General features: G+C 71.2%; 96 protein-coding genes and 1 pseudogene (1 of these 97 cut by a window edge). 40 read left to right on the top strand and 57 right to left on the bottom strand.

The genetic code is table 11. The features are described 5' to 3' along the window. Positions 1-626 precede the first annotated feature (626 nt). The 10 genes from rpmH (at position 627) to CLT71_RS22370 (ending at position 9712) form a co-directional block, all read left to right on the top strand. Positions 627-764 carry a 50S ribosomal protein L34 gene (rpmH, locus tag CLT71_RS22415; protein WP_101368834.1) on the top strand — a complete coding sequence of 46 codons (138 nt, stop codon included), beginning with the start codon at positions 627-629 and terminating at the stop codon, positions 762-764. A gap of 35 nt (positions 765-799) precedes the next feature. After that, positions 800-1234, top strand: coding sequence for a ribonuclease P protein component (gene rnpA, locus CLT71_RS22410; protein ID WP_101368833.1), 435 nt, complete (start codon positions 800-802; stop codon positions 1232-1234). 26 nt (positions 1235-1260) lie between these two features. Next, positions 1261-1524: a membrane protein insertion efficiency factor YidD gene (gene yidD, locus CLT71_RS22405; RefSeq protein WP_101371691.1), complete on the top strand. Its 264-nt coding sequence runs from the start codon at positions 1261-1263 to the stop codon at positions 1522-1524. Further along, positions 1521-2573 (top strand): membrane protein insertase YidC, encoded by a 1053-nt coding sequence (gene yidC / locus CLT71_RS22400; RefSeq protein ID WP_101368832.1) that lies wholly within the window; start codon positions 1521-1523, stop codon positions 2571-2573. The genes yidD and yidC overlap by 4 nt, the downstream gene beginning before the upstream one ends. Positions 2574-2789: 216 nt before the next feature. Further along, a complete protein-coding gene (locus CLT71_RS22395; RefSeq protein ID WP_486483395.1) occupies positions 2790-3470 on the top strand; it encodes a Jag family protein in 681 nt (226 codons plus the stop codon). A 7-nt stretch (positions 3471-3477) separates the two neighbouring features. Next, positions 3478-4371, top strand: a complete 894-nt coding sequence (locus tag CLT71_RS22390) for a 16S rRNA (guanine(527)-N(7))-methyltransferase RsmG (RefSeq protein WP_101368831.1) — start codon at positions 3478-3480, stop codon at positions 4369-4371. A gap of 301 nt (positions 4372-4672) precedes the next feature. Continuing rightward, positions 4673-5314: an HAD family hydrolase gene (locus CLT71_RS22385; RefSeq protein ID WP_486483714.1), complete on the top strand. Its 642-nt coding sequence runs from the start codon at positions 4673-4675 to the stop codon at positions 5312-5314. A gap of 747 nt (positions 5315-6061) precedes the next feature. Continuing rightward, on the top strand, positions 6062-7234 hold the full coding sequence (locus CLT71_RS22380; protein ID WP_486483713.1) for a ParA family protein: 1173 nt from the start codon (positions 6062-6064) through the stop codon (positions 7232-7234). Positions 7235-7261: 27 nt separating this feature from the next. After that, on the top strand, positions 7262-8296 hold the full coding sequence (locus CLT71_RS22375) for a ParB/RepB/Spo0J family partition protein (RefSeq protein WP_101368829.1): 1035 nt from the start codon (positions 7262-7264) through the stop codon (positions 8294-8296). A 543-nt stretch (positions 8297-8839) separates the two neighbouring features. Beyond that, positions 8840-9712, top strand: coding sequence for a hypothetical protein (locus tag CLT71_RS22370; RefSeq protein ID WP_486483394.1), 873 nt, complete (start codon positions 8840-8842; stop codon positions 9710-9712). Between the two features lie 159 nt (positions 9713-9871). Here CLT71_RS22370 and CLT71_RS22365 read toward each other — a convergent pair whose 3' ends face one another. Both CLT71_RS22365 and CLT71_RS22360 read right to left on the bottom strand, forming a co-directional pair. Then, the gene (locus CLT71_RS22365; protein WP_101371689.1) at positions 9872-10900 is read right to left on the bottom strand and encodes a D-alanine--D-alanine ligase; all 1029 of its coding nucleotides are present in this window, start codon (positions 10898-10900) and stop codon (positions 9872-9874) included. Positions 10901-10908: 8 nt separating this feature from the next. Beyond that, positions 10909-12222, bottom strand: coding sequence for an aminotransferase-like domain-containing protein (locus CLT71_RS22360; RefSeq protein ID WP_101368828.1), 1314 nt, complete (start codon positions 12220-12222; stop codon positions 10909-10911). Between the two features lie 515 nt (positions 12223-12737). On the opposite strand from CLT71_RS22360, the gene CLT71_RS22355 reads away from it, so the two are divergent. Then, positions 12738-13397, top strand: a complete 660-nt coding sequence (locus CLT71_RS22355) for a GNAT family N-acetyltransferase (protein ID WP_101368827.1) — start codon at positions 12738-12740, stop codon at positions 13395-13397. Between the two features lie 35 nt (positions 13398-13432). Here CLT71_RS22355 and CLT71_RS22350 read toward each other — a convergent pair whose 3' ends face one another. The 7 genes from CLT71_RS22350 to murJ form a co-directional block, all read right to left on the bottom strand. Then, positions 13433-14602 (bottom strand): N-acetylmuramoyl-L-alanine amidase, encoded by a 1170-nt coding sequence (locus CLT71_RS22350; RefSeq protein ID WP_101368826.1) that lies wholly within the window; start codon positions 14600-14602, stop codon positions 13433-13435. Between the two features lie 335 nt (positions 14603-14937). Further along, positions 14938-15261 (bottom strand): thioredoxin, encoded by a 324-nt coding sequence (trxA, locus tag CLT71_RS22345; protein WP_101368825.1) that lies wholly within the window; start codon positions 15259-15261, stop codon positions 14938-14940. 35 nt (positions 15262-15296) lie between these two features. After that, positions 15297-16253 carry a thioredoxin-disulfide reductase gene (gene trxB / locus CLT71_RS22340; RefSeq protein ID WP_101368824.1) on the bottom strand — a complete coding sequence of 319 codons (957 nt, stop codon included), beginning with the start codon at positions 16251-16253 and terminating at the stop codon, positions 15297-15299. Positions 16254-16436: 183 nt separating this feature from the next. Then, a complete protein-coding gene (locus tag CLT71_RS22335; RefSeq protein ID WP_101368823.1) occupies positions 16437-17678 on the bottom strand; it encodes a hypothetical protein in 1242 nt (413 codons plus the stop codon). Then, on the bottom strand, positions 17675-18505 hold the full coding sequence (gene sigM, locus CLT71_RS22330; protein ID WP_101371688.1) for an RNA polymerase sigma factor SigM: 831 nt from the start codon (positions 18503-18505) through the stop codon (positions 17675-17677). Before sigM ends, CLT71_RS22335 begins: the two co-directional genes overlap by 4 nt. A 247-nt stretch (positions 18506-18752) precedes the next feature. Beyond that, positions 18753-20375 carry a protein kinase family protein gene (locus CLT71_RS22325; RefSeq protein ID WP_101368822.1) on the bottom strand — a complete coding sequence of 541 codons (1623 nt, stop codon included), beginning with the start codon at positions 20373-20375 and terminating at the stop codon, positions 18753-18755. A 551-nt stretch (positions 20376-20926) separates the two neighbouring features. Continuing rightward, positions 20927-22645: a murein biosynthesis integral membrane protein MurJ gene (gene murJ / locus CLT71_RS22320; RefSeq protein WP_101368821.1), complete on the bottom strand. Its 1719-nt coding sequence runs from the start codon at positions 22643-22645 to the stop codon at positions 20927-20929. Positions 22646-22813: 168 nt separating this feature from the next. Between murJ and CLT71_RS22315 the strand changes: the two genes are divergently transcribed. Further along, positions 22814-24292, top strand: a complete 1479-nt coding sequence (locus CLT71_RS22315; RefSeq protein WP_101368820.1) for a CCA tRNA nucleotidyltransferase — start codon at positions 22814-22816, stop codon at positions 24290-24292. A gap of 39 nt (positions 24293-24331) precedes the next feature. Here CLT71_RS22315 and CLT71_RS22310 read toward each other — a convergent pair whose 3' ends face one another. Continuing rightward, on the bottom strand, positions 24332-25063 hold the full coding sequence (locus CLT71_RS22310; RefSeq protein WP_101368819.1) for an NIPSNAP family protein: 732 nt from the start codon (positions 25061-25063) through the stop codon (positions 24332-24334). Then, entirely contained in the window at positions 25060-25497 is a 438-nt protein-coding gene (locus tag CLT71_RS22305) for an Rrf2 family transcriptional regulator (RefSeq protein WP_101368818.1), read from the bottom strand. Before CLT71_RS22305 ends, CLT71_RS22310 begins: the two co-directional genes overlap by 4 nt. 162 nt (positions 25498-25659) lie before the next feature. Here CLT71_RS22305 and CLT71_RS22300 point away from each other — a divergent pair, with 162 nt between their 5' ends. Then, complete coding sequence (locus CLT71_RS22300) at positions 25660-26286, top strand: hypothetical protein (RefSeq protein ID WP_143743537.1); 627 nt, start codon at positions 25660-25662, stop codon at positions 26284-26286. A 110-nt stretch (positions 26287-26396) separates the two neighbouring features. Here the strand turns inward: CLT71_RS22300 and CLT71_RS22295 are convergent, their stop codons facing one another. The 9 genes from CLT71_RS22295 to CLT71_RS22255 all read right to left on the bottom strand — a co-directional run bounded on the left by CLT71_RS22295 (position 26397) and on the right by CLT71_RS22255 (position 36290). Beyond that, positions 26397-27926: an SPFH domain-containing protein gene (locus CLT71_RS22295; protein ID WP_101368816.1), complete on the bottom strand. Its 1530-nt coding sequence runs from the start codon at positions 27924-27926 to the stop codon at positions 26397-26399. Between the two features lie 169 nt (positions 27927-28095). Beyond that, positions 28096-28608: a hypothetical protein gene (locus CLT71_RS22290; protein ID WP_101368815.1), complete on the bottom strand. Its 513-nt coding sequence runs from the start codon at positions 28606-28608 to the stop codon at positions 28096-28098. 278 nt (positions 28609-28886) lie between these two features. Continuing rightward, complete coding sequence (locus tag CLT71_RS22285) at positions 28887-30083, bottom strand: WD40 repeat domain-containing protein (RefSeq protein ID WP_101368814.1); 1197 nt, start codon at positions 30081-30083, stop codon at positions 28887-28889. Positions 30084-30130: 47 nt separating this feature from the next. Further along, complete coding sequence (locus CLT71_RS22280; protein WP_101368813.1) at positions 30131-30655, bottom strand: SigE family RNA polymerase sigma factor; 525 nt, start codon at positions 30653-30655, stop codon at positions 30131-30133. 152 nt (positions 30656-30807) lie between these two features. After that, positions 30808-33003, bottom strand: a complete 2196-nt coding sequence (locus CLT71_RS22275; RefSeq protein WP_101368812.1) for an MMPL family transporter — start codon at positions 33001-33003, stop codon at positions 30808-30810. Positions 33004-33116: 113 nt separating this feature from the next. Then, positions 33117-33674: a TetR/AcrR family transcriptional regulator gene (locus CLT71_RS22270; protein ID WP_101368811.1), complete on the bottom strand. Its 558-nt coding sequence runs from the start codon at positions 33672-33674 to the stop codon at positions 33117-33119. 219 nt (positions 33675-33893) lie between these two features. Continuing rightward, on the bottom strand, positions 33894-35444 hold the full coding sequence (locus CLT71_RS22265; RefSeq protein ID WP_101368810.1) for an alpha/beta hydrolase: 1551 nt from the start codon (positions 35442-35444) through the stop codon (positions 33894-33896). Positions 35445-35649: 205 nt separating this feature from the next. After that, a complete protein-coding gene (locus tag CLT71_RS22260) occupies positions 35650-35940 on the bottom strand; it encodes a hypothetical protein (protein WP_101368809.1) in 291 nt (96 codons plus the stop codon). After that, positions 35937-36290 carry a winged helix-turn-helix domain-containing protein gene (locus tag CLT71_RS22255; protein ID WP_101368808.1) on the bottom strand — a complete coding sequence of 118 codons (354 nt, stop codon included), beginning with the start codon at positions 36288-36290 and terminating at the stop codon, positions 35937-35939. Before CLT71_RS22255 ends, CLT71_RS22260 begins: the two co-directional genes overlap by 4 nt. Before the next feature lie 101 nt (positions 36291-36391). Between CLT71_RS22255 and CLT71_RS22250 the strand changes: the two genes are divergently transcribed. After that, positions 36392-36895 carry a methylated-DNA--[protein]-cysteine S-methyltransferase gene (locus CLT71_RS22250; protein ID WP_101368807.1) on the top strand — a complete coding sequence of 168 codons (504 nt, stop codon included), beginning with the start codon at positions 36392-36394 and terminating at the stop codon, positions 36893-36895. A 49-nt stretch (positions 36896-36944) separates the two neighbouring features. Here the strand turns inward: CLT71_RS22250 and CLT71_RS22245 are convergent, their stop codons facing one another. The 3 genes from CLT71_RS22245 to CLT71_RS22235 form a co-directional block, all read right to left on the bottom strand. Further along, complete coding sequence (locus CLT71_RS22245) at positions 36945-39083, bottom strand: heavy metal translocating P-type ATPase (protein ID WP_101368806.1); 2139 nt, start codon at positions 39081-39083, stop codon at positions 36945-36947. Between the two features lie 111 nt (positions 39084-39194). After that, positions 39195-40274 carry an inositol-3-phosphate synthase gene (locus tag CLT71_RS22240; RefSeq protein ID WP_101368805.1) on the bottom strand — a complete coding sequence of 360 codons (1080 nt, stop codon included), beginning with the start codon at positions 40272-40274 and terminating at the stop codon, positions 39195-39197. A 23-nt stretch (positions 40275-40297) separates the two neighbouring features. Further along, complete coding sequence (locus CLT71_RS22235) at positions 40298-40942, bottom strand: PadR family transcriptional regulator (RefSeq protein ID WP_101371687.1); 645 nt, start codon at positions 40940-40942, stop codon at positions 40298-40300. Between the two features lie 199 nt (positions 40943-41141). Here CLT71_RS22235 and CLT71_RS22230 point away from each other — a divergent pair, with 199 nt between their 5' ends. From CLT71_RS22230 to CLT71_RS22220, 3 genes are all read left to right on the top strand, one after another. Beyond that, positions 41142-41609 carry a DUF5318 domain-containing protein gene (locus CLT71_RS22230; RefSeq protein ID WP_101368804.1) on the top strand — a complete coding sequence of 156 codons (468 nt, stop codon included), beginning with the start codon at positions 41142-41144 and terminating at the stop codon, positions 41607-41609. Positions 41610-41809: 200 nt separating this feature from the next. Next, on the top strand, positions 41810-44698 hold the full coding sequence (locus tag CLT71_RS22225; protein WP_101368803.1) for a transglycosylase domain-containing protein: 2889 nt from the start codon (positions 41810-41812) through the stop codon (positions 44696-44698). A 162-nt stretch (positions 44699-44860) separates the two neighbouring features. Beyond that, complete coding sequence (locus tag CLT71_RS22220) at positions 44861-46363, top strand: glycosyltransferase 87 family protein (RefSeq protein WP_101368802.1); 1503 nt, start codon at positions 44861-44863, stop codon at positions 46361-46363. Between the two features lie 63 nt (positions 46364-46426). Here the strand turns inward: CLT71_RS22220 and CLT71_RS22215 are convergent, their stop codons facing one another. Both CLT71_RS22215 and CLT71_RS22210 read right to left on the bottom strand, forming a co-directional pair. Then, positions 46427-48616 carry a hypothetical protein gene (locus tag CLT71_RS22215; protein ID WP_486483393.1) on the bottom strand — a complete coding sequence of 730 codons (2190 nt, stop codon included), beginning with the start codon at positions 48614-48616 and terminating at the stop codon, positions 46427-46429. A gap of 199 nt (positions 48617-48815) precedes the next feature. Next, entirely contained in the window at positions 48816-49595 is a 780-nt protein-coding gene (locus CLT71_RS22210) for a deoxyribonuclease IV (RefSeq protein WP_101368800.1), read from the bottom strand. A gap of 979 nt (positions 49596-50574) precedes the next feature. Here CLT71_RS22210 and rpsF point away from each other — a divergent pair. The 4 genes from rpsF to rplI all read left to right on the top strand — a co-directional run bounded on the left by rpsF (position 50575) and on the right by rplI (position 52241). After that, the gene (gene rpsF, locus CLT71_RS22200) at positions 50575-50865 is read left to right on the top strand and encodes a 30S ribosomal protein S6 (RefSeq protein WP_101368798.1); all 291 of its coding nucleotides are present in this window, start codon (positions 50575-50577) and stop codon (positions 50863-50865) included. A gap of 73 nt (positions 50866-50938) precedes the next feature. Further along, on the top strand, positions 50939-51493 hold the full coding sequence (locus CLT71_RS22195) for a single-stranded DNA-binding protein (protein WP_199187681.1): 555 nt from the start codon (positions 50939-50941) through the stop codon (positions 51491-51493). A 44-nt stretch (positions 51494-51537) separates the two neighbouring features. Continuing rightward, a complete protein-coding gene (gene rpsR / locus CLT71_RS22190) occupies positions 51538-51777 on the top strand; it encodes a 30S ribosomal protein S18 (protein WP_007073789.1) in 240 nt (79 codons plus the stop codon). 14 nt (positions 51778-51791) lie between these two features. Next, positions 51792-52241, top strand: coding sequence for a 50S ribosomal protein L9 (rplI, locus tag CLT71_RS22185; RefSeq protein WP_101368797.1), 450 nt, complete (start codon positions 51792-51794; stop codon positions 52239-52241). Between the two features lie 175 nt (positions 52242-52416). Here rplI and CLT71_RS22180 read toward each other — a convergent pair whose 3' ends face one another. Then, positions 52417-55110 carry a hypothetical protein gene (locus tag CLT71_RS22180; RefSeq protein ID WP_101368796.1) on the bottom strand — a complete coding sequence of 898 codons (2694 nt, stop codon included), beginning with the start codon at positions 55108-55110 and terminating at the stop codon, positions 52417-52419. Positions 55111-55196: 86 nt separating this feature from the next. Between CLT71_RS22180 and CLT71_RS22175 the strand changes: the two genes are divergently transcribed. Continuing rightward, positions 55197-59294 carry a replicative DNA helicase gene (locus CLT71_RS22175; protein WP_486483392.1) on the top strand — a complete coding sequence of 1366 codons (4098 nt, stop codon included), beginning with the start codon at positions 55197-55199 and terminating at the stop codon, positions 59292-59294. A 101-nt stretch (positions 59295-59395) separates the two neighbouring features. Here CLT71_RS22175 and CLT71_RS22170 read toward each other — a convergent pair whose 3' ends face one another. The 7 genes from CLT71_RS22170 to CLT71_RS22140 all read right to left on the bottom strand — a co-directional run bounded on the left by CLT71_RS22170 (position 59396) and on the right by CLT71_RS22140 (position 66347). After that, a complete protein-coding gene (locus CLT71_RS22170; protein ID WP_486483391.1) occupies positions 59396-60118 on the bottom strand; it encodes a maleylpyruvate isomerase N-terminal domain-containing protein in 723 nt (240 codons plus the stop codon). Positions 60119-60276: 158 nt separating this feature from the next. Continuing rightward, positions 60277-60705, bottom strand: coding sequence for a TFIIB-type zinc ribbon-containing protein (locus tag CLT71_RS22165; RefSeq protein ID WP_101368794.1), 429 nt, complete (start codon positions 60703-60705; stop codon positions 60277-60279). Between the two features lie 19 nt (positions 60706-60724). Then, positions 60725-61360, bottom strand: a complete 636-nt coding sequence (locus tag CLT71_RS22160) for a phosphoribosyltransferase family protein (RefSeq protein WP_101368793.1) — start codon at positions 61358-61360, stop codon at positions 60725-60727. A gap of 94 nt (positions 61361-61454) precedes the next feature. After that, positions 61455-61829, bottom strand: coding sequence for a FluC/FEX family fluoride channel (locus CLT71_RS22155; RefSeq protein WP_199187679.1), 375 nt, complete (start codon positions 61827-61829; stop codon positions 61455-61457). A gap of 65 nt (positions 61830-61894) precedes the next feature. Further along, a complete protein-coding gene (gene crcB, locus CLT71_RS22150; RefSeq protein WP_199187678.1) occupies positions 61895-62470 on the bottom strand; it encodes a fluoride efflux transporter CrcB in 576 nt (191 codons plus the stop codon). After that, a complete protein-coding gene (locus tag CLT71_RS22145) occupies positions 62467-63840 on the bottom strand; it encodes a glycosyltransferase 87 family protein (protein WP_101371683.1) in 1374 nt (457 codons plus the stop codon). The genes crcB and CLT71_RS22145 overlap by 4 nt, the downstream gene beginning before the upstream one ends. A 128-nt stretch (positions 63841-63968) precedes the next feature. Next, on the bottom strand, positions 63969-66347 hold the full coding sequence (locus CLT71_RS22140; RefSeq protein ID WP_101368791.1) for a bifunctional diguanylate cyclase/phosphodiesterase: 2379 nt from the start codon (positions 66345-66347) through the stop codon (positions 63969-63971). Between the two features lie 832 nt (positions 66348-67179). Here CLT71_RS22140 and CLT71_RS22135 point away from each other — a divergent pair. The 6 genes from CLT71_RS22135 (at position 67180) to CLT71_RS22115 (ending at position 73595) form a co-directional block, all read left to right on the top strand. After that, positions 67180-70383 carry a BTAD domain-containing putative transcriptional regulator gene (locus CLT71_RS22135; protein WP_101368790.1) on the top strand — a complete coding sequence of 1068 codons (3204 nt, stop codon included), beginning with the start codon at positions 67180-67182 and terminating at the stop codon, positions 70381-70383. A 119-nt stretch (positions 70384-70502) separates the two neighbouring features. Continuing rightward, entirely contained in the window at positions 70503-70751 is a 249-nt protein-coding gene (locus CLT71_RS36560; RefSeq protein WP_143743535.1) for a hypothetical protein, read from the top strand. Positions 70752-70791: 40 nt separating this feature from the next. Next, entirely contained in the window at positions 70792-71283 is a 492-nt protein-coding gene (gene moaC, locus CLT71_RS22130) for a cyclic pyranopterin monophosphate synthase MoaC (protein WP_101368789.1), read from the top strand. Then, positions 71280-71762, top strand: a complete 483-nt coding sequence (locus CLT71_RS22125; RefSeq protein ID WP_101368788.1) for a MogA/MoaB family molybdenum cofactor biosynthesis protein — start codon at positions 71280-71282, stop codon at positions 71760-71762. Before moaC ends, CLT71_RS22125 begins: the two co-directional genes overlap by 4 nt. A gap of 95 nt (positions 71763-71857) precedes the next feature. Further along, positions 71858-73126: a molybdopterin molybdotransferase MoeA gene (locus tag CLT71_RS22120; RefSeq protein ID WP_101368787.1), complete on the top strand. Its 1269-nt coding sequence runs from the start codon at positions 71858-71860 to the stop codon at positions 73124-73126. A 1-nt stretch (position 73127) separates the two neighbouring features. Continuing rightward, the gene (locus CLT71_RS22115) at positions 73128-73595 is read left to right on the top strand and encodes a molybdopterin synthase catalytic subunit (RefSeq protein WP_101368786.1); all 468 of its coding nucleotides are present in this window, start codon (positions 73128-73130) and stop codon (positions 73593-73595) included. 22 nt (positions 73596-73617) lie between these two features. Here the strand turns inward: CLT71_RS22115 and CLT71_RS22110 are convergent, their stop codons facing one another. After that, on the bottom strand, positions 73618-75057 hold the full coding sequence (locus CLT71_RS22110) for a glycosyltransferase 87 family protein (RefSeq protein WP_101368785.1): 1440 nt from the start codon (positions 75055-75057) through the stop codon (positions 73618-73620). Between the two features lie 260 nt (positions 75058-75317). Then, on the bottom strand, positions 75318-75863 hold the full coding sequence (locus tag CLT71_RS22105) for a DoxX family protein (RefSeq protein ID WP_101368784.1): 546 nt from the start codon (positions 75861-75863) through the stop codon (positions 75318-75320). An 83-nt stretch (positions 75864-75946) separates the two neighbouring features. On the opposite strand from CLT71_RS22105, the gene CLT71_RS22100 reads away from it, so the two are divergent. Then, positions 75947-76486, top strand: coding sequence for a GNAT family N-acetyltransferase (locus CLT71_RS22100; protein ID WP_101368783.1), 540 nt, complete (start codon positions 75947-75949; stop codon positions 76484-76486). Positions 76487-76541: 55 nt separating this feature from the next. On the opposite strand, the gene CLT71_RS22095 is transcribed toward CLT71_RS22100, so the two are convergent. From CLT71_RS22095 to CLT71_RS22085, 3 genes are all read right to left on the bottom strand, one after another. Continuing rightward, complete coding sequence (locus CLT71_RS22095; protein WP_101371682.1) at positions 76542-77804, bottom strand: ATP-binding protein; 1263 nt, start codon at positions 77802-77804, stop codon at positions 76542-76544. 233 nt (positions 77805-78037) lie between these two features. After that, complete coding sequence (locus CLT71_RS38155; RefSeq protein WP_486483390.1) at positions 78038-78793, bottom strand: LppU/SCO3897 family protein; 756 nt, start codon at positions 78791-78793, stop codon at positions 78038-78040. A 148-nt stretch (positions 78794-78941) separates the two neighbouring features. Then, positions 78942-79703 (bottom strand): LppU/SCO3897 family protein, encoded by a 762-nt coding sequence (locus CLT71_RS22085; protein WP_101368782.1) that lies wholly within the window; start codon positions 79701-79703, stop codon positions 78942-78944. A gap of 83 nt (positions 79704-79786) precedes the next feature. On the opposite strand from CLT71_RS22085, the gene CLT71_RS22080 reads away from it, so the two are divergent. Further along, positions 79787-80908: an EamA family transporter gene (locus CLT71_RS22080; RefSeq protein ID WP_101368781.1), complete on the top strand. Its 1122-nt coding sequence runs from the start codon at positions 79787-79789 to the stop codon at positions 80906-80908. After that, positions 80905-81636 (top strand): A24 family peptidase, encoded by a 732-nt coding sequence (locus CLT71_RS22075; protein WP_158242277.1) that lies wholly within the window; start codon positions 80905-80907, stop codon positions 81634-81636. Before CLT71_RS22080 ends, CLT71_RS22075 begins: the two co-directional genes overlap by 4 nt. 74 nt (positions 81637-81710) lie before the next feature. On the opposite strand, the gene CLT71_RS22070 is transcribed toward CLT71_RS22075, so the two are convergent. Further along, positions 81711-84977, bottom strand: coding sequence for a UvrD-helicase domain-containing protein (locus tag CLT71_RS22070; RefSeq protein WP_199187676.1), 3267 nt, complete (start codon positions 84975-84977; stop codon positions 81711-81713). A gap of 249 nt (positions 84978-85226) precedes the next feature. Between CLT71_RS22070 and CLT71_RS22065 the strand changes: the two genes are divergently transcribed. Further along, positions 85227-86243, top strand: coding sequence for a WD40 repeat domain-containing protein (locus CLT71_RS22065; RefSeq protein ID WP_143743791.1), 1017 nt, complete (start codon positions 85227-85229; stop codon positions 86241-86243). 159 nt (positions 86244-86402) lie between these two features. Here CLT71_RS22065 and CLT71_RS22060 read toward each other — a convergent pair whose 3' ends face one another. The 6 genes from CLT71_RS22060 to CLT71_RS22035 form a co-directional block, all read right to left on the bottom strand. Continuing rightward, positions 86403-89207 carry a tetratricopeptide repeat protein gene (locus CLT71_RS22060; RefSeq protein WP_101368777.1) on the bottom strand — a complete coding sequence of 935 codons (2805 nt, stop codon included), beginning with the start codon at positions 89205-89207 and terminating at the stop codon, positions 86403-86405. 236 nt (positions 89208-89443) lie between these two features. After that, positions 89444-92248 carry a TPR end-of-group domain-containing protein gene (locus CLT71_RS22055; protein WP_101368776.1) on the bottom strand — a complete coding sequence of 935 codons (2805 nt, stop codon included), beginning with the start codon at positions 92246-92248 and terminating at the stop codon, positions 89444-89446. A gap of 243 nt (positions 92249-92491) precedes the next feature. Next, positions 92492-93823, bottom strand: a complete 1332-nt coding sequence (locus CLT71_RS22050) for a metallophosphoesterase (RefSeq protein ID WP_101368775.1) — start codon at positions 93821-93823, stop codon at positions 92492-92494. 6 nt (positions 93824-93829) lie between these two features. Continuing rightward, the gene (locus CLT71_RS22045) at positions 93830-94087 is read right to left on the bottom strand and encodes a MoaD/ThiS family protein (protein WP_101368774.1); all 258 of its coding nucleotides are present in this window, start codon (positions 94085-94087) and stop codon (positions 93830-93832) included. A gap of 2 nt (positions 94088-94089) precedes the next feature. Beyond that, positions 94090-95175 (bottom strand): GTP 3',8-cyclase MoaA, encoded by a 1086-nt coding sequence (gene moaA, locus CLT71_RS22040; protein ID WP_101368773.1) that lies wholly within the window; start codon positions 95173-95175, stop codon positions 94090-94092. A gap of 108 nt (positions 95176-95283) precedes the next feature. Next, on the bottom strand, positions 95284-96174 hold the full coding sequence (locus tag CLT71_RS22035; protein ID WP_101368772.1) for a fructosamine kinase family protein: 891 nt from the start codon (positions 96172-96174) through the stop codon (positions 95284-95286). A gap of 58 nt (positions 96175-96232) precedes the next feature. On the opposite strand from CLT71_RS22035, the gene CLT71_RS22030 reads away from it, so the two are divergent. Further along, complete coding sequence (locus CLT71_RS22030) at positions 96233-96763, top strand: GNAT family N-acetyltransferase (protein ID WP_486483389.1); 531 nt, start codon at positions 96233-96235, stop codon at positions 96761-96763. 222 nt (positions 96764-96985) lie between these two features. Next, positions 96986-98041, top strand: coding sequence for a DUF4192 domain-containing protein (locus CLT71_RS22025; protein ID WP_101368771.1), 1056 nt, complete (start codon positions 96986-96988; stop codon positions 98039-98041). 127 nt (positions 98042-98168) lie between these two features. Here the strand turns inward: CLT71_RS22025 and CLT71_RS22020 are convergent, their stop codons facing one another. From CLT71_RS22020 to fdhD, 3 genes are all read right to left on the bottom strand, one after another. After that, positions 98169-100271 (bottom strand): GDSL-type esterase/lipase family protein, encoded by a 2103-nt coding sequence (locus CLT71_RS22020; protein ID WP_158242276.1) that lies wholly within the window; start codon positions 100269-100271, stop codon positions 98169-98171. Positions 100272-100620: 349 nt separating this feature from the next. Continuing rightward, positions 100621-101052: a nuclear transport factor 2 family protein gene (locus CLT71_RS22015; protein WP_101368769.1), complete on the bottom strand. Its 432-nt coding sequence runs from the start codon at positions 101050-101052 to the stop codon at positions 100621-100623. 134 nt (positions 101053-101186) lie between these two features. Continuing rightward, complete coding sequence (gene fdhD / locus CLT71_RS22010; RefSeq protein WP_101368768.1) at positions 101187-102044, bottom strand: formate dehydrogenase accessory sulfurtransferase FdhD; 858 nt, start codon at positions 102042-102044, stop codon at positions 101187-101189. A gap of 186 nt (positions 102045-102230) precedes the next feature. Between fdhD and mobA the strand changes: the two genes are divergently transcribed. Next, complete coding sequence (mobA, locus tag CLT71_RS22005; RefSeq protein WP_101371678.1) at positions 102231-102896, top strand: NTP transferase domain-containing protein; 666 nt, start codon at positions 102231-102233, stop codon at positions 102894-102896. A gap of 5 nt (positions 102897-102901) precedes the next feature. Then, positions 102902-103156, top strand: coding sequence for a DUF6457 domain-containing protein (locus CLT71_RS22000; protein WP_486483712.1), 255 nt, complete (start codon positions 102902-102904; stop codon positions 103154-103156). 55 nt (positions 103157-103211) lie between these two features. Here CLT71_RS22000 and CLT71_RS21995 read toward each other — a convergent pair. Both CLT71_RS21995 and CLT71_RS21990 read right to left on the bottom strand, forming a co-directional pair. Beyond that, positions 103212-103340, bottom strand: a pseudogene (locus tag CLT71_RS21995) (DNA-binding response regulator); the annotation flags it as partial. Further along, entirely contained in the window at positions 103337-103954 is a 618-nt protein-coding gene (locus CLT71_RS21990) for a PadR family transcriptional regulator (RefSeq protein ID WP_158242275.1), read from the bottom strand. The pseudogene CLT71_RS21995 and the gene CLT71_RS21990, both read right to left, overlap by 4 nt. 121 nt (positions 103955-104075) lie before the next feature. Here CLT71_RS21990 and CLT71_RS21985 point away from each other — a divergent pair, with 121 nt between their 5' ends. Together CLT71_RS21985 and CLT71_RS21980 are read left to right on the top strand one after the other, a co-directional pair. After that, on the top strand, positions 104076-104933 hold the full coding sequence (locus CLT71_RS21985; protein WP_158242274.1) for an extracellular catalytic domain type 1 short-chain-length polyhydroxyalkanoate depolymerase: 858 nt from the start codon (positions 104076-104078) through the stop codon (positions 104931-104933). A gap of 135 nt (positions 104934-105068) precedes the next feature. After that, positions 105069-106199 carry a T3SS (YopN, CesT) and YbjN peptide-binding chaperone 1 gene (locus tag CLT71_RS21980; RefSeq protein ID WP_101368765.1) on the top strand — a complete coding sequence of 377 codons (1131 nt, stop codon included), beginning with the start codon at positions 105069-105071 and terminating at the stop codon, positions 106197-106199. 29 nt (positions 106200-106228) lie between these two features. Here the strand turns inward: CLT71_RS21980 and CLT71_RS21975 are convergent, their stop codons facing one another. After that, positions 106229-108262, bottom strand: coding sequence for a beta-propeller domain-containing protein (locus tag CLT71_RS21975; RefSeq protein ID WP_101368764.1), 2034 nt, complete (start codon positions 108260-108262; stop codon positions 106229-106231). A 78-nt stretch (positions 108263-108340) separates the two neighbouring features. Beyond that, on the bottom strand, positions 108341-108799 hold the full coding sequence (locus CLT71_RS21970; protein ID WP_101368763.1) for an Lrp/AsnC family transcriptional regulator: 459 nt from the start codon (positions 108797-108799) through the stop codon (positions 108341-108343). Between the two features lie 67 nt (positions 108800-108866). Here CLT71_RS21970 and ddaH point away from each other — a divergent pair, with 67 nt between their 5' ends. Further along, positions 108867-109691: an amidinotransferase domain-containing protein gene (gene ddaH / locus CLT71_RS21965; RefSeq protein WP_486483388.1), complete on the top strand. Its 825-nt coding sequence runs from the start codon at positions 108867-108869 to the stop codon at positions 109689-109691. Between the two features lie 39 nt (positions 109692-109730). Here the strand turns inward: ddaH and CLT71_RS21960 are convergent, their stop codons facing one another. Then, positions 109731-110942 carry an ABC transporter substrate-binding protein gene (locus tag CLT71_RS21960; protein WP_101368762.1) on the bottom strand — a complete coding sequence of 404 codons (1212 nt, stop codon included), beginning with the start codon at positions 110940-110942 and terminating at the stop codon, positions 109731-109733. A 46-nt stretch (positions 110943-110988) separates the two neighbouring features. Beyond that, positions 110989-111840, bottom strand: a complete 852-nt coding sequence (locus CLT71_RS21955) for an alpha/beta hydrolase (RefSeq protein ID WP_101368761.1) — start codon at positions 111838-111840, stop codon at positions 110989-110991. Positions 111841-111978: 138 nt separating this feature from the next. Between CLT71_RS21955 and CLT71_RS21950 the strand changes: the two genes are divergently transcribed. After that, positions 111979-112581, top strand: a complete 603-nt coding sequence (locus CLT71_RS21950; protein WP_101371676.1) for a bacterial proteasome activator family protein — start codon at positions 111979-111981, stop codon at positions 112579-112581. A 97-nt stretch (positions 112582-112678) separates the two neighbouring features. On the opposite strand, the gene CLT71_RS21945 is transcribed toward CLT71_RS21950, so the two are convergent. From CLT71_RS21945 to serS, 3 genes are all read right to left on the bottom strand, one after another. Further along, on the bottom strand, positions 112679-113554 hold the full coding sequence (locus CLT71_RS21945) for an HAD family hydrolase (protein WP_101368760.1): 876 nt from the start codon (positions 113552-113554) through the stop codon (positions 112679-112681). After that, positions 113554-114375, bottom strand: coding sequence for a Cof-type HAD-IIB family hydrolase (locus CLT71_RS21940; RefSeq protein WP_101368759.1), 822 nt, complete (start codon positions 114373-114375; stop codon positions 113554-113556). The genes CLT71_RS21945 and CLT71_RS21940 overlap by 1 nt, the downstream gene beginning before the upstream one ends. 152 nt (positions 114376-114527) lie before the next feature. Continuing rightward, positions 114528-115343 carry the 3' portion of a serine--tRNA ligase gene (gene serS / locus CLT71_RS21935; protein WP_101368758.1) on the bottom strand. Its footprint extends 441 nt past the window's final position, so 816 of the gene's 1257 nt are visible here — the last part of the coding sequence; the start codon falls outside the window, past its right edge; it ends in the stop codon at positions 114528-114530.

The raw sequence follows: 115343 nt of genomic DNA, 5'->3' as shown, positions 1-115343 counted from the left end.
TCGCCTCTGCGTCTCCGGCCGCCGTTGCCGTCCCGGTCGACCGTTCCAGGCTTGCTGACGTGCTCGAACAGGCACGACGCGGCACTCGGCGGTCGCCGGCGCCGTCCACAGGTTATCCACAGCCTGTGTATCGACCGAATTTGTGTCGCCCGGCCGGGCGTCCGTGTCGTCTGTCCCCGGCCCGACCGGCGTTGACGCGGGTTCATCTGTCGAACGATCGACGAGCTTGTCTGGTTTTGCCCGTCAGCGGCATCCCCCACCCCCTGACGCTGACGTGCAATCGGGCACGCTAACAGCGTTGTCCACAACCCTTCAACCGTCGGGCCCGTCGGGACCTCGTCGACATCGACGAAAAACCCGCCGAACCACCCCGCCGCCGGTCCCGCGTACCGGCTCGGCCGGGTGGGCGATCATGACGTTTGACGGCCGTTGTGGGGCTGCGTAGGCTCCAAGGGTTGCTCTGTCGCCCCTCTGCTAGGGTGATGGAAGACTGTCGACCGCGGCCCGGCACGGGCCGTGGCTGACGCCTGGACGGCATCGACACCAGCCGTCCCGGCGGTCGACGCCAGACAATCACACGACCCCGCTGTCGCACGACCGGGGCGTACGACGACGGAGAGCCTGACGTGAGCAAGCGCACCTTCCAGCCGAACAACCGCCGGCGCGCGAAGACCCACGGCTTCCGGCTGCGCATGCGCACCCGGGCTGGTCGCGCCATCATCGCGGCCCGCCGTGGCAAGGGTCGCACCCGCCTGTCGGCCTGACGGCTGGCAAGGCAGGTCCGGGGATGTAGGCAGTCGTGCTGGCGGCCGCACAGCGACTGCGGCGCAGCAGTGACTTCGCCGCGGCGATCCGGGGTGGGCGCCGAGCCGGTCGAGGATCAGTTGTCGTACATCTCGATTCGGCGGGTACCCCGGGTCCACCTTCCATCCCGACGACCACGACGGCATCGCAGCCGGTTCGGAGCGCCGGTGCGGGACACGAGCCCGCACCCGCCCGAGCCGGCTTCGTCGTCTCCAAGGCCGTGGGGGGTGCGGTGGTCCGGAACAAGGTCCGACGCCGGCTGCGGCACCTGGTCCGTGACCGGCTGCCGGGTCTGCCGCCCGGCACCACCCTTGTGGTACGCGCGCTGCCCAGCGCCGCCGAGGCGTCGTACGCCCGGCTCGGCGCCGACCTGGATACCGCGATCGCGGCGGCACTCGCCCCGCGCAGGTCCTCCCGGCGGCCCCGGTGACGGACTCGACCGGCGGTACGCCGGGGATGACCGTCGGTGCCCGAGTGCTGGCAGGGGCCATCGTCGCGTACCGTCGTTGGATAAGCCCGGCGCTGCCGGCCCGCTGTCGGTTCTACCCGTCGTGCAGCGCGTACGCCCTGGAGGCGGTCGCGGGGCACGGTGCGCTCCGGGGAGCCGCGCTGGCGGTCCGGCGGCTGTTGCGCTGCCATCCCTTCCACCCAGGTGGATATGACCCGGTACCCAAGCCGGGCGCACGCCGCCACGCTGATGTGACTGGAGCCCCGAATTGAGTCTCGACTGGATCTACTGGGCGATCTCGTGGATCCTGCTGCTGTGGCACTCCGCCTGGGACGCGATCGGAGTGTCGGCGAACGCGGTCCTGGGCACGAACTGGTCCTGGATCCTGGCGATCATCTTCCTGGTGGTCACCCTGCGGGTGATCCTCTTCCCGATCTTCGTCAAGCAGATCAAGTCGCAGCGGGCGATGCAGGCGATCCAGCCCCAGCTGAAGGCACTGCAGGAGAAGCACAAGGGTGACCGGGAGACGCTCCAGAAGGAAATGATGGAGCTCTACCGGAAGGAGAAGGCCAACCCGCTGATGGGCTGCCTTCCGATCTTCCTACAGGCTCCGGTCTTCATCGGCCTCTTCCACGTGCTCCGCCGGCTCGACCCGGCCAACGAGGGCAAGACCCGGTACGGCTGGACCGCTGAGCAGTTCGAGAGCGCCACCCACGCCCGCCTCTTCGACGTGCCGATCGCCGGCAAGTTCGGCTCCACCGCGGCTGAGCTCGCCCGGCTGAACGCCAGCGGCGCCTCGGTCAAGATCCTGGCCGGCGTACTGGTCGCCATCATGATCGCCACCACCTACCTGACCAGCCGGCAGATGATCCTCAAGACCGGCTGGGCGGAGGACCCGCAGCAGCGCATGATCCAGCGGCTGATGCTCTACGGCATCCCCGCCTCACTGCTGGTCTCCGGCGCGATCTTCCCGATCGGTGTGGTCATCTACTGGGTCACCAACAACCTCTTCACCCTCGGACAGCAGCAGTGGGTACTGCGCAAGTACCCGCCGCCGCAGACCGCGCCCCGGCTGCCGAAGCCCGGCGAGTCGGCTCCTCGGCGTACCACCGGAGCCGGCGGCGGCTCCCGACGGGGCACCGACTCCCGCAACCCGGTGCAGCCCGGCAAGCCGGCCAAGCCCGCCGGCCGGTTCGGCCGGGCCAAGGCCAACGGTGCGCAGCCGGAGAAGCCGGCCGTCGACACCAAGGCGCTCGCCCCCAAGCCGGGCGCCAAGCCGGTCAACCCCAAGAAGGGACGCCCGGCGAAGCGTCAGGGTTGACGCGACCGACCACCGGCCGCGACTGTCGGTCGGTGGCCCGGTAGGACTTCCGGCCGTGCTGCCACCAGTCTGGCGCCGGCCGGAATCCGCCGCGCCCCGTGACGACGGGCAGTGTTGCCCGTGCAGACGTGCCCGTGGCACTCGGCGATCTCCCGCCGGGCCCCGGGAAACCAGCGGGACCGTACGGTCCGGCCGAGAGAGTACGGAGATGAGACGGTGACCGACACCAGTATTCCGCGCGCCGAGCAGCCCATCGGCGACACCGAGCCGGTCCTGCCGGCGGGCCCGCCCGCGGACGCCGAAACCACCGAGGCCGTCGCGGTCGACGGGGAGAGCGCGGACGCCGGCCCGGAGTCCGACGACGACGTGGACGGCGAGGAGGACGGCGACGAGGTCGGGCAGACCAGCAACGGTAAACGGCCGGCGGCGACGAGCGACGCCGACCTGTTCCGGCAGAGCGAGATCGCCGCTGACTATGTCGAGGGTCTCCTCGACATCCTCGACTACGACGGCGACATCGACGAGCTGGTCTCCGCGGGACGCCCGGTGGTCGAGGTGGTCGGCGGGCGCCTACAGGCACTGGTCGGGCAGCGTGGCGCCACCCTGGAGGCGCTCCAGGAGCTGACCCGGCTCGCGGTGTTCCGGCAGACCGGAACGCCCAGCCGGCTGCTGCTGGACGTCGGTGGCTACCGGGCGACCCGCCGCAAGGAACTCTCGGCCGTGGCCAAGAACGCTGTGGAGAAGGTCAAGCAGCACGGCGAGGCCGTCCGGCTGGAGCCGATGTCCGCCTTCGAGCGCAAGTGCGTACACGACGTGGTCAACGCCATCGCCGGGGTGGAGAGCGAGTCCGAGGGCGTCGAACCGAACCGCCGGATCGTCGTACGTCCGGTCGACTGAGCGGGCGATGACGCACCGATCCGTTTCCGGCCCGGGTGGTGAACCGCCGCCCGGGCCGTTGCCTGTCCGGGCCGGGGACACTCCACCGGCCGTACCGCTTCCCGCCGAACTGGCCGCGTCGGCCCGTACCCTCTTCGCGGAGCGGCTACCGCTCGCGGCCTCGTACGCGGAGCTGCTGGCCGGCCCCGGCGTGCTGCGCGGCCTGATCGGCCCCCGGGAGACACCCCGGATCTGGGACCGGCACCTGCTCAACTGCGCCGCGATTGTGGAACTCCTACCGACGGGTGTCTCCGTTGTGGACGTCGGCTCCGGGGCGGGGCTTCCCGGGCTCGTCCTCGGCATCGCCCGGCCGGACCTGACTGTCACGCTTGTCGAGCCGCTGGCCCGGCGGGCCGTCTTCCTGGCCGAGGTGGTCACCGCACTCGACCTCGGTGACACCGTCACCGTGGTTCGGGCCCGGGCGGAGGAACTCGCCGCGAGCCGGCGGAATGGCGCCAGCGGCCGGCGCCGCCGCGCCGGCCGGAGTGGACGATCAACCGGACTTCCGGTCGAGTCCGGTGCACCGTTCGAGCTGGCCAACCTTCCGGACGAGTTGCGGGTACCGGCCGACGTCGTGACGGCCCGGGCCGTCGCCCCGCTCGACCGGCTGGCCGGCTGGTGTCTTCCGCTCGCGGTGCCTGGCGGCCGCCTGCTGGCGATGAAGGGGTCCAGTGCCGCCGAGGAGGTGGCGGAGCACGCCGAGGCGGTACGCCGGCTCGGCGGGTCGGCACCGGTCGTCCGGCAGGTCGGTGTCGGCGTGGTCGACCCGCCGACGACGGTCGTCGAGGTGGTCCGGGAGCGCGTCGTCGGTACCCCGGCCCGGGGCACGGTGGCAGGCCGGCGGGGCGGGGCGTCCCGGTAGCGACGGCCCACCGGCCACACCGGTCTGCTGTCTTATGCCGCATCCGCCGACCTTGTCGGCCTACGCTTCGTTCACCGTCCTTGCGGCTCGCTGCCCGACCAGCCGGTCTTGTCGGCTTTTTCCGCGCCGGCTGGCTTGCCGAATCCCACCCGGGCGGGGCCACTCGTTGCAACCCTGCTACACGAAGCTCTTCACGTTCCAGCCGGGTTCTCGGTTGGCCCGGTGCCGTCGTGTGGGGCTCGTGCCGGGGGTGCTGCGGTGCCCCGTGCGGAAGGTGCGCCAGCTATACCCTGGACCGGTGATGCTGCCCCTGCCCTCCGGCGAGTTCCGCGCCTATCTCTTCGACTGCGACGGCACCATCGCCGACTCCATGCCGTTGCACTACATCGCCTGGCAACGGGCGCTCGCGGAGTGGGACTGCGTCCTGCCGGAAGACCTCTTCTACGCCTGGGGTGGCCGCAAGGTGATCGACATCATCGTCGAACTCAACGAGCGCCACGGGCTCAGCATGCCGCCGGAGACGGTCGCCCGGCGCCGGGAAGAGCTCTACCGTGAACTGCTGCCACAGTTGACGGCCGTACCCGAGGTACGGCAGCACATCGACCGGGCCTACCGGCAACTTCCGCTCGCCGTCGTCTCCGGCAGTACCAGAGAGTCGGTGACCGCCTCCCTGGAGCGGCTCGACCTACTGGCAAAGTTCGACGTACTGGTCTGCGCCGAGGACTGCGTGGCGGCCAAGCCGGATCCGGAGGGCTTTCTGCTCGCCGCCCGCCTGTTGGACGTACCACCGGAGTCCTGTCTGGTCTTCGAGGACACCGACCTTGGCGTTCAGGCGGCGACAGCGGCGGGGATGGCGTCGGTACGCGTACCGGCGCCGTGGCAGCGGCGGTCGGTCGGCCGCCAGCGGGACCGCCTCGGCGAGGAGCCGGCGACGGCGCACTGAACGGCACCTCGCCCCGGGCCGGCGACCGGAACAGTGGAGCCAGGTCCGGCTGGTCGAGCAGCAGCCGCGACTCCGAAAACGACGAACAATCGAGACGCTGAACCGGGACGTCGTATCGGCTGATCAGACGTGTTCGCCGGGACGTAACTCCGGAACGGCCGGTTTTCATCCTACGGACAGCCGTGGCCCTATTTGCCCAGCGGCCGTAGGCTGACCGCGCGTCGATAGTGTAGACCGGGCAGCGGTTGGCGCCCCAGGCCGTCGCTGCTTCTTGCCGGACCGCACGCTACGCCCGAGGCGCGGGCATGGGCGCTGGCCGGGCCGACTCCATCCGAAGCTGGCAGGGATGACACGGTGCATGACAACGGTAGGTATGACGATCCAGAGATGACGGACTCCGGGGGCTACCACTCCGGCGGCGCCGATGTTTCACGTGAAACCGAGTACGAAGGCTGGTCCGCGAGTGGCCGGGCTCGACCGCCGGTGTCGGGTGACGGCTCCGACAGCCGACCGACCGGGTACGCCGGGGAGCCGTCGCGTGGTCCGAGTCGCGGTACCGCCCGGGTCACGCCGCCGTCCGGTCCGGCTGAACGCGGCGGGCCGGGATATCCCCAGGTGAGTTCGCCGTTCTCGGTGGAACCCTCCGGCCCGATGGCGGCCCCGGAGCTGCCCCGCCAGCCCGTGCCCGGTGCCGGCCAGAACCCGCCCGCGCACCCTGCGGAACATCCGAGGCCGACGGGGCGGGTGATGGCGCCGACGTTCGCGGCGCCGCCGGAGGTACCGCAACAGCCGGTGGCGCCGCAGACCGGCGCTCAGCCGCCGGCCACGGGTGCCCGGCCTCCGGCCGCGCCGCCGCCCGTTGTGGCCGAGGCTCCGGCCCGCCCGGCGGCACCGGTCCGGACAACCGAGGTGAGCCGGGAGACCAGCCCGGCCGCTGCCGAGCCCGAGCCGTCGGCCGACACGCCGTCGGCGGTACCGGAGACCATCCCCGAGGACGTCGCGTCCGACGCGTACGTTTCACGTGAAACCCCGTCGCGCGAAGAGGACGATCCCCCGTTGGCAATGGAGGCAATGCGCGCTGTGCAAATCCTGAACCCGAGCGGCGAGGTGACGATGCCGCGTCCGGACCGGCCACGAATCATGTGTGTCGCGAACCAGAAGGGAGGCGTGGGCAAGACCACCACCACGGTCAACCTGGCGGTGGCCCTGGCGCTGCACGGCAACCGCGTCCTGGTCGTGGACCTCGACCCGCAGGGGAACGCCTCGACCGGGCTGAACGTGCCACACCACGCCGGAGTTCCGGACGTCTACGACTGCCTGATCGACAACGTGCCGTTGGCGGAGGTGGCCCAGGGCGTCGAGGGGATTCCTGACCTGTGGTGCGTACCGGCCACCATCGACCTGGCCGGCGCCGAGATCGAGCTGGTCTCGGTGGTAGCCCGGGAGTCCCGCCTCGCCCGAGCCATCGCCGGCCACCCGACGAAGTTCGACTACGTCTTCATCGACTGCCCGCCGTCACTCGGTCTGCTCACGGTCAACGCGCTCTGCGCCGCCCAGGAAGTCCTCATCCCGATCCAGTGTGAGTACTACGCGCTGGAGGGCCTCAACCAACTGATCAACAACATCAACCTGGTACGCCAGCACCTGAACCCGACCCTTGAGGTCTCGACGATCCTGCTCACCATGTACGACCGGCGGACCCGGCTGGCGGACGCCGTCGAGCAGGACGTCCGGAACCATTTCGGCGACAAGGTGTTGCAGGCGGTGATCCCGCGCAACGTACGGGTCTCGGAGGCTCCCAGCTACGGCCAGTCGGTGATGACCTACGATCCCGGTTCGCGGGGCGCTACGAGCTACTTCGAGGCGGCCCAGGAGATCGCGATGCGCGGGGTCAAAGAGTCTGTTGGCCGCAATGCATAGCTCGGTTGATGCGTCGGGAGGCGTGGCATGAAGAACCGTCCGCGGGGCGGGCTGGGTCGAGGACTGGGCGCGCTGATTCCCACCACCGCACCGGAACCAGCGGCCGGGGTGGTGACGGTGGAGCCTCCAGCCGATCGACCGGAGGCGACGCCCTCCCGGCCCGGTGAATCCTCCTGGTCCGCACCGGCACCGCCAGCTCCGGTCCAGCCGACTGGCCCGGAACTGGCGCCCGTTCCCGGGGCCAGGTTCGCCGAGATCCCGCTCGACGCGATCGTGCCGAACCCGAAGCAGCCACGGCAGATCTTCGACGAGGAGGCTCTGGAGGAACTCAAGCTCTCGATCCAGGAGGTCGGCTTCCTCCAGCCGATCGTGGTACGCCAACTTCCCGACGACCGGTTCGAACTCGTGATGGGCGAACGGCGTTGGCGGGCGGCGCAGGCGGTCGGCCGGGACTCGATCCCGGCGATCGTCCGGGACACCCGGGACGACGCGATGCTCCGGGACGCGTTGCTGGAGAACATCCACCGGGCCAACCTCAACCCACTGGAAGAGGCGGCCGCGTACCAGCAACTGCTGGAGGAGTTCGGTGCGACCCACGAGGAGCTGGCTCGACGGATCGGCCGCAGTCGCCCGCAGATCTCGAACACCATCCGGCTGCTGAACCTGCCGGCCGAGGTGCAGAAGCGGGTGGCCGCCGGAGTGCTCTCCGCCGGACATGCCCGGGCGTTGCTCAGCCTGGAGAGTCCGGCCGCCCAGGAGGAACTCGCCCGCCGGATCGTGGCCGAAGGGCTGTCGGTACGGGCCACCGAGGAGGTCGTGAAGCTTGCCGAAAGCTCCCCGAGCCGCCCGAGCCCGGCCAAGCGACGTGCCAAGGTACACGCCCCCGGGCTCACCGATCTCGCGGACCGGCTGTCGGATCGGTTCGACACCCGGGTGAAGGTCGACATCGGGCGCAACAAGGGGAAGATCACGATCGAGTTCGCCACCGTGGACGATCTTGAGCGGATCGTCGGTCTGATCGGGATGCCGGGCTCGGACGCCGAGCCGGACGAACCAGCCTGATTTCCGTACCCGCTGCGCCGACTCGGCGCGACGGGCGGCGAGGTACCTCGCCAGAGCGCGAATGGCCACGACCCCGACTGGACCGGGGTCGTGGCCATTCGCTTTGTCGAAACCCTGGGGGCGTCGGTTTCACGTGAAACCGACGCCCCCAGGAGCGGGCCAGTCATCGCTGGATCGCGATGTTCGGGATGGCGAAAGTAATCCACAGGGGTTGTCCACAGGCACCCCCCGTTTCACGTGAAACAGCGCGTGGAACGCGGTATAGGCCTGTGGATGACGGTGGTGAAATCTGACGTTCGAGCCTCCGGATGGACCGGTTTTGGTCTCGTAACCGAGATCGGATGGCGCCCGGAAACTTCGGAGTGCCGGCCCGGGCAGACAGACGGGGGACCACAGTTGCCGGGCTTCGAGGGGAGCGATCGGGCTCGCCGCTCCGCTGTTCCGGGGTGGCCGCCGTGGCGCCGACCCCGGGCCGACCCCTCGATGATCGGCAGTCAAAACAGGGTAGGGACACCGGTCCGGAACTCGGTTAGGGTCAGCGTCGTGCCCCACACCCCTCCCGCTGTACCAGACTTCACCAGGTGGCCTTCGTTCCCCTTCGAGGGCGAGTTCCGGGTCAAGCAACTAGACGAGCCCGTAGCGGTCGAGCCGCCGCGCAAGGGCGAGGGTTCCGGCGAATGCCACTCCTGCAACGCCCCCGACGACGCCTACATCTGGGTCAGCGAACGCTGGCGAGTACGCGCCATGGACCGGCCGACCGGGCTGCCGATGGTGCTGATCCTCGAGTCGCGTTCGCATCTGGACCTGGGTGATCTGCCGAACCTGCTCGCTGCCGAACTCGGGGTGATGACGGTACGGCTCGAACGGGCCGTACGCTCCCTGGACGGAGTTGCCCGGGTGCACGTCAACCGCTGGGGAGACGGCGCCGCACACCTACACCTGTGGTTCCTGGCGCGGCCGTACGGGCGGCTCCAGTTGCGCGGTACCTTCCTCTCCCTGTGGGACCACATCCTGCCCCCGATCCCGGAGTCGCAGTGGCGGGAGAATCTGGCTCTGGTGGCCGCCTGGCTCGCCGAGTTCGGCGGACGCCCGCTGGCCGAGCCGCCCCGCATCCAGTGGCAGGCGCCGTCGAGTCTGGCCCAACAGGGCGCCGTGGAGTTACCTGCCACCGTGCCGATGCCGGCCGACCCGGCGGCATCGACCGAGTCGCCCGACGCGTCCCCGACCGCAACTGACCCGACCACGACTGACCCGACCGCGACCGCTCCGACCACGGCAGCCTCGTCCGAGTCGGTGCCGGGAGGAGCGGAGCCGGCGGCAGGGCAGCAGGATACGGAGTCGGCCGACCCGACCACGGCCTCCGATCCAGCCGCCCGCCGCGAGTCTCACGGCGATCCGGCCACCCGGGCCCACTGATCGGGCGCGCCTGCCGGAGGGCCGAGCGGGCAGGTGCCTTGCCGAACCCGGGCGCCGTGACGAACACCGGGGTGCGCCGTGACGAACCGCGGGGTGGCTCCCGACGGACCAGAGAGCCCGGCGCCGACCTGCTGATCGCCGGGTTCTGTGGCCGACGGCTCAGGATCGGCCGGGGGCGCGGCGCTGGGCGGCGCGGACGACGAGCGTACGAAGCAACTCGCCGAAGTCGAGACCGGCGGCGCCCACGGCAAGCGGGAGCAGCGAGGTCTCGGTCATCCCGGGAGAGACGTTGACCTCCAGTACGTGTGGTCGGTCGTATTCGTCGACGATGAGGTCGACCCGGGACAGGTCACGGAGCCCGAGTGCGGCGTGGGCCGCGAGGGCGGTCTCCGCGACCCGGGCCGCCGCGGTGGCCGACAACCGGGCCGGGGCGTGCCAGGTGGTGAGCCCGGCGGTGTAACGGGCGGCGTAGTCGTAGACGCCGTTGCGGGGGACGATCTCGACGGCGGGCAGCGCACGGGGGCCGTCGCCCAGGTCCACCACCGAGACCGCCACGTCCATTCCGGGTACGTAGCGCTCCACGAGCGCCGTCGAGTGGTACGCGAAACAGCCGACCATCGCCGCCGGAAGTGCTGCCGGATCCCGCACCACGGCGGCGCCGAGACCCGAACCGCCCTGGGCCGGCTTGATCATGAGTGGCAGTCCGAGCCGCTCGACGATCCGGTCCAGCACCGCCACCGCGCCGAGTTCGGAGAACCGGTCGTGTGGCAGCGCCACCCAGTCCGGGGTGGGGATGCCGTCCTCGCGGAGTACCGCCTTCGCCGACGGCTTGTCCCAGGCCAGGCGGGACGACCGGGCGTCACAGCCGACGTACGGCACGTCGCAGATGTCGAGTACGCCACGCAGCGAGCCGTCCTCACCGGTCGACCCGTGCAGGGCGATCACCACCGCGTCCGGGGGATCGTCCCGGAGCAGTGGCAGCAGCGATACGTCGGCGTCCCGTAGCTCCGCCTCCACACCCACCGAACGGAGTGCGTCGAGCACCCGCCGGCCGGACTTCAGCGACACGTCCCGCTCGTAGGAGAGTCCACCGGCGAGCACCAGTACGCGCAGCTCCGCCGTGGCCTCCCTCATCAGGTCCGGCCATTCGGCGGCGAGCAGCGGATCGTCGGCAGAGTCGGTACCCATGCCGGAGATCATGCCAAGTCGGGACCCGGCACGTCCGCGCCGGCCTGCCCACGACGGCGGGACGGGGCACCCACGGCACCGAAGACCTCGCGCATCGCGGTCTCCTGCTCCATCACGCTCGCCAGCCGGCGCACGCCCTCACGGATCCGCTCCGGCGGCGGGAAGGAGAAGTTGAGCCGCATGTGGCCCGCGCCGGTTCCGTCGGCGAAGAAGCCGGTGCCGGGCACGTAGGCGACCCGGGCGGCGATGGCCCGCGGCATCATCGCCTTGGCGTCCAGCCCGTCCGGCAGGGTCGCCCATACGAAGAGACCGCCGCCCGGCTCGGTCCAGCTCGTGCCGGCCGGCATGTAGTCGGCCAGCGCGTCGAGCAGGGCGTCCCGGCGCTCCCGGTAGACCTCGCGGTAGATCTTGAGTTGCTGTCGCCACGGCATGGTCGACAGGTAGGTGGTGACGGCGGCCTGGGCGAAGGCGCTGGGGCAGAGGATCTGCGCCTCGCTGGCGATCACCAACTTGTCGCGTACGGCGTGCGGGGCCAGGATCCAGCCCACCCGCAGGCCCGGCGCGAAGGTCTTGGAGAAGGTGCTCAGGTAGAAGACGCCGTCCCGGCGGCGGGCCCGCAGCGGCAGCGGCGCCTCGCAGTCGAAGCCGAGCTGGCCGTACGGGTCGTCCTCGACCACCAGCAGGCCGGCCCGCTCACAGATGTCGAGCACCCGCTCCCGGCGCTCCTCGGTCAGCGTCACGCCGGCCGGGTTCTGGAAGGTCGGGATGGTGTAGAGGAACTTCGCCCGGCGCCCCGAGCGGGCGACCTCGGCGATGGCCAGTTCCAGCGCCTCCGGGATCAGACCGTCGGCATCCATCGGTACGTGCACCACCTGGGCCTGGGCGCTCTGGAAGACACCGAGCGCGCCGACGTAGGTGGGCCCCTCGGCGAGCACCACGTCACCGGGGTCGAGGAAGAGCCGGGCGATCAGGTCCAGCGCCTGCTGCCCGCCGACGGTCACCACCACGTCCTCGGGGGAGGCGCCACAGCCGACGTCGATGCCGGAGAGCGCCATCACCTCGCAGATGCGTTCCCGCAGTTCCAGGGTGCCCTGGCCGATGCCGTACTGGAGGGTGCTGGTGCCCTGCTCGGCGGCGAGCTTGTTGAGCATCTCACCGACCGCGTCCAGCGGCAACGCGGCGATGTAGGGGGCGCCGCCGGCCAACGAGACGACTTCCGGACGGCTGGCGACGGCGAAGAGAGCTCGGATCTCCGATGCCGTCATCCCGCGTACCCGTCGGGCGTAGCGGTCCGTGTAGTCGTCCAGCGTCGTGCCGGTCATGCCGCCTCCTCGCTGTGCTCCTGGCTCGTCACGACGTCCGCGGCCGAACGGCGGATGCCCGCATCGCGTCCGCTCATTCCGCCTCCCCGTGCGCTCGTCGTGCTCCGTCATGGTGCCGGGACGGTCACCGAGTCGCATTCCCGAAACAGGTCACTTGATCCCGCCCGGGTGCCCCCGGCACCTCGAACGCCGCGCCCGCTCTCCGTCCCGGTCCGCTCGAACCCGCCGCGATGGTGGCGGGTCGGTGGGGCTGGCCGGCAACTCCGCCGGTCGGCGCTCGTCGCTCGATGGTAATCCGGATCACCCGGTACTGCCCTCCGCCCAGCAGTCCGTCCACATGTCGGACCGGTTGACCTGGCCGGTCGCCCATCGACCCGGCACAACGGTCCGTAGTCGCCCCGTCCTCTCCCGGGCCGCGAGGTTCCGGCGTACGATCGCTCGTTGGGGGTAGGGACCGGAGATGGCGATGCTTGCGGCCTTTAATACCTCCGGGGATGATTTGTGGGGATGCGCCGATGTCGCGACGTCTGGTCAGTCTGACCCTCGACACTCTCGAAGACCTGCCCCGGCCCTGCCGGCGGTGCGTCTACTGGGAGCTGGATCCGGTGACCGCCGAACGCGCCCGCGAGGCGGGTGACCCCGGCCTGGAGAAGGAAGCCTGGGTCTCCCAGACGCTGCTCGAATGGGGCTCCTGCGGAAAGCTGGCATACGTGGACGGCATGCCGGCCGGATTCGTGATGTACGCCCCGCCGGCCTACGTGCCCCGGTCGATGGCGTTCCCCACCTCCCCGGTCTCGGCCGACGCCGCCCTGCTGACCACGGCACACATCGTCACCACCTTCGCCGGCGGCGGGCTGGGCCGGATGCTCGTCCAGGGGGTCGCGCGAGACCTGACGAAGCGGGGCATCAAGGCGATTGAGGCGTTCGGGGACGCGAAGTTCGGCGACGCGGGTGAGGGTGCCGGCGGCTGTGTCGCCCCGGCGGACTACTTCCTCTCCGTCGGCTTCAAGACGGTACGCCCGCACCCGCGCTTCCCCCGCCTCCGGCTGGAACTGCGTACCGCGCTCTCCTGGAAGTCCGACGTCGAGTACGCGCTGGAGAAGCTGCTCGGCTCGATGAGCCCGGAGGGACTGCTCCGCCCGGTACGGCCGGCCACCCGCTCGGCCGCCAGCTGACGCCAGCCACCGTAGGGGCGCCGTCACCGGCCCGGTCAGTCCCGGGCGGCGGCACCCGCTGCCACCATCGCGCGCAGCTCGCTGACGTCGATCGAGCCGGTCGGCACGTCCTCCTCCACCGGGAAGTACATCCGCTGCACGGCGGCGACGATGGCGTCCACGACCCGGTCCCGGAACCGGGGATCGGTCAGCCGCGCCCGGTCGGTGGGTGAGGTGAGGTATCCGACGTCGACCCGTACCGCAGGCATCCGGGTCAGCCGGAGCAACTCCCAGGTCTTCGCGTGGGTCTGGCAGTTGCGCAGCCCGGTCCGGACCACGATCTCCCGCTGTACCAGCCCGGCCAGCCGCTCGCCGACGCTCGACGTCACCCCGTTCGAGGTGCCGTAGTGGTAGGTGGCGACACCGTCCGCCTCCGGATTGGCATGCCCGTCGATGTGCAGCGAGATGAGCAGGTCGCCGCCGAGTTCGTTGGCCAGGTCGGCCCGGGTGAGGTCGGCGAGTGGCGCCGCCGGTGCCGGGCCCCGGGTGAGGTGCACCCGCATGCCGGCGGCGGCGAGCCGGCCCTCCAGCCGGGCCGCGAGGTCGTAGGCGAGGTCCGCCTCGGTCCACCGCATCGTGCCGTCCTGCACCACGAATCCGGGGTCGAACGGGTCGTGACCGGGGTCGACCACGATGACCTTGCCGACCAGGTTCGGCCCGGACTGGCGGAACGCGTCGGACTCGCGGAGCAGGGTCGGCCGGCCGCCGACCACCTTCCGGCCGAGCCGGCGCAGCGCGTTCATGGTGTGCGGACCGCAGGCGCCGTCCGGGGAGATCCCGACCTCGCGCTGGAACTGGGCGACCGCGCGAGCCGTCCGGGCACCGTAGACGCCGTCGGCGCGGCCGACGTCGTAACCCATCTCCAGCAGGCGCTCCTGGAGGGTACGCACGTCCTCGCCGATCAGCGGGTCGGGGATCGCCTGGTAGAGGGTACGGGCACCGAGGCGCCAGCGGGCCGCGTCCAGCGCCCGCCAGGTCTCCGGGCCGACCTGACCGTCGACACTGAGCCCACGGTCCTGCTGGAAGGCGCGTACCGCCTGCTCGGTCTCGGCGTCGAACTCGTCGGCGCCGGGCGGCCCACCCGAGGGGAGCAGGCTCAGCCCGACCAGGACGGCTCGGATCTCGGTGACCGCGCGTCCCCGGTCACCAGGTCGGATCGGACGCACGGACGACCTCCCTCTGCGTGCCTGCGGTGCTCTGCCCGGCTGTCGGGCGGTGCCGGCTCGACCCCTGCGACCGGTCCGGCGGTGGATGGTTCGTGGTTCCCCCGCCGGGTCCGGCGGGCCGCGCGACGGGGTCTCGACCCGGTGGCGCCGAACCACCTCGTGCGGAGGAACGCTTCCGGAGCGTACCGTGGCGTTCTGGCCGCCGCCCGTCGTTGACCGTACGGCAATCCTGCCAACCCGGCGACCAGCTGCGGATATACCCGTTCGGTCGGTACGGGCGACGCGCCCGCGTCCGGGATCCGGAGACGGGCGCGTCGGCGTGGCTGCGGATGGCGCTACAGCGCGGTTTCGATGAGCTTGATCAGGTCGCTCTTGGGACGGGCCCCGGCGATGGACTGGACCGGCTCGCCGCCCTTGAACATGGTCAGGGTCGGCACCGAGAGCACCCGGTAGGCACGCGCGGTCTCCGGGTTGTCGTCGATGTTGAGCTTGACGATCCGGACCTTGTCCCCCAGTTCGCCGGCGATCTCCTCCAGCAGGATGTCGACCTTGCGGCACGGCCCGCACCACTCGGCCCAGAAGTCCACCAGTACCGGCGTATCGGACTGCAACACGTCACTGGCGAAGTTGGCGTCCGTGACGGTGCTTGTTGCTCCCACTAGTCCTCCTCGGGGGTTGCTACGTGCTTGGAAATTCAGTCTTCTGCGAGTGTGGAGAGGAACCGCTCGGCGTCGAGGGCGGCGGCACAGCCGGTGCCGGCCGCGGTGATCGCCTGACGGTAGGTGTGGTCGACCAGGTCACCGGCGGCGAACACGCCGGGGATGTTGGTGCGGGTGGTCGGTGCCTGGACCTTGACGTAGCCGTTCTCGTCCAGCTCCACCTGGCCCCGGAACAGTTCGCTGCGCGGGTCGTGGCCGATCGCCACGAAGACGCCGCTGACGTCGAGCGTCTTGGCCTCGCCGGTGTGCGTGTTGCGCAGGCGTACCCCGGAGACCTTGCCGTCGTCGCCGAGCACCTCCTCGACCACGCTGTTCCACTCGACCTGGATCTTGTCGTTCGCCAGCGCCCGGTCCGCCATGATCTTGCTGGCCCGGAACTCGTCCCGGCGGTGCACGATCGTCACCTTGCTGGCGAACTTGGTGAGGAAGGTCGCCTCCTCCATCGCCGAGTCGCCGCCACCGACCACCACGATCTCCTGGCCCCGGAAGAAGAAGCCGTCACAGGTGGCACAGGACGACACACCGTGTCCGAGGTACTCCTGCTCGCCCGGTACGCCCAGCGGCCGCCAGGCGGAACCGGTGCTCAGGATGACCGCCTTCGCCCGGTACGCCGTCTCACCGACGTACGCGGTGCTCACCGCGTCGGAGCCCGGTACGCCGGTGTCCACCAGCTCGACCCGGGTCACGTCGTCGGTGACGAACTCGGCACCGAACCGCTCGGCCTGCTTACGCATCGCGTCCATCAGCTCCGGGCCCATAATGCCGTCCGCGAAGCCGGGAAAGTTTTCCACCTCGGTGGTGGTCATCAACGCACCACCGGACTGCACACCCTCGATGACCAGTGGTTTGAGATTTGCGCGCGCGGCATAGACCGCCGCGGTGTAACCGGCCGGGCCAGAGCCGATGATGATCAGGTTGCGGACCTCGTCCACTGCCGTCTCCCGATGTGTGTCTCTGCGCCACCGACGCCAGGCGCCGACGGCGGTCCGAGCGCCGGCCTCGTACGGCACCGGCGCCTGCAAGCCAGAACGTCATCGTACGAACCGGGGATTCCCGAGCCGGTCATCCGGTGGGTCATGTCACTGCGTCGACGAAACACCCGATGAGGCGTTGTTTCACCCTACCCGGCTCTGGTAGGTGACGTCGGCACCGGCGGCCGGTGAACCGCAGTTCGGGCCGGTCACCCAGGCCCAGCGGGCGCCCGACTGATCGGTGAAGACGACGACGAGTGCCGCCCTGCCCTGGAAGGTGGCGTAGTCCACCAGCTCGACCGCGACCGGGCCCTGCGCGTGTGCCGCCGCGATCTGGTCGAGGCAGTCGGCGAGGACGGACCGGTCGCCCAGTCGATCCAGGGACCTGTCGGCCCCGATGGGCGGGCAGCAGGGCGAGGGCGCGCTCGCCCTGCTCTCGGTGCTGCTCGACGCTGCCGGGTCGGCGTTCTCGGGGACCTGGCCGGAGCCCTGGGGGGAGGGCTGCGGAGGCTTCGTGGCCGGGACGGTCTGCCTGGCCAGGTTGGAGATGGTGTCCGGCAGGGAGTCGGGGGTGTAGTCGGTACCTGTGGAGAGCACCCGCTCGGCGGACGGCTCGACCACCGTCACGGGCGGGCCGGAGCCGAGGATCTGCGGCGCGGCCGCGTCCTCACGGGAGTTCATCGCCGTACCCGTGGAGTGGTCGCCGGCGCTGTCGCCACCGTCGACCAGCCCACTGAGGGCGAATCCGGCGAACCCGGCGACCACTGTGGCGATCAGGACGGGGGCGGCCATCCGTCGGGTCCAGCGCCGCCGCCGGCCGGGTGTGCCGGGGCGCTGCGTGCCGCCGCCGGCTCGGGTCGGCTCGGCCGGCTGCTGTCGACGGGGCCGACCGGCCGGATGCGTCGGCCCGCCCGGTCCGGACCCGATCGACGGGCCGGACCCGGAATCCCCGGCGTTGGAATCCCCTGACCTGGAACCTTCAGGGCCGGAATCCTCAGGGCTGGAATCCGGGATGGCGCCGGGCAGGTCGGAGGCACCCGGTGTCTCGGCCAGCTCCGTCGGTGTCCCGGCCAACGGCCCGGGAGCCTCGGCCGGGCTCGTGGCGGTGGCCGATTCGGTGCTGTCCGGCAAGACCGCCCTGGCCAGTGCCGCGTCGAGCCGGTCGAGCACCGGGGACGGCATCGGAGTCGGTTCGGCGGCCCAGGCTGCGAGGTCGAGGCGTACCGCGTCGAGACCGGCGGTGAGCGCGGCGTACGCCTCGGCCCAGGCCGGATCCCGGTCGACCAGCCGGGCGATCTCGATCTCGTCCGGGGTGCCGTGCAGCGCGCCACCGACATAGTCGGCCAGCAGGTCGAGATCGACCTCCCGATACTGGCCCCCGGTCACGATTCCTCCTGGTCCTGGTCCGTCCGGCCACCACGCCGGTCCGGTGCCACCTGCTTGTCCGTCCCCAGCCGGATCGATTCCGATCGGACGCCGCCGCTGGAGCCGAGGTTCCCGCTGGTGACCGACGGCACCCTGGGACTCGGCGCCGGGTCGCGGCTACCCGCCGGGCGGAGGTGGCCGAGCAGGACGGCGAGTCGGGCCCGTCCCCGGGCGCACCGGCTCTTCACGGTGCCCTCGGCGACGCCGAGGATCTCGGCCACCTCGGCGACCGGATAGCCCTGTAGGTCCACCAGCACCAGCGCGGCCCGCTGCTCGACCGGGAGTTCCGCGAGCGCCTGGTGTACGACGAGTCTGGTGTCGTGGTCGGTGGGCGGCGCGGCCGGCTCGACGCCACCCTGCCAGCGGGCGGTGTCGAGCGGGCGGGTGCCGTCCGGCAGCGGCACGGTCGGGTGGGCCTGCCGACGACGGATCCGGTCGAGGCAGGCGTTCACCACGATGCGGTGCAGCCAGGTGGTGACGGCGGCCTCGCCCCGGAACCGGGCCGCCGCTCGGTGTGCCGAGAGCAGGGCGTCCTGTAGGGCGTCCGCCGCCTCCTCCCGGTCGGAGACCGTACGCAGTGCCACCGCCCAGAGCCGGTCCCGGTGCCGGTGGAAGAGGATCGCGAAGGCGTCCCGGTCGCCGTCGACGTGTGCCCGGAGCAGCTCGGCATCGCTGCGCTCGGCATCGCCACCCGCCGAGGTGCTGCCCTCGGCGTCACTGCGCTCGGCGTCGCCGGGCTCCGAGCTGCTGCGCTCCGTGTCGGCGGGCTGCGAGTCGGCGGGTGCCACATCGACGGTCGGGGCGTCGAGCCGGACGGAGCCGGGCGGCCAGGTCGTCGTACCGTCGGTCCTCCTCGCGGCCTGCGGTCCCGGCAAGCCGGCGTCGTCGACGGTCGGACCTGCCGGCCGGGCCGGGTCGGTCGGCGCCCAGGGGTGCACGGGGGACGAGCCGGCACGGCCGGCGGCGTCGGAACCCAACCCGCCGGTCATGGCCGCACGATAGCCGAGTCGCGCACGTACGGGGACGACCGGTGGCTCACCGGCTCTGGACCGTGATCTCCTGAACGCCGATCTTCCACCGGGCGGAACCCGGCTCGGTCTCCGGCAGGTCGGTGATCCACAGCATCAGGTACTGGTATTTCTGGCCGGCCACGAAGTTGCTGAACAGGACCTTCGTACTGTTGGTCCGCTCGTAGGCGTTGCCGATCCGGGTGCTGAACGCCTCGACGAGGGCCCGGTCGCCACTGGACGTCGCCGGGAAGTCCTTGGCACCCGCGCGCAGTTCGGCGGCGACGCCGCTCTCCGAGAAGTCCACCTGCACGCTCGTGACCTCCCTGGGCTCGCCCAGGTTGATCAGGATGCCCATTCCGGCCTTCTTGTTGCCGAACTTCGACCCGTTGCGGTAGCTCTCCGTCTCCCAGCCCTCGTTGAGGTCGCCGTCGACAGCCTTCTCCACGTCGTCGAGCTCGCTCCGGGTGCCGTCCGGGTCGATCACCCTGACCTGGTCGCCCTTGAGGTCGATCTTGCGCGGAGGGGCGGCGGGTGGCTCCGGATCTCCGGCGACCGCCGGCTCGGTGCTGGTCCCGGTGGTCGGGGCCGGCCCGGCCTGGCCGTCGGTCGGGTTCCGGTCGCCGACCAGCGCGTTGATGCCGAGCGAGAGTCCGACCAGCGCGACGACCAGCAGGACGGCGATCCCGATCAACATCCTGCGGTTGCTCGGCGTGGGCAGGTCGGGGCCGTCGTCGCCGGCGGTGAAGCGGAGCGGCCCGCTGTCGAGGTAGTGCTCCTCGGCGGCGGCGTCGAGCCGGCTCAACTCGGCGGCGAGGACGTCCGAGGACGGTACCGCGAGCTGCGAGTCGAGCAGGTCCATGGTGAGGTCGTCGAGGTAGGCGGGTACACCGGCCCGGACCTGTCGGGGAGCCGCGATGGTGCCGCTCGCGTCGCGTACCGCGTCGGGCAGCGGCGAGCGGGACCGCCGGGTCGAGCCGGCGGTGAGGGACGCTTCGGCGTGCGGCCAGTGGCCGGTGAGCGCGTAGTAGAGGATGCCGCCGACCGCCCGTACGTCGGTCTCGGGGGTGTCCGCGCCGTCGGTGCGCGCGTCGGCGAGCACCACCCGGCCGTCGTCGCCGACCATCACGGTGCCGGGGTGCAGATTGCCGTGCACCATGCCGGTGGCGTGGATGGCGGCGATCGCACCGGAGACGGCGTGCGCGATGCTTGTGGCGCGGGCCGGGTCGAGCACCCCGTCGGCGACGAGTTCACGCAGGGAGTGTCCGTCCACCCACTCACGGACGACGTACGCCCGGTCCTCCTCGTCGATCGCGTCGTAGACACCGACGAGGTTGGGGTGGATCACCCGGCTGGCCGCGACCGCAGCCTGGAGCATCTCCTTCGCGGAGTCGCCGCCGGGATAGCGCAGCACCACGGCGACCGGTCGGCGCAGCACCACGTCGACACCGCGCCAGACCTGCCGGCCCGCGCTGTCGTCGTTGATGTGTTCGGCAAGCTCGTACCGCTCGGCCAGGATCTCACCGACGGCGGGGGCACCGAAGGTCATCACGGACGGAGCTGCCTCGTCCGCCTCCTGACCTTCGCCGACCTGGGTCACCCGTCCTCCCTCGGTGATCGTGTCGATCGATGGACCCGTGCTGCTAGGCATCTGGCTTCCCGCTCCGCCTTCGAAGGAATCGGACGGCCACCGGCACTCCTAGCCTAGGCGCTCGCCGCACCCGTCGAGAGCGACCTTACCCGGGTCTGACTGATCCCCGACACGTCATCTTGCGGCCGTACGCCGACCTGCTGGGCGGATGTGTCGGAAAGCGCGCTGGATCGTCCGCTGTCAGCCACCTTGATGGCCCGTGCATTTAGCAATCTATAGGTTAATTTCAACAGTTTGCTACCGGGTCGGCGTGCCGGCCCACCGCCCCCGCCCGGCACCCTTGTCGTCCGGGACGTCGGCATGCACCCCGCACCTTCCCCTGTGCGCCGGAAGTATGCCGGATGCCTGAGGTCGAGAGCATCCGGGTGGGCCTGCGACGGCGGTCGCGTCGATCACATCGCGGAGAGTACGGACACGCACTCCGCCGTTACAGCAAGTGACTCACCGTCCACAGGGTGTGTGTGAAGGTCCGAGCGGGACGCACCGCGTTTTCCACAGGAACATCCCCAGCCGAGCCGGTACGCCGACCGTCACCGGCGACTCACTGCGACTCACCGGCCGAGCCGGCGTCGGATCATGCCGACCACCGTGGTTATCTCCCGGATCCGCAGCAGCAGCGCCAGTCCGAGGTACGTGGCGCCGATCGCCGCACCGCCGATCGCCACCTCCAGGAAGCCCAGCCAGCGGTTCTCGGTCGCCTGGCCCGGCAGCAGGGTCACCACGAGCAGTCCGACGAGTGTCGCGCCGAGGGCGGCCACGATCACCCGGCCGAAGGTGTTGAGCATCTCGCGGAGGCCGATCCGGCCGATCCGGGGGCGCAGCAACCAGGCGGAGATCACCGCGGCGGCGACGTACGAGACGGCGTTGCCGAGCATCATCCCGGAGGCGAGTACCGAGGTGGAGAAGACGGCGAAGACGAGGATCTGCACCAGGATCCGGATCAGTACCACCGGGATGTTGATCAGTGCCGGCATGCGGGTGTCGGGCAGCGCCCAGAACACGAAGGTGAAGACCTGACTGACCGCGAACGGGATTAGTGCCAGCGCGGCGACCAGCAGCACCGGAGAGATCGCACCCGCGTCGCCCCGGGCGGCGCCGTAGTCGAAGAGGCTCACCGCGATCGGCTCGGCGAGTACGGCGTAGCAGACCGCGATCGGTGCGAGGACGGCGGTGACGGTCCGGACGGTACGGGACAGGTCGGACGCCATGTCCTCGAACCGGCCGTCGGCGGCGGCGGCGCTCATCCGGGGCATCAGCGCGGTGATGATCGAGACCGCGATGATGCCGTGCGCCATCATCAGCAGCAGGAAGACGTTGTTGTAGATGGCCGGTCCGGCCGACTCGCCCTCCACCTGGTTGAGCAGGTTGAAGAGCACGACCAGGCCGATGGAGTTGACCGCCACGTAGCAGAACATCCAGCCGCCGAGCCGGCCCAGCTCGCGCAGGCCCAGTGCCCGGAAGTCGAACCGCCACCGCCAGCGGAAGCCGACCTTGCGCAGCGCCGGCAGCAGGCCGACGGCCTGCACCACGATGCCGAGCAGGGTGCCGCCGCCGAGCAGCAGGATCCGACCCGGGCTCATCTCGGCCGGCTCGATGAGGTCGGTGCCGTAGATGGCGATGTAGAGCGCGCAGGCGGCGATGATGACGAGGTTGTTGAGGATCGGTGTCCACATCGGCGCCGCGAAGTGGCCACGGGTGTTGAGGATCGCGGCGACCAGCGCACTCAGCCCGGAGAAGAAGATGATCGGCAGCAGCAGCCGGGAGAGTGTGGTGACCAGCGAGTGGTAGTCGCTGCCGCGACCGCCCGCGTAGATCGCGGTGAGCAGCGGGGCAGCCACGATCGCCAGTACCGCGGCGACGCCGAGGGCCAGCACGGCGAGGGTGAGCAGGCGTTGGGCGTACGCCTGACCGCCGTCGGGGTCGACCCGGCGTCGGCGTACCAGCACCGGCACCAGCACGCTGGTCAGGATGCCGCCGAGCAGGAACTCGTAGACCATCTGCGGGATGATCAACGCGGTCGCGTACGCGTCGTTGACGGCGAAGGCGCCCAGCGCGGCCGTCACCATCAGGGTGCGCAGGAAGCCGGTACCCCGGCTCACCAGGCTGCCGATCGCCATGATCGCGCTGTTGCCGGCGGCGCTGCCGGCGGTCTCCGGCGGCGGCGTGGTGCTCTCCAGGATCGGCTGCGCGGAGATCAGCGTGGCGCCGTCCTGGGGCGGCGGGACGCCGTCGGGCATGGCGTTCGCGCTGCGGTACAGCCCGCCAGCCATGTCAGCCTCCCAAGGGGTACGGCGGGCAGGGCACCCGCCGGCACTGTTGGAACCTTAGTCAACCGGTCATCCGGCTGCCCGGCCCCGTCGCCCGTCCGGCCCCGTCGCCGCCCGGTCGGCGTGCCCGGCGCCGGCCGGTGCCGGACGGTTCAGTAGGCTGGCGATCCCATGTCCGAAACATCCGCCCCGAACAGCGCGCCCTCGACGCCGTCCGCCAGCCGGCCGGCCCTGAGCGCTGCCCAGCGCAACGCCGTCACCGAACTGCTCCGGGTCTCGCCGGTCGCCGACGAACTGGGGCGCCGGTTCGCCCGGGCCGGCCACGAGCTGCACCTGGTCGGCGGCTCGGTCCGGGACGCCCTGCTCGGCCGGCTCGGCGAGGATCTCGACTTCGCCACCGACGCACACCCGGACGAGACGCTGCGGCTGCTCAAGGGCTGGGCCGAGGCGACCTGGGAGACCGGGCGCGAGTTCGGCACGATCGGCGCACAGCGGGGCGGGCTGCGCCTGGAGATCACCACCTTCCGGGCCGAGTCCTACGACCAGGTGAGCCGGAACCCGGTCGTCCGGTACGGCACCAACCTCGGCGACGACCTGCGGCGGCGCGACTTCACCATCAACGCCATGGCGGTCAGCCTGCCGGGCCACGACTTCACCGACCCGTACGGCGGGATCGACGACCTCGCCGACCGGGTGATCCGGACCCCGGGTACTCCGGCCGAGTCGTTCGGGGACGACCCGCTGCGGATGCTCCGGGCCGCCCGGTTCGCCGCGCAACTGCGCTTCGCGGTCGTGCCGGAGGTGCGGGCGGCGATGCGGACGATGGCGGCCGACCTCGACCGGATCACCGCCGAGCGGATCCGGGACGAGTTCACCAAGCTGCTCTGCGGTGCCGACCCGATCACCGGGCTGCGGCTGCTCGTCGACACCGGTCTCGCCGACCGTTTCCTGCCGGAGCTGTCCGGGCTGAAGCTGGAGATCGACGAGCACGCACAGCACAAGGACGTCTACGAGCACACCCTGATGGTCGTCAGCAACGCCGTCCGGCTGGAGGAGGGCGATCCCGACTTCGTACTCCGGATGGCCGCGCTGATGCACGACGTCGGCAAGCCGGCCACCAAGGCGGTCGGGCCGGACGGCCGGGTCAGCTTCCACCACCACGAGGTGGTCGGCGCCCGGCTCACCAGGCAGCGGATGAAGGCGCTGCGCTATCCCAAGGACGTGATCGGCCAGGTGGTCGGGCTGGTCGGGCTGCACCTGCGGTTCTACGGGTACGGGCGGGGCGAGTGGACCGACTCGGCGGTGCGGCGGTACGTCACCGACGCCGGTGACCTGTTGTCCCGGCTGCACAAGCTGACCCGGTCGGACTGCACCACCCGCAACCGCCGCAAGGCCGCCGCGCTCGCCGCCGACTACGACGCGCTGGAGGAGCGGATCGCGCGCCTCGCGGCCGAGGAGGACCTTGCGCGGGTACGCCCCGACCTCGACGGCAACGCCATCATGGAGCTGCTCGGGGTACCGCCGGGACCGATCGTCGGCCGGGCTTGGCGGCACCTGAAGGAGCTGCGCCTGGAGCGGGGCCCGCTGGACCGGGACGAGGCGGAGGCCGAGTTGCAACGCTGGGCCCGGGAGCAGGGCATCACCGGCTGACCGTCGGTCCAGCGGTCGACGCGGTGCCAGGCGGGGCGGTCAGCGCAACGCCGATCGGGTTGTCGGCGCCAGCCGCAGTTGCCGGGGCGGCTCGGTGAGCGTGGCGGAGAGTTCGGGGAGCACCTCCTGCCGCCATCGGGCGGACCGGTCCAGCCACCGGAGGTGGTCGTCGAGTTGCGCGTCGTCGGCGAACCGGGTGACCCAGCAGACGACGTGTTCCCCGGTGCGCACGGGCAGTGCCGGATAGGTGTTCTCGGCGTACTCGCTGCGGAGGCAGGCCAGGGGTGCGGCGCCGGCTTCGTCGAGCAGCGGCCGGATGCGGCGGTGGAAGAGATCGGTGAACGCCTGGTCGACCGGCTCGGCCCGATGGCAGAGCGTCACCAGAACCCGCGACGCCGGGAGTTGGCGGTGGTCGACCGCCGGGCGTGCGGCCGGGGCCGGGAAGCCGGACCGTTCGTCGAGCGGGCGGAGCAGGAGTACGTCGTCGGAGTCGACCATCGTGGCGTTGGCCCGGTCCCGGTGTCGCTGCCAGACCGGGCCGCCGTAGAACCGGTGCAGTGCTGCGGCCCGGCGGGGCATGTCCGGGAATCCCCGGAACCAGACGAAGCGGTCCGGGTCGGCCAGGTCGTGGAACTGCCCGACCACCGCCATCCCGGCCGCCTCCTGCGGTTCGACGAACTCGCGGTCGAAGAGGTCGACAAGCGTGTCGCGGGCGCCGGTGTGCAGGGTGTACTGCCGCAGTTCGACGATCGGGTGGCGTACCTCGGTCATTCCTGTCCCGTCTCCAGTGTCTCGTGCAGCACGTCCGCGATCGTGGTGGCCGCGAGTTGCCGACGCAGCGCCCGGTCGACGTCTCCGTAGAACCGCCCGAGGGCCGGGCGGATGCCCCTGCCGACCGGGCACTCCAGGTTCGGTTCGTTGCGGTGCAGGGCGAACAGGGGCTCCCGCTCGACAGCCGTGTGGACGTCGAGCAGGGTGATCTCGTGTGGTGGGCGGGCCAGGCTCCAGCCCGCCCCGACGCCGTGCCGGACGGTGACCAGGCCAGCCTTTCGAAGGTCACCGAGGCTCCGCCGGATCACCACCGGGTTGGTCCGGACGCTCGCGGCGACCTGGTCGGAGGTGAGCACCTCTGCGCCGCGCCGCTCGGAGAGCGCCATCCAGGTCAGCACGTGGATCGCGATCGTCAGTCGACTGTTCGCCGCCACCCGTCCAGACCTCCTTCGCGCTAGCTGTAACAGACTCTGTTACAGCTAGCGGTTTGTCAATGCCGGAGCGGCCGGCTCGCCCGGCTCGCCCGCTGGCGATACCGTGCTATCCGGCGCTGGCGATACCGTGCCATCCGGCATACGACGGGCGGGGAGGTGACCGTGGCCGTCTCGGGCCGGCCGGGCGAACGCTCCTTCCTGGTGCCGATCGTGGCGCTGGCGTCGACACTGCTGGCCCTCGTCGTCGCGATCGTGCTGGTACTCGTACTCCGCGAGGGCGGCACGACCGGCGCCGGCCCGCCGGACTCCGGCCCCGCCAGCGGCACCCTGCCGACCGGGAGTACGCCGAGCGGCGTACCGGTCGCCGACGGGGCCGGCTGCCTGACCGGCGTCTGGCAGGTGACCTCGCACGAGGAGCAGGTGGACGTGCCCGGGGTGGGCCGGCTGGCCTTCACCGGTGGCACCGGCTCGACGCTCTCGCTGGGCGACGGGGGCGACGGGATCGCCGACTACGGCGACGGCACCGTCTTCACCGGCAGTTACGCCGGCCAGGAGGTCGTACTCGAACTGCGGGGCCGGGTCGACTACCGCTACGCCGCGTCCGGAGACCGGATCGAGCTGCGGGACGTACGCTCCGCCGCCGAGGTGCGGCTGCGGGTCGGTGCCGGTACGCCCGGAGCCTGGCGGCCCTTCACCGCCTCCACCGCCCCGGCCAACTACACCTGCGTCGGCGACCGGCTGACCCAGAAGTCCCTCGCCTTCACCACCCTCTACACCCGCACCGGTTAGCAGCGCACGGAGCACCGAGGCGAGACCGGCCGGTAATAGCAAGCGGCCGAGGACGGCAGGCGGCCCGGCACCGGAGCGGCAACTCCGGGCCGGGCCGCAGGTTGTTCGGGTCAGCTCCTCGGCTCGACCGCCTTGCCGCCGTTGGTGAGCGTGCCGTCGACGACCTGCTCGGCACCGCCACGCGCCGCGCCGAGCCGGGCGAGCAGTCCGGCCAGGTCGACCCCGGTCAGGTCGGTACCGAGCTGGAGCCCTTGGGCCACGTTGGCGGCCACCGACTTCGTCAGCGAGGAGGCGCCGTCGGTGGAGATCACCGTGATCTTGTCGATCGCGCCGACCGGGGCACTCGCCGCCTCGACCACCTGCGGCAGTACCTTGACCAGCAGGTCGAGTACGGCCGCCTCGCCGTACGCCGAGAAGGCCTCGGCCTTGCGCGACATCGCCTCGGCCTCGGCCTGGCCCCGGGCGAGGATCGCCGCCGCCTCCGCCTGGCCCTCCCGCTCGACCGCGTCGGCGATGGCGGTACGCCGCCGCTGCTCGGCCTCACCCTCCTTGGCACCCTCGATCGCGTTCGCCTCGGCCAGCGCCGCCCGGCGGGCCCGCTCGCCCTCACCGGTCAGCCGGGCCTGCTCGGCGGCGGCCTGGGCGGCGGCGATGGTGGCCTGCCGCTCGGCGTCGGCGGCCAGCACCGCCGCGTTGCGGGACGCCTCGGCCTCCTGCTCCACCTTGTACCGGGCGGCGTCGGCCGGCTTGCGGACCTCGGTGTCGAGCTGGCGCTGCTTCAGCTCGGCGTTGCGCTCGGCGACCTTCTGCTGCTCGGTGAGGATCGCCTGGTCCCGCTCGGCCTGGGCCAGCGGGCCGGCGGCGGCGGACTTGGCCTTGGCGGCGTCGATCTCGGCCTGGATGCCGGCCTGCTTCAGGGCCAGGTTCCGGTTCGCCTCGGCGATCTTCTCCTCGGCGAGCAGCCGCTCCGTCTCGGCGACCTGCCTGGCCCGCGCCTCGGCGATCGCCGCGTCCTTGAGCACCCGGGCGGCCTCCGGCCGGCCCAGGTCCTGGAGGTAGGAGCCCTCGGCCAGGATGTCCTGGAGCTGGAAGGTGTCCAGCACCAGACCCTGGTTGGTCATCGAGTGCTCGGCCTCCTCGGCGACCGCACTGGCGAACGCCGCCCGGTCCCGGATGACCTCCTCCACGGTGAGTCGGCCGACGATCGAGCGGAGCGCGCCGGCCAGTACCTCGCGGGTGAAGCTCTCGATCTCGTCCTGCTGGTGCAGGAACCTCTGTGCCGCCGCGCGGATCGCGTCCTCGGTGCCGCCGACCTTGACGATCGCCACGCCGTGCAGCTCGGCCCGGATGCCCTGCTTGCTGACCGCGCCCTTGATGCTGACGTCGATCCGCCGGCTGGACAGGTCGAGCGACTGGAGCTTCTGCACCACCGGCAGCACGAAGACCGAGGCGCCGAGTACGACCTTCTGCCCGGACATGTCGGTCGAGCGGCTACCGTCGGCGCTCTGCGTCGTACGGCCCTTGCGGCCGGTGACGATGAATGCCTCGTTCGGCCCGGCGACCTTGATCCGGGAGAGCACGAACAGGACGAGGATGAGGGCCAGGAGCACTGCTCCGCCGATGGCGATGAGGATCAGCATCGAACCGTCCGTTTCGGAGTGCGGGTTGACCAGCGCGGTCGACTGTCGAGGGTTCGTAGGTGGTGGATGGAGGTGCCTGGTGCGTCGCGCGTGGCGCCGGGGCGCCGGCCCGAGACGCTGAAGGCCGGTGCCCGAGCGGCGTCGACGCGGCCTGCGGAACGGACCGGGGTCAGTAGGTCTCGACCAGGACGCTGGTCTCGGTCAGCGCCTCGACGACGAAGATCTGTGCGCCGAGCGCGATCGGCCGCTCGGCCCTGGCGTTGAGTTTCACGGGCTGGCCGCCCACCCGGATCCGCACCTCGCCGTAGCCGGCGCTCGGGATCGGGGTGACCACCACCCCGAGGGAGCCGACCAGGTCGTTGCGGGTGGGGGTGGCGTCGGTCCGCATGTTGCGGGCCGCCCGGGAGATCCGGGCCGCGAGCCAACCGGCCGGCACCGCCGCCAGCGCGCCGAGGCCGCCCGCGGCGAGGATCTGGCCGAGGGTACGACCGCCGAGCAGTTCGTTGGCGATGGCTCCACCGAAACCGAGTACGCCGGCGAACCCGGCCATCGCCTCCAGGCTGATCGGACCGTCGACGTCCGGGTTGCCGATGTGCGCCAACTCCGTACCGAGCAGGGCGAGTAGCAGCACCGCGACTCCGGCGCCGCCGATGATGAGGAAGATCAGGGTCCCCGCTGCCACGACTGCAAGGTAGCCGGTGCAGGCAACCTGGGAATCGGCTGAGTGCGGGACGGCTCCCGCGATCGTCCAGTCAGGACGGTGGGGCGGGTCGGGTTCGGACGCCGGCCGGTGGGCAGCGGATCGGGGCCTGGTTCACCGCACCCACCCCGGCCGGACGTCCGTGCGACATTAGCCGTTCGCAATCCGGAATGGGGGCGGAACTTCCTTGATCCGCCGGGTACGTACCGGATCGTTACCCGGTGGTCATTGAACCTTTTTCGGTCTGAACCGTGCGACGCTCACCGGACCGCGACCGTGATCTCGCCGCCCCTGGCCAGTTCGGCGGGGAGTTCGGCCCGCTCGTGCTCCACACCGTCCGGGTCGACGAGCACGGCGGTGAGCCTGCCGGGCCGGGTCACACGGTCCAGATAGAGCAGTCGGTCCGGGGTGAGCCAGGTGACGTCGGCGCTCGGCAGTCGGCGTACCACCTCTCCGGTCCGCATCGAGACGAGATGTCCGCCCCGCACATCCTTGCCGCCCGACGAGGCCGGGTCCGGTCCGCCCGGCAGCTCGGTCACCGCGGTCACCACGAGCGAGCCGTCGGGTGACCACGCGCCGGAGTGCGAGACTTCGCCCCGCACCGGCAGGGAGCGGGTGGGAACGCCGGTGTCGGCCGCGAAGAGTCGCAGTTCGGCACGCGAGGACGTGGCCGCCCCCGGCGGCTGGGCGACCGGGCCGGCCGGCGACAGCGCCACCTCCCGGCCGTTCGGTGTCCAGGTGAAGCGGCACCGGCCGGCGCAGTTCACCGGGCTCGTCTTGACCGGGTGGTGCCGCAGGGAACCTGCCTCGTCGAGGGTGTAGAGCGCGATCGAGGAGAGCCCCTTCTTGTCCAGCAGGGTGGCAACCAGCCGCCGTCCGTCCGGCGACCACTCGACGCCCACGACGTCGGCGCCGGTCTCGAACCACTGCAGCTTGCCGGTGGCGAGGTCGTACAGCCCGATCTCGGTGGGCCGGTCGGCGGTACTCACCGCGGCCACCGGGCGGTACGGGGAAACCCGAACCGACGTGTAACCGGCCGGGACGCTGACATAGTGCCGCCGCTCGACGTCATACGCCCAGGTGGGGCCTTTGGGCCCGATCGGCCCGGCGGTGAGCACCAGGGCACCGCCGGGCAGTTCCACAGGTCCGTCGCGCCAGTCGCCCGACGGCTTCGGCGTGGGGGGTGCCGACGGACTCCTCGGAGTCGCCGCCGGGGTGGTCGCCGCCGGTGGGCCGCCGATCACAAGTGGCGGCTGCGGGCCGGGCCGGAGCCAGACGTACGGTGCCGCGATGGCGACGACCGCGACGACCCCCCCGGCCGCCGCCATCATCTGCCTGCGTCGGCGCATCCGCCGTCCCCGCACGACGGCGCCGGCGGCGAAGTCGATCGGCTGGTGCGGGCTGCCGGCCAACTCGTGTACCGCCTCCCGCAGCAGCCGGTCCGCACGCTCGGTCATCGCAGTGCCTCCGCCCGCTCGGTCATCGCGGTGCCCCGCGCGCTCGGTCATCGCAGTGCCTCCGCCCGCTCGGTCAACTCCGCGAACTCCGGCACGAGTTCGCGGAGTTTGCTCAGTGCCCGGGACGCCTGACTGGCCACGGTGCCGGGACGGCAGCCGAGTGCGGCGGCGGTCTGCTCCACCGTCTGGTCCTCCAGGTAGCGCAGCACGAGTACCGCCCGCTGCCGGGGCGGGAGCATCATCAACGCGTCCCGGAGCATCATCCGGACCGCCGTGTCGTGGTCGTGCTGGGTGTCGGGGGTGGGCGGTTCCGGCACCTCGGCATGGGGTACCTCGGCCCGCCGTCCGCGCCGCCGCCAGGCCGAGACCTGGTCGTGGTAGAGGATCTGCCGGACGTACGGCTCCGCGTCGCCCCGGATCCGGGGCCACCGGGCGTACGCCTTCGCCAGCGCGTTCTGCAACAGGTCCTCGGCGGCGTGGCGGTCCCCCGCGAGCGCCTGGGCAACCCGGAGCAACACGTCGCCCCGCTCGTGCACGAATGCGGTGAACTCCCGCTCGGACGCCCGACCCAAGACACACCTCCCGCCTCCTGATACGCCGGGGACGGAGAAAAGTTTGCCTCGATCACGAAAAGTGGGCTGCCACCACCCACGAGGGGTGGTGACAGCCCACGATCGGGCGTTGGTCTAGACCCGGGTGCTGGTTCAGACCCGGGCGGTGTGGTTCAGACCCGGGCGGTGGCGCGCTCGGGTTCGGTGTCGGGGGCGAGGTGCTGGCGCAGGCGCTCGCCCTCGATGTCGACGTTGGGCAGCACCTTCGACAGCCAGCCCGGCAGCCACCAGGCGCTCCGGCCGAGCAGCGAGATCACCGCCGGCACGATCGTCATCCGGACCACGAACGCGTCGATCGCCACCCCGATGGCCAGGGCGAAGCCCATCGACTTGATCACCGGGTCGTCGAGCAGTACGAAGCCGGCGAAGACCGAGGTCATGATGAGCGCGGCGGCGGTGACCACCCGGGCGCCGTGCCCCATGCCGTTGATGGTGGCCTGGGTCGGGGTGTCGCCGTGCACGAAGTCCTCCCGCATCCGGGAGACCAGGAACACCTCGTAATCCATGGCCAGGCCGAACAGGATGCCGATCAGCAGGATGGGCAGGAAGCTGACCAGCGGACCCGGGGTGTCCAGCCCGACCAGCTCACTGAGGTGGCCCTGCTGGAAGACCAGCACGGTGAGCCCGAAGGTGGCCCCGACGGTGAGCAGGAAGCCCACCGCCGCCTTCAGCGGCACCAGCAGCGACCGGAAGACCAGCATCAGCAGCAGTACCGACAGCCCCACCACGAGCAGCAGATACCACGGCATCGCGTCGGAGAGCTTCGTCGAGACGTCGATCCCGACCGCCGTCTGGCCGGTCAACGCCACGTCGGTGCCGGCGACCCCGTCGATAGGCGTGACCTTGTCCCGGATCTGGTGCACCAGGGTCTCGGTCGCCGGCTCGGTGGGACCGGTCGTCGGGATCACCGCCAGCAGGGCGGTCCGCCGGTCCTGGCTCAGGTTCGGCGGGCTGACCGCGAGGAGGTTCTCGGTGCCCTGGAGTACGGCGGTGACCTCCTGGGCGGCCGTGGCGGTCCGCTCGGGCGACTCACTGGAGACCACCAGCGCCAGGCGGTTGTTGAAGCCCGGCCCGAACCCCTCGGTGATCAGGTCGGCGGCCTCGCGCTCCGGTGAACCGTGCGGGGCGGTGCCGTGGTCCGGCAGCCCGACCCGCATGTCGGCGGCCGGCAGGGCGAGCGCGCCGAGGCCGAGCACGGAGACCAGGATCAGCGGTATCCGGAGCCGGATGACCAGCCGGGCCCAACGGAACCCGAACCCCTCGGCGTGGGCGGCGGTTGCCGCCGCGCTCGGCGTGTTCCGCAGCCGGCGCGGCAGGACACGCCGGCCGGCGAAGCCGAGCAGCGCGGGCAGCAGGGTCAACGCCACGAGTACGGCGACCGCGACGGTTCCGGCGGCGGCAAGTCCCATGATGGTCAGGAACGGGATGTTGACCACGGCCAGCCCGGCGAGCGCGATGACCACGGTGACGCCGGCGAAGAGCACCGCCGAGCCCGCCGTGCCGATCGCCCGTCCCGCGGCCTCCTCCGGCTCCAGCCCTTCCAGCAGGTTCTGCCGGTAGCGGGAGGTGATGAAGAGCGAGTAGTCGATCCCGACCGCGAGGCCGAGCATCAGGGCGAGGATCGGAGCGGTACTGGTCAGCTCGATGACGTTGCTCAGCGCGTACAGGCCGGCCATTCCGGCGCCGACCCCGATCAGTGCGTTGAGCATCGTCATACCGGCAGCGACAAGTGAACCGAGCGTCACGACCAGTACGACGAGCGCGACCAGTACGCCGATCGCCTCGGTGCTGCCCACCTCGGGCACGCTGGACATCGCCTCGCCGCCGTGTTCCACCCGCAGTCCGACCGCAGTCGCTGCGGAGCCGCTGCGCTCGTACGCCTCGCGCTGTGCCTCGGTGATCGCGTCGGCCTGCTCGGCGAACTGGACCTGCACCAGCGCGTACCGGCCGTCCGGCGAGACCGCCCCGGTGGTGAACGGGTCGAGCGCGCCGACCGTACCGGGCAGGGTGGCTGCCTCGCGTACCAGCTCGGCCACTGCCGCCCGGTGCTCCGGGGTGCCGAGCTGCTCGCCCTCGGGCGCGGCCACCACGATGGTGCCGGTCGCGCCGCTCGCCTCCGGGAACTCCCGCTCCAGCGCGTCGATCGCCCGCTGTGACTCGGTGCCGGGGATGGAGAAGTTGGTCGCGGTCGGGCCCATGAACGCCGCCGCCGCCCCGCCGAGCGCGGCCAGCAGGACGAGCCAGATGACCACCACGAGCCGGCGGCGCCGGAACGATGCCCGGCCTAGTCGGTAGAGGAGTGTCGCCATGTTGGTCGCTTCCTTGGTCGTCGGATCAGGTGACTTGCGGGGTTGGCGGTCGGTGTGCGGCCCGGTCCGGCAGGCCGTCCGGTTGCCCGGGCGACGTGGCTGGCAAACGGGAGTCAGGTGCGCTCGGCGCGGATCAGCGCCGGGTGGAGTGCCCGACGGGTGACCCGGACCAGCGCGGAGCGGAGTTCGGCCGCGTCGTCGTCGGGCCGGTCGATGACGACCGCGGAGATCCCGGCGAGCAGCACCTGGGCGGCGATCTCGTCGGCCGGATCGGTCGACCGACCGGCGAACGTCGTGATCAGCCGGGCGGTCGCGGGTTGCAGGTCGGCGAAGGCCGGATGCGCGAGCAGGTACGGCAGGTCGTGGTAGATGAGCGCGACCTCCCGCCGGTACGTCACCACCAGGTCGACGAAGCCGTCGATGGCGGCTTCCCGCGCGGCGTCGGCGTCCAGCCCGCCCAGCCGCGCGTCGAGTTCGACCAGCTCACGGGCGGCCGGGGCGACCAGGGCGAGGAGGATCGCCTCCTTGCTGTCGAAGTGGTAGAGCAGGGTGGCTTTCGAGCACCCGACCTCCACCGCGATGTCGTGCAGGGACGTGCCCTTGAAGCCGGCGTGCGCGAAACGCTCGGCCGCCACCTCCAGAATCTCGGCGCGGGTCCTGCCGCGAGCCATACGCCCTCACCTCCGCGCTCCAGCGTGCATTGACCGATCGGTCAGTAACTAACCGATCGGTCAGAATGTGAGCCGCATTACGGAAAGGACGTGGCTGCGGGCCGACCCCGGCGCCATGCTCCTGGCGTCCGGGGCCGACACGGGTGGACAGCAGAGGCGTTACCGACGGTCGGTAACGCCTCTGCTGTCCAGGTGAGCGAGGGAGGTGGCGCTGGTTAACTACCTCGCGGTGGCGGCGGGGTCGACGGCCGGGCAGCTGGCACCCCGGGGCGGCACGACCAGGTCGACGAGGTAGTCGTCGACCGTCTGCCGGGTGCAGGCCGTGTTGTTGTAGACGCCGTGCCCGGCGCCACGATAGGTGAGCAGCACGCCGTGCCGGCCGAGCTGCCGGGCGACGCTTGTCGCCCAGTCGTAGCCGGTGACCGGGTCGTGTACGGCATTGAGCAGCAGGATCGGACGGTCGACGCGGACCCGCAACGGGTGCTGCGGATGCTCCACCGCCGGTGTGCCGAGGCAGGACTCCACTCCGGCCAGCGCGCGTGGGTACGGCAGATCCGTCCCGATCCGGGCCATCTCCCGCAGTCGCGCGGCGTACTCCCGGAAGTTCCGGATCGGCAGTCGCCAGTCCTGACAGAAGATCGCCTGCGAGTTACCGGCGGTCGGCGAAGCCGCCTCGGCCGGGTCACCCGACCGCTCGGTGCTGGCCGGAGTCGATCCTCCGGCCAGCGCGTCGATGGTCTCGGCCAGTACGGCGTAGTCGGGTTCGTAGAGCGCGCGTGGCGCGAGGAAGCCGCTGAGGGCGTACGGGGTGAGTGTCGCCGAGGGGTTCTTCGGGTCCGGTACCTCGCCGCGCCCGGCCCGGTCGAGCAGGTCGGCCCAGATCGCCCGGATGTCCCGCCCGTGCAGGGCGCAGCCTTCGGTCCGGTCGCACCAGTCGACGAAGGCGTCGAACGAGTCCTGGGCGGCGGCGGTCTGCGAGTGCAGGAACTCCCGGGTGCCGACGCTGTGGTCCAGGATGCTCTCCAGTGCCATCGCCCGGATCCGGTGCGGGAAGAGTTCGGCGTAGCGCTGGCCGAGCAGCGAACCGTAGGAGCTGCCCTGGAAGGTCAGCCGCGTCTCGCCCAGCGCGGCCCGTACGGCGTCGACGTCCCGGGCCATGCTCGACGTGTCGACGTGGTCGAAGACCGGCCCGGTCCTGGCCCGGCAGTCCGCCCAGAGCCGCCTGTTGTACGCCACCGTGGCGTCGAAGTCCGCCTGGCTGGTCAGGACCGGTGCCGGCCGCTGGGCCAGCAGGTCGGCCGAGCAACGCACCGGGTTGCTGCGAGCCACGCCGCGGGGGTCGAAACTGACGACGTCGAACCGGTTGCGCAGCTCGGGGCTGAACCGGCTGAAGCCCTTCACGATCCGGTCGACGCCGGAGTCGCCTGGTCCACCCGGGCCGAAGAAGAGGGTGCCGATCCGGGCGTCCGAGTCGGTGGCGGTACGCCGGGCGAGGGCCAGGTCGAATTTCGGCCCGTCCGGACGGGCCCAGTCGACCGGTACGGCGAGGGTGCCGCACTCGGCGCTGTCGTCGTCCGGGCACGGACCCCACTCGACGGCCGGGCTCCGCCCGCCGGCCGGCCCGGCGTTCGGTGCGGCGGTCGCGGCCGGGGTGGTCAGCAGGAGCGGCGCGACGAGAGCGGCCACCACGAGGGCCGCGCGGCGCGGCGTGCGCCAGCGGGAGACCCCGGGCGGAGCACAGGGTACGGACGGTTTGCTTTCGGGCAGCATCAGGTGCTGTCCTTTCGGTGAAGGAGCGTTGCGCTGAGAACTCGCCCTCGGGCGAGGTGGTGCTTCTTCCTCCTGGGCCGTCGAGTTGGCGCTCGGCGGCCCAGGGCCGGGCATCGGAGGGAAATGTCGGTCGGCCTCTGCGGTGTCGACTGCTCTTGCCGCGCCGACCCGTCCTGCGGTGGCGACTGCTTCCCGCGCGGGTCGGTTACTCGACGTCCTTGAGGACCCGTTCGAGGGAGACCATCCGGGCCTCCATCGCGGCCAGCCGGCTGGCGACCTCCGCCAACTGGCGCTCGGTGTTCTGCTGGGTCTGTACCGCCGTCTGGCTGAGTGCTTCGTACTCGCCGGCCCGGTTGGCCGCCATCCTGGCTCGTCTGGTGCGAAAGACCTGGATGATGACCGTGGTGATCACGACGATGATCAGGATGAAGAGGCCGATCGCGCCGACCACCTCGATCACGTCGTCGCTCATGCCCGACCACTCGTTTCCGTTCATTCCCGTGATCCCTTCTCACTGGTCGGACCGTCCGGCTCCGGCGGAGGCAGGGTCCGTGCCGCCGCCTCGACGGTTTCCGGGGTCAGCCGTACGTCGAACTTGTTGACCTCGTAGAACTTCATCGCCTTCCCCTCCTCGGACACCTCCAGGTGCGCCACGACCAGGCCGGCTGCCTCCAGCTTTCGCAGGTGGACCTGGAGCAGTGCCCGACTGATGCCGAGATCGCGGGCCAGTTGACTCACGTAGTTGCGTCCGTGGACCAGTGCGGCGATCACCCGCATCCGGTGCGGGTTGGCCAGGGTGGCCAGCAGGACAACCAGGCGGTCGCCCTCCGGTGGAGCCGAGTTCATAACGAAACCCTGCACATGCAAAGAAACGTTAGCAGGTGAAGATCACCCTGCCAAGACAGCGGCGCATGCGGCCGGTCTGTGGGGCTGGGCACAATGGCGGGATGCGCTGGACCGTGCTCGACTCCCCGATCGGCGAACTCTCGGTCGGGATCGACGACGTCGGGGTGTGCGGCGTGCGCTTCGGCCCGGTGGAGACGGCGGTTCCGGCCGCAGCCCTCGACCCGGATTCCGACCCCGATCATCCGAGGCTGGCGGTGGCGGTCGGGGAACTGCGGGCGTACTTCGCCGGGGAGTTGACGGAGTTCGCGGTGCCGCTCTCGGTACCCCGGGGCTCGGAGTTCGAGCGGGCGGTCTGGACGGAGATGTCGAAGATCCCGTACGGCGAGACGCGTACCTACGGCGAGGTGGCCGCCGCCGTCGGTGACCCCGGGGCGGCCCGGGCGGTCGGGGTGGCCTGCAACCGCAATCCGATCCCGGTGATCGTGCCCTGTCACCGGATCGTCGGTGCCGGCGGCAAACTGGTCGGCTTCGGCGGTGGCCTGCCCCGCAAACGCCAACTGCTCGAACTGGAGGCACGGGTCGCCTTCGAGCGCGACTGGACCTGATCCCGACCCCGCCGTACGGCCGCCCTATATATAGGTGTCGTACCGGGACTCAGCCCGGCGGCGGAGCCAGCCGTACCCGACGGAGGAGTTGGGCGTTCAGCGCCACCACGATGGTGGAGCCGGACATCAGTACGGCACCTACCGCCGGACTCAGTGCGACCCCGGCCCAGGCGAACACCCCGGCGGCGAGCGGCAGCGCCACCACGTTGTAGCCGGCGGCCCAGGCCAGGTTCTGGATCATCTTCCGGTACGAGGCCCGGGACAGCCGGATGACCCCGGTGACCCCGCGTGGGTCGGACGAGGCGAGCACCACCCCGGCCGACTCGATCGCCACGTCGGTACCGGCGCCGATCGCGATCCCGACGTTGGCTCGAGCCAGTGCCGGGGCGTCGTTGACCCCGTCACCGACCATCGCCACCGTCGCGCCCCGGCGCTGGAGGTCGGTCACCTTGTCGTCCTTGTCCGCCGGGAGCACCTCGGCGAAGACCTCGTCCACACCCGGTCGGAAGCCGAGCTTCCCGGCGACCGACTCGGCGACCGGCCGGGCGTCACCAGTGATCATGGCGATCCGGCGTACCCCCTCGGCCCGTAGTTCGGTGAGCGCCTCGGCGGCCTCCGGGCGTACCTCGTCCTCCAGGGCCAGCGCGCCGAGCACGCGCGGCCCGGCGTCGTCCAGGCGTACCAGGTAGAGCACGGCGGCACCGCGCGCCGACCAACCGGCGGCGACCCGTTCGAGGTCGGCGCCCGGCCGGGCGGCCAGCTCGCGCAGCAGCGCCGGCCCGCCGACCGCGAGGTCCTGTCCCTCGACGCCAGCCCGCACGCCCCGGCCGGTGAGCGACCGGAAGCCGGTGGCGGTCGGCACCTCGCCCCGTTCGGCGGCGGCCCCGACGATGGCCCGGGCGAGCGGATGCTCGCTGTCCGACTCGACCGCGGCGGCCAGCCGGAGCACCTCGTCCTGGGTGCCGTCCGCCCCGTCGCGGGCCGTCTGCGCACCGGCCGGGTCAGCGGCGACGGCGGTGACGGTGTGCGCGCCCAGGGTCAGGGTGCCGGTCTTGTCGAACAGCACCGTGTCGACGGTGCGCATCCGCTCCAGCGCCAACCGGTCCTTGACCAGGATGCCGGCCCGGGCGGCCACGGCGGTGGAGAGCGCGATCACCAGCGGGATCGCCAGGCCGAGCGCGTGCGGGCAGGCGATCACCAACACCGTCACGGTACGCACCACCGCCTCGTCGACATCGCCGAGCGCGGACCAGACCACGAAGGTGATCAGGGCGGTGGCGGTGGCGATGTAGAAGAGCCAGGCGGCGAACCGGTCGGCGAGCACCTGGGCGCGACCGCTGGACCGCTGCGCCTGGGCCACCAGCCGCTGGATGCCGGCGAGCGCGGTGTCCTCGCCGACGGCGTCGACCCGGACCCGGATCGCGGAGTCGGTCGCCACGGTGCCGGCCACCACCCGGTCACCGGCGGTACGGGAGACCGGGCGGGACTCGCCGGTGATCATCGACTCGTCCAACTCGGCGGTGCCGTCGGCGATCCGGCCGTCGGCCGGTACCCGGGCGCCGGGGCGGACCAGCACCACGTCCCCGACGCGCAGCTCGGCAAGCGCCACCCGGCGTACGTCGCCGTCGGTGTCGACCCGTTCGGCCTCGTCCGGCAGCAGCGCGGCGAGTGCGGCGAGCGCACCCCGGGCCTGGCCGATGGCCTTCATCTCCTGCCAGTGCCCGAGCAGCATGATGGTGACCAGGGCGGCGAGTTCCCACCAGAAGTCGAGATCGAACGCGCCGAGGCTGGTGGCGAGCGAGGCGACGTACGCGACGGTGATCGCCATCGAGATCAGCAGCATCATTCCCGGCGTACGGGCGAGCAGCTCGTGCAGCCCGCCGACCAGGAACGGCCAGCCGCCGTAGAGGAAGACCACCGAGCCGAGTACCGGCCCGACAAGCGAGATGCCGGGGAAGTCGAGCGAGTAGCCGAACCAGTCCATCACCATGTGGCTGGTCAGCACGATCGGCACGGTCAGCGCCAGGCTCAGCCAGAACTTCCGGCGGAACGCCTCCGGATCGTGCCCGGCATGCTTGTCGTGCCCGCCGTGCCCGGCATGTTCGTCGTGCCCGCCGTGCCCCTCGTGCTCGTGCTGTTCCTTGTCGTGCTCGTGCTGTTCCTCGTGGTGCTCGTGGTCGTTCCGCACGACCGATCACCCCCTCGGGGAGAAATATACCCCCCGGGGGTAACTGGGCAACCGGAAAGCAACGGCGGGGCCGGACCGTTTCCGGTCCGGCCCCGCCAGCGGGTCCCAGCCTCAGCGCTCGATGGTGCCGGCGATGAAGTCCTCGACGGCCTGGTGGGCGTCGTGGTCGGCGTACTGCTCCGGCGGCGACTTCATGAAGTAGCTCGACGCGGAGAGGATCGGACCGCCGATGCCCCGGTCGAGGGCGATCTTCGCGGCCCGGACCGCGTCGATGATGACGCCTGCCGAGTTGGGTGAGTCCCAGACCTCGAGCTTGAGTTCCGCGTTCAGCGGTACGTCACCGAAGGAGCGCCCCTCCAGCCGGATGTACGCCCACTTGCGGTCGTCCAGCCACGGCACGTGGTCCGACGGCCCGATGTGCACGTCGCCCTTGTTGATCTCGTGCGGGATCTGGGAGGTAACCGACTGCGTCTTGGAGATCTTCTTCGAGACCAGGCGGCTGCGCTCCAGCATGTTCATGAAGTCCATGTTGCCGCCGAAGTTGAGCTGGTACGTGCGCAGCAGCTCGACACCCCGGTCCTCGAAGAGCTTGGCCAGCGCCCGGTGCACGATCGTCGCACCGACCTGGCTCTTGATGTCGTCGCCGACGATCGGAAGCCCGGCGTCGACGAACTTCTGCGCCCAGGCCGGGTCGGAGGCGATGAAGACCGGCAGCGCGTTCACGAAGGCGCAGCCCGCCTCGATTGCGGCCGTGGCGTAGAACTTCGCGGCCTCCTCGGAGCCGACCGGCAGGTAGCAGACCACCACGTCGACCCGGGCCTCGCGCAGCGCCGCGACGACGTCGGCCGGCTGGCGGTCGGACTCCTCGACGATCTCCCGGTAGTACTGACCCAGCCCGTCCAGGGTCGGGCCGCGCTGCACGAGTACGCCGGTGGGCGGTACGTCGCAAAGCTTGATGGTGTTGTTCTCGCTGGCGACGATCGCCTCCGCGAGGTCCATGCCCACCTTCTTGGCGTCGACATCGAACGCCGCGACGAACTCCACGTCCGAGACGTGGTAGTCGCCGAAGGTGACGTGCATGAGACCCGGGACGCGGTCGTTGGGGTCGGCATTGCGGTAGTACTCGACGCCCTGGACCAGGGACGAGGCGCAGTTACCCACACCGACGATGGCGACGCGGACGGAGCCCATCGCGTTTGCCTCCTTTGTGTTCATCACGGCCGCTCCGACTCATTCCTGGACTGCCCAGGCGGAGGCGGGATGTTCTCTTCTGAAGAACCCGGGGCGGTGCCCGGGGTGGACCCATCCGGGGTCCGGCCGGAGCGCTCGTTGGCGATGAGCTCCTCCAACCAGCGGACCTCGCGCTCACAGGCGTCGAGACCGTGTCGCTGAAGTTCGAGCGTGTACGCGTCGAGCCGTTCGGCCGCCCGGCTCAACACGTCGCGCAGCCCCTCGCGACGCTCCTCCACCTTGCGGCGCCGGCCCTCCAGGATGCGGAGTCGGGTCGCTCGGTCGGTACGGGCGAAGAACGCGAAGTGCACTCCGAACCCGGTGTCGTCGTAACTCTCTGGACCGGTCTGGGCGATCAGTTCGGCGAACCGTTCCTTGCCCTCCGCGGTGATTTTGTAGACCACGCGCCCGCGACGGCTGGTCAGTGCCGGGATCTCCTCGGCAGTGGCCGGTGTCTCGGCCGCCTCGGTGATCCAGCCGGCCGCCTGCAACCGACGCAGGGTCGGATAGAGGGAGCCGTAGCTGATCGCTGCCCGGATCGCCCCGAGCTTGGCGGCGAGTTCCTTGCGGAGCTCGTAGCCGTGCATGGGGGACTCCTGTAGGAGACCGAGAATGGCAAGCTCGAGCACGAGCACCCCTCTCCGTGTCTCCGCCGGCTCCCGGTGGCTACCGTCGTTGGGAGCCACTTTCGCCGGCCCGATGTATCGGCCCGATACATCGCACGTTAGACCCTCCGGGGCGGCGAGGCAAACACCCACACGGCACGGGTTCGATCACAGTAAGTGACGGTGGTCGCCTCGCCCGGCCGAACCCAGTACTCTTCTGCGCATGCGTTCGCAGCGCCAGGTCGTCGACTACTCGCTACAGAAGCGAGCGGTGCTGCGTGAGGTGCATTCGGGTCGCGTGGGGACGTACGAGGTGTGCGACGCCTCGCCATACCTCAAGAACGCTGCCCGGTTCCACGGCGAGCCGACCGAGACGCTCTGTCCGGTCTGCCGGCGGGAAAATCTGACCCACGTCCACTACATTTACGGCGATGAACTCAAGCAGTCTGCCGGCCAGGCCCGCACCCGAGCGGAGCTGTCGATGCTGGCGATGACCCTGCGTGAGTTCCAGGTCTACGTGGTGGAGGTGTGCCGCGGCTGCGACTGGAACCATCTCGTCGAGCAGTTCCTGCTCGGCCGGGACGGCGTCTCCGGTGACGACAGCGTCGGCGCCGCCGAGCCGGCCGCAGGAGCGGCTGTGGCTGCGTCGACCGGCACCTCGGTCAGACGAAGGCGTGAGGCGCGCCGGTGACCCTGACTCGTTCGCCGGCCTTCGGGAGCTTCTCCCGCCGACAGGACGAGTCGTACTCAGCAAACCGGAAAAGTCCGGTTATTTCCGATGTCGCACCATCCGTAGATCGGTGTCTCCGATCCGGGGTGGAGCGTGTCCCAACTCACGGCAACCCGGTGGTGGCGCACATGGCCATCACCGCGACCGGCAGGGTGTGACGAATGAACTCGTACGGCGATCCTAGTTCCGCGCGTGGTCGGGCCCAGTACCCGGGTGCGAACGGCGACCACGGACCAGCGGACGATCCATACCAGCGCCCGTCCTGGGACGACCCGGGAGCCGCTCGCCGCTCGTCCGACGGTGACCGGAGCGGCTGGCCCGCCAACAGCGGTCGGGCCGGCGGCACGTCGGCCCGGGCCAGCGTCAGCGGCCGGGCCCCGTCCGGCCGGGCCACACCGCCCGGGCAGGGCTCCGCCGACGGCGGTGGCTGGGCCGCGCCGGTGTCGCCCGCCTCCGGCTCCGCCTCGGTCGGCCCCGCCTCTCCCGGGCGGGCCCGGGTCGGTGGCCGGGCCGGGGTCGGCAGCGCCTCGGTTCCCGACGCCCCGGGCTCCGGTGGTGGCTACGGCGCCGGTCGGGCCTCGGCCGGCCGGGCCAGCGTGGGTACCGCTTCGGTCAGTGGCGGCGGTGCCAACGGTGCCGCCGGGCGGGCCCGGGTGGGCCGGGCCGTCGTGCCCGTCTCGCCGGCCGGTCCGGGTGGACCGGACGACCCGGACGGTCCCGGTGGCCGGCGGGGGCGGCGGGGCAACCGTGATCTCGACCCGGCGGCGCAGAAGCGGGCCAAGAAGCGCAAGCGGGTCAACATGTTGATCGCCGCCTTCGCCGTCTTCATCATGCTGGCCGGCGGCGGCGTGGTGGCCGCGACCTGGTATTCGACGAGTGTGCCGATGCCGGACCAGCTTCCGCTGCCGCTGGCGACCACGGTCTACGCCGCCGACAAGAACAACATCGTCGCCAAGTTGGGCGACGAGAACCGGCAGATCGTCACGATCAAGCAGATCCCCGAGTACGTGCAGCACGCGGTCGCCTCGGCGGAGGACCGGAACTTCTACACCCACGACGGGGTCGACTACGTCGGCATCGCCCGGGCCGCCTGGAACAACTTCACCGGCGGCACCAAGCAGGGTGCCTCGACCATCACACAGCAGTACGCCCGCAACGCGTACGAGAACCTCCAGGACGACAGCTACCAGCGCAAGGTCAAGGAGGCGATCCTCGCCTCCAAGCTGAACGAGCAGTTCAGCAAGAACGAGATCATGCAGCACTACCTCAACACGATCTACTTCGGTCGGGGTGCGTACGGCATCGAGATCGCGGCGCTGACCTACTTCAACAAGTCGGCGGCCAAGCTCAGCGTGGCCGAAGGTGCGGTGTTGGCGGCCGTGATCAAGCAGCCGCAGGTCGACACGGCCACCGGACACAAGGGCTTCGACCCGGCCGACAACCCCGATGAGGCCAAGGCCCGCTGGGAGTACGTCCTCAACGGCATGGTCGAGAAGAAGTGGCTGTCGGCGGAGGAGCGGGCCAAGATCACCTACCCGAAGGTGCAGCCGAGGAAGAGCGCCAACGAGGCGTTCGGGGTGAAGACCCCGCGTGGCAACGTGGTCAACTACGTCAAGGCGGAGATGGCCGAGCGGGGCCTCTGCACGCTGGGCCAGGCGACCGCCGACAAGGTCGACTGTTCGACCGCGCTCCGGGACGGTGGCTACAAGATCACGACGACCGTCAACTGGAAGATGCAGATGGAGGCCGAGAAGGCGGCCCAGCGCAAGAAGGATTCGCCGCTCTACGACGAGCCGAAGAACCTGATGGCCGCGCTGGTCTCGATCGAACCGAAGTCCGGTAAGGTGCTGGCCTACTACGGCGGCGACGATGGGTCGGGCTACGACTACGCGGGCCTGAACACCATTGACGGAGTCGTCAGTGGTGGACATCCGCCGGGCTCGAGTTTCAAGGTCTACACCCTGGCGGCCGCGATCAACGAGAAGATCTCGATCGACTCGATCTGGGACGCCCGGCCGTTCACGGTCAAGAACACCAAGATCAAGGTGCAGAACGCCGGCCGTGACGTGACGAAGGGCTGTGACCAGGCCTGCACGCTCAAGGAATCCACAATCAAGTCCTACAACGTGCCCTTCTACCACGTGACCGAGAAGATCGGCGCGGACAAGGTGCTCTCGATGGCCCGGCAGGCCGGCGTTCGGACCATGTGGGAAACCAAGGACATCCCGCCGAAGTGGCACGACCTGACCAAGGAGAAGCCGGAGGACCTGGCGCCGGATCCCTTCTTCAACGTGGTGGCGTACGGGCAGTACCCGATCACCGTGCTCGACCACGCCAACGGGCTGGCCACGCTGGCCAACGGCGGCGTCTACAACAAGGCGTACTTCGTCGAGCTGATCGAACAGCAGGACCCGGAAACCGGTCAGTGGAAGAAGATCGGCGGGGCGAAGGCCGAACCGGAGCGGCGCATCCCGAAGAACGTGGCCGACGAGGTCACCTCGGTCCTGAAGGAAATCCCCAAGGCGAACAACGGCAACCTCGAGGGCCGGGAAGAGGCCGGCAAGACCGGCACCTGGGAATACAACCAGACCAAGGACAACGCGCACGCCTGGATGGTCGGCTACACCCCGCAGGTCGCCACCGCAGTCTGGGTCGGCAGCAAGGATCCGAAGAAGCCCCAGATCAAGGACCGTAAGAACGAGAACGTTGGCGGTAGCGGGCTGCCGGCCGAAATCTGGCAGCAGTACATGAGCAAGGCCCTGGCCGGCAAGGAGGCGATGTCCCTGCCGGACGCCAAGAAGATCGGTGACAAGGAGGCCGGCAACGGCAAGGAGCCGGAGCCGACCCCGCCGCCGGTGGTCCCCAACCCGGGTCCCGGCAACCCCGGCGGCAACCCCGGTGGTGGTACCCCCATCTGCCAGGGCCCGAACCCGCCACCGCTGATCTGCCCGCCGGCTGGCGGAGACGGTCCTGAACCGCCACCCGGCGACGATGACGGCGGTGGAGGCGGCAACGGCAACGGGCGCGGCGGCGGCGGTGGTGGCGGCTAGCCACCGACTCCCGCCCCCACCTCGGGGCACTGAAACCCATCGATCGATGCGGCCGGCGGCCGGGTCCCACGACCCGGCCGCCGGCCGTCTTTTCGACTCCATCCGCCGACACGGTGGACCGGGCCGGACGGAACCCGACCCGGTACGGCAGGATGCCTGTTCATGAGCGCGCAGTCGCCGGCTGGCATCGACGAACCTGAGAAGGCAGACCACCCGTCCCGGTCGGACGGCTTCGTCCGAGGGCTCTCCGAGGCCATCGGCGGCCCGATCGGCGCGCACGCCAGCGGTGTCGAACGCCGGGGCACCCAGGCCAGCGGCCGGTTCTGGACCGCCGCCCGGATCGTGCTGGCGCTGACGTGCCTCACCCTGGCCCTGCACTGGGTGCAGAAGTCGCCCTGCCAGGACGGCGCCTGGCAGAACAACGTCCAGTACACCCGGTTCTGCTACACCGACGTGCTGGCCCTCTACTACGCCGAGGGGCTCAACGAGGGCAAGGTGCCCTACCGGGACCACCCGGTGGAGTATCCCGTGGTCACCGGCTACTTCATGGGCGCGCTCGGCCTGCCGGTGCACAACATCGGAGTCGACCGGCCCGAGATCAACCAGGCGCAGTGGTTCTACAACCTCAACGCGCTGGTCCTCGGCGCGCTCGCGGTGGCCACCGTGGCGATGATTCTGGCGTTGCGCCGCCGCCGCCCGTGGGACGCGGCAATGTTCGCACTCTCCCCCGCGCTGCTGGTCACCGCCACCGTCAACTGGGACCTGCTCGCCATCGGGCTGGCCGCGATCGGCATGTACGCCTGGGCGAAACGACAACCCCTGGCCGCCGGCATCCTGCTCGGCCTGGCCACCTCCGCGAAACTCTGGCCGCTCTTCGTGCTCTGGCCACTCTTCCTGCTCGGGCTACGTACCGCGCGGGTGAAGGAGATGGCGGTGACGATCGGTTCGGCCATCGCCACCATCGTGGCGGTGAACCTGCCGATCGCGATCCTCTATCCCGACAACTGGCGACGCTTCTTCGACCTGAACAGCGAGCGGGCGATCGACTGGGGCACCCTCTGGTACATCGGCCGCTACCTGGACAGCAAGTGGAACAGCGGCGGCGCCGGTGACCAGGGGCCGTTCCAGTGGCTCAGCAACAACATCCCGACCCTGAACATCCTGTCGTACGCCCTGATCACCCTCTCCTTCCTCGCCATCGGCGCGCTGGCGCTCTTCGCGAAGCGCCGGCCCCGGCTCGCCGCGCTGGTCTTCCTGATGGTCGCGGCGTTCCTGATCTTCAGCAAGGTCTGGTCGCAGCAGTTCAACCTCTGGCTCCTGCCGTTGCTGGTGCTGGCCCGGCCCCGCTGGGGTGCCTTCCTCGCCTGGCAGTTCGCCGAGATCGGCTACTTCGTCGCGTTCTACGGCGAGCTGCTCGGGGCCGGCGGCAAGCAGGTCTTCCCCGAGGGGGTCTTCGTGCTCGCGGCCACGCTGCGACTGACCACTGTCGTGGTGCTCTGCGTGCTGGTCGTCCGGGACATCCTGCGACCCGAGGACGACCCGGTCCGGCACACCTACCTCGACGACCCCGACGGCGGGATCTACGACGGCGCTCCGGACGCCTCCTGGCTCGCCCGGCTCAAGGGCCGGCCAGCACCGGCCGAACCGGCCCTCGCCAAGACCTGACCGCCCCGGCCCCGCGCCCGCGTGAGGGGGCCGGGACGACAGCCCGCCCGGGCGGGGTACGGGTCAGAGCCGGTAGATGACCGTCTCCCCGATGTCCTCCCGGCTGATCCCCAGGGTGTCGACCGGTAGGTCGACTGTGGTCTGCAACGGGGTACCGGCCACCCGCTCCCGGAGCACGATCACCGTACGCACGCCCATGTTGCGCAGGAATTCGATGCTCGCCTGGTCCGGGAAGTTCGCCGTCGCCTGGCGCACCTCGGCGAGCCGGTTCGGGGTGAACCCGCTGCCGCCGTTGACGATGTCCTGGAAGCGGCTGGTCGACCAGAGCATCACGTGCTGGTCGGTCTTCTGATCCGAGGGAAGCACCAGGATCGGGCCGTTCTCGATCCGCATCGACGCGGGCTGCACCGGTACCACGGGATGTGGCGTGGTGTTGAGTCCCTCGGCCAGCACCAGCACGATCGGCAGCAGCGTGACCAACCGCAGGAACGGACCCGGTCGGGGCGGCACCCGTTCGGCGGCCGAGATCTGCCGGGCCCGCTCCGCGAACGCGCCGACCGAGCCGGCGGCGAGCACGCCGAGCAGCAGGGTCACCCAGATCATCAGCCGACCCGGCGTACGCAGGCCGTCCCAGCCGGGCAGGTGCTCGAAGAGCGGAAGATAGGTCCAGGTACCGCCGAAGAACCGGGTGCCCATCGCCAGTATCCCGGTGACGAGCACGCCGGCCAGCAGCAGCAGCCGCTGGCGTACCGTCCAGATCGAGAGGAAGAGGCCGCCGAGGGCGAGCGCGAAGAGGACGTACCCCGGCAGCAGGGTGGTCTCCGGCAGCCCCGGCAGCCCGGCCCGGACCGGCTCGTGCAGGTCGCCCCAGATCAGTGACTCGGGCGGAGCGGTGAGGAAGCCACCGGGCGGCGGGGAGTAGTTGTGCAGCTCCTCGGCGGTACGCCGGGCGTTGGGGTGCAGCTCGGCGACCTTGAAGTACGGGATCGCCAGCAGCGCACCGGTCGCCGCGAAGATCGCGCCGCCCCAGAAGTCGGCCAGCAGCAGCCGGAACCCGAACCACTGGCGTCGTGGGCGGCGCAGGATCCGCCGGACCAGCCAGCCGAGCAGCACCACGACCACGATCAGACCCATCACGTACGCGAAGACGAGGCCGATGCCGAAGCCGAGGCTGAGCTGCCAGGCGGCGACCAGCCAGCCGGCGAACGCCCAGCCGGAACGTCGACGATCCGGGCGGTAGCCGTGCCGCAGCGACCACCCGTGCCCCCGGGCCAGCATGGCCAGGGCGAGCGGGATGCCGCCGTTGGAGAGTACGTGCAGGTGACCGGCCTGGCCGAGCAGCCACGGCGCGTACGCGAAGCCGATCCCCGCCACTGCGGCGCCGATCCGTCCCGCCCCGAGCTGCCGCACCAGCGCGTACGCCCCGAGCACGGCGAGCGCGTGGGCGAGTACGAAGAGGATGTTGTAGCGGAGGATCGCCGCCTCCGGCCCCTGCCCGATCATGCCCGCCGGGGCGTACCCGAGCAGGGTGTCGGAGAAGGCGAAGGTCCAGGTCTCCGGGAAGAAGGCGTTGCTCTGCCAGAGCTGGGCCGGCTTGGTCAGCAGGATGTGCCCGGACCAGGCGACCTGCCAGGACTGTAGTGCCGGGTCCCAGTAGTCCTGCGGCAGGGTGTGCCGGGGATAGCGCAGCGTCGGCCAGGTCATCAGGACCGCCAGGACCAGGGCGCCGAGCCCGGCCAGGGTCCACTCGTGTACCAGTCGACGGCCCACCGCGCGGCCGATCCGCCGGATCCGTCCCGGTACCACCTCGGGGGCCGGCGCGAACGAGGCGAACGGGTCGGCAGGCTTCGTCGGCTCCGCATCGCCAGCCGGCTTCTCCGTCCCCTCCTTGCCGCCGCTCGCCTTCTCCTCGCTCTCCTTCTTCCCCTTCCCCTTGCCTTCCTTCTCCGTGCTCTCCTTCTCTGCGTCGTCTTTCCCCGCGTCGCCCTTCTCTGCCCCGTCCTTGGCCGTGCCGTCGTCTGGTTCGCCGTCCTTGGCCGCGCCGTCCCCGGACGCCTTCGCCTCTTCGTCCCCGGTCGCCTTGGCCTCGCCATCCGCCTTGACCGTGCCGTCGGTCTTGGCCTCACCGTCCGTCTTGGCCTCGTCATCGGCGGCGGTCTTCTTGGCGGCGGTGTCTTTGGCGGCGGGGCTCGAACCGCTCTCCGCTGCCGGTACGGCCGACCGGAGAGTCGCGGCGGTAGCGGGCTCGCTCAACGGCTTACGCTCCCCGGCCGGCCCGGGATCCGAGCTGACCGGGGTACCCGATGCCGGCGACGTGTCGGCCGGCCCGGTCGTGCCCGACGGCCCGGTCGTGTCCGGAGCTGGCTTCGGTTCCCCGTCGGCGGGGTCGGTCGGCGTGCCGGACCGGGTTGTCTCTGCGTTGGACTGGTCGGTCGACATCGGGTCCTCGCCCCTAACGGCCCACGCGGTCGCGGAGGTAGGCGATGTCCGCGGCCTGACCGTCGACTCCGCCGGGAGTCTCGACGATCACCGGTGCGCCGGCCGCCCGCACCACCGCCACCACCAGTTCGGGATCGATGGTGCCACCGGTCAGATTCTCGTGACGGTCCCGGCCGGAGTCGAAACCGTCCTTGGAGCCGTTGGCGTGGATCAGGTCGATCCGGCCGGTGATCGCCAGTACCCGGTCGACGATGTCGAGGAGGTCCTCACCGCCGGCGTGTGCGTGGCAGGTGTCCAGGCAGAAGCCGACGTTGTAGTCGCCCACCGCGTCCCAGAGCCGGGCCAGGTTGTCGAAGCGGCGGGCGCAGGCGTTGTCTCCGCCGGCGGTGTTCTCGATGAGTACCGGAACGTCGTGTCCGCCCGAGTCGGCGGCCTGGGCGAACGCCTTGCGCCAGTTGTCGAAACCCTTGGCGATGTCGTCGCCCGCGTTGACGTGCCCGCCGTGCACGACCAGGCCCTTGGCGCCGACCGCCGCGGCGGCGGTGGCGTGCCCGAGCAGCAGCTTCCGGCTGGGGATGCGGATCCGGTTGTTCGTGGTGGCGAGGTTTATGACGTACGGGGCGTGGATGTAGACGTCCACCTCGGATTCGCGCAGCCGGGCGGCGTCGGCGCGTGGTTGCGGCGTCTTCCAGTCCTTCTGCGGATCGGCGAGAAAGAACTGGACAGCGTCCGCCTTCCGGAGGGCCGCCTCGTCCAACGGGTCCGTGGCGTCGACATGGGCTCCGATACGCATGGAGGCGAGCCTACGTCGCGCCGGTCGGTGGGGCGGGGACGGGCGCACCTCCACCCCGGGGCGGCCGACGGCGTACCGGCACCGGGGCGGCCCGCGTCACCGCCCGGCGGATGGATCGTTTCTCCAGGTGAGATCCGTTCGCCCGGCAGAGGTGAGCTCCGCTCGCCAGGATCCGGGAGGGATTGGTCCACGAGTCGTACCGGAAGAGGGAAGACGTGACCCTGTCGCTCCGCCGCCAGGCCACCGTAGCGGTCGCCGCGCTCGTCGCGGGCGCGTCGCCGCTGCTGCCCGGCGTCGCGGTCGAGGCGTCGGGGACGCCGCCCGGGGCCAGCGTGGCTCCGGTCCGGAGTTTCCCCGCCGGGTCGGTCGGGCGAGTCGAGGTGGGGTCGGTGCCGCATGGTCCCGATGTGGCCGGCCCCCGGAGCGCCGGGGCGCCGCAGGAAGCGGCGCCGGGCAGCTACCCTCCGCCGCCCGACCGACTCGGCGGGGCTGCTGCCGCCGGAATCCGGCCGGCCGACCCGGTACGGCCGGCCAGCGAGGTCTCGCTGCTGGCACTGGTCGCCACCGTCTGTGTGGTGGGCGTCTCGGCGGGAGCAATTCGGGCGATTTTCGCTCAACGCACAAGACAGACTGTTATCGCGTAAGATGACAATACAATAGGCTCCGCGGGGCGCCTTCCATCCAACTCATCGGTGTGGTCGTTCCTCCCCAGGTCCCACCCAAAGAATGCGGACGGGATGCGCCCCGCGGCTCTGCGTCGAAGAGCCTCCTCCGGACACGATCCGGAGGAGGCTCTCTTGACGCGGTACCGGCGGACTGCCTGCCGAGGGGTCCGACGACGCCGGACGCCGGTGGACCGGGTATTCTGCTCAGGTTGTCCGTGGCGCGACGGGATCCCTCCCGACACCGCCTGGCAACGACGCATGACCTCCTGCCACGGAAGGACCGTGGCCGCTAGCCCAGAGGAGGTGAGCACGTCTTGCGTCATTACGAGATCATGGTCATCCTCGATCCAAGCCTCGAGGAGCGCACCGTCGCCCCGTCGCTCGACACGTACCTCAACGTGATCCGGACCGCGGGTGGCTCGGTGGAGAAGCTCGACGTGTGGGGTCGCCGACGCCTCGCGTTCGAGATCGACAAGAAGGCCGAGGGGATCTACGCCGTCATCGACCTGCAGGCGACGCCTGCGGCGGTGGCCGAGCTGGACCGGCAGCTCCGACTCAACGAGTCCGTGCTGCGCACCAAGGTCATCCGGCCGGAGACGCGCTGACGCGTTTCCGGCACGCCCGGATCAGCCTCGTCCGTCCTGTCGTACTGCTCTGGCAGCCTTCAGGGACAGATGAGTGCGCGAGGAGATGGTCATGGCAGGAGATACCACCATCACGGTCATCGGCAACCTGACCGACGACCCCGAGTTGCGTTTCACCCCGTCCGGCGCTGCGGTCGCCAAGTTCCGGGTCGCCTCGACGCCCCGGTTCATGGACCGCACGACGAACGAGTGGAAGGATGGCGAGCCGCTCTTCCTTTCGTGCACCGTCTGGCGGCAGGCCGCTGAGCACGTCGCCGAGTCGTTGCAGCGCGGCGCCCGCGTGATCGTGTCGGGCCGGCTCCGGCAGCGGACCTACGAGACCCGCGAGGGCGAGAAGCGCACCGTCATCGAGCTTGAGGTCGACGAGATCGGCCCGTCGCTGCGGTACGCCACGGCGAAGGTGCAGAAGATGTCGCGCTCCGGCGGTGGCGGTTTCGGCGCCTCCGGCGGTGGTGGCGGTGGCGGTGGCGGTGGCCAGGGCGGTGGCGGCGGAGGCAACTTCGACGACCCGTGGGCCACGGCGGCTCCGGCCTCCTCGCGTTCGTCCGGTTCGGGCGGCGGCAACTTCGACGACGAGCCCCCGTTCTGACCCGCGTGCCGAGCACACGGGATCGCAAACCAGGAGCAAGAGCAATGGCAAAGGCTGCGGCACTGCGCAAGCCGAAGAAGAAGGTGAACCCGCTCGACAAGGACGGGATCACCTACATCGACTACAAGGACACCGCGCTGCTGCGCAAGTTCATCTCCGACCGCGGCAAGATCCGCGCTCGTCGGGTGACCGGGGTCACCTCCCAGCAGCAGCGCCAGATCGCCCGTGCGGTCAAGAACGCCCGCGAGATGGCGCTCCTGCCGTACACGGCCACGGCCCGCTGAGAGGAGGCGCCGACATGAAGATCATCCTGACCCAGGAGGTGTCGGGCCTCGGCAGCCCCGGCGACATCGTCGAGGTAAAGGACGGCTACGGCCGTAACTACCTGCTGCCGCAGGGCTTCGCGATCGCCTGGACCAAGGGCGCGGAGAAGCAGGTCACGGTCATCCAGCGGGCCCGTGCGGCCCGGGAGATCCGCGACCTCGGTCACGCCAACGAGGTGAAGGCCCAGCTTGAGGGCCTCAAGGTCAACCTGACCGCGCGCGCCGGCAACGGCGGGCGGCTCTTCGGCTCGGTGACCCCCGGCGACGTGGTCGACGCGGTGAAGGCGGCCGGTGGGCCGTCCCTCGACCGCCGTCGGCTGGAGCTGCCGGGCGCCATCAAGTCGATCGGCAGCCACCAGGTGCGGGTCAAGCTGCACCCGGAGGTCACCGCGCGGTTCGACCTGAAGGTCGTACCGGGCAAGTAGCCGGCCAGGCGACAGAGCAGTTCCGGGGTGCCGTCCAGTGGACGGCACCCCGGAGTCGTCTCGCCCCCGGAGTCGTCCTGCGCTTGGAGTTGCCCGCCCCGAAGTGGTCTTGTTCCTGGGGCGTCTCTGGCTCTGGGAGCGACGGAGCGGATGGAGCGGCCAGCCCGGGTGAACCTCAGCCGACCGGCTGGCCACTGAGTGCGCTGAAGAAGACGGTGGATAGACCGCCACCGACGACAGCTGCGGCGAAGCCGACGGTCACCGCCCGCCAGGTGCGGTTGAACCAGCGCATCAGGGCCGCGACCACCAAGCCGGTGGCCAGCGCCGCGAGGAACCGGGGCACCCCGGCCACCAGCGCGGAGATCGCCTGGCCGCGCTCCGACTCACACGAACCGGAGAGCTCGGCTACGCAGTCCACCGGCACACTCGCGTCGAGCGTGAGTACCCAGACGAAGATGGCCAGTACGGCCACCGCGTACCAGGCGACGGTGTAGAGGACGGCGGTGAGCGGGCCACTGGGCTGTGGATCGAGCAGGTCGTCTTCGAGCCGCCGGCTCAACGGGCTGGGCCGTCCCGTCCGGGTCGCCGAGGTCAGCAGACCGCTGCTCGGTGCGCGCCGGGTGGTGGTACCCGCACCGCTGACGCTGCGGGCCGAGCCGACGGTGGTGCCACGACCCGCAGCGGTACGGCCGCGAGCGGGTGCCGCCGCAGGCCGCCCCGTCGGTGTGCTCGGCTGTCTTGGTTGGCGCGCCGGTGACACCGGCCGGGCCGGTGGCGGGTACGCGACCGCCGGAGAGCGCGGAGCCGAGTCCGGGATGCCCATCCAGCGCGGGTCGTCGCCGGCCAGCCTGGTGCCGGACCAGAACGTGTCGCCACCGTGCGACTCGGTACGGCCGCTGTCCCGGGTGTTGCCGTCGGCGCCGGTGTCGCGCCCGCCGGTGCCGGTACCGGTGTCGCGCCCGCTGCCGGCGTCACCAGCCAGCCCGGCGAGCTCACCGTGCCGCCACTCCGTGGTATCGGTGAACCGGTCCCACTGCCCGGTGTCGGCGGAGCGGTCCCACTGCCCGGTGTCGGCGGTCCGGTCCCACTGGCCGGTGTCGGTGGAGCGGTCCCATCGGCCCGGGTCGGGGCTCCGGTCCCGGTGACGGCTGGTGCCGGTGACTCCCGGCGGTTCGGTGTCGGTGACCCGGTCCAGCATCCCGGTGTCGTTGAACCGGTCCCATGGCCCGGCATCGGTGGTGCCCCAACCCGCACCGGACGCGTCCGACCGCTGACCCCAGCCGGAATCGGTGTGCCGGCCCCGCTCCGCTCGCTCCTGGCCGGCCCGGCGTACCGGCCCAGCGTCCCGGGAGCGGCGTACGGGCTCGGCGTCCGGCTCGCGTTGCCGTCGGCGGTCAGCGGTGCCGGCCGGACCGGGCAGCGGGTCCTCGCTCCTCCGTCGGCGCCCGGTACCGCCGCCCGAACCGGTCTGGTCGGACGATCGCACCCAGCGGGCGCCCGACCTCGACTGCTCGGTACCCGGTTCCGGCTCGGTGGAGGGGACGGCGCCCGGCTGCTCCACGGGCTGCGTCGGCTCCTCCTCGGCCCGGTGCCGGGAGCGGCGCCGTCCGACGGGCGTGACCCGGTCGTCCGGACCGCCCGACTCCCATCCGGCCGGCTCCGCGCGGCGTCGACGCCCCCGTACCGGCTGGGTGGGGTCGTACGCCGGGTCGGGCTCCCGCTCGCCGCCCCGGCCCCACCGGGCGGACGCGGGATCGTCGACCCGATCCCACCGGGCGGACGCGGGATCGTCGACCCGATCGGCCCGACCGGCTGCGGTGTCGGCCAGGTCGCGGCGACCGGTCCCGGTGGACGGTGAACCGGTGGCTCCGACGCCCCACCCCGAGGTGGGCGCCGCCGTCGGGTCGTCCGGGTCGGCGCGACGTCGTCGGCCCGCCCCGGACATCGGCGGAGGGTCGCCGAGCAGCCCGCTGTTCGCGCCGGCCCCGGTGGTGGGTGCGGCGGCGGCCCATCCGCCGGAAGTGGGTGCCTCGGAGATCCAGCCCCTGGCCGGGGCGCCGGCACCGGCACCGGTGGTCGGGGCCGTACCGACCCAGCCACTGGTGGGCGCGGCACTCGCCCAGTCGTCCACCTCGTTCGGTCGCTGCTCGGCAGCGCCGCGACGCCTGCCACGACGCCCGGTCGCCCGGGTGTCGGTGAAGTCGTCCGGCGTACTTCCGGTCATGCCGCCCGGGGAACTTCCGGCCGCGTCGTGCGGCGTACTCCCGGTGGTGTCACGCCAGGTGCTGCCGCTCGCCTCGCCGCGCCAACCGACGGGGTCGCCGGTACCGCGCCAGCGGTCACCGCCGCTCTCGGCGCCCGGGGCTTCGTCGGCAGTGCCACTCGGACCGCGCCAGTATTCGCCGGTGCTGTCCCAGGTCACCTCCGGGGCGACCCGTTGCCGCCCGGAGTGGCCGCTTACCGGCTCGTCCGGCCTGTCGGGGCGGTGGTGCCGGCCGCCGTCACGAGGATCGAGGCCGGAGTCCGGGGACCGGTCGGTGGCATCGGTGGCCCAGCCGGAAGCGCCGGTGTAGGCGCCGGAGGTGTAGGTGCCGGTTGTGCCGGTGTAGGGGGCGGGGGTGTCGGGGTAGGCGGCGGAGGCGCCGGACTGGAGCGGCTCGGTGGACTCCCTGGCCCAGGACGGCGTGTAGCTGTCTACCGGCTCGGGTGCGCCACGGTGCCGGGCTCGCCGCCGGCTCGGGGTGCGGTAGGTGACGTCGGAACGCGAATAAGGATCAGTCGGCCAGGATGGTGCCGGGTCGCTCCGGCCGCCGCTGTCCTGCCACTCATGTCGGGCGAGCTCACCCCGCCCCCGATCCCGATGGTCCACAGCCGAGGCGTGACCTTTCTGGTTAGCCGATCGCGAGGAGTCTGGTAGGTCGTTCGCGAGTACCGTACGCAGATTGCCGTCGCCCGATGATACGCCGTTCCGGTAGCCCGAATTTGACCTGTTTCTTTCCTCCACATGCTGGGGACCGAGTCGGCGCAGGTCAGGCGCGCTCCAGGCTATCTTCCCCAAACGTTATCCACAGCCTGTGCACAGGGCCGCACACACCCCGTCGGGAAACCGTCCACAGGTTGTCCCGAGTTCCGTCCACCGCCGTGCTTGAGAGTCTGACCTCGACGTCCGTATCGTTGCGCCCTGACCCTGCCACCCGTGTCGACATCCCCCGGTCGAGCCGGTTGGCCAGGGCCGGCCCGGCCCACCGGCCGAGCGGAGCCGTGGGTCAGCCGGGAAATGTCGTACGTCGGCGGTTCGCTAGGGGCCTGCCGGTGTGGCGGAGGGGGATGCCCGTGTCGGTCACCGATGACGTCCGTGGGGAGTCGCGGCCGTCGCGTGGGGAGTCGCGACCGTCCGGGCCGCCGTCGGACGCGCCAGCACCCCGCGACGGGCAGTTCGACAAGACCCCGCCGCAGGACATCGCGGCCGAGCAGTGCGTGCTCGGCGGCATGCTGCTCTCCAAGGACGCGATCGCCGACGTGGTCGAGATCCTCCGGACCAACGACTTCTACCGGCCGGTGCACTCGACCGTCTTCGACGCGATCCTGGATCTCTACGGCCGGGGTGAGCCGGCCGACGCCATCACCGTCGCCGCCGCGCTCGCCGACTCCGGCGACCTGGCCCGGATCGGCGGTGCGCCCTACCTGCACACGCTGATCGCCAGCGTGCCGACGGCCGCCAACGCCGCCTACTACGCCCGGATCGTCGGCGAGCGCGCGGTGCTGCGACGCCTGGTCGAGGCGGGTACCCGGATCGTCCAGCTCGGCTACGGCTCCGCCGGTGGTGGCGGGCGGGACGTCGACGACGTGGTGGACCTGGCCCAGCAGGCGATCTACGACGTGACCGAGAAGCGGGTCAGCGAGGACTTCGCGGTACTCGCCGACATGCTCCAGCCGACGCTCGACGAGATCGAGGCGGTCGGTGCGCAGGGCGGGGTGATGACCGGGGTACCGACCGGCTTCACCGACCTGGACCGGCTGCTCAACGGGCTGCACCCCGGCCAGCTGGTGATCGTGGCTGGCCGGCCGGGTCTCGGCAAGGCGCTCGCGCTGGACACCCCGCTGCCCACCCCGAATGGCTGGACCACCATGGGGGAGGTCGGTGTCGGGGAGCAGCTGCTCGGCGCGGACGGCCGGCCGACCACGGTCACCAACGTCTTCGACATCCTGCACGACCGGCCGTGTTACGAGGTCGAGTTCTCCGATGGTTCCGTCATCGTGGCGGACGCCGAACACCTGTGGAAGACGACCACCCGGACACACCGACGGCAGCTCACCGGGAAGCGTGTTGCTGTCGCCGCCACCCGCGCCATCCGCGCCGCCCACATCGCCCGCGCCGCTTCGTCGGTCGCCGTACTCGAGCAGCCCGTCGGGCTGACGACGATCGTCGATGCCGTTAGCGTGCGCGAGCAAGTGCACACCACGGCCGAGATCGCGGCATCCGTACGGAACCCGAGAGACGGGCACACCAACCACGCCGTGCGGAACTGTGCCCCGCTCGACCTGCCGGAACGGGAGTTGCCCGTCCCGCCGTACACCCTCGGTCTGTGGCTCGGCGACGGGTCGCCCGTTGGTGCCGTGGACGGGGCTGTGGGCGTACCGCACGACGAGCACATTCCCGTCGAGTACCTCCGAGCGTCACAGGCGCAGCGGCGATCCCTGCTCGCCGGTCTGATGGACACGGCGGGCACCGTCGCACCCGACGGCGGTCTGTGGTTCGCCGCGACATCCCGCCGGCTCGCACTCGACGTGCACGAGCTGATCGTCAGCCTCGGTCACCACTGCACGATCTCCACCGGGCGGGTGACGGGACGGACCGGGGAAACGTCGACGGCGTACACCTTGGATTTCAGTACCCCGGACGACGTCTTCCGGCTGGATCGCAAGCGTGCGGCGCACCGGGCGCGGCGGCGAGGTGTCGATCCGAGCCGTACGGCCAGCCGCCACATCGTCGACGTGCGGCGCGTGCCGAGCGTGCCGGTCCGGTGTGTCACTGTCGACAACGAGGACCACCTCTACCTGGCCGGCCGGGCCATGATCCCGACCCACAACTCCACAGCTTCGATGGACTTCGCCAGGAACGCCGCGATCCGGCACAACTGTGCCAGCGCGATCTTCTCACTGGAAATGAGCAAGGTCGAGATCGTGATGCGCCTCCTCTCGGCGGAGGCCCGGGTGCCGCTGCACGTACTGCGCAGCGGGCAGCTCTCGGACGACGACTGGACCAAGCTGGCCCGCCGGATGGGCGAGATCAGCGAGGCGCCGCTCTTCGTCGACGACACGCCCAACATGAACCTGATGGAGATCCGGGCGAAGGCCCGTCGGCTCAAGCAGCGGCACGACCTCAAAATGATCGTGGTCGACTATCTCCAGCTGATGAGTTCACCGAAGCGGACCGAGAGCCGTCAGCAGGAGGTCGCGGAGCTGTCCCGAGGGCTGAAGCTGCTGGCCAAGGAGGTCGAGTGCCCGGTGATCGCGGTCAGCCAGCTGAACCGTGGCCCGGAGCAGCGTACCGACAAGCGCCCGCAGCTGTCCGACCTGCGGGAGTCCGGCTGCCTGACCGCGCAGACCCGGCTCATCCGGGCCGACACGAACGCGGAGGTCACCCTCGGCGAGCTGTTGGCACACGGCGTACGGGACATTCCGGTCTGGGCCCTGGACGAGAAGCTGCGGTACACCGCCCGCACTCTCACGCACGCGTTCCCCAGCGGAACCCGTCAGGTTTTCCGGTTGACGCTCGCCTCAGGCAAGCAGATCGACGCCACCGCCAATCACCCGTTCCTGACGATCGGCGGTTGGGTTCCGCTGCGGGAACTCACGGTCGGCGCCCAGGTGGCGACGCCTCGGCACATACCCCCGCCGCTGGCCACCCGGCCCTGGCCGGAGGCACGGGTGATCATGCTCGCGCACCTGCTCGGAGCGGGATCGTTCGTACGTCGGCAACCCGTCCGGTACGCCAGCCAGGACGAGGAGAACCTCGCCGCCGTAACGGCAGTGGCGCGAGACTTCGGCATCACCGCGATCCGTGACGACCGGGCGGCGGCACGGGTCGGCACCCTGCGCCTTCCCGCCCCGCACCCTCCGGCTCCGGGGCGGCGGAACCCCATCGTCGAGTGGCTGGACGGCCTGGGACTGTTCGGGCTGCGCCCGGACGAGAGGTTCGTACCCTCCGAGGTCTTCTCGCTGCCCAAGAAACAGATCACGCTGTTCCTGCGGCACCTCTGGGCGACGGACGGGTCGGTAACGGTGGACGACGCGGGACGAGGTGGGCTGATCCACTACGCGTCGACCAGCCGTCGGATGCTCGAAGACATCTCTCGGCTGCTGCTCCGCTACGGCATCACGGCGCGGCTGAGGGCGGTGCGGACCAGCACGCACCGGATCGGGTACAGGCTGGACATCTCCGGGCGGGACGACCAGCTCCGGTTCCTGCGTGAGATCGGGGCGTACGGCGAGCGGGCCAGGGCGTGCGCTCGACTGATCGCGGCGATCGAGTCCATGGTCAGCAACGCCAATGTCGACACGGTCCCCCGGGAGGTGTGGAGCCGGGTCCGGGAGGTGCTGACCGAGCCTGGCCCGACGCACGGCGGGACCGCGCCCTCCCCGGAGACCCGGTTGCGCGGCGGCGCGCCGTGGAATGATGCGCCGGGCCGTACCCGACTTGCCGAGGTCGCGCAGGTGCTGGACTCTGCGGATCTGGAGTTGTACGCCACGAACGACGTCTTCTGGGACGAGGTGCGCTCCATCGAGCCGCTGGGCGAACGTGACGTCTACGACGCGACGGTGCTCGGCGTGCACAACTTCATCGCGAACGGGATCGCCGTGCACAACTCGATCGAGCAGGATGCCGACGTCGTCATCCTGCTGCATCGCGACGACTACTACGACAAGGAGTCACCCCGGGCCGGCGAGGCGGACTTCATCGTCGCCAAGCACCGGAACGGACCGACCGACACCGTCACCGTGGCCGCGCAGCTGCACCTGTCCCGGTTCGTCGACATGGCCATCGTCTGAGCCCAGCCGGCACCAGATCACCGGCCGGCGTCGGGTCACCGGGTCGGCATCGAGCCGCCGCCGGGTGGCACGTCACCTGCCGGCACCCGTCGCCTGTGGGTTCAGTCGAGCAGTGGGAACCAGCCGGCGGCCTCGCCGAGCACGAGCCGGTCGTGCGGGCTCAGCGGGAGCCGCCCGGTCCCCTTCAGCAGATAGTCGGTGTCCGACCAGTCAGACGGGCGGATCGCCTCGGCACTGAGCAGCCCGTCCAGGGTCGCCACCGCGATGGCGACACCCTCCGACTCCGGCCCGGGCGCGTCCGGAAGGTCCACCGTCAGGTCGAGATGGTGCACGACCGCCTCGGTGACCAGGGTGGCGAGGAACTCCGGTACCGCCAGCACGTGACCCTGGGTGCTGACGTACCCGAGCGGGTCCGTCGCTGCGGCGGCCCGGACCGCCGCCGGTGCGGTTTCGGTCCAGAGCCGGACCACTCCGCGCGGCCGGTCGAAGGCGGCTGCGGAACGGCGTACCCAGGTGGCGTGCCGCCCCTCGTCCGGGTCACTCGGCGCCAGCCAGTAGCTGACGCCGTCCACGTCCGCCGGCCCGACCGCCGGGCTAGCGAGCGCGACCAGGGCGCGCTGCGCGTCGAGGACCAGATGCAGGAGCAGGTCGACGACGAACCAGCCCCGGCAACGGGTCGGCCGGAGCAGGTCGGCGTCGGCGAGGTCACCGACTGTCGCGGTGATGAGGTCGTACGCCGCACCGAGTGCCCGCTGTGCCCCCGCCGCCCGGGAGGCTCCCACGCCGTCCAGCCGACCCACCTCCGTCCAGCCCAGCCGTCGCAAACGGCGGATCCCCGCGCTCGGCGACGTACATACGCCGCCCGTCGACGACGCGCGAGGTATGTTGCCCGGGCACGGGGATCCGTGAAACTCCGGTCAACCAGCCGATCCGGTGGCCGGTCTCCCAGCGGGGACCGGAACCGTCCTGCCGGCGGGGCCGGTCAGTCGAAGAAGTCGTTCAGGAAACCCTTCCGCTTCTTGTGCTTGTAGTGCCCGTGGTAGCCGTAGTGCGGCTGCCCATGCTGCCCATGCTGCCCATGCTGCCCGTGCTGCCCGTACGCCGGGGCCGGCGCCTGCGGGTAGCCGTGCGCGGGCGGTGGTGGCGGTGGCGGTACGTGGCTCGGGCCGCCGTAGGCGGGCTGGTGCGGTGCCGGCGGCGGAGGCGGGTACCCGGCACCCGAGGCGGGCGCGTGCTGCTGCGACGCCGGCGCCTGCTGCTGGCTCCAGTTGGCCTCGGCCTCGAACAGCTTCTCCAACTCGCCCCGGTCGAGGAAGATGCCACGGCATTCCGTGCACTGGTCAACCGTGACGCCGCTGCGCTCGTACTGGCGCATGTCGCCACGACACTTGGGACAGGTCATCTGCATCACTCGAAGGTACCCGGTCGAATCACCGAGTTCCCGTCAGCGCGGCCACCACTTCGGCATCCGACACCTCGTGGAAGTCGTCGTAGTAACGGCTGACGGCGCCGAAGTCCGCCGGGCGCTCCGGGCAGAGCACCTCGTCGGCGGTCTCGCCGAGTAGCTCGTACGCCTGCGGCGCGCCGACCGGGACGGCGACGACCACCCGTCGGGCGCCCAGTTGCCGGGCGACTCCGACGGCGGCTCGCGCGGTGGCCCCGGTGGCGAGCCCGTCGTCGACGATCACCGCGATCCGGCCGTCGAGTCGCAGCGGCGGCCGGTCCCTCCGGTAGACCCGTTCGCGCCGTTCCAACTCGGCGGTCTCGGCCCGGACCACCGCGTCCACCTCCGCCGGCTCCAGCCGGCCGGCGATCTCCTCGTTGAGCACCCGCAGCCCGCCCGGTCCGACGGCACCGAAGGCCACCTCGGGTGCCTCCGGCAGGCCCAGCTTGCGGACCACGAGGACGTCCAGCGGTGCGCCGAGCGGCTCCGCCACCGCCGCCGCCACCGGTACGCCGCCCCGGACCAGCCCGAGGACGATCACGTCGGGGTCACCGGCGATCGGGGCGAGCCGGTCGGCCAGTACGGCTCCGGCCTCCGCACGATCCCGGTAGGTCGCGTTCATGTCTCAGGTTTACGCCCCGCCGGCCAACCCTGCTCGGCAGACGCCCGAGAAAGCCGTCGGAACGCCACCGGCTGCCGGTTGACAGGGGCAGGCGTCAGCCCAGGGCGGCGGTGCCGAGCTGCCAGCCCAGCGCGGCGGCGCCGAGCCCGACGGCCAGGGTGGCGAACACGTTCAGCCCGGCCTGCCGGCGCCCGCCCGGCCCGCCCGACAGCAACTGCACTGTCTCGTAGCCGAACGTCGAGTAGGTGGTCAACGCGCCGCAGAAGCCGGTGCCGACCAGTGCGCCGACCCAGCCCGGCAGGGCGGCGGAGAGGCCGGCGACGAGGCCGAGCACAAGCGAGCCGACGACGTTGACCGTGAACGTCGCCCACGGCGCCGGGCGGGAGCCGCGCTCGACAAGCCAGTTGACCATGAACCGACCGACCGCGCCGACCGCCCCGCCGGCCAGCACCGCTGCCCAGGTCAGCATCGACGTGGCGCCCTGGTCAGCATCGACATACCGCCCAGGTCAGCATCGGCGTACCGCCCGGCGGGTCACGACCGCACCCGGTCCGCCGCCCACATCCCGAGGCGTACCGCGACCAGTGCTCCGGCGAGCGTGCCGAGCAGGTACCCGACGGCGACGCCGGGGCGGCCGGCCGCGAGAAGTCCCCGGGTCTCCACCGCGTACGTGGAGAACGTGGTGTAGCCGCCGAGGATCCCGGTACCGAGGAACGGCCGGATCAGCCGGTGCGGGGCGGCTGCGGTGGTGACCAGTCGCATCAGCAGGCCGATCAGGGCACAGCCGGAAAGGTTGGTGACCAGGGTCGCCCACGGTACGGCGGTCGCGGCGTGCGGCCAGAGCACCACCAGCCCGTACCGGCCGGCCGAGCCGAGCGCACCGCCGACGGCGACCGCGGCGAGGACGTCCCAGCCGGGCCGGTTCGGCAGCGCGGGTGGCTCGTCGGGCGTGGGCGACGGAACGGGCGCGTCAGACCCAACGGGTTCGGGCGGCGAAACGCGCTCGTCGGGCCCGGCGGGTTCGGGCGACGGGACGGGCTCGTCGGGCCCGGCGGGTTCGTCGGGCTGGGCGGAGCGGGGCTGGTTCACGGGACGGCCGTCGGCATTCACGGGATGACGGTCGACACCGGTGTGCGGTCGGGGGCCGGGGTGTCCTGCGGGGTGAGGGCGAGCCGGAGCGCGGGTACCCAGCCGAGGAAGGCGACCGGGTAGAGCAGGTACCCGAACCGGGTCGACGGCATCAGCAGGATCGCGGCGAGCAACCCGTACCCGCAGAAGAGCGCGACTGAGGCGGCCGTGCGGGGCGGGCGGCGCAGCAGCAGGACGGCGATCAAAGCTCCGGCCGCGACCAGCAGCGCGGCGGCGACCACCCGGCCGGCCGGCAACGACTGCGCGATCAGGTACCCGGGGAACGGTGACGCGGCCGGGCTGCTGACCAGGCCGTGGCCGAGCGGGAAACGCAGCACGTTCTCGACAAGCGCCGCCGAGTCGACGAGTTGGGCGGGGACGAGCGCGACGATCGGCAGGCCGAGCGCCCCGACGGCCAACCGCAGCCCGGATCGGCGACCCCGGACGGCGGCGTGCACCAGCAGGACCAGCGCGACCGGCCAGGCGAAGAGTTTCAGTGCCGCCGCCAGCCCGACCGCCAGGCCGGCGCCGACGAACCGGTCCCGGGCGGCGTAGGCGAGGGCGAGCAGGCAGAGGGCGAGGACCGGCAGGTCGTCACCGCCGGTGGCCAGGGTCAGCGCGCAGACCGGCAGTACCGTCGCGAGCTGCACCGCCCGGACCAGCGCGGCGTCCCGGACACCGGCCCGGCGTGCCGACATCGGGGCGGGGCCGCCGGGGATCGCCGCCGCCGGGCGCCGGAGCAGCAGCACGGCCAGGCCGAGCGCGACGGCGGTGGCGACGGCGAACCAGATCCGGGCGTCCGTCCACCACGCGGTGCCGGCGAGGGCGCGCGGCAGCCCGAACAGGGCCATCCCCGGCTGGTACGGCGTGTAGCCGAGCAACTGCTCCCCGGCCGGAAGTGCGGCGATGGCGTCCCGGGTCAGGTACGGCGTGCCGTGGTCGAGCAGTCGGGCACCGGAGTGCTCGACCACCACCACCTCCTCCTGGGCCCGGTCGAGCCGGCCGCCGACCCGTTCGACCGCCTGCCAGACCAGCGGCAGCAGGGCGGTGGCGGCCCAGGTGGCGACGGTCAACCCGCCCCGGGCGGCGGTACCGGCCAGCCGGGAGTCGGGTCGGCGGCGCCGGACGAGAAGCTGACCGAGCACCACGATCGTGGCGATCAGGTATCCGACGGCCGCGACGCTGCCCCAGGCCCGGTGCGGCAGGAGTGTGGAGGTGACCGCGGTGACGGCGGCGAAGCCGGTGGAGAGGAGATAGAGCACCAGGTCGGCGGCGAGGCCACCGGCCGCCCGGTCGGCCCGACGCCAGAATCTCCGGCCCTCCGGCGTCCGGGTGTCGGGCGACGTGTCCAGTTCGTCCGTGGCACTCACGCCGGCAAGTGTGGCAGACACCCGGCAGCCCGTGCGGCGGTTACGCGGCCGGCGGCGGTAGAGCGTGTGCGGCGGTTACGCGGCCGGCGGCGGTAGAGCGTGTGCGGCGGTTATGCCGGCAGGTGTGGCAGGCGCTCGGCGCGGCGCGGGCCGGGCCGGCGGCCGGGAGAGAGCCGGACCACCGCGCCCTCGTCGTGCAGCGCGGGGGCCAGGGTGCCGGGCCTGCCGCCCGCGCCCTGGTGCAGGGAGGCGAGCAGCCGGGCGGCCGGCATCGGTCGGGCGAAGAGGTGGCCCTGCCCGGCGGTGCAGCCCAGCTCCCAGAGCGCCCGGCGCTGCGGCTCGCTCTCCACCCCCTCGGCCACCACGCTCAGGTTGAGGCTCCGGCCAAGGTCGACAGTGGACCGGATCACCGCGGTGGCCTCCGCCGAGGTCTCCATCGCGGTGACGAAGCCCCGGTCGATCTTCAACTCGTGTACGGGAATCCGGGACAGCACCGACAACGACGAGTACCCGGTGCCGAAGTCGTCCAGGGCGAGCTGGATGCCGGCGTCCCGGAGCTGCCCGAGTACCTGGTCGACCACTTCGAGCTGGCTGAGCGTCAACGTCTCGGTCAACTCCAGCACGAGCCGGTCCGGCGGCAGGTCGTGCGCCCGCAACCGGGCCAGTACGGAGCTGGGGAACCGGGCGTCCAGCAGGCTGCGTGGCGAGACGTTGACCGCCACCGGCAGGTCGAAGCCGGCCTCCCGCCAGGTGTTGACGGCGATCAGCGACTGGTCGAGAACCGCCTCGGCGAACGCCGGCAGCAGCCCGGACCGCTCCACCGTCTCCAGGAACCGGAGCGGATCGATGGTGCCCCGGGCCGGATGCCGCCACCGGGCCAGCGCCTCGGCGGCGACCACCTCACCGCTGCCGAGGTCGACGATCGGCTGGAAGTTGACCGTGAACTCCTGGTCGGCAACCGCCCGGGGCAGGTCGCCGCCGAGCGAGAGCCGGCCGAGATCTGCGGTGTCCCGGGTCGGGGCGTACGTGGCGATCCGGCGGCCGCCCCGTTTGGCCTGGTACATGGCCACGTCGGCGCGGCGCAGCAACTCGGTCATCCCGCCCTTGCTCGGCGCGACCGCGATGCCGCCGCTGGCCTCGACGCTGATCCGCATTCCGTCCAGCTCGATCGGCTCGTGCAGCGCGGTGAGCAGCGTCTCGGCCCGGTGCGCGGCGACCGCCGGGGCGGGCAGGCCGTGGAAGAGCACCGCGAACTCGTCACCGCCGAGCCGGGCCACCAGGTCCTCCCCGTGTACGGCACCGCGCAGTCGCTCGGCCACCTGGATGAGTACCCGGTCGCCGGCCGCGTGCCCGAGGGTGTCGTTGACCTCCTTGAAGTGGTTGAGGTCGATCAGCAGCAGCGCTACCACGCCCTCGGTGCGCCGCTGGCCGAGTTGCTCGGCGCCCCTGTCGAGCAGGTGCCGCCGGTTGGCCAGCCCGGTCAGCGCGTCGTGTGCGGCGGCGTGCGCGTGCTCCTCGGCCACCCGGTTCAATTCGGCGTACGCGGAGGCGTTGCGGATCGCCGTGCAGAGCGCCGAGGCAAAGGTACGCAGGGTGTACTGCTCCCGCTCGGAGAGCTTGATCGGCCCCCGGAACCGCAGCCGCAGCATGCCGATGTCGCTCGTGTTGTGTCCCTCGAGGGGTACCGGGATGACCAGGCCGGCGTCGTCCGTGGCCGCACCTGGCGGCCCATCGTAAGTGAGCGTCTTGGCTGTGCCCCTGACCAGCCGGCCCGTCCCGGTCAACTCGATCTCCACCTCATCGGCGGAGAAGAGTTCGGCGCCACCCATGACCGCCGTCCTCAATACTGTGTCGAGGTCCACGGCGTTGAGTGCGTCGGTGGCCCGGGCCAGGCGCTGCCACGCCTGCTGCTCGGTGCGCGCCCGAATCCGTCCCGAGTACGCTAGGTGAAGACTGAGGATCAGGGGTGGGATCGCCGCCAGCAGCCGAATGTCCGCCTGGAGGATCACCAAGGTGCCCAGGATCAGGAAGAATCGGGCGACAACAGTGGCCAAGCGCAGATTCCAGTTCTCCCTGAAGAGGTAGCTGACCTTCGTCCCTGTGGCCAGTGCGATGATCGGCAGCGACAGCAGCTCGTCCAGTACCACGTTCACCAGGTACGCAACCGCGAGTGGGCCGATCAGGTCGGGGACGGAAAGTTCCGACCCTCCATGATGGCCGAGGAGGAGCAGCGTCAACGCGCTGGCGCTGACCAGGACCATCTCCTTCGCGACCGAGAACACGCTCCTGATCTTGGCTCGCTTGACGATGGCGCAGGTGATGCCGACGCCGAGCCCTGTGCTGAGCACGACCCATGGAGCGGGAGCCACCGCCAAGCCGACCATGAAGGCGCTCTCGATCCAGGTGAAGCCGTGTGTGGTCGACCGGATGCGGATTTTTACTGAGGCGGCGGTACCGACAGCGACCAGTGCGACCAGCGTCGCTGCCATCTGAAGGTTGGAACCCGTTGTGGAGCCGCTGCGGATGATCGCATGCACGCAGACCGCAGCCGACACGGCCGCGAAGACGACGACGGGACCGACAGCCAGCCACAGCCGGTCGGTCCCAGTGTCATGTTCATCAGGACGAGTCACAACCGTTCCCAGGGTATGCGGAGGGTGCGTCTCGTCAGACTACGGTGAGTCGCCTTTCGGCGACACCTGTGTCACTCCCAGCTGTGGCCACGCATGATCGCTCTCCATTCAGCCTATGGCCCCTCCGGGCTACCGGTGTCCGGTAATCCGTTGCTGCCAATCCGGTTCGCTTGATGGGAGCAGCTTAAGGGGGAGTGCGACGGATAGATACAAAAAATGTCGCTATGCTCACTATTAGCCAAGCCTCTACGCATTCGCTACGTTCTGTCCATGTATGGGAACTGACTGGCGATGATCGACGTATGTTCGTGAGGCCGGGATGCGGACTCTGCGGCTTTGGCTCTGCTGAAGTTGATCGGTTCTCCGGGCGGCGCTCAACAGATGCCTGCGGACCGCCTTGGTGGTTGGTTGCGAACGTTCGGCAACTCGACCTTGTTCAAGTCTTGGCGCTGCGGCTGCCGAACCTCCATCGGGTGACCTGGTAGAACTCGCTTCGTGTCCATCCGTTGACCCTGGGTTCGATGTCGTGTGATCCTTACTGATCTTGGATCATTGCGTCATTGCAGACGAACTGGATGCGGCTGGCCCTCCCGGAGGCGAATGACGCTGGTGAATGTATCTGTGCGGTGGTCGATACACTGCGAGGGGTCACTGCTCAACTCGTCCTTTTTGCCTCTTGGGGCCGTAGATGATCGAAGTTCGACTTTTCGGACCGATGCAGGTTCTCGTAGGCGGATCGTCGTTGCCACTCGGTACCCCGAAACAGCAGACCGTGCTGGCATTGCTGGCGATCCGGCCGGGGCGGATAGTCACGCTGGAGGAGCTGATCGACGAGCTGTGGCCGGAGGCGGCACCTGCATCGGCTGTCGCCAACACCCGTGGCTACGCGGCACGCCTCCGGCGGGCATTCGACGAGATGGAGCAGACCAAGGGTCTGTTGGCCCGGAGCGGTCCCGGCTACGAGTTTCGGATACGTCCGGACGACGTGGATCTGCTTGCCTTCGAAGATGAGTGCCAGCGGGCCAGCGAGGCACTCGCTCGGGCAGACCTGTCTGGCGCGGAGGATCTGATCCGCCGGGCCGAGGACCGCTCGCGGGGGCCGATGTTAGCGGGTTTGCCGCTTGGGCCGGTGTTGTCGGCCCGCCGAACAGCGGTGGTGACCCTTCGGCTCGGTCTAATTGAGCAGTGCGCTGAGCTGCACCTGGCAGCAGGTCGGCCCCGGCTGGCGATCGGGATGCTCAGGGATCATCTGCGAGCTCACCCCCTGCGGGAACATGCCCATGCTCTGTTGATCAGGGCACTCTACGAGGACGGCGATCTCCCCGGTGCCTTGGCCGCGTTCGCCGCCGCACGGTCGGAACTGGTCGACCAACTCGGCATTGAGCCCGGCGACGAACTGCAACAACTACACAAGGCGGTACTCAACCGTGACCCTGCGCTCAACCGCCTTCATGCGACCGCTGCACTGCCGCAGTCCGGTGCGCCAACGATGCCAGGGCTGACCGCCGCCCCCCACGATCGCCCTGACCAGCAGACGGCGGTGCCATCCTGCTGGCTGCCCCGGACAGTCGTCGATTTCACCGGACGGACCGAAACGATACGTCGGCTGACTGAGGCTGTGGAGCGGGCGGACCCTAGTGGACCAGTGATCCGAGTGATCAACGGGATGGCCGGGATCGGCAAGACAACGCTCGCCGTACATCTCGCCAGCCGGCTCACTGACCGCTACCCCGATGCTCAACTTTTCATCGACCTGCAAGGCCACAGCACTGTGAGCCCGATGGAGCCCTCCGCTGCGCTGATAACCCTGCTCCGGCAACTCGGCGTACCGGCCGGACGGATCGCGACGGAGCTTGATCAACGGATCGCGCTGTGGCGGTCGGAGCTTGCCACCCGCAGGGTCCTCGTGCTGCTGGATAATGCCGGCAGTAGAGCCCAGGTCGAGCCGCTGCTACCGTCTGCCCCCGGCACACTGGTACTGGTAACGAGCCGACGGCGCTTGTTGGGAACCGACGGAATCATCCCCGAGTCGTTACCTGTCCTCGCCCCGGACGAGGCCGTCGACCTGTTGGCGAGGACGGCCGGGGCGGACCGGATCCGGGCGGAACCGGAGGCCGCCGCAGCAGTGGTTCGACAATGTGGATATCTTCCGTTGGCGATCCGGCTGGCAGGCGCCCGCCTCGCGCACCGCCCAGGCTGGAGGGTGGCGGATCTGGCGGACCGGATTGACCGGAGCAGTCGGACGCTGGGCGAGATCTCTGCGGAAGACCGGAGCGTTGCTGCCGCCTTCGACCTGTCATATCAACCACTCCGGGAACCGGTGCGCCGAATGTTTCGGCTGCTGGGCCTCTATCTTGGCGAGTTCTTCCACATCACTACAGCGGCAGCATTAACGGGATTGCCGCTGCCGGACGCCAAGCTGGCTATGGCCGAGTTGGTCGACCATCATCTCGTGGAGGAACTGAGCGCTGACCGGTTCCGGCTACATGATTTGACGCGCCAGTACGCAGCCGACCTTGCCGTCGCCACCGACGCACCGGATGAGCGCGACGCGGCGTTAGGTCAGCTGCTCGACCACTACCTGTTCGCGGCGGCTGTCGTCTCGGAGAGGCTAGAGCTGCCATATCACCGTATATTGCGGCCCTCGCATGGACCGCAGCGTCCCGAACTGGTGAAGGCGGTGGAACCGGACACGGCATGGATGGAGAAGGAGCGGATGAACATCCGATCGCTGGTCCGTCTCGCCGCAGAAGGCAGACAAGCTCACTATGCGTGGCGGCTTGCCCAACAAACCTGGCGATTCCACTATACCCGTGGTTACTCGGAAGAGATTATCGAAACCCATCGCATCGGGCTAGCCGCGGCTACACGCCTGGGAGACGTCGCGGCAATGGCAACGATGCACAATTACATAGCCTCGGCGTACGTTAATATCGCCGACTATCAAACTGCGATGCAGCATTTGCAAAGTTCCTTCCGTCTGTCGAACAGCGTCGGAGATGCGCTTTTGGCGCGGGCCGCCGAGGCAAACCGCGGCGTAGTGTTGACCAGAATGGGGCGTCTGCTCGAAGCTGTAGAGATCTGTCGGCGAGTGCGGCGCGCTGGGCTGCTCAGTGTCGGTACCAATATGGGAATCGCGCTCACGTTACTCGGGATGTGCGAGGAGGCCCTGCAGGTTCAGCGCGCATCGCTGCTCTTCGCTATCGAGCTGAAGAAGAGCTTCGCGGTAGCTCAGGACCTTGGGAATCTCGGGGCGACACGCCTGCGAATGGGCCAGTTCAGCCAGGCTGCCCGTCTGATCAGTGCTTCGCTTGCCCTCAGGGCCCGGATTCGTAATCGACGTGGTGAACCTGGGGCAATCAACGATCTTGGCAGCGCGTACCGCCACCTGGGCCGGCTCGACGACGCACAGCAGCTACATCGACGGGCGATAGCCGCCGCGATCGATACCGGTGAGCGGGACGTGGAGTCGGCAGCGCGCAACGATCTCGGACTTACTCTGTCGGCAGCAGGACAGGGATCGGAAGCCTTCGAGGCGCATCGGCAAGCACTCGAACTGGCCACCCGGACCAGTCATCCGTACGAGCAGGGGCGGGCGTTGGCGGCAATGGCGGGACTGTTGGAGACGCGGGATCCGGCCGAGGCGCGTCGACACTGGGAGCGGGCGATGGCGATCTTCACAAGAATGGGCGTACCGGAGCGCTTCGAGGTCGAGCGTCACCTCGCCCGCCTGCCCCGCACGTCGAGCGGTGAGCAGACACCGAGCCGGACCGGGTCGTCGGCGCCGAACGTATCGATCGTCTATCGAGTTTCTATCTCGGCCGCACCTATGGTTTACCCATCGGTCGGTGGTCGAGCCACGGGGGAATCGACAAAAGACCGGCTGCGGTGATCGCCCCCCGGTCACCGTTGCGGTAAGGGTGAGGGATCGGGTATGAGCGTCGTAACGCACCTGCGACAGGTTCCAAGTCATATCCGTTCCCTCACCCGAACCGGTTGCCCGATGCCCACGTGCCATCTCTGGAACAGATCGCACAGGTGGAACAGATCGCAAACGTGGAGCCGTTGATGGCTGATCTGGACTCCGGACGCGCGGCACAAGACCTGGCCGAGGCTGATCGACAATTGCGGCGCGGCGCGGCACTCCTGCGGCTACCGCGCTGGTGGCAGCCGGCATGGGGCCTGTTCTTCGTGGTGGTCTGGGCCAGGTGGGATGTCCCACCGCCGATTTCGGTGCGGCCCGTGACGTCGGCGGCTTGACCGACCCGGTGGCGACGGCCCTGCCGGTAGGCTCGCGGACGTGACCGAGCCCGCGCACCTCACCCACGTCGATCCTGCGGGGGCCGCCCGGATGGTCGACGTCTCCGCCAAACCGGTCTCGGTGCGCCGGGCCGTCGCCGCCGGCCGGCTGCACACCACGGCCGAGGTGGTCGAGCTGTTGCGCCGGGACGGGCTGCCGAAGGGCGACGCCCTGGCCGTCGGCCGGCTTGCCGGCATCATGGGTGCGAAACGCACCCCGGATCTGATCCCGCTCTGCCATCCGATCGCCCTGCACGGGGTCACCGTCGACCTGGAGCCCGGCGACGACACGGTCGAGATCACCGCGACTGTCCGGACCGCCGACCGGACCGGCGTGGAGATGGAGGCGCTGACCGCCGTGGCCACCGCCGGGCTCGCGCTTATCGACATGGTCAAGGCCGTCGACCCGGCGGCCTCGATCGAGGGGGTACGCGTGCTGCGCAAGGAAGGCGGCAAGACCGGCGACTGGACCCGACCGGAGGACCGGCCGTGATCCGGGCGAGGGTGGTGGTCGCCTCCAACCGTGCGGCCACCGGCGTCTACGCCGACACCAGCGGCCCGCTGCTGGTCGAAGGGCTGACGAAGCTCGGCTGCCAGGTCGACGAGCCGGTGGTGGTGCGCGACGGCGACCCGGTCGGCGCCGAGTTGCGCCGTGCCGCGGCCGAGGGGGTCGACGTGGTGCTGACCAGCGGCGGCACCGGCATCAACCCGACCGACCGGACTCCCGAGGTGACCCGGGCGCTGCTCGACTACGAGATCCCGGGCATCGCCGAGGCGATCCGGGCGCACAGTCGGGACAGGGTACCGACGTCCGCGCTCTCCCGTGGCCTGGCCGGAGTACTCGGCCGGATGCTCGTGGTGAACCTGCCCGGCTCCACCGGCGGCGCGAAGGACGGGCTGGCCGTACTCGGGCCGATCCTGGAGCACGCGGTCGACCAGATCCGGGGCGGCGACCACCCGCGTACCGACTGAACTCGTCGGCGGGCGGTCGTACCGCGAGGATAGGCTCGGACGGTGAACGTGAGGAGCGCGCAGGAGCGGGCCGGACGCGCGGCGGGCGGGCCGGCGTGAGCACCGAGACCGCTGTCGCCACCGACCCGTCGACCGTCCCGCCGACCGTGGACTGGGTGCAGGCCCGGTCCCGGGTCTACGAGGCCGGCGTCGCCGCCGCACCGGAACCCGCCGAGCTGCCGGTCGCCGAGACGGACGGCCAGACCCTGGCCGAGCCGCTGACCACCCTGACCGACCTGCCCGCCTTTCCGACGTCGAGCGTGGACGGCTGGGCCGTACGCGGCACCGGGCCGTGGCGGATCGTCGGCCGGGTGCTCGCCGGCAGCACACCGCCGCCGCTGACCGAGGACGGCACCGCCGTCGAGATCGCCACCGGTGCGATGCTGCCGGACGGTGCGGCCGGAGTGCTCCGGGTCGAGGAGTCGACGCGTGCCGCCGACGGGCTGGTCGACGGCACGCTGCGCTCGGCGCCGGAGTGGCGGGCCCTCGGTGAGGAGGCACACGCCGGTGAGGAACTGCTACCGGCCGGTACCCCGGTCGACCCCGGCGTGATCGGGCTGGCCGCCTCCTGTGGCTACGACACCCTCCGGGTCCGGCGGGCGCCCCGGGCCTCCCTGATCATCTTCGGTGACGAGCTGCTCACCACCGGCCGCCCCGGCGCGGGCCGGGTACGCGACTCGCTCGGCCCGGCCGTCCCGGCCTGGCTGCGCCGGTACGGCTGCACCATCACCGCCGCGGATGTGGTCGGGCCGGTGGCCGACACCCTGGAGGCGCACGTCGAGGCGCTCCGCCAGGGGCTCGCCACCGCCGACCTGGTCTGCACCACCGGCGGGACCATGAACGGGCCGGTCGACCACCTGCACCCGGCCCTGCACGAGCTGGGCGCGGAGTACGTCGTCAACACCGTCGCCGTACGCCCGGGTTTTCCGATGCTGCTCGCCCGGGTGACCGGGCCGGACGGTCGGGCCCGGTTCGTCGCCGGGCTGCCCGGCAATCCACAGTCGGCGATCGTCGCGACGGTCTCGCTGGTCGCTCCGCTGCTGGCCGGGCTGCGTGGCCGGGTGCTGCCGGAGCTGCCCCGGGTGACGCTGGCCGGGCCGGTGACCGGGCGGGGCGACTTCACCCATCTGGCGCTGGTCCGGGTCGACCCCGCCGACAACACCGCCACCCCGGTCCGGCACGTCGGCTCGGCGATGCTTCGCGGGCTCGCCGGAGCGGCCGGGTTCGCCGTGATCGCCCCGGGCACCAGGGGTGAACCGGGTGACCGGGTGCCACTCGTACCGCTGCCGCTGCTGCCAGGCGAGCGCCCCCAGCAAGGAGTGTGAGATGAGCGTACGGAGCGAGCCGGCCGTCGGCACCGGAGCCGTGCCGCCGAACGGCCGGTTGCACACCGCCGTCGGTACCGCCCCGCTGGACGTCGCCTTCCACGAGTCCGTGGTCGCCGACGCGGCTGCCGGTGCGGTGGTCTCCTTCCAGGGCGTGGTACGCGACCACGACCACGGCCGCTCGGTGCTCCGGCTCGAATACGAGGGCCACCCGAGCGCGGCCGACGTGCTGCGGGAGGTGGCCGCCGAGATCGCGGCCGATCCGGACGTACACGCGGTGGCGGTCTCGCATCGGCTCGGCCCGCTGAAGATCGGTGACGTCGCCCTGGTGGCGGCGGTGAGCACTGCGCACCGGGCGGCGGCGTTCGCGGCCTGCGCCCGGCTGGTCGACGAGGTCAAGGCCCGGCTGCCGGTGTGGAAGCGGCAGCTCTTCGCCGACGGTACCGAGGAGTGGGTGAACTGCCCCTGAGCTGGCTCGCGAGGCAGCCTGCCTACCGCTGGTTGGCGAGCCGGCGGGCGAAGCGGGAGTGCTCGGTGTAGAACGCCGGTTCGGCGCCGGGTCGCCACGGCAGCGCGGCGACCAACAGGATGATCGCCAGGGCGAGCGAGTTCTCCATCAGGGCGCCGAAGAAGCCGTCCTGGTAGTGCGACACCTCCGGCAACTGGTGCTCGTACGGCCAGATGGGTGAGATCAGGAAGAGCAGGTAGAGCCCGAGCGCGGCCACACCGTGCCGCAGGCCGGTCAGGGTGGGGAACCAGATCGGGGCGCGCAGCCCGGTCATCCCCGCCGGGCCGGCGGTCGACTGTGGAGGACGCGGCCACGGGCCCCGGCTGGCCGTGCGGCGTCGACTCGCGGTGTCGGCGAGGATCAGGATCGCCGGGATCACCCAGACCAGGTGGTGTGACCAGGAGATCGGGCTGATCACGTTCGTGGTGAGCCCGACCAGGGTGAAGGCGGTCAGCTCGTCGCCGTCGGCGTGCGAGTGCGAGGCGCGGGAGAGGCCGAGCGCCAGCAGCAGCATCGCGAACGCGAGCCAGAGCAGGGTCGGGGTCTCGATCGAGTCGTACAGCCGGGCGAGCACCCCGGCCAGCGACTGGTTCGGCGTCATGTCCGCCGCGCCGACCCGTTCGGTCTGCCAGAGCACGGACATGAAGTAGGTGGTCGACTCGCGGCCGGCGATCGCGAAGGTGCCGACGGTGACGGCGATGGCGGTACCGACTGCTGTCATCGCGGCCCGCCACTGTCGGGTGATCAGCAGGTAGACGACGAAGAGCGCCGGGGTGAGCTTGATCGAGGTGGCCAGGCCGATCCCGACCCCGGCCCAGGCGCCGCTGAAGAAGAGCCGGCGCAGCGGCCCGTCACCGGCGCTGACCCGGCTGCCCCGCCGGGCCCGCCAGCGCAGCGCCACCAGGTCGGCCATGACCAGACCGAAGAGCAGCAGGTTGACCTGGCCGTAGCCGAGCGTCTCCCGGGCCGGCTCGATGGCGACCGCCATCGGTACGGCGAGGCCGAGGGTGAACCAGAGCGACCAGCCGAGCCGGTCGGTGATCGGCTTGAGCAGGGCGGCGAGTATGACAGCCAGGGTGGCGACGCTGGCGACGATGTTGACCCAGCCGGCGAGACCGAGCGGGATGCCCGCCATCGGCAACATGACCAGCCCGGCGAAGGGTGGATAGGTGAAGCCGAGGGTGGTCCTGGGTGCGATGAAGTCGTAGAGCTCGTGCCCGCCCGCCCACCAGACCACCGCGCCGTGGTAGATCTTCATGTCGAAGAAGTTGTACGGCCGTCCGAACGTGGCGATGGCGAGCCACGCGGCGTAGCAGACGACGGCGACGATGCCGATCCGTACGACTGCTCGACGGTCGATTCCACGAGCAAAGCGGCGGACTGAGGCGAGGCGGCCTAGCCGTCTTTCGACGGTCGCCGGCATGGCGTGGCCACCCCCGTACCAATGTCGGTCTTCCGCCCAGGTCCTCCAAGGAGCCTAGAACGGTGGGTCACTCGAATGCCTCCTGCGTTATGCGACCGTGTCCGATCCCACACTGGTTCGCGACATTTCCACCGCGTTAACGCAGGGAGTGCGGTTCAGGTGATTCGCGGCCGCTCAGTCAGGTGAAACTAGCATATGTCCGGCATGGAGCGTGCTCGTTCGGTGATCCCCGTACCGCCTCGGCGGCGGCTCAGCCCAGGTCAGCCGGGCAGCCTACGGGCGGCCGCTGCGGAGCGTACGGCGATCCGGGCGTCCCGGCGAGCGGTGCGCACCGCCCGGCGTACCCGTCGACGGCCGCCACCCACCGCGTGGCTGGCCCGCCAGCCCAGGCCCGGCCGGCCCTCGGTGTCGGCCGCCGCCAGCAGCAGCCCGCCGATCAGCCCGAGGTTCTTCATGAAGTGGACCTGGTGCAGTCGCCGCTGCGCCGGGTCCTCCTGCTCCCAGAACCGGTGCCCGGCCATGGTGGTCGGGACCAGCGTGCCGGCCAGCAGGGCTGCCGCCGGCCGGGTGAAGTGCCCGGTGGCCAGCATCAGCCCGCCGAGCAGCTGGGCGGCGCCGTTGGCCCGGACCAGACTCGTCGGATCGGTCGGGATTCCCTCGTGGATGCCCTGCAACAGCGGGGCGACCTTGTCCGTCACCCGCTCCGCCCGGTCCACGTGCAGTTCGGGGTTGGCCACGGCGCGGGCGCCGCTGACCACGAAGATCGTGCTCAACAGGGTACGGGCCACGGTGCGTACGGGTTTCATGGCTCAACTCTTACCCGTTCGCGGCGCCTTTCACCCCTCGAAGTGGGAGACTGGGCGGCGCGGTCGCGGTACCGTCGCGAGCTGTGACGACCGTGCGACTCCGCGCCGAGGGTCCGGCCGACGCCGTGGCGATCCGGCAACTTGTCGCCGAGGCGTTCGCCAGTCCGGACACCCGGCTGCCCCCGGAGGTGCAACTCGTCGAGGCGCTGCGGGGCAGCGACGCCTGGCTCCCCGAGCTGTCCATGGTGGCCGAGGTCGACGGTGAACTGGTCGGCTACGCCCTGCTGAGCCGGGTCAAGGTGTGGCCGGGCGGAGTTCCGGCGCTGGCCCTCGGCCCGGTGGCGGTGCGGCCGACCCGGCAGCGTCGCGGTTACGGCCAGGACGTCGTCCGGGCCGCGCTCGACGCCGCCGCCGAGCTCGGTGAGCGCCTCGTGGTGGTGCTCGGCAACCCCGCCTACTACCGCCGGTTCGGGTTCGAGCCGGCCGCCGGGTTCGGGCTGACCAGCCCGTGGTCCGGGCTGGGCGATCCGTGGCAGGTGCTGGTGCTGCCGACGGTGGACGGCTCCGACGACCCGGTGCCGAGTGGCGAGGTGACCTTTCCGGCACCCTGGTCACAGGTCTGAGAGCCGCCGGCCTGCCGGGTGGTGCCGGTCGCGGGGCGCCGGGCGGTGGCGCCGGTCAGGCCGGCTGGGTCCGCAGGTACCGGCCGAAGTGCGGGACCGTGAAGGCCACCGTGCCGCGTTCGCCGGAGTAGATCAGCCCCTTCTTGATCAGCGCGTCCCGGGCCGGCGAGAGACTGGCCGGCTTGCGCCCGAGCGAGCGGGCGATCTCGGCGGTGGAGACGGCGGCGTCCAGGTCGTCCCGGTGCGCGTCCCCGCTGCCGTGGTCGCCGTCCGGCGCCTCGACCAGCGAGAGCGCGGCCATCGCCCGCATGTACTCCCGTTCCGCCGGAGTCGCCCGCTCGAAGCGGGAACCGAAGAACCCGACCGCCAACTCTGCCTCGGCCTCGGGCGCGGCGACCCGTACGTCGGCGGCGGTCACCGGGGACCGGGGTGCCGAGTCCCAGGTCGCCTTCCCGTACGCCTGGACGAAGTACGGATAGCCACCGGACTTCTCGTAGAGCAGGTCCAGCGCCTTCGGCTCGTACTCGACCTGCTCCCGGGCGGCGGGGGCGCAGAGCGCCTGGTCGGCCGCGATCCGGTCCAGCCGGTCGATGCGCTGGTAGCGGAAGAGCCGCTCCGAGTAGGACTTGGCGGCGGAGAGTACGGCCGGCAGGTGCGGCAGCCCGGCGCCGACCACTATCAGTGGCGCGCCGAGCTGGGACAGCTCGTGACACGCCGCACAGAGCCCGGAGACGTCCTCGGGACCGAGGTCCTGCATCTCGTCGAGGAAGACCGCGACCCCGGTGCCGACGTCGGCGGCGACCTCGGCCGCGTCGGTGAAGAGTTCGACCAGGTCGATCTCGATGTCGCCGGAGTCCGCCCGCCCGGTCGCCGCCGGTACGTCGATGCCGGGTTGCCAGCGGTCCCGCAGCCGGGTCGCCCCGGCACCCCGCCCCGAGCCGGCCGGAGCCGCGCGCAGCGCGAACGCCTTGAGTACGCCGAGGAAGTCGTCGATCCGGTCCGGTGCCCGGTGTCGGGGCGCCAACTCCCGGATCGCCATGTGCAGGGCGGCGGCGACCGGGCGGCGGATCGACTGGTCGGGCCGGGCCTCGATCTTCCCGGTTCCCCACAGTCGGTTGATCGCCTGGGAGCGGAGCGTGTTGAGCAGTACGGTCTTGCCGACTCCGCGCAGACCGGTGAGGACCAGGCTGCGTTCGGGGCGGCCCCGGGCGATCCGCTCCAGGACGATGTCGAAGACCTCGAGCTCCCGCCCCCGCCCGGCGAGTTCGGGCGGGCGCTGGCCGGCGCCCGGCGCGTACGGGTTGCGGACCGGATCCACGTATCGCACGCTATCGGGCCGTCTAGCCGGAGCGCTAGACATCCGTAGAGCAGGGTATTCGTGTCTCGGGTATCAGTGGCGCGCCGCCGCCCCGGCCGGAGCCGGACGACAGCCGGACTGTCGAGCGGGACTGTCGAGCTGAAACTAGGGCTGTCTAGCATGGATGCTAGACAGCCCTAGTTTTGTCTACCGACGCAGTGCTGCCCGACCGACACCGATCCGCCTCGGCCTGGTCAGCGTCGCTTCAGGCAGAGCACGTAGTCGCCCAGGTCCAGCGGGTCGTCCTGGACGTAGTTGGCGTCCGCCTCGGACGAGCCGAATATCGGGTCGTTCCTGCACTGGCTCGCGTCGGTGGTGAACGGGATCCGGGACAGCACTTCGTAGGTGTCCGGCCCACACGGCACCTTGCGGAGTTCCGGATCGTCGTCGGTGCCGTCGTTGACCAGGCAGTCCCCCTTGGCGTACCGATCCGAGGAAGGGGTGCCGGCGGGGCGGCTCGGGCTGGAGCCGGCCGAACCGGCCGGGGTGGGGGCACCGACGCCCGGCCCGGAGTCGTCGCCGGCCCGGTCGACCAGCCACCACACCCCGGCGCCGGCACAGGCACAGAACAGCAGCAACACGATGCCGCCGACGATGAGGCCGATCTTCAGACCACGGCCGGACTTCGGCGGGGCGCCGGTCGGACCGTACGGTGCGCCGGTCGGTCCGTACGGTGTGGCCGGTCCACCGGGAGCGCCGTACCCGGTACCCGCCTGGTACGGTCCACCGCTCGATGGCGGCTGATCCCAGCCCGTACCCGGTGCGTCGCCCGGCTGCCCGTGCCCGGCACCGACCGGCGGTGGGTACCCGGCCGGTGGCTGCCCGGCCAGCGGCGGGTAACCGGGCGGTGGCTGTCCGGTGGGCGGCGGGTAACCGGCCGGCGGCGGATACGACGGGGGTTGGTTGGGGTCGTCGGGCTGCCCTCCGGTGGGCGTTCCGTAAATCGACATGCTTCTCCAGGGGCGGTTGGGCGCTCCGACCGCGTCGTGGAACCCTGGGGCGGCTGGCGCAGGGGTCGGGATGGGCGGATCCCAAGCGGCAGGTCGCTCGAACCTCCGCTGGTCTCGTCGCGGTGCCGGCTGGCGACACCGCTCGGAACTATCGTTTCCGAAGACAGAGCACGAAGTCCAGTTCGTCCAGCTCGCTGTTGAAGAAGTAGAAGTTCGTGTAGTTCTGCACCTGAGCGCATTTGGTCTTGGCGTCCGGGGCGCCGGTGGTGACACCGTTGTAGCGGGCGAGCACCTCGTAGGTCTGCGGTGCACAGTCCGTGATCGCCAGCTTCGGCGCCGCCTCCGTACCCTCGTTCCGGACGCACTGACCGGCCTTGACGAACCGCGCGTCCGTCGACGGCGGGGCCGGCGCGGCCGGCGCGGTGGTCGGTGCCGGCTCGGCCGGGGCACTGGGCTGGCCGGTCGGCTCCTCGGTCTGCTCGGTGACCGGCGGCTGGGCCTCCGACGGCACCTTGTCCCGGCCCACCAGGTAGACGCCGAGCGCGGCACCGCCGAGGACCAGCACCGCCAATCCGACCAGCACGGCGACGAACGTCCGGCTGCCGCCGCCCTTCGGCATCGGATCGGGCGCCGAGGTGGACCACGAGGGATCCGGGGCCGGCGTCGCCCAGACCGGGTCGGTACTGGAGGCGGTCCAGCCGCTTGGCGGCGCCGACGGCTGCCCGCCACCCCAGTGCCCCGCCCCGCTCGGCTGGTCCGCAGCACCCCAGTGCCCCGCCCCGCTCGGCTGGTCCTGATCGCCCCAGGGGTCGACCGGCTGGCCGAACTCGCCTGTGGTCTGCCGGTCCGGGTCGTTCCACGGCTGCGACGGACCGGGATACGGTCCGCCGGGCGGTCCGTAGTTGGCCATCGACTGTCCTCCTGGTACGCATCGGTGAGAGGCGCGCCACTCGCCTGGGACGAGTTGCTGGGGTCACCGTAGCCTGCCCCCTGATGAGCTCACCTCCCGGAAGCGCGCCAACGTCGCCGGCCGGCGCCGGCCAGGTCGAGCCGGAACGCGCTCCGAGCGAGCCGGGACGCGCCGGTCCGGGCGAGCCAGGACACGCCGGCCCGGGTGACCAGACCGTCGCGTCGACCGGCCCGACACCGGCACCGCCGACCAGTTCGGCACTGATCTGGATCGCACTGAGCATCGTCTACCTGGTCTGGGGATCCACCTACCTCGGCATCCGGATCACCGTGGAGACACTGCCGCCGCTGCTGTCGGCGGCCGCCCGGTTCGCGGTCGCCGCCGGGGTACTGGCGGTGGTACTGCGGCTGTGGCGCGGCCCCGGCGTACTGCGGGTGACCCGCCGCACGCTGGGCAGCACCGCGCTGGTCGGCGTACTGCTACTGGCCGGCGGGAACGGGCTGGTGGTACTGGCCGAATCGGGTCCACCGTCGGTCGCGGTCTCCAGCGGGATCGCCGCACTGCTCGTCGCCATCGTGCCGCTGCTGGTGGTGCTGCTCCGGGCCGGTACCGGTGACCGGCCCAGGCTGGCCACGCTGCTCGGGGTGAGTGCCGGCTTCGCCGGCCTGGTGCTGCTGGTACTGCCGACCGGAGGCGCCGGCGCGGCACCGATCGTCGGGGCGCTGACCGTGGTCGGTAGCGCCATCTGCTGGTCCGTCGGCTCGTTCCTCTCCGGCCGGCTCAGAATGCCCCGCGACCCGTTCGTGGCCACCGTCTACGAGATGCTCAGCGGCTCGGTGGTGCTGGCCGTACTCGGTGTCGCCCGGGGCGAGGCGCACGGCCTCGACCTCGGCGCGGTCAGCACCCGCTCGTGGCTGGCGCTCGGCTACCTCACCCTGGCCGGGTCGCTGGTCGCGTTCACCGCGTACGTCTGGCTGCTGCACCACGCGCCGATCTCACTGGTAGCGACGTACGCCTACGTCAATCCGGTGGTCGCGGTCACCCTCGGCGCGCTGCTGCTCGACGAGTCGGTGACCGGCCAGGTGCTGTTCGGCGGTGCGGTGATCGTGCTCGGCGTCGCCCTCGTCGTCTCCACCGAACGCCCAGGATCCCCGCCCGGCCCATCCCCGGCCGGCGCCGCGACCCGTGGGCAGGGCGGGACGTGACACCGGGCGCGGTGGTGGCGGCCGGACTCCTCGGAGTCCTGCTCGGACCGCTGCTGCGTCGGCAGGTCTTCCGGTATGCCGTACCCGGGTCGGGGCGGAACTGTCCGCACTGCGCGGCAACGCTCGGCACGCCGAACCGGCGCAGTCTACTGGGCGTACTGCCGCCGACCGGACGCTGTCCGCGCTGTCGGGGAGCAGTCGGCCCGCGCGCCGGGCTGGTCGAACTCGTCGCCGCGACTGTCTTCGCCGCGCTCGCCGCCCGGGTCGACGGTGTACTCCCGCTGCTGGCGTACGCCTGGATCGCCGGCTTCGGCATCGTGCTCGGCTTCGTCGACGTGGCGGTACGGCGGCTTCCCGACCGGCTCACCCTGCCGGCGGCGGCCGGTCTCGCCGGGCTGCTCGGCGCGGCCACCGTCACCTCCGGCCAGTTCGGCCGGTACGCGGTGGCGACGGTTTGCGCGTTGGCGCTGGCCGGGGCGTACCTCGGGTTGGTCCTGCTCTCCCCCGGCGGGCTGGGACCGGGGGACGTCAAACTCGCGCTCGGGCTCGGCTTCGCCACCGGCTGGTACGGCTGGAGCACCACCCTCACCGGCGCGCTGGCCGGCCTGCTGCTGGCCAGCGGGTACGCCGCCGTGTTGCTCCGGCTGCACCGGATCGGCCGCCACGACCACCTGCCGCACGGCCCGGCGATGCTGGTCGGCGCACTCGGCGCGGTGCTCCTGGCGTAAGGAAGGGCCCCCTATTATCGCTTTCTGTTATAGAAGGGCCCCCTGCTAACCGCGCTGATGGCACCCAACACACCTCAGAGCAGCCGGAGCTGGCGGTCCTTCGGTCGGCGGGGTGCGTTGTCGCCGAGCCGTTCGAAGAGCCCGGCGTCGATCGCGTCGAGGAACGGCGACGGTACGCAGTCCCGCTCCTGGCCGTGCCGCAGCCGCCGGCCTACATGGCTGAGATAGAGCCGGTCCTGTGCCCGGGTCAGCCCCACGAAGAAGAGCCGGCGCTCCTCCGCGACCTCCTCCTCGGTCGGCGTCGAGCCGGGGAAGCGCAGCGGCAGCAGCCCGTCCTCGCAGCCGGGCAGGAAGACCACCGGGAACTCCAGGCCCTTGGCGGCGTGCAGGGTGAGCAGGGTGACCGCCTCGGCGCGCGGGTCGAGGGCGTCCACCTCGGCACCGGTGGCCAACTGGGACAGGAACATCTCCAGGTCGTCGCCGCAGCGCCGGGCGAGCGGGGTGAGCAGGTCGGCTGCCGTCCAGATGTCGTCGGGGCCGATCCCGCCGGTGGCGTCCAGTGTGGGGGTGGCGTGCCGGTCGGCGAGTACCTGCCCGGCCAGGCGTACCCGGGCGGCGACCGAGCCACCGAGCCCGTCGGCGTGCCGCAGCTCGCGGGCGATCACCGACACGCCGGGGCGGTCCCGCAGCCGGTTGTGCGAGCGCTTCTGCACCGGGATGTTCGCCCTGGCCAGCGCGTCGAGGATCGGCGCTGCCTGTGCGTCGGTGCGGTACAGCACCGCGATGTCGGAGAACGACACGTTCGAGGTCCGGCCGTCGATCCGACCGGAGTCGAGCGAGCGGTGCGACAGCCCGCCGACGAGTTCGTCGACGGTGCGTACCACGAAATCGGCCTCGTCGGCGACGGAGGCCGCCGGATAGCGGCCCACCAGCGGTGCCTCGGGGTCGAGCCGGGCCGGGTCGAGGCGGCGGCCCCGGACCAGCGTGGACGGTGCGATCGCCTGCACCGCGGCGGCCAGGATCGGCGCCGACGAGCGGTAGTTGCGGGTCAGCCGGACCAGCCGGGCGTCCACGAAGTCCTGCGAGAAGCGCAGGAAGTACGCCACGTCGGCGCCCCGGAACGAGTAGATTGCCTGGTCCGGGTCGCCGATCGCGCAGAGGTTGCCGTCGGCCGGGCTGAGCAGCCGGAGCAGCTCGTACTGCGTGGCGTCGACGTCCTGGTACTCGTCGACGAAGATCCACCGCCACCGGTCCCGGTACCGCTCGACCAGCTCCGGGTCGTCGCGCAGCAGCGCCACCGGCAGGGTGACCAGCTCGTCGAGGTCGACCAGGTCGGCGCCGCGCAGCAGCTTCACATAGGCCGCGTCGTCCTCGCCGGCCTCGGCCCGCGCGGTCGCCCGCTCGGCGTCGTCGGCGATCCGGAAGTCGTCGGGCAGGCCGGCGGCCCGGGCGTTCTCCCGCAGGATCGCCAGGCCGAGCGAGTGGAAGGTGCCGACCGTGACGTCCTCGGCGACCGGCCCGAGTAGCCCGTCCAGCCGGTGCCGCAGTTCCTCTGCGGCCCGCCGGGTGAAGGTGATCGCCAGGCAGTGTTCCGGATAGACGTTCAGCTCGGCGCAGAGGTACGCGATCCGGTGGGTGAGGGTGCGGGTCTTGCCGGTACCGGGGCCGGCGACGATCAGCAGCGGCCCGCCGGGTGCGGAGGCGGCGACCCGCTGCATCGCGTCGAGCCGGTCCAGCAGCCCGGTGCCGACCTCCTCCATGCCGGCGAGCATCGGCTCGAACGGCTCGTGCGGGGACGGCGGCGGGGCGAGCGGCGGCACGGGTGCGGCCGGCGGGGCGGCGGCCCGGGGCCGGCGGCGCGGCTCCGCCGGGGAGGCCGGCGCCGAAGCCGTCGACCGGGCGGGCCGGGCCGGCGCCTTCGGCTCCGCGGGCGGTCGCTGTCGTGGCACGGGTACGTCGAAGAGCGCGTCGGCGAAGAGCGTCTCCGCCTGCCCAGCGCCGCCCCGGCCACCACCGCCGGAGCCGGACGAGAGTTCACCGGGCTCGAAGAGGGTGATCACGCCGTACTCGCCGTCGTAGCCGGGGACCCGGCGCACCTGGCCGCGCCGGAGTCGGGTGATCGCCTCGGCGAGCGGTTCGCCGCCGACCCGGCGGATCTCGTCGACAGGCGTGACGGTGAGGATGTCCAGTTCGGCACCGAGGCCGGCGACCAGGGTGTTGAGCTGCCCCTCCACCGTCTTCGACTTCGGCCCGACGTTGTTGATCTCACCGAGGATCTCGGCGAGCTGGATCAGGTGGGTGACCTGCGGCGCGTTCACCGGCCGGTGCCCGTCCGGCCGGTCGGCGAGGTCCTCGACCCGGCTCAGTACGCCGACCGTGAGCGGCTTGCCGCACTCCGGGCAGCGCCCGCCCGCCTCCCGGGTCCGGGCCGGTTCCCAGTTGACCCCGCAGAGCCGGTGCCCGTCCGCGTGGTACTTCCCCTCCTCGGGGAAGAACTCGATGGTCCCGGCCAGTCCGTCCCCGGTACGCAGCGCCTCGCGTACCGCGTAGTAGTCGAGGTCGGTGGCGAAGCGGGTCGCCTCCCGGGCCAGTGCGGGCGGGGAGTGCGCGTCCGAGTTGGAGACCAGCCGGTAGCGGTCCAGACTCGACACCCGCCAGTTCATCTCCGGGTCGGAGGAGAGCCCGGTCTCGACCGCGAAGATGTGCTCGGCGAGGTCGGCGTAGCAGTCCGCGATCGCGTCGAAGCCGGACTTCGAGCCCAGCGCGGAGAACCACGGGGTCCAGATGTGCGCCGGCACCAGGTAGCCGTCCGGGCTGGCCTCAAGGGTGATCTCCAGCAGGTCCCGGGAGTCGAGGCCGAGGATCGGTCGCCCGTCCGAGCCGATGTTGCCGATCCGGCCGAGCGTGGCGTTGAACCGGGCCACCGCGTCCAGGTCGGGCAGGTAGATCAGGTGGTGCACCTTGCGGGTCCGGTCGTCCCGCTTGTAGATGGTCGAGATCTCGACACTGAGCATGTAGCGCATCGGGCTCGCCTCGGCCACGCTGGCCAGCCGGGGCGGCAGCCGACGGGCGATGTCCCGCTCCGCCTCCGGGCTGAGCCGGTAGAGCCCCGGCTCGGCCGGGTGCAGCGACTCGCGCAGGTGCTCGTACCAGGCAGGGTGGGTGAAGTCACCGGTGCCGAGCAGGCTGATCCCCTTGCGCCGGGCCCACCAGGCGAGGTTCGGCATGGTGAGGTCACGGCTGCACGCACGGGAGTATTTCGAGTGGATGTGCAGGTCCGCGACGAAGGGCAGGGCGGCGGAGGGGGAGCCGTCAGCGGGTGCGGCGCGCAACGGAGACACGCCGCATCCTGTCACGGACCCGTACGCGAGCGCGTGTCGCCACGCGAAAGTGTGATTTCCCGCCGCCGCTGGCCGCCGCCACCGGCGCTGGCCCGGGCCGCTGGTCACCCAGCTCGATCGCCACTATGCCGGCGAACCCGTCATCGTACGCCTGCATCGTGCGGGCGGCATCGCAACTCGACGCCCTGGGCCGAAGGCCGACACTGTGGAATGCGAATCGACCACCACGTTCCATGTAAGATCCGCTGAATGTCTGAGCAGCCGCTCCTGTTCGCCAGTGCAATACCATCGTCAGCGCCGATCGTGGATCTCGCGGTGGTGGCGATGAACGGCGATCCCTCCGTCGTCTGCGTCGACAGAAATGATGGCGTGTGGAACTGGGATCCGCTGCGGGATGTCTGGCGGCAACGGCCGCTGCCGTTCGGATACGACGAAGAAATTGTCGACGATTACCCGGATGCCGAGAATCAGATCGACCAGGTGGCGGTGACCGCTATCGGCGGGCGGATGGTGTTGGCCGCTGGTCATGACGAACAGCCTGTCGCCTTCTGGGACCTGGAAACCGGTGAGCTGCTTCGACGCGCGAGCTTCGGCGAGGACTACCTTTCGGCCGTCGCCGCCGTGCGAGGTGCGGGGTCGGCCAGGTTCGTGTCCGCGCACCACAATTGCGATCAAGTCGTGCTGTGGGCGGAGCCCTTGTCTTCTGACTCCTGGGCACTGCTGGCGGATCACGTGCACGTCTGGAGCCTCGCCACCGCAGAGATCAATGGCCGCTCCCTGGTCGCTGGAGCCGACGGGTCGAGCGTACTGGTCTGGGATCTCGCTCGGCCCGACCGAAAACAGGTGTTCAAGGCGACCGAGTCAGCCTGGGTCGTCTCGTGGTCGCGCGTCAACGATCGCCCCGCCGTGGTCGCGGCGGTCGATCCCGGACAACTGTGGGTATGGGAACTGCCCGACCCGGCCGGAGAACGGGAACAGGCGGACGACGCGATCGAACCGAGGTACGAGCCGATCAACGCGCACGACGCCACGATCCGCGCGATGGACACCGCGACGGTCGGTGGCCGGCCCCTTGCGGTGACCGGATCCGAGGATGCGACCGTACGCGTCTGGGACCTGGCCGACGGCGTTGCGGTCGGTAGCCCGCTGGCCGGCCACGACGGCCACGTGATGGCGGTGCGGACCACGGTGCTGCGCGGCAGCGATGTGGTGCTCAGTGCCGGCTATGACGGCGTGATACGCGTTTGGGGTCTGCCGAGCTCATAACCGAGTCGCCAGGGAAACGGGGTAGGGACGACGTCTCGAAGCAGTTGCCGCAACGAGCGTGATGCCTGTGAGTCATCATGATGAGTCACAGGCATCACGCTCACGCCCCTATGGCCCCTCCGGCCTCCACCCCGTGGCCAGAAGGTCACCCGACCCCGCTCAAGTTCGATGAGCCTCCTTACGACGGGTGGAGTCCCGGCCGGCCGCCCTCACACTGGCCGTCCGGGACGCCGGCCCCTCCGTCGGCTCGTCGGCCCGGTCCGGTTGGCCCAGCCGCCGGAGGATGGCACGGGCCTCGCCGAACGCCGTCCGCGCGGCTTTCGAGTCGGTGGCGGTGTAGGCCCGGCCCAGAATGGTCAACGCCGTCGCCTGCCGGGAGTGCCAGCCACGGGTACGCCAGATCGCCACGGCCTCCTCCAGACGGCAGACCGCCGTGGTGGCGCTTCCCTCGGCCAACTCCAGCTCGCCGAGGATCGTGAGGGCCTCGGCGAGATGGTGGGTCATCCGGTGTTCCCGGCTGAGCCGGATCGAGAGTTCCAGCGCCGGACGGGCACGCGGATCGTCGCGCTGGAAGTGGAGCCGGGCCAGCGCGAGCACGGTCAGCACCTCGGTGTAGACGTCGCGATCATTCCGGGAGATCGAGACCGATTCGTCGAGTAACTGCTGGCTCTTGTCGTACATGCCCAGTGCGCGGTGCGCTATCCCGGCGAACTGGAGGACCGTCGCCTCGCAGCGGGAATTGCCCAGTTCTCGCGCGTATTTGAGGGCGAGCGGCAGGTGGGTGGCCGCGAGTTCGTACTGGCCGCTCTCGTGGTGCGCGACCGCCAGCGCGAGACAGGCCCTGAGCTCGCCGCCCTTGTGCCCGGAGCGCTCGGCCCGGTGCAGCGCGTCCGTCGCCATCCGGATCGCGTCGTCGTACCTGCCCAGGGCGGTCAGCGCCCAGGAGCACATGACCGCGGCGTCCGACGCCCCCTGCTCGTGGCCGAGGCTGTCGAACGCTTCCAGCAGCCTGGACGCCTGGCAGTGCAGCCGACCCATCGCGTCACCGGGCCGCCCGTCGGTGATCCAGGTGGTGACGTCGAGCAGTCCGCGCAGCATGACCGCTTCGCCGAGCCGGTTGCCGCTGCGTCGGCAGGCGGCCATGACCTCGGTGTTCAGGTTGGCCCAGTCCGAATACATACCCCGGATGTCGAAGTACTTCTCCAGCCGCCCGGCGAGGTCGAAGGCCAGGTCGTCCAGGCCCAGCGCGCAGGCCTGCCGAACCACCGAGATCAGCGCGGCGCGCTCGGTGTCGAACCAGATGCTCGGGTCGATCCCCGCCAGGCATTCCAGGGCGCCGGGAACGGCGAACCGTGGTGCCGGGCCGCCGATCGGGGCGTAACAGGGGCCGGGCATGGCTGCGGCCATCCGCTCCGCGATCGCCAACCACATTCCCATGCCCCGGACCAGCGTCTGCGTCACGGCGTCCGGCGAACTCTCCAACTCGGCCCGTTCGGAGGCGAACAGCCGGACGAGATCGTGGAACCGGTAACGCTGTTGACCGGCCGGGTCGGTACCGCAGGCGGCGAGCAGCTGCGCGTCGATGAGGGCCTCCAGCCGTTCGACAACGTACGGTAGCGGGGCGTCGAGCACCGCAGCGGCAAGCCAGGCGGGAAAATCCGGTACCGCGAACACGCCGAGTAACCGGAACAGTCGACGCGTCTCCTCGTCGAGCCCGGTGTAGCTCAACGCGAGCGAGGCCCGCACGGCCAGGTCACCGGTGGTCAGCTCGTCCAGACGTCGACGCTGGTCGGCGAGGAGTCGCGCCGGATGGGTCAGCCGCCACGCGGGACGGGCCGCCAGTCGTGCGCCGGCGATCCGCACCGCGAGCGGAAGCCGCCCGCACAGTTCGACGATCTCGGCCGCCTGGGGCACCTCGGCCAGTACCCGTTCCCGACCGGTCACCCCGGCGAGCAGGTTCATCGCCTCGCTCCGGGAGAACACGTCGAGGTCGATCCGCTGGACGCCTTCGAGCCCGGTCAGCCGGGCCCGACTGGTGATCAGTACCGCACAGGTCGCACTGCCGGGCAGCAGCGGGCGGAGCTGGTCCTCGGTCGCACCGTTGTCCAGCACGACAAGCATCCTGCGACCGGCCAGGTGGCTGCGGTAGAGGTCGGCGCACTGCACCGGATCGGTGGGGATCGCCCGGCCAGGCACACCCAGTGCCCGGAGGAACCGGGCCAGCACCTCCGGTGGGCTCAGCGCCGACGCCCCCGCACCGCGCAGGTTTGCGTAGAGTTGGCCGTCGGGGAACTCGTCGGCCACCAGATGTGCCGCATGGACGGCCAGACTCGTCTTGCCGACACCGCCCATGCCCGCCACCACCACGATCTTCGGTGCGGTCGGCTGTCGACCGTCGCCCGCCGATCCGGTCAGCAGGTCGCACAGGAGCCGTACCTCGGTGACGCGTCCGGTGAAGTCCGCGATGTCCGCCGGCAGCATGGACGGCACCGGAACGTGGTACGCCGGCAGCTCCACCGGAGGTGGTGGCCCTGTCCCCGGCTGATGTGCGGTGCCGGCCGGCCGGCCGCAGTCGAGCACGGATCGCGGATCCTCGTGCCCGGCGCCCGAGGCCGTCGCGGTGCCTAACCCCAACGCATCGCGTGTCTCCAGGGCGTCGCGAACCTCCAGGGCGTCGCGTACCTCAAGCGCGTCGCGGACCGAAACCCATTCCGCCGCCGATGCCCGGTCCAGGCCGCACGCCTGCACGAAAAGCTCGACGATCTCCCTGCGTGGCAGGCTGGCCCGGCCCAGCGCGGTGGCGATGGTGCTCGCCGGCAGCGATCTTCCGGCTTTGCGCGCGTTGGCCGCGAGACCCCGGTAGGTGAAGCCCGACCAGAGGCGCAACTGGCGAAGGGCGACCAGGAACGTACCCGTGGTTGTGGCTCCGCGCGGATCCGGCGGACTGCCAACCGCCTTGGCCATGTCGGCTCCTCCGTCGTCAGCATCGAGGGCGACCCCGGACCGATCGTTGTGGAACGGCGGGTGGAGGTCGGATCAGTAACCGCCGGGTGAATAGCTGACGCTGTTGGCGGTTACCCTGGGTATTCAGGTCCCACCGCAGATGCTCGGCCGTAGATCGGAGTATAGGAGCCGGCGAAGGTGTCCGGAGCTGAGATGTGCGCCGTGGTGGACGGTCCGGTGCGGGCCGGCCGAGGCGCTCACCAGTGCCTGGTGAAGTCCCTACCTTTTCTGATCAGCGACAGATAGCGCTTCCGGTCGGCGGGGGTGGCGTTCTCGACCCGGTACGTGTACGAGCCGTAGGCACCCGCGTCCTGGTCCACGGATTCGAGTTGCGGCAGGCTGCCCCGCAGGATCAGTTGCCAATTCCAGGTGGCATTGATGTAGATGCTGCGCAGCTCCGGGCAGTCCTCGAACGTCAGACGCCTCGGAGATGCCTCCGAGTAGTCCTCGTCGAGGGTGTGCGTGAAGGCCCGGAGTGGGGATCCCGGACCGACGGTGAGCGTGTCGGCGTGGACCAGCGAGTCGGTGATCGACAGCTTTCGCAGTGCGGATCCACCGTCCAGCCGGATGTGCCGCACGGTTCCCTCGTAGACCGACTGGTCCAGGGACAGCGCTTCGAGGACCGGGTGGCAGAAGACGGACTCGTTGACGTGGCCACCGCAAATGATCATCTGACGCAGGTTGGGGCAGGACAGCCGGAGGTCGACGCCGCTGAGATCGATCGTGCTCAGGGCGTACCGCTCGACGCGCAGTCGGCCCAGCAGTGCTCCGTGCGCCACCAGGAACTCGACAAGGCGCTCCTGCCCGGACTTGTCGAGTTTCTCGGCGAGGATGGCCAGTTTCCCGTCGCCGATGCCCGTGACGTCGTCCAGCCGGTGCAGGGTCTCCGGGTTGATCCGCCACACCCACTCGTCCTCCGGCAGGCAACGCGGCAACAGGAACGCGGTGAGGTTCGGGGCGAGGTAGGACACGGTGTGGTCCGGGGCGACCCGGAAGATCTCGCCGGTCTCACCGTCGACCGCCGCCTCGGCACGTTGACCGTACCCGCCCTGGGCGGTTTCCTCGTCGAGCCGGCCGAGCACGTACAGGCCACCCAGACCCACCGGGAGCCGGTCGCCGGAGAGGTCTGGATACTCCCCGAGCTGGTACGGCCGCAGCGTGTCCCAATACGCCTTGTTGTCCGCCTCGAAATCGGCCACCCGCGCCGGCAGGCCGGTACCGGAGAGCAGTTCACGCAGCCGTGGCTCGGTGACTCCCTCGGGGAGACCTCCCGGGGAGATGCGGCACCGACGGACGCCGGACATCGTGAGGACGGCATCGAGGTCGGTGGCCCGACCCTCGCCGGTTTCGACCGGGATGGTCGCCGGCCGTACCGCCTCCCGTGCTCGTCGGTGCGCCGCTGTCTCCGCGACCGCGGCCACCTCCCGGAGCGCCTCGAAGCGCGGATCAGCGCGCAGCGGCGCCAGGTCCTCGTCCCGAAGGATCTCGGGTACCAGTTCGGGACTCAGCCGGGCCGCCCTCTCCAGGTGGTGCAGCGCCACATCGCGTTCCCCCACCAGCACCTGGGCATAGCCGAGGCAGTACCACAGATAGGCGATGTCGGGGTGCAGTGCCGTCGCCTCGGTGAACACCTGCACCGCCTCGACCGCCCGGCCGTGCTTCGCCAGCGCGAGTCCACGGTGGAGCCAGCCGTTACGGTATGCCGGATCCTCGGCGGTGGCCCGGGCGTAGGCGAGGAACATCCGGTCCGGGTCACCGAGCACGTCCCGAAAGATCACGGCCTGCACCTGGCGGGCGTATCCCGCGACGCCGCCAGCCTCCGCCGCCTGGTCAAGGTCGGTCAGCGCCGTCGCTGGATCGAGCCGGCGCCGTAGCCAGCCGCGCCACAGCCTCGGCAGGCCGCCGCCGGCTCCCAGCTCGGCCGCCCTGCCGAACGCGACGGTGGCGAGCGGGGTCAGGTCTTCGCGTAACGCGGCGAACGCGACAAGCAGCCAGCTCTCCCCGTCTCCCGGATCCGCGTGTACGGCGGCAGCGGCCTCTCGGATCGGCCGGGCGGGACGGCGGGGAAAAGTGCTGCTCAGGCCGCTGCTGAGGGTGAGGGGATTGGCGATGTGCCAGTTGCGGCGGAACACTGACGCGACCGGCGTGAGTGCCTCCAACAGTGCGAGGTGCGCCTCCTCACCGGACGTGAGACCGGGAACTCCCCGCACGAGGACGTCGAGTGTCTCCGCCAGGGGATCGCCGTCGACGGGCAGGGCCGGGCCCACCGCCCGGGTCGCGTCGACCAGTACGCTACGCCAGCGGGCGGACTCCCAGCTCCAGTCACTCGACTTCGTGTCGGAGTGCCACCACAGCGCCTCGGGCAGGTTCGGGTCACCGGTGAGGACGTAGGCCAGCCGGTGCCGGACTCCGCTCGGGTTGCGGAGGGTCGCCACCGCGAGTACCCGAAGTCCTGGCTGCGGCTTTCTGTTCCGGCCCGTGGTGTCGCGCCAACCGGCGGCGCGCAGCGTGGCAAGCATCCGCTCGGCATGGGCGACGGCCGCCGCCGACGGCGGCGCCACCAGCGCGGCGAGCAGCGACGTGACAAGTGGCTCGATGGTCGCGTCCGGCCCCTCGACGCGACGGCGGCCAGCGCCGCCGCCGAGTGGCCACCACGGTCCGGCGGCCTCGCTGACCCAGACCGGCCTCTCGTGCCGGATCCGCTCCAGCCACGGTACGACCGCGCCAGCGGCGATCATCGACGGACCAGCCAGGACAAGGTCGACGATCCGGGTGTACCACTCCTCCGGCGTGTACGGAAAGTTGTCGAACGCGACAGCGAAGGTGACCTGCCGACCTGACCAGTTTCCGCGTAGGAAGAGCAGGTCGCGGACCGGCAATCCGTGCCCACCGGCGTCCCGGTACGCCTCCGAGCCGTCCGCGTGTCGGACGTGGTCCGGATCGTCGGTCGGGGTCCAGCCCGGGCACTGCACCGCATGGCTGGTCAGCAGACCTTGTTCCACCCCGTGTCACCTTCCTCGCCGATGCCGACCGGGCCGGCGGTGTTCCCCCGCGATGCCGGCCCGGCACCCCCGACGGGGTCGGGCCTTCGCCCAATGTGGACGGACCTTATCGACCCGGAGTGACATCGTCGACCGACCCCGTCCGGCTGACCGCCCGAACCGAGCGGATCGGGCAGACGCCGGGCCGGTCAGGCAGCGTCGAGCGGGCAGGCGCTCGCCGTCGCGGTGGCGGCCGGCATCGGGCTAGGCCGAGCGCAGCTCGACCAGGGTCACCTGGGGCGGGGCGCCGACCCGGACCGGCGGCCCCCAGAAACCGGCGCCGTTCGTGACATAGAGCTGGGTGCCGTCGACGGTGGCGTGCCCGGAGACGACCGGCTGCTGCATCGCGACCATCAGGTTGAACGGCACGATCTGACCGCCGTGGGTGTGCCCGGAGAGTTGCAGGTCGACGCCGTGCCGCGCCGCCTCGTGCACGTTGATCGGTTGGTGGGCCAGCAGCACCACCGGGCGGTTCGGATCCCGGCCGCCGAGCGCGGCGTCGAAGTCGGGGCCGGTTCCGACGCCCAAGCCCTCGCCGGCCGGGTCGTTCACCCCGGCCAGGTCGAGGGCGCCGCCCCGGGCCAGGATCTCCTCGCGCCGGTTCTCCAACACCCGCAGCCCGAGCCGGTCCAGCTCGACCACCCACTCCTCGGCCCCGGAATAGTATTCGTGGTTGCCGGTGACGAAGAAGCTGCCGTACCGGGACCGCAGGTCACGCAGGGGCGCGGCGGCGGGGCCGAGTTCGCCGACGGTGCCGTCGACGAGGTCACCGACCACCGCCACCAGGTCGGCGTCGAGCCGGTTGATCGTCGCCACGATCCGCTCGGTGTGCGCCCGGCCGGTCAACGGTCCGATGTGGATGTCGGAGACGGTGGCGATCCGCAACCCGTCCATGCTGCGAGGGAGCTTCGCCAGCGGGATCTGGACCCGGTCGATCTGCGGCGGGCCGAGGGCGGTGCGGACGCCGTACCCGACGATTCCGGTCGCGGTGAGCCCGGCGAAGATGGCGGCGCCCCGGGCGAGCAGCAGCCGGCGGCCCGGGTCGTGGTCGGGCAGGGGCACGGCTCCGGCGTCGGCGCCGTCGACGGCGACGGGCAGGGCCTTGCCGGCGGTGGCCGGGTCGGAGTCGACGGCGACGGGCAGGGCTTTGCCGGCGGTGGCCGGGTCGGAGCTGCCGCCGACGGGCAGAGCGCCGCCGGCACCGGCCGGGGCGGTTGCCGGTACGACCGCCCGGGTGCGGCGACGCAGCGCCAGCCTGGCCGCCAGCATCGGGATCTCCAGCACGGCCAGCAGGACGAGCAGGTAGAACATGACGGCCAGCCAGAGGTAGCCCGGCCAGGCCAGCCAGTAGAAGCCCCGCTGGGTGCCGACAAGCGTTGCCGGGGTGAGCAGGGCCAGCACCAGCACGGCCACGCCACCGGCCCGGCGCCAGCGCCCCGGCCGGGTGGTGTCCCGGACCAGCCGCTTCCAGAGGTAGAGGTGGATCAGGCTGACGACCAGCAGCAACGTGCCGAAGAAACCGAGCGCCCCGAGCACCGGGCCTCAGCCTCCCGCGAACGGCGGCAGCACGTCGACAGTGGCACCGGCCGGCAACGGTGCCTGCCGGTCGTGCCAGGCGACACCGTCGACCAGGAAACTCGCCATCTTCAGCACGGTGCCCAGCCGGGCGCCGTGCCGGTCGACCAGCTCACCGGCGAGCTGGTCGAGGCTGCCGCCGCCCGGCACGGTCTCCTCGGGTACGCCGGCAGCGGCCCGCGCGGCGGCGAAGTAGCGTACGACGAGGGTGGGTGCGGAAGTCATCGTCAGCCGCCGATCGCCGACATCGGCCGGGCCGGTTGCAGGAACGACGGATCGTCGATGCCGTGCCCGGCCCGCTTGCCCCACATCGCCGCCCGCCACCTGTCGGCGAGTTCGTCGTCGGAGGCGCCGCCGCGCAACGCGGCCCGCAGGTCGGACTCGTCCGTGGCGAAGAGGCAGTTGCGCACCTGCCCGTCGGCGGTGAGCCGGGTCCGGTCGCAGTCCCCGCAGAACGGTCTGGTCACGCTGCCGATCACGCCCACCCGGGCCGGCCGGCCGACGGCGTCCGTCCAGCCCTCCACCAGCCAGGTCTCGGCCGGTGCCCCGCCCCGCTCGGCCGGATCGGGCAGCAGGGTGAACTCTGCCCGCAGCGCGGCGAGGATCTCCTCGGCGGTGACCATCGTCGACCTGTCCCAGCCGTGCTGGGCGTCCAGCGGCATCTGCTCGATGAAGCGGAGCTGGTAGCCGTGGGTGAGGGCGAAGCGGAGCAGTTCCGGCGCCTCCTCGTCGTTGACCCCGCGCATCAGCACCGAGTTGATTTTCACCGGGGCCAGCCCGGCGGCCACCGCCCCGGCCAGCCCGGCCAGTACGGAGTCCAGCCGGGGGCGCCGGGTCAGCTCGGTGAAGCGGGTCGGGTCGAGGCTGTCCAGCGACACGTTCACCCGGTCGAGTCCGGCCTCGCGCAGCGGCCCGGCGAGCCGGTCCAGGCCGATCCCGTTGGTGGTGAGCGAGAGCACCGGCCGGGGCGAGAGCGCGGCGACGGCGGCGATGATCCCGGGGAGCCCGGGGCGGATCAGCGGCTCGCCGCCGGTGAACCGGACCTCGGTCACCCCGAGCAGGCGTACCGCGATGCCGACCAGGCGGACGATCTCGTCGTCGGTGAGCACCTCCGACTTCGGCAGCCAGGGCAGACCCTCGGCCGGCATGCAGTAGGTGCACCGCAGGTTGCACCGGTCGGTGAGCGAGACGCGCAGGTCGGTCGCGGCCCGGCCGTACCTGTCGACGAGGCCCCCGACGTCCGGCCGGTCCGCCGACGTCCGGTCCGGCACTGCCCCGGGTCGTACGGGACCGGATCGAACGGGAATGGTCATCGCTCGACGGTAGCGCGTCAGACCGACAGTACGGGCGCCAGACCGACAGTACGGGCGCCAGGCCGGCGGTACGGGCCGCAGATCGACGGCAACGGGCGGCGGGCCGGCTCAGGCCGAGAGCGCGGCGCGAGCCGCCGTGGCCACCGCCTCCCGGTACGTCGCACCGAAGAGCGCGGCATGCACGAGCAGCAGGTGGAGCTGGTGCACCGGCCGCCGTTCCCGCCAGCCGTCGGCCAGCGGCCACACCTCCTGGTAGGCGTCCACGATCGTGGCCAGGTGCGGGGCGCCGCCGAAGAGCGCGAGCTGAGCGAGGTCGGTCTCCCGGTGCCCGCCGTGCGCCGCCGGGTCGACCAGCCAGGCCCGTCCGTCGGCGCCCCACAGCAGGTTGCCCGGCCACAGGTCGCCGTGGATCCGGGCGGGCGGCTCGGCACCGCCGTACCCGTCGATCCGGGAGATCACCCGCTCGACCAGGGCGACCTCGACCGCGGAGAGCGCGCCGTTGTCGACCGACTGCCGCAGGTATGGTGCGAGCCGGTGCTCGCCGAACCAGACCGGCCACGGGCCGGCGGACGGGGTGTTGTCCTGCGGCAGCGCCCCGACGAAGCCGGGCCAGTGCGCGCCGAAGGTGTCGGCGCCGGCCCGGTGCAGCGCGGCCAGCTCGGCGCCGAACCGTGCGGCCCCCGCCGGGGTCGGCTCGCCCGGCTCCACCCACTCCAGGGCCAGCAGCTCCGGCAGCGCCACGATCACCTCCGGCACCGGGACCGCGCCCGCCGCGCGCAGCCAGCGCAGCCCGGCCGCCTCGGTCGCGAAAAAATTCTCGGGTACGGGCTGCGCGGCCCCCTCCGGCCAGGACTTGGCGAAGACGGAGTTGCCGTCGTCCAGGGTGAGTCGGGTGGCGGTGCAGATGTCGCCACCGGAAACCGGCGTCTCCCGGATCCGCTGGTGGGTGAGGAAGAGCGGAAGCTGCCCGGGATGCTCCCGCAGGTACGCCAGGTCCATCTGGGCAAGGTAACTCTTCGTCGGGTGCTCTTGGCCAACCAGGTGTCGCGGCGCGGCGATGGGGAGTAGATATGAGAACGTGGCCGCCACCGCGATCCGACCGTACCGGCCGGCCGACCATCGGGCCGGTCGGCAGCTCTGGGCCGAGCTTGCCGAGCAGCACCGCGAGCTGTACGAGGATCCGAGCTTCGGCGGCACCGACCCGGGCGCGGCGTTCGAGGAGTACCTGACCCGGCTGGACCTCTCCGGCGTGTGGGTGGCGGAACGGGACGGTGCCGGGGTGGTCGGGCTGGTCGGGCTGATCATGGACGGCCGGGACGGCCGGATCGAGCCGGTGGTGGTGACCGCCCGGCACCGGGGCCAGGGGATCGGCCGGGCGCTGCTCGACCAGGTGGCCGAGGAGGCCCGGCGGCGCGGGCTGGCCCGGCTCACCGTGAAGCCGCAGTCCCGCAACGTGGCGGCGCTGCGCTGCCTGCGCGGCGCCGGCTACGACGTGCTGTCGGCGATCGAACTGACCGTCGAGCTGCGGCCGCGCCCGGGCGACCGCCGTGACCCGATCGAGCTGCACGGACACCGGTTCCACACCTGAGCGCGGGAGACTCCTGCGACGGGCGTGACCGCTACCGGTCCCCGTCGTTCCGGAGGTGGTGCGGCTGACAGCGTCACCGACGTCCCCGGAATTCGATGCTCGTGGTGACGGGACGCGGTTCGCCGCTGAGCAGCAGGAATACGCAGAGTAGCTGTGGATAGCCGGGCGTGTCGTCCACAGGGTGTCCCCGGCCCGGCTGCCCGGCTCGGCACGCTGCCCGCCATGAACCCGATCGATCGAGCCGTCCTCGCCGTCCGCTCGACAGCCGACCTGCTCGCCGCCGTGCCGTACCTGCTGGGTTTCCACCCGGCCGACAGCGTGGTGGTGATCGCGCTGCGCGGCAACCAGGTCGTCTTCGTCGCCCGTGGTGACCTACCCGGTGCCACGGCCGGGCCGGCGGGCCCCGGCGAGGTCGGCGAGGCCGCCGCGCAGGTCGCGGCGGTGGTCGCGCGGCAGCGCGTCGAGACCACGACCGTCATCGGGTACGGCGAGCCGGCCCGGGTCACCCCGGCGGTCGACGCGGTGACCGCCGCCCTCGGTCGGGTCGGGCTGCCGGTGCTCGAAGCGCTCCGGGTGACCGGTGACCGCTACTGGTCGTACAAGTGCACGGACGTCGACTGCTGTCCGGCCGAGGGGCACCGGTTCGACTCCTCGACCAGTCAACTGGCGGCGGCGGCCACCTTCGCCGGTCAGGTAGCGCTCCCCGACCGGAGCGACCTGATCCAGCGGATCGCCCCGGTCGAGGGTCCGGCCCGGGAGGCACTGCGGGAGGCGGCCGGCAGAGCGGAGTCACGCCTCGACACCCTGCTGGGCAGTGCCGCGCCCGGCACTCCACAGGGTCGCCGGGCACTACGCCGCGCCGGCCGTACGGCGGTACGCCAGGCGTTCGATCGGTATGGCACGGGTGGTCAGCTCACCGACGACGAGGTGGCCTGGCTGAGCCTGCTCCTGGTGCACCTGCCGGTCCGGGACGATGCCTGGCAGCGGACCGGCGGCGAGGAGTGGCATCTGGCGCTCTGGACGGACGTGCTCCGGCGGGCCGAGCCCGACCTGGTGCCCGCCCCCGCCTCCCTGCTCGGCTTCGCCGCCTGGCGCGCCGGGCAGGGCGCCCTGGCCAGCATGGCGGTGGAGCGTGCCCTCCAGGCGCAGCCCGACTACTCGTTCGCGCGGCTCCTGGCCGAGGCGTTGCAGGCCGGGATCGGCCCGTCCGTACTCGACGACTGGCCCGATCTCGACCGGGACGAGCCACCGCCCCGGCCGGAGGACGAGCCCGGATGAGGATGCTCGTGGCGCCGGCCAGGGCGGTGGCGAAGCGGGCAGTGGCGAAGCGGGCAGTGGCAGAGCGGGTGGTGCCAGAGTTGGTGTCCTGCGCCGGCGGGGGAGGCTCCGGCGCAGGATCAGATCGTTAACCGACGGTGCGACTCGGGCCGGCTGCGGGCATCCCTTCCCCGGCCGTGTTCACCGAACAGACGGCCAGGATGTAGGTATGACCGCTCACCAGGCCGGACAATCGGACCGAGCGGCCGGTGGTGGACTGCGTCGAGACGATGGCGCCCGGCTCGGAGCTGTCCAGGTAGTACACGGTGTACTTGTACACCGTGTCGCTGTACGGCCCGGTCGCGGCGTCCCAGCTCACGTCGATGTAGCCCGTCCCGGCCGTCGCGGTGATGTTCGGCGGGCCGGCCGCGGTCTGCAGGTTGGCGACCGTGGCGGAGGCGACCGCTGACGGCGCACTCATGTGCGCGTCGCCGCGCGTGGCCACCACGTAGAACTCGTAGCGGTGGCCGGGGACCACCCAGTTGACGCCCCACGAGTCGGCCGGAATCTGCAACGGCAGCCGTGAGAACGCCTCACCGATCGTCGCGTTGCGTTGATAGAACCAGTAGCCGCCGGCACCGAACGAGTGTTGCCATTCCAGCCTGATCCCGCCGGTGGTGGAGGTGGCCCTGATCCAGCCGGGGGTGCCGGGCACCAGGGTCGGGATGCTCCCGGAGGGCATGCTGTAGCTCCTACCGACCTGGAACTGGTTCCACAGCACGTTGGCGAAGGCCCGCGCGATCTTGTGTTCACCGGTGGGGTTCGGGTGCAGGCCGTCGTATGCGTCGGCGTACGGGTCGTAGCCGGTGGTGATGTCCACGAGCCGTACCGGTGACGTCGTCGTGTTCAACGACTGCAACGCGGGACCCAGTTTGGCGTTGTACGCGCTGATCCGGGTGCCCAGATCCGGTTGCACGTCCAGTGGGGTGCGTTGCGGGACGCTGGCGACCAGGATGCGGATGTTCGGCTTGGCGGCCCGGGCGTTGGCGATAAGGGTACGCATGTCGGCGACCAGCCCGTCCGGATTGGAGACACCCCAGCCCAGGTCGTTGAAGCCGAGTTCGACAAGCAGGTAGGTCGGCAGGTACTGGCTCACCCGGGACCGGATGTCGTCCTTCGCCTGGTGCGCCTGGCGTCCCCACTGGGCGAAGTGGTCACTGTCGAAGGTGAGGCCGTCCCGGTAGACGCCGTTGAAGTACGGCGGCGCCGACTCATCCGGGTAGTTGGCGGGTTGGGCCCTCGGCAGTCGGGTGGTGCCCCGGTACGGGCCGACGAAGGTGACGTCCCGTCCGGCCGACTTCAGGTGCTGGGCGAGCCGGTAGCGCCAGGTGTAGTCACCTTCGAGACCCTGGCTGATCGAGTCGCCGACCACCATGATCGAGTCGACGAGCGGCCCGACTGTCGACGTCATCGTCACCTCGGCCCACAGTTGCCTGTGGTCGGAGTGCGGCGACGAGACCAGTTGGTTCGAGTGGACGACCGCAGCCGGCGGCACGAACAGATAGTCGTACTTGTTGAGCGTGTGGGTGGGCAGGCCGCTCCGGCAGTAGTACTTCTTCGCGTCGTCCGCGATGTACTGGACCTTGATCTCGTTGCCGCAGGGGCTGAACGCCTCCTTGAACGCGCCGTGCGCCGCCTGGTACGGAATGCCTCCGTACCCGCTGTGGTAGATGTTGCTGAGCGCATCGGAGGTCGGGCTGTCGTTGAGGTCGCCACCGAGGTACACGTGGTAGCCGGCATAGTCGGTCGCGAGTACCCGCTTGACCTCTGCCGCCTCGCGCTTGCGCTGCTCGACGTTGTCGCCCGAGGCGACGAGGTGCGCGGTGCAGACCACGAGCGTCCGGGCGACCGATCGCAGGCAGAGCATCTCGCGCTTCTCGGCGCCCTCCAGCGCGCGCAGGTCGTGCGCCACCGGCTGCGGGTCGGGCAGGATGTTCTCGTTGTAGATGATGGCGTTGCCGAACGGCGACTCGTGCTTGCAGTTCGCCACCTGGCCGTTGCCGCTCCGGATCGGGTCGAAGCGCAGCGTGTACGCCAACGGCAGTTGCGTCTCGACCCGCTCCAGCCAGTCCAGGCAGCCCTCGTTGATGGTGAGGAACGCGAGCCTGGGTGCCCGGCTGTTGATCGCCTGTGCCAGCGAATCGGCAACCTCGTTGCCCTTGACGCCGTGCGTCGGGTGACCACCGGCCATGTTGAACTGACCGATGATCGGGTCGTACGGGCTCGCGGCCGCAACGGCCGGCTGTGCGGCGGCTGGCCGCGGAACGGCCGGCTGCGCCTCGGATGGTTGGGGGGCGGGGGAAGGCGCCGCGGTTGCCGGCAGCGGGATTACCAGGCACCCGGCAGCCGCGATCAGCAGCGAGACGACTACCGGTCTCAGTTTTCTCATGGCGTCCCCAAACTGTGCAGGGACGCAAACGCGACGAGTGCGCCCCCGTGCACGTCGCGTAGATGATCATATTCGTCTATGGAGCCCACCGTCGCAAGAGGCCGGTGCGAGCATCCTTCAGATTGGGTCCGGCATCACTGCGACGCCGGCATCACTGCGACTCCGACGTCTCCGGGTCGCAGGCCAGCGCGATGGCGAGACTGTCCTCGTAGACGTGGTGCCGGACGATCAGCCCGTCCTCGACGGTGAGGTGCAGGGCGAACCGGGTGTTGAAGCGCCTCCCGGTGGCCCGTACCGTCTGCGCGGTCTCGCCGATCACCACCGCGTCCGGCCCGTCCACCAGGATCCGCTCGATCGTCGCCGAGCCCTGCCCCGGAACGCTGTTCGCGGCCAGGGTCCGGTGGTGGTCGACGACGTCTGCCCGGCTGCTCCGGGGCCGGATCCACGGCACCGCCGGGTGGGTCTGCCCGGGCCAGTTGACCTTCCAGTCGACCGCCTCGGCGTAGAGCGCGGCGGTCCGTTCCGGGTCGCCGGCCCCGATCCGGCGGAGCAGTTCGTCGACTGTGGTTCGGGTGTCGTGCACGAGGTACCTCCGGTGCTGGTTCGGCCTGCCGGTCGAGCCTGCCAGCGCGGAGACCTCCTGGCGATTACCTCCCAGGTAGGGGGCACGGGGTGCGGTAGTGGATGCCGTCGACCCGGCACATGACCGGGGACGTGTCAGACGGTGACCCGGTCGTCCCCGGCGTACACGTTCATGGTGCCGCCCCGGAGGAAGCCCACCAGGGTCATCCCGGCCTCGGTCGCCAACTCGGCGGCGAGGGTGCTCGGCGCGGAGACGGCGGCGAGCAGCGGGATGCCGGCCATCCACGCCTTCTGGGTGAGTTCGAAGCTGGCCCGTCCGGAGACCAGCAGCAGATGCCCGTGCAACGGCAGCCGCTGCTCCCGGACCGCCCAGCCGATCACCTTGTCGACCGCGTTGTGCCGGCCCACGTCCTCGCGGAGCACCACGAGCTTCCCGTCGGCGGTGAAGAGCCCGGCGGCGTGCAGCCCGCCGGTCCGGTCGAAGCCGCGCTGGGCGGCCCGGAGCTGGTCCGGCAGGTCGGCGAGGGTACGCGCCGGCACGGTGACCGGGTCCGTCGACACGTCGTACCGGGACCGGGTCCGGACGGCGTCGATGCTGGCCTTGCCGCACACCCCGCACGAACTGGTGGTGTAGAAGTTCCGGGCCGGATCGGTGACCGGGGCCGGTACGTCGTCGGCGAGGACGATGTCCACCACGTTGTAGGTGTTCGGGGTGTCGGTACCGGCACAGAGCTGCGCGGTGCGTACGTCGTCGGCGCTCCGGACGATCCCCTCGGTGAGCAGGAACCCGATCGCCAGGTCGATATCGTCACCCGGGGTACGCATGGTGACCGCCAGCGGGGCACGCCGGTTCGGCCCGGCCGGACCCACCCGGATCTCCAGCGGCTCCTCGGCGGCGAGGTTGTCCTGCCGGCGCACCGAGACCCGGCCACCCGCCTCCGCCGAGGTCAGGTCTATCCGCAGCACGCTCCGCCGACCACTGGCTCGTCCCATGCCCACAATCCTGCCTCGCCGCCGGCCGTACCCCGCCGGAAGCCCGGTTACCGTTACCGGATGACCGGAACGGGACCGCCGATCGAGCCGGAGTCGAGCGAGCCGCCGTCGAGTGAGCCGTCGCCGATCGCACCGCCGTCGAGCGGGCCGTCGTCGACACAGCCGGAGCCGGCCGGGTTCGCGGCGGTGGTGCTGTCCGGTGGGGCGGCCCGCCGGATGGGTGGTGCGGACAAGCCGGCGCTGGAGGTGGGCGGTCGCCCGATGGTGGACCGGGTGCTCGCGGCGGTCGCCGACGCCGACCCGCGGGTCGTGGTCGGCCCGGCCGGCGACCTGCCGGCAGGGGTACGGGCGACCCGGGAGCAGCCGCCCGGCGGCGGACCCGTCGCGGCGCTCGCCGCCGGCCTGGCCCTGCTCCCCACCCCGATCCCAGCCCACCCGCCCGGCACGGAGAGCCCGAGCGCCGCACCGTCCGGCACGGCGAGCCCGAGCGCTGCGCCGTCCGGCATCGGCGTCGTCGCGCTGCTCGCCGCCGACCTCCCGCTGCTGACCACCGAGGCGGTACGCCAGCTCCGTACCGCGCTGTCCCAGGCCGCCGATGCCGACGGTGTGGTCTTTGTCGACGACGCCGGCCGGGCGCAGTTTCTCTGCGGGGTCTGGCGGGTCGCCGCACTGCGGGCCGCGTTGAGCCGGGTCGCCGCCGCCCGCGACGGCATCCTCACCGGTACGTCGATGCGGACGCTGATCGCCGAGCTGACCGTGACCGAGGTGGCGTGGCAGGGGACTGGGCCGCCACCCTGGTTCGACTGCGACACTGAGGACGACGTACGCCGGGCAGAGGAGTGGATCAGTTGAACGCGATGGAGCGCTGGGTGACGTCGGCCTGTACCGAGCTCGACCTCGATCCGACCGAGGTCGACGTACCCCGGGTACTCGATCTGGCCCGCGACGTGGCACACAACGTACTCCGGCCCGGTGCGCCGGTCACCGCGTACCTGCTCGGGGTCGCGGTCGGGCGCGGCGCGGACCCGGCGGTCGCGGCGGCGGCGCTCACCGCCCTGGCCACCGGCTGGCCGGCCGACCCGGCAGCCGCCCGCCCCGACGGGGATGCCTGACTCTCCGTTGGAGAGGCTGTCCGCGATCGGGCGCAGCACCTCCAACTCGCGCAGGGACCGCCGCGCGCCCGTCCCCGCACTTGCCCAACACCTCCAGGTCGGGCTGCGCGCCGATGATGGTCGCGAATCCGGTACGGATAAGCGCCTGGTCGTCGCAGACCAGTACCCGGATCGGCGCGGTCACGACCCGCTCCCGGTGGGGGAATGCTCCTCGGTCGGCGGGGTGGGCGACTCACGCCGGAGCCGGGCGAGTTCGGCCATCCGGTCGGCCATCCAGTGACACCAGCGGATCCGCACCGGCGTGCTGGCCAGGGCCAGCTCCAGGGTGGCGAAGGCGCCGAACTGCGGATGGAGGGGATCGTCCCCGTGCCGGGAGAGCAGGTCGGCGTGCTGCTCCTGGAAGGTGTCCAGCCGGCGCTGGTACGTCTCGGCCTCGGCTAGATAGAACTCGCGCATCCCCTCCGGGTCGGCGGCGGCCAGCGCGTACGTCTTGAGGAGCGTCTCGTCGCGGAAGGCCCGGGGTGCGGGCGGCTCGACCAGCCAGGCGGCCAGCGCCTCCCGCCCGGCGGCGGTGAGCCGGTGGGTCTTGCGCTGTCGTGGGCCCGGACCGCTCGCGGCGTCGTGCTCGATCAGCCCGCTCGCCGAGAGCCGGGCCAGTTCGGGATAGATCTGACTCTGCTGGGCGGTCCAGTAGTAGCCGATCGGTTTGCGCATCCGCTGCACCAGGTCGTAGCCGGTGAGCGGACCACGGTGGAGGGCGCAGAGCAGGGCGTAACCCAGCGCACTGACGGTAGCCAAACTGTTATCTCCCGGCATGCCACCACTATGTCAATTTTGACATAGTGTCCCGACCAGCAACCGCACATCGAACGGGGAACTGATGCGCACCGTTGGACGATCCATCCTGGCAGCGATCGCCGTGACTGCGGTCATCGGCACGACGACGGCCTGCGGCGCGGCTGACGACGCCGCCCCGGGGACCGACCCGAGCGCGTCCCGGGTCGCCCGACCGGCGGTCTCACCGGCGCCCGGTGACCACACCCTGGCGATCGACTGGGCGGGCCAGGAGCGGACCTGGGCGGTGCACGCGCCGTCGGGTTACCGCCCCGGCACGCCCATCCCGATGGTGGTCGCCCTGCACGGCACCGACCAGAACCCCGAGCGGCTGCGGGACGCCAGCGGGCTCAACGCCCTCGCCGACACCAAGAACTTCCTCGTCGCCTATCCGAAGTCGCTGAGCAAGCAGTTCAGCCGGATGGCCGAGCAGGGCGACGACATCAACTTCGTCCGGGCGCTGGTCGACAAGATGGTCAAGGAGTGGTCGGTCGACCCGGCCCGGGTCTACGCGACAGGCTTCTCCTCCGGCGCCGAGATGACGTACGCGCTCGGGGTGGAGGCGGCCGAGGTGTTCGCGGCGATCGCGCCGGTCAGCGGAGCCTTCGCCAACGGCCCGGCCGCCAGTGACCCCAACTACAAGCCCGGCAAGCCGGTCTCGTTGATCACCTTCATCGGCCGGGAGGACCGTAACGCCTCCCGGATATACAGCGGACTGTCCCGATGGCAGAAGAACCTGGGCTGCACCGTGGGACAGCCCAGTTGGGTCGACAAGGCCAACACGGTGAACCGGACGACCAGCACCTGCCCGGACGGCAGCAAGGTCGTCGACTACACGGTGAACGGGATGGGTCACGCCTGGCCGTCGGCGAGCGGCTACCAGGCCGCCGTGGACGCCACCGCCGCGATGTGGGAGTTCTTCGCCGCGAATCCCCGCCGCTGACGCCGGTCCGTGCCGAGCGGCTCTCCTTCGGGTACCCGGAGGAGAGCCGCTCTAGTGTCCGATCGGGGTCCGCACTGTCCCGGCCAACCGGTCGGCTGGGTAGGGTGTGCGGTGCCCTGACGGACGGAGGCGGTTATGGCGGCTGACAACCCTGCGGCGCCGCGGGACGAAGTGGCCGAGGGAAACCAGGCCGAACATCACCAGGCCGAACATCACGAATCGATCCTGCTCGACGAGCCGACCACCGCCGACCTCCGGGTCAAGGTGACCGAGGCCTGGCAGGAGTTCGCCCGGGCACTCGCCCAGCAACTGCGCAGCCTGCCGACCGGTACCCGGATCGCGTTGACCCTCGACCCCACCGCCTCCGGCACCGGCGACGCCGTCTACTCGGTGAGCATCGAGATCGGCGAGGACAACCAGATCGACCTGCGGGCGGTGGGCAACACGGCCCTGCCCCAGGGGTACCGGCTCGACCGGGCCGCGATCGCCGACATGATCGCGCTCGGCTGGTCGCCACCCGGCGTGGTCGAGGGTTCCGGCGGGCACTTCGGGATGCGGGCCAGTACGACCGAGGCGGGCCGGCTCGCCACCACCGTCTCCCGGACCCTGCGCGACGTGTACGGCGCACCGCATCCGGCCTTCCTCGTCTTCCTGGTCCACGACGAGTCCGACGAACCGGTGGCCGTCGAACCGCTCGGCACCGCCCGGCCGGAGGTCGCCGCGGATCCGACAGTCGACCTCGACCTCGATCTCGACGAGGCGCTCACGGCGGCCCGGGCCGCACAGAGCGGCAACGACGCGCTGCCCCTGGAGGACCGGGTCCGCACGGTGGTCTCGGCGATGCTGAAGTCCTCGGCCGACCAACTCCAGGTCGACTCCGACGGCGACATCGGCATCCGGGCCGGCTCGGCGATGGTCTTCGTCCGGGTCCGGGACAATCCGCCGCTGGTCGACGTCTTCTCCCCGGTACTCACCGAGGTCGAGCCGACCGAGCAGTTGTACGTCAAGCTCTCGGAGCTGACCAACCGGATGCCGATCGGCCGGCTCTACTGCACCAACGACACGGTCTGGGCCTCCATCCCGGTCTTCGGCCGCAACTTCCAGGCGACCCACCTGATGCTCGCGGTCCAGGTGATGACCGGGCTCGCCGACGAGTTGGACGACCGGCTGCACGGCGAGTTCGGCGGTCGGCGCTTCTTCGGCGAGGGCGACAAGGCGCAGCAGCACCGGGAGACCGGCGAGCACCGGACCGGGATGTACCTCTAGCCCCGGTCGGGCTCGCCGGCGCCGGCCCGCTAGATCCGGATCACGCCCAGCGTGTCGAGGGTGCCGAGGTCGGTCGCCTTGAGGGCGCCGTCGGAGACGGTCCAGAGCACTCCGTCGACCATCAGCGAGCGGCGGATCATCCCGCTGGTCTCCGCCGTGCGCACCTCGGCGTGCTCGACCAGCCCGGTTTCGGTGAGGCTGCCGTCGGCGACCCGCAGCACCAGGGCGCCGCTGCCGGGCGTACCCCGGCCGTCGGGGGTCGGCGGCTGGTAGCTGTTCATCGGCACCACCAGGGTGTTGGTGGCCGGCCAGTAGAGGAAGGCGTGCGGGTCGAACTCGGCCTCGGAGTGGCCGTACCGGACGTGGTGCTGGGCGATCCGGTTCGGCTTGGCGGGATCGGAGACGTCGAAGAGGGAGACCTGGGTACCCTCGGTCCGCCCCTGCCGGTTCGCCTCCTGGCCGATCCCGATGAGCCGTCCGTCGCCGATCGGGTGCAGGTACGACGAGTATCCGGTGATCTTCAACTCGCCTGTCACCTTCGGTGACCGGGGATCACGGAGGTCCACTGTGTACAGCGGATCGGTCTGCCGGAAGGTCACCACGTAGCCGGTCCCCTCGGCGAACCGCACGCTGTAGATGCGTTCGCCCTTGCCCAGCCCGGTCACCCGGCCGGTCTCGGTGAGCGTCCGCCCGTCGGCGCGCAGCACGTAGACGGCGGAACTGGACTTCGGGTTCTCCCCCCAGGTACGCCCGCTGGTGGTGGCCACCCGCAGGTGCCCGTCCCACTCCGAGAGCGCGTACTGGTTGATCAGCCAGCCGGGCACGGTGGCGGCGGTGACGTAGCGGGGCCGACCGGGGCCGGAGGTGTCGAACTGGTAGATGTCGGTCTGCTCGTCCTTCGGGACCGGTGCCCCGTCGCGGGCGGTCAGCCCCGGCAGCACCCGCCAGCGCTGGTCGCTGGCGAGATAGAGCTGCTTTCCGTTGCTGTAGACGGTGTCGCCGTCGGCGGCGACCGCCACCGGGTCGCCGTCGCCGAGGCCGGCGGCGCCGAGGTCGAAGCTGAGCAGGGTGACCAGCGAGGTGCCGGAGTAGACCGCGGGCCGGCTCAGCCGGTCGCAGTCGACCCGTCCGGTGCTGGTCTGCCCGCCGATGCTGGTCTGGTAGCGGGGTAGCCAGGCGTCGATCGGCGCCTGGTCGATGATCTTCCGGTTGGCGGCGAGGTTCTTCTTCTCGTTGACCGGCCCCGCCTCCTTGTTGAGCGGGAAGTCGAGCCGGGGCAGGGAGCGGACCACCACCCGGACGGTCGGGCCGACCTGCCGGGCGTCGACCAGGCCACCGTCGATGCGGTAGTCGCCGACGATCTTCGGCGCGCCGGCCAGGTCGACCAGGATCAGTCGCGGGCCGACGATGCTCTGCTGGTCGTCGGCGGGCGGCACGCCGGGCCGGCCCCGCCGGATCTCACCCGGTTGGACCGTGGCGTGCTCCCGGACCAGCACCAGCGCCCGGTCACCGTGCAGCAGGAGATTGCTCTCGGCCCAGCCGACGTCCCGGCCGCCGGAATCGAGCTTCAGCGTGCCGGCCAACCGCCGGCTCGCCGGATCGACCACCCGCAGCACGCCCTGGTTGACCGTGACGATGCGCCGGCCGTCGGTCTTCACCAGGTCGGGTTCGTCCACCCCGGCCTCGTGGGTGTTGGTCCCCGAGTAGCCGGAGCCGGCCCCGGTGGCGGCGCTGTCCTGGGCCGCCGACACGTCGGCACCGGCGGCGGCCCGCTCGGCCCCACCGTTCACCTGGAAATGCGGTGTGATCGTGCCGCCCGGCAGGCCGTACGGCCCGACGGCCGCCCGGGCGGCGGATCGGAGCCCGGCAAGCGCGCTCTGGCAGGAGTCGAAGGCGACCAGCCGCAGCCCGCTGGCCGGTACCCCGGTGTCGCGCGGGGGTGGTGACGGAGCGGGATCCGACCCGGAGGTGCAGCCGGTGAGCAGCGTGCCGGTCAGTGCCAGGCCGGCGACGAACGCCGTACCGACGGCGGCGCCGGATCGAGTTCCCCGTTCGGGTGTCATGCGCTGTTCGACGCGGCGACCCGCGTCCCCGGTTCCCTGCGGGCGGCTTCCGGTCTCCGGACGCGGACCCGGCCGAGGTCAGGCCGGGGCGGGCACCACTGTGGGCGAGTCGACCAGCCGGGACAGCACGATCATGCTCCGGGTCGAGGTGACGAAGGGCTCGGCCCGGAGCCGTTCGAGGGCCTGTTCCAGGTGGGCGATGTCGGCCGCCCGGAGGTGGACGAGCGCGTCGGCCTCGCCGGAGACGGTGTAGGCGGCGACCACCTCTGGATGGCGCCGGGTCGCCACGGTGATCTGGGCCGGGGTGGTCCGCCCGGTGCAGAAGAGTTCCACGAACGCCTCGGTGCTCCAGCCGACCGCCGCTGGGTCGATCACCGTGGTGAATCCCCGGATCACGCCGGCCGCCCGCAGCCGGTCGACCCGCCGCTTCACCGCCGGTGCGGAGAGCGAGACCCGGGCGCCGATCTCCGCGTACGAGGCTCGGGCGTCGGAGACGAGCGACGCAATGATTCTCTGGTCAACGCCGTCGATCTGCAACGTTCCGCCTCTCCAAGGCAACACTTCTGGCTGTTAGTAAAGCTGTACCGTACCTACCCTTGGATCCGTGAACCAGCCGAGGATCCCAAGAAAGCGGACATATCTCATCTGTCCGCCGGAGTACTTCACCGTGGAGTACGCGATCAACCCGTGGATGGACACCGCCACCCCGGTCGACCGGGAGCTGGCTGTCAAGCAGTGGCACGGGCTGCGGGAGGCACTGCTCGGCCTCGGGCACACAGTGCACGAACTCGACCCGGAACCCGGCCTGCCCGACATGGTCTACGCGGCGAACGGCGCCTTCGTGGTCGACGGCACCGTCTACGGCGCCCGGTTCCGGCACCCGCAGCGGGCTGCCGAGGCCGGCGCGCACCGGGCGTTCCACGAGGCGCGGGGAGCCCGGTTCGTGGCACCCGCCGAGATCAACGAGGGTGAGGGCGACTTCACCTACCTACCGGAGGCGCACGGCGGGCTGATCCTCGCCGGGTACGGCTTCCGGACCGAGCCGGCCGCGCACGCCGAGGCACAGGAGGTGCTCGGCCGCCCCGTCGTCTCGCTGCGCCTGGTCGACCCCCGCTTCTACCACCTCGACACCGCGCTGGCCCCGCTCGACGACGGCAACATCGCGTACTTCCCGGCGGCGTTCTCGGTCGCCGCCCAGCGGGTACTCGCCCAGCTCTTCCCGGACGCGGTCCGGGCCGACGAGGTCGACGCCTTCGCGTTCGGGCTGAACCTGGTCAGCGACGGTCGGCACGTGGTGCTCAACAGCGAGGCCAGCGGAATGGCCGCCAAGGTCGCCGCCGCCGGCTACCTGCCGGTTCCGGTCGAGCTGGCCGAGCTGAAGAAGGGCGGCGGCAGCGTCAAGTGCTGCGTCGCCGAACTGCGCGATTGAGCCGCCCCCGCCGCACCACCGCCCAGCCGGACGGACGGCTTAGCCGAGTGTCGCCAGCTCGCTGATCAGTACGTTGCTGAGCACCTGCCCGTCCGGCTTCACCTCGCGCATGTACCACTTCTGCTGCGGCGTACGCGGCTGGTTGAACTGCCACGGGCCGCGCGGGCTGTCGATCTGCCCGATCCGGCCCAGCGCCAGGTTGAGCTGCAACGGAGTGAGGTTGCCACCGGCGATCCGGATGCCCTTGTCCAGCACCTGGGCGGCGTCGTAGGAGGCCATCGCGTAGGTGGTCGGGGTCGAGCCGTGCGCCTTGCGGAAGGCTGAGGCGAACCGCCGGTTGGCCGCGTTGTTGAGGTCGGCGGAGTAGTTGAGGGAGGTGACGATCCCCTCGGCCTCCGTCTTGCGGAGATTGTCCAGCACCGGCCCCTCGGTGAGGAAACCCGGGCCGTAGATCAGTTTGCGGTAGCCGGCCTGCCGCAGCTTCTTGAGGAACTCGATCGCCGCCTCACCGGAGAAGAAGCAGTAGATCGCGTCGGGGTCGCGGTCGATCAGCTGGTCGATGTACGAGGCGAAACCGTTCCGGTCCGGCTTTCCGGGGAAGTACTTCGTCCAGATGACCGGATCGGAGATCCGCTCGTCGGACTCCCCGAAGCTCTGCCGGAAGCCCTGCACCGAGTCGCGGCCCGCGTCGTAGTCCGGCGCGATGATCGCCACCCGGCCGTTCGCCCCGACCTTGCTCTTGACGTACGGCGCCAGTGCCCGGCCGGGCTCGTCGTTGATGTACGACGTACGCCAGATGTAGACCACGCTCTGCAACGTCGACGGGGACGCGTTGGAGCTGATCAGTGGGATTTTCGCCTGCTCCACCGGGTCTCGCAGACCGCTGATCACCGCCGAGTTGACCACTCCGGTGAGCGCCAGCACCCGCTGCTTGACGAGCTGGTCCAGGGCGGCCTTGCCGGACTCGGGGGTCTCGCCCTCGTCGGCGACGACCAGGTCCACCGGATGACCGCCGAGCCGCTGGTCGTTCAGGTCGAGATAGAGCTGGAAGCCCCGGAGCATCTCGTCGCCGATCGGCCGGTACACGCCGGACTGCGCGGTGATCATGCCGATCCGTACCGGTTCGTCGCTGAGCGGCTCCTCGTCCTCCAGGCCGTCGTCCCGACCGCACGCGGCGGCCAGCCCGGTGACGCCGAGCGCGCCGAGCGAGCCCAGCAGCTTGATCGCTCGTCTGCGGTCCATTTGCGACACGGATCCCTCCCGGGGCGGCGTTGAGGTGCGCAGCCCTCCCGGGGTTCTACCGGGAACGGGGTGCTGCGTCAATGTCGCCTGATCTTCCAGCTAGCCAATGTAACTCGGCCAGCACCGCTGGCCACGCCCGGGACAGCGGGTCGATAAGCCCGAAATGTTCGCACTCGGGCAACTCGACGAACCGCAGGTCGGCGTCGTGCGCCCCGGCAGCGTACCGGCGGCTCGCCGCCACCGGTACCTGCCGGTCCAGGGTTCCGTGCACGATCGAGACCCGGACCGGGGGTGCGGCCGAGCGGGCCGGGTCGGCGATCGCGTAACGGTCGGGCACGTCCTCGGGACCGCCGCCGAGCAGCGCGGCCACCGCGCCGCCGTCCAGGTCGAGCCGGTACGCCTCGGCGAGGTCCAGCACCGGCGCCAGGGCGAGCACCCCGCGTACCCGCTCCGGGGCGCGCAGTGCGGCCCAGAGCGCGAGATGGCCCCCGGCGGAGTGCCCGAGCAGCAGCGGTGGGCCGGGTGCCGCCGAGCCGGCCGGCAGTACAGCTCGAACCAGTCCGGGAAGCGCGGCGAGTCCGGCCGCGACGTCGTCGAGGGTGCCGGGCCAGCCGCCACCGGGCTGCCCCGTCCGGCGGTACTCCAACTGGGCCACCGGGTGACCCCGGCCGGCCAGGTCGGCGGCGAGCGGGTCGGTGTGCCGGCGGTCGTACTCGGCCCGCCAGAAGCCGCCGTGCACGACCACCACCAGCGGTCCCGCCGGACCGGCGGCCTCGGCGGGCAGGCGTAGGTCGACGACCTGCTCGGGATCGTCGCCGTACCGCAGTCGCAGGTCCGGTGGCGGCGCCGGTCGCCGCAGCACCTCCCGTGGGTCGGCCGGCGGTACGGCGTTGCCGTCCTCGGTCATGGTGCCGACCGTACGGTGCCGGGGCCGCCACCTCCGCGCGGGGCCGCTGTGCCGCGCGGCGCCCGCCTCGTCGATGACCGGGGCTGGCCGGGGTGGGGGGCGGGTGTCGGCGGAGGTGGTTACGGGAAGATGGTGGGCATGACCCACGTGCCACGCTCCCAGGAAGAGAACGACGACTCGGCTCCGGCGGAGAAGCGACCCGGCGGCGCCGTGCTGGTGGTCGGTCCGGACGGTCGCCCGGTCGGCACCGTGCCGACCGACGGTGAGACGCCTGGCGAGGACCCGGCGCGGTTGATCGAGCAGCCGGCGAAGGTCATGCGGATCGGCAGCATGATCAAGCAGTTGCTGGAGGAGGTCAAGGCCGCGCCGCTCGACGACGCCAGCCGGCAGCGGCTGCGGGAGATCCACCAGCGGTCGATCGTCGAGTTGGAGGACGGGCTCGCCCCGGAGCTGCGGGACGAGCTGGAACGGCTCTCCCTGCCGTTCGGCGAGGACGCCGCGCCGAGCGAGGCGGAGCTGCGGATCGCCCAGGCCCAGCTTGTCGGCTGGCTGGAGGGCCTGTTCCACGGCATCCAGGCGGCACTTGTCGCCCAGCAGATGGCGGCGCGGATGCAGTTGGAGCAGATGCGTTCCGGCGGTCGTCCGGCGCTGCCGATGGGCCCCGGCGGGACGCTTCCGGGGATGCCGGGCGGCCACCCCGGGCAATCCGGCGAGGGCCCCGGCCCCGGCCAGTACCTGTAACACCCCGGCACCCGGCCTCCCCGGGCACCGACCATTCCCGGCCGGGCGAAACCGCCCGGCCGGGTCGGGAACAGCTGCGTGGCGGGTGCCCGGCGGGTCAGGCCGAGCCGATCCGGTCCCCGGCCTGGTTGCCCGGCCCGGCGCCGTCGGCAGCGTCCGGCTGGTCGGAGTCGAGCAGCGTCTCCAGGTACGCCGCCACCCCGTCCTCCTCGTTACTTACCGTCACCTCACCGGCGATCTCGAGTACGGCCGGGTGCGCGTTCGCCACCGCCACCGCCCGACCGACCCAGGTGAGCATCGGTACGTCGTTCGGCATGTCCCCGAAGGCGACCACGTCGGCGGCGTCCACCCCGTGCCGGGTGCAGTACCAGGCCAGCCCGGCCGCCTTGGTCACCCCGGCCGCCGAGATCTCGATCAACCCGCTGTACGACGAGTGGGTCGCCTCGGCGAGCCCGGCCAGCGCCCCGGCCACCACCTTGACGAAGGCGTCCGGGTCCTGCGCACCGGCCCGGGCCAGCAGCTTCACCGCCGGTACGGCGTGCAGGTCGGCCGGAGACTCGATCATCCGGATGTCGGGGTAGGCCCGGTCCCAGCGCAGCGGATAGTCCACCTCGTGCCGGAACTCGCGGCCGTCGGTCACCTCGACCGCGAAGGTCACCCCGGGCACCTCGGCACGGAGCCGCTGGACCACCTCGGCGAGCAGGTCGGGCGCGAGTGGATCGGCCCGGAGCACCTCGTCGGTGACCGGGTCGTACACCACGGCGCCGTTGGCGCAGACCGTCGGTAGCGGCTGGTCCAGTTGCTCGTAGACGCGCGGGAGCCAGCGGATCGGGCGGCCGGTCACGAGTACGACGCCGGTGCCCTCGGCGGAGATCCGGGAGATCGCCTCGACCGTACGCCGACTGACCGTCTGGTCCGAGCGCAGCAGCGTGCCGTCGAGATCCGTGGCCACCAGTCGGGGTAGTCGTCCCATCAACGCGAGAGTAGCCGATCGAGGTAGACCGCCACCCCGTCGTCGTCGTTGCGCAGCGTCACCTCGTCGGCGACCCGCCGTACCGTGGGGTGGGCGTTGGAGACCGCGACGCGGCCCCAGCCGGCCCACTCGAACATCGGCAGGTCGTTGGGCATGTCCCCGAAGACCAGCACCTCGGCCGGGTCGACGCCGAGGCTCTGGGCCACCACCGTGAGCCCGGTCGCCTTGTCCACCCCGGGCGGGCAGATCTCGATGAAGCCGACGCCCGCCTGGGTGATCGAGGCCAGTTCCGCCGGTACGACCCGGCGGGCGGTTTCGAGCAGGGTGTCCACGTCGTGGTCGGGGGTCCGGGCGAACGCCTTGATCACGTCGCCGTCCAGGCAGTCGACCCGGGAGCGCGCCTCGAACCGTTCCGGATAGGGCCAGACCGCGTCGAAATCGCCCCAGAGCGGGGCACCCGGGGCGTCCAGCGCCTCGACCATCACGGTCAGCGGGCCGACCTCGGCCTCGAGTACCCGGAGCAACTCGGTCAGGGTCGCGCCGGGCAGCCGTTCGTCCCGCAGGATCACCGGCCCGGCCGGGTCGGTCTGGTCGACCACCCGGCCACCGCCGGCCATCACCAGAAAGTCCGCAGCCCGGATGTCGTTGCGGGTGAGTTCGGTGAGCCTGGGCCCGCGCCCGGTGGCACCCACCACCGGAATGCCGGCGGCCCGGACCCGGTCCAGCACCTCGTGGGTGTACGCCGAGACGGTCTCGTCGGTACGCACCAACGTGCCGTCGAGGTCGGTGGCGATCAGTTTCGGCAACCCGGGTCGGGGCATGGTTCCTCCTCCACCCCGCCACCCGCCGCGCTCGGAAGACTGCCGGATCCTGTCACTACCGGGCCGGGCCGGCGGTGACGGGGCAGCAACCGTATCTCACCTTCTGAGGGTGCTCCATGTCTTTTGTGTGAAGTGCTCCGCACCGGAGTGGATCACTTCGGTTCGAGCACGTCCCGGCCGCCGAGGTACGGCTGGAGGGCCTTGGGGACCCGTACCGAGCCGTCCGGTTGCTGGTGGTTCTCCAGGATCGGTACCAGCCAGCGGGTGGTGGCCAGAGTGCCGTTCAGGGTCGCCGCCGTCTGCGGGCGGCCCTGATCGTCCCGGTATCGCACGTTCAGTCGGCGGGCCTGGAAGGTGGTGCAGTTCGAGGTCGAGGTGACCTCCCGATAGCGGCCCTGGGACGGCACCCACGCCTCGCAGTCGTACTTGCGGGCGGCGCTGCTGCCCAGGTCACCCGCTGCCACGTCGATCACCCGGTACGGCAGCTCGACCTTGGCCAGCATCTCCTCCTCCCAGGCCAGCAGCCGGAGGTGCTCGGCGTGCGCCTCCTCGGGGCGGCAGTAGGAGAACATCTCGACCTTGTCGAACTGGTGCACCCGCATGATCCCCCGGGTGTCCCGCCCGTACGAGCCGGCCTCGCGGCGGTAGCAGGACGACCAGCCGGCGTACCGGACCGGCTCGGCCAGGTCCAGGATCTCGCCCGAGTGGTAACCGGCCAGCGGCACCTCGCTGGTGCCGACCAGGAAGAGGTCGTCGGCCTCCAGCCGGTAGATCTCGCTGGCGTGCGAGCCGAGGAACCCGGTCCCCTCCATCGCCTCCGGCTTGACCAGCGACGGGGTGATGGTCGGAATGAAGCCGTACTCCACGGCCTGGGCGACGGCGAGTTGCAGCAGGCCGAGCTGGAGCAGCGCCCCCACCCCGGTCAGGTAGTAGAACCGGCTGCCGGAGGTCTTCGCCCCGCGCTCGAC

The organism is Plantactinospora sp. CNZ320 (assembly GCF_002846275.1).
Note: the sequence above shows the minus strand (reverse complement) of the source record. Positions and strands in the feature narration are given on the sequence as shown.

What these genes read in the sequence shown, in the direction of transcription:
- yidD (WP_101371691.1), top strand. Translation starts at nt 1,261, where the DNA reads ATGACCGTCGGTGCCCGAGTGCTGGCAGGGGCCATCGTCGCGTACCGT.
- CLT71_RS22390 (WP_101368831.1), top strand. Translation starts at nt 3,478, where the DNA reads ATGACGCACCGATCCGTTTCCGGCCCGGGTGGTGAACCGCCGCCCGGG.
- CLT71_RS22385 (WP_486483714.1), top strand. Translation starts at nt 4,673, where the DNA reads ATGCTGCCCCTGCCCTCCGGCGAGTTCCGCGCCTATCTCTTCGACTGC.
- CLT71_RS22380 (WP_486483713.1), top strand. Translation starts at nt 6,062, where the DNA reads ATGGCGCCGACGTTCGCGGCGCCGCCGGAGGTACCGCAACAGCCGGTG.
- CLT71_RS22375 (WP_101368829.1), top strand. Translation starts at nt 7,262, where the DNA reads ATGAAGAACCGTCCGCGGGGCGGGCTGGGTCGAGGACTGGGCGCGCTG.
- CLT71_RS22365 (WP_101371689.1), bottom strand. Translation starts at nt 10,900, where the DNA reads ATGGGTACCGACTCTGCCGACGATCCGCTGCTCGCCGCCGAATGGCCG.
- CLT71_RS22360 (WP_101368828.1), bottom strand. Translation starts at nt 12,222, where the DNA reads ATGACCGGCACGACGCTGGACGACTACACGGACCGCTACGCCCGACGG.
- CLT71_RS22355 (WP_101368827.1), top strand. Translation starts at nt 12,738, where the DNA reads ATGTCGCGACGTCTGGTCAGTCTGACCCTCGACACTCTCGAAGACCTG.
- CLT71_RS22325 (WP_101368822.1), bottom strand. Translation starts at nt 20,375, where the DNA reads ATGCCTAGCAGCACGGGTCCATCGATCGACACGATCACCGAGGGAGGA.
- murJ (WP_101368821.1), bottom strand. Translation starts at nt 22,645, where the DNA reads ATGGCTGGCGGGCTGTACCGCAGCGCGAACGCCATGCCCGACGGCGTC.
- CLT71_RS22315 (WP_101368820.1), top strand. Translation starts at nt 22,814, where the DNA reads ATGTCCGAAACATCCGCCCCGAACAGCGCGCCCTCGACGCCGTCCGCC.
- CLT71_RS22310 (WP_101368819.1), bottom strand. Translation starts at nt 25,063, where the DNA reads ATGACCGAGGTACGCCACCCGATCGTCGAACTGCGGCAGTACACCCTG.
- CLT71_RS22295 (WP_101368816.1), bottom strand. Translation starts at nt 27,926, where the DNA reads ATGCTGATCCTCATCGCCATCGGCGGAGCAGTGCTCCTGGCCCTCATC.
- CLT71_RS22285 (WP_101368814.1), bottom strand. Translation starts at nt 30,083, where the DNA reads ATGACCGAGCGTGCGGACCGGCTGCTGCGGGAGGCGGTACACGAGTTG.
- CLT71_RS22275 (WP_101368812.1), bottom strand. Translation starts at nt 33,003, where the DNA reads ATGGCGACACTCCTCTACCGACTAGGCCGGGCATCGTTCCGGCGCCGC.
- CLT71_RS22270 (WP_101368811.1), bottom strand. Translation starts at nt 33,674, where the DNA reads ATGGCTCGCGGCAGGACCCGCGCCGAGATTCTGGAGGTGGCGGCCGAG.
- CLT71_RS22265 (WP_101368810.1), bottom strand. Translation starts at nt 35,444, where the DNA reads ATGCTGCCCGAAAGCAAACCGTCCGTACCCTGTGCTCCGCCCGGGGTC.
- CLT71_RS22260 (WP_101368809.1), bottom strand. Translation starts at nt 35,940, where the DNA reads ATGAACGGAAACGAGTGGTCGGGCATGAGCGACGACGTGATCGAGGTG.
- CLT71_RS22255 (WP_101368808.1), bottom strand. Translation starts at nt 36,290, where the DNA reads ATGAACTCGGCTCCACCGGAGGGCGACCGCCTGGTTGTCCTGCTGGCC.
- CLT71_RS22250 (WP_101368807.1), top strand. Translation starts at nt 36,392, where the DNA reads ATGCGCTGGACCGTGCTCGACTCCCCGATCGGCGAACTCTCGGTCGGG.
- CLT71_RS22240 (WP_101368805.1), bottom strand. Translation starts at nt 40,274, where the DNA reads ATGGGCTCCGTCCGCGTCGCCATCGTCGGTGTGGGTAACTGCGCCTCG.
- CLT71_RS22230 (WP_101368804.1), top strand. Translation starts at nt 41,142, where the DNA reads ATGCGTTCGCAGCGCCAGGTCGTCGACTACTCGCTACAGAAGCGAGCG.
- CLT71_RS22225 (WP_101368803.1), top strand. Translation starts at nt 41,810, where the DNA reads ATGAACTCGTACGGCGATCCTAGTTCCGCGCGTGGTCGGGCCCAGTAC.
- CLT71_RS22220 (WP_101368802.1), top strand. Translation starts at nt 44,861, where the DNA reads ATGAGCGCGCAGTCGCCGGCTGGCATCGACGAACCTGAGAAGGCAGAC.
- CLT71_RS22210 (WP_101368800.1), bottom strand. Translation starts at nt 49,595, where the DNA reads ATGCGTATCGGAGCCCATGTCGACGCCACGGACCCGTTGGACGAGGCG.
- rpsR (WP_007073789.1), top strand. Translation starts at nt 51,538, where the DNA reads ATGGCAAAGGCTGCGGCACTGCGCAAGCCGAAGAAGAAGGTGAACCCG.
- rplI (WP_101368797.1), top strand. Translation starts at nt 51,792, where the DNA reads ATGAAGATCATCCTGACCCAGGAGGTGTCGGGCCTCGGCAGCCCCGGC.
- CLT71_RS22175 (WP_486483392.1), top strand. Translation starts at nt 55,197, where the DNA reads ATGATACGCCGTTCCGGTAGCCCGAATTTGACCTGTTTCTTTCCTCCA.
- CLT71_RS22160 (WP_101368793.1), bottom strand. Translation starts at nt 61,360, where the DNA reads ATGAACGCGACCTACCGGGATCGTGCGGAGGCCGGAGCCGTACTGGCC.
- CLT71_RS22155 (WP_199187679.1), bottom strand. Translation starts at nt 61,829, where the DNA reads ATGCTGACCTGGGCAGCGGTGCTGGCCGGCGGGGCGGTCGGCGCGGTC.
- CLT71_RS22140 (WP_101368791.1), bottom strand. Translation starts at nt 66,347, where the DNA reads ATGGCAGCGACGCTGGTCGCACTGGTCGCTGTCGGTACCGCCGCCTCA.
- CLT71_RS22135 (WP_101368790.1), top strand. Translation starts at nt 67,180, where the DNA reads ATGATCGAAGTTCGACTTTTCGGACCGATGCAGGTTCTCGTAGGCGGA.
- CLT71_RS22115 (WP_101368786.1), top strand. Translation starts at nt 73,128, where the DNA reads ATGAGCGTACGGAGCGAGCCGGCCGTCGGCACCGGAGCCGTGCCGCCG.
- CLT71_RS22110 (WP_101368785.1), bottom strand. Translation starts at nt 75,057, where the DNA reads ATGCCGGCGACCGTCGAAAGACGGCTAGGCCGCCTCGCCTCAGTCCGC.
- CLT71_RS22105 (WP_101368784.1), bottom strand. Translation starts at nt 75,863, where the DNA reads ATGAAACCCGTACGCACCGTGGCCCGTACCCTGTTGAGCACGATCTTC.
- CLT71_RS38155 (WP_486483390.1), bottom strand. Translation starts at nt 78,793, where the DNA reads ATGTCGATTTACGGAACGCCCACCGGAGGGCAGCCCGACGACCCCAAC.
- CLT71_RS22085 (WP_101368782.1), bottom strand. Translation starts at nt 79,703, where the DNA reads ATGGCCAACTACGGACCGCCCGGCGGACCGTATCCCGGTCCGTCGCAG.
- CLT71_RS22080 (WP_101368781.1), top strand. Translation starts at nt 79,787, where the DNA reads ATGAGCTCACCTCCCGGAAGCGCGCCAACGTCGCCGGCCGGCGCCGGC.
- CLT71_RS22065 (WP_143743791.1), top strand. Translation starts at nt 85,227, where the DNA reads ATGTCTGAGCAGCCGCTCCTGTTCGCCAGTGCAATACCATCGTCAGCG.
- CLT71_RS22060 (WP_101368777.1), bottom strand. Translation starts at nt 89,207, where the DNA reads ATGGCCAAGGCGGTTGGCAGTCCGCCGGATCCGCGCGGAGCCACAACC.
- CLT71_RS22045 (WP_101368774.1), bottom strand. Translation starts at nt 94,087, where the DNA reads ATGACTTCCGCACCCACCCTCGTCGTACGCTACTTCGCCGCCGCGCGG.
- moaA (WP_101368773.1), bottom strand. Translation starts at nt 95,175, where the DNA reads ATGACCATTCCCGTTCGATCCGGTCCCGTACGACCCGGGGCAGTGCCG.
- CLT71_RS22035 (WP_101368772.1), bottom strand. Translation starts at nt 96,174, where the DNA reads ATGGACCTGGCGTACCTGCGGGAGCATCCCGGGCAGCTTCCGCTCTTC.
- CLT71_RS22030 (WP_486483389.1), top strand. Translation starts at nt 96,233, where the DNA reads ATGGGGAGTAGATATGAGAACGTGGCCGCCACCGCGATCCGACCGTAC.
- CLT71_RS22025 (WP_101368771.1), top strand. Translation starts at nt 96,986, where the DNA reads ATGAACCCGATCGATCGAGCCGTCCTCGCCGTCCGCTCGACAGCCGAC.
- CLT71_RS22020 (WP_158242276.1), bottom strand. Translation starts at nt 100,271, where the DNA reads ATGGCCGGTGGTCACCCGACGCACGGCGTCAAGGGCAACGAGGTTGCC.
- fdhD (WP_101368768.1), bottom strand. Translation starts at nt 102,044, where the DNA reads ATGGGACGAGCCAGTGGTCGGCGGAGCGTGCTGCGGATAGACCTGACC.
- CLT71_RS22000 (WP_486483712.1), top strand. Translation starts at nt 102,902, where the DNA reads ATGGAGCGCTGGGTGACGTCGGCCTGTACCGAGCTCGACCTCGATCCG.
- CLT71_RS21980 (WP_101368765.1), top strand. Translation starts at nt 105,069, where the DNA reads ATGGCGGCTGACAACCCTGCGGCGCCGCGGGACGAAGTGGCCGAGGGA.
- CLT71_RS21975 (WP_101368764.1), bottom strand. Translation starts at nt 108,262, where the DNA reads ATGACACCCGAACGGGGAACTCGATCCGGCGCCGCCGTCGGTACGGCG.
- CLT71_RS21955 (WP_101368761.1), bottom strand. Translation starts at nt 111,840, where the DNA reads ATGACCGAGGACGGCAACGCCGTACCGCCGGCCGACCCACGGGAGGTG.
- CLT71_RS21950 (WP_101371676.1), top strand. Translation starts at nt 111,979, where the DNA reads ATGACCCACGTGCCACGCTCCCAGGAAGAGAACGACGACTCGGCTCCG.
- CLT71_RS21945 (WP_101368760.1), bottom strand. Translation starts at nt 113,554, where the DNA reads ATGGGACGACTACCCCGACTGGTGGCCACGGATCTCGACGGCACGCTG.
- CLT71_RS21940 (WP_101368759.1), bottom strand. Translation starts at nt 114,375, where the DNA reads ATGCCCCGACCCGGGTTGCCGAAACTGATCGCCACCGACCTCGACGGC.